92 protein-coding genes, 2 tRNA genes and 3 rRNA genes are annotated in these 115,343 nt (G+C 40.6%); 49 read left to right on the top strand and 48 right to left on the bottom strand.

Features of this window, described 5'->3' with window-relative positions:
* Nucleotides 1-164: 164 nt before the first annotated feature.
* Nucleotides 165-599 carry a universal stress protein UspA gene (gene uspA / locus JI723_RS00485; RefSeq protein ID WP_070927539.1) on the bottom strand — a complete coding sequence of 145 codons (435 nt, stop codon included), beginning with the start codon at nucleotides 597-599 and terminating at the stop codon, nucleotides 165-167.
* 708 nt (nucleotides 600-1,307) lie between these two features.
* Here uspA and uspB point away from each other — a divergent pair.
* Entirely contained in the window at nucleotides 1,308-1,643 is a 336-nt protein-coding gene (uspB, locus tag JI723_RS00480) for a universal stress protein UspB (protein WP_070927568.1), read from the top strand.
* Between the two features lie 113 nt (nucleotides 1,644-1,756).
* On the opposite strand, the gene pitA is transcribed toward uspB, so the two are convergent.
* Entirely contained in the window at nucleotides 1,757-3,244 is a 1,488-nt protein-coding gene (gene pitA / locus JI723_RS00475) for an inorganic phosphate transporter PitA (protein ID WP_272580620.1), read from the bottom strand.
* A 465-nt stretch (nucleotides 3,245-3,709) separates the two neighbouring features.
* Here pitA and JI723_RS00470 point away from each other — a divergent pair, with 465 nt between their 5' ends.
* Together JI723_RS00470 and JI723_RS00465 are read left to right on the top strand one after the other, a co-directional pair.
* Nucleotides 3,710-4,909: a BaiN/RdsA family NAD(P)/FAD-dependent oxidoreductase gene (locus JI723_RS00470; RefSeq protein ID WP_272580621.1), complete on the top strand. Its 1,200-nt coding sequence runs from the start codon at nucleotides 3,710-3,712 to the stop codon at nucleotides 4,907-4,909.
* 548 nt (nucleotides 4,910-5,457) lie between these two features.
* Nucleotides 5,458-6,156 carry a pirin family protein gene (locus JI723_RS00465; RefSeq protein ID WP_272580622.1) on the top strand — a complete coding sequence of 233 codons (699 nt, stop codon included), beginning with the start codon at nucleotides 5,458-5,460 and terminating at the stop codon, nucleotides 6,154-6,156.
* Between the two features lie 63 nt (nucleotides 6,157-6,219).
* Here JI723_RS00465 and pckA read toward each other — a convergent pair whose 3' ends face one another.
* The 4 genes from pckA to JI723_RS00445 form a co-directional block, all read right to left on the bottom strand.
* The gene (gene pckA / locus JI723_RS00460) at nucleotides 6,220-7,839 is read right to left on the bottom strand and encodes a phosphoenolpyruvate carboxykinase (ATP) (RefSeq protein WP_070927531.1); all 1,620 of its coding nucleotides are present in this window, start codon (nucleotides 7,837-7,839) and stop codon (nucleotides 6,220-6,222) included.
* Nucleotides 7,840-8,043: 204 nt separating this feature from the next.
* Nucleotides 8,044-8,916 (bottom strand): Hsp33 family molecular chaperone HslO, encoded by an 873-nt coding sequence (hslO, locus tag JI723_RS00455; protein ID WP_070927529.1) that lies wholly within the window; start codon nucleotides 8,914-8,916, stop codon nucleotides 8,044-8,046.
* Nucleotides 8,917-8,941: 25 nt separating this feature from the next.
* Complete coding sequence (hslR, locus tag JI723_RS00450; RefSeq protein ID WP_070927527.1) at nucleotides 8,942-9,352, bottom strand: ribosome-associated heat shock protein Hsp15; 411 nt, start codon at nucleotides 9,350-9,352, stop codon at nucleotides 8,942-8,944.
* Nucleotides 9,353-9,402: 50 nt separating this feature from the next.
* Complete coding sequence (locus JI723_RS00445) at nucleotides 9,403-11,496, bottom strand: IgaA/UmoB family intracellular growth attenuator (protein ID WP_272580624.1); 2,094 nt, start codon at nucleotides 11,494-11,496, stop codon at nucleotides 9,403-9,405.
* Nucleotides 11,497-11,995: 499 nt separating this feature from the next.
* On the opposite strand from JI723_RS00445, the gene nudE reads away from it, so the two are divergent.
* A complete protein-coding gene (nudE, locus tag JI723_RS00440; protein WP_070927523.1) occupies nucleotides 11,996-12,547 on the top strand; it encodes an ADP compounds hydrolase NudE in 552 nt (183 codons plus the stop codon).
* A gap of 87 nt (nucleotides 12,548-12,634) precedes the next feature.
* Here nudE and mrcA read toward each other — a convergent pair whose 3' ends face one another.
* Nucleotides 12,635-15,166, bottom strand: coding sequence for a peptidoglycan glycosyltransferase/peptidoglycan DD-transpeptidase MrcA (gene mrcA, locus JI723_RS00435; protein WP_272580625.1), 2,532 nt, complete (start codon nucleotides 15,164-15,166; stop codon nucleotides 12,635-12,637).
* Between the two features lie 116 nt (nucleotides 15,167-15,282).
* On the opposite strand from mrcA, the gene pilM reads away from it, so the two are divergent.
* The 11 genes from pilM (at nucleotide 15,283) to trpS (ending at nucleotide 25,039) form a co-directional block, all read left to right on the top strand.
* Nucleotides 15,283-16,134 carry a pilus assembly protein PilM gene (gene pilM / locus JI723_RS00430; protein ID WP_140182486.1) on the top strand — a complete coding sequence of 284 codons (852 nt, stop codon included), beginning with the start codon at nucleotides 15,283-15,285 and terminating at the stop codon, nucleotides 16,132-16,134.
* Entirely contained in the window at nucleotides 16,121-16,663 is a 543-nt protein-coding gene (locus tag JI723_RS00425; protein ID WP_070927517.1) for a PilN domain-containing protein, read from the top strand. Before pilM ends, JI723_RS00425 begins: the two co-directional genes overlap by 14 nt.
* Nucleotides 16,653-17,204: a hypothetical protein gene (locus tag JI723_RS00420; RefSeq protein WP_337979694.1), complete on the top strand. Its 552-nt coding sequence runs from the start codon at nucleotides 16,653-16,655 to the stop codon at nucleotides 17,202-17,204. The genes JI723_RS00425 and JI723_RS00420 overlap by 11 nt, the downstream gene beginning before the upstream one ends.
* Nucleotides 17,194-18,240 carry a secretin N-terminal domain-containing protein gene (locus JI723_RS00415; protein WP_272580629.1) on the top strand — a complete coding sequence of 349 codons (1,047 nt, stop codon included), beginning with the start codon at nucleotides 17,194-17,196 and terminating at the stop codon, nucleotides 18,238-18,240. The genes JI723_RS00420 and JI723_RS00415 overlap by 11 nt, the downstream gene beginning before the upstream one ends.
* A 506-nt stretch (nucleotides 18,241-18,746) precedes the next feature.
* The gene (gene aroK / locus JI723_RS00410; RefSeq protein ID WP_070927511.1) at nucleotides 18,747-19,268 is read left to right on the top strand and encodes a shikimate kinase AroK; all 522 of its coding nucleotides are present in this window, start codon (nucleotides 18,747-18,749) and stop codon (nucleotides 19,266-19,268) included.
* Between the two features lie 32 nt (nucleotides 19,269-19,300).
* Complete coding sequence (gene aroB, locus JI723_RS00405; RefSeq protein ID WP_272580630.1) at nucleotides 19,301-20,389, top strand: 3-dehydroquinate synthase; 1,089 nt, start codon at nucleotides 19,301-19,303, stop codon at nucleotides 20,387-20,389.
* A gap of 318 nt (nucleotides 20,390-20,707) precedes the next feature.
* Nucleotides 20,708-21,619 carry an SPOR domain-containing protein gene (locus JI723_RS00400; RefSeq protein WP_272580631.1) on the top strand — a complete coding sequence of 304 codons (912 nt, stop codon included), beginning with the start codon at nucleotides 20,708-20,710 and terminating at the stop codon, nucleotides 21,617-21,619.
* An 80-nt stretch (nucleotides 21,620-21,699) separates the two neighbouring features.
* The gene (gene dam, locus JI723_RS00395) at nucleotides 21,700-22,584 is read left to right on the top strand and encodes an adenine-specific DNA-methyltransferase (protein WP_140187129.1); all 885 of its coding nucleotides are present in this window, start codon (nucleotides 21,700-21,702) and stop codon (nucleotides 22,582-22,584) included.
* 34 nt (nucleotides 22,585-22,618) lie between these two features.
* Nucleotides 22,619-23,293: a ribulose-phosphate 3-epimerase gene (gene rpe, locus JI723_RS00390; protein ID WP_070927505.1), complete on the top strand. Its 675-nt coding sequence runs from the start codon at nucleotides 22,619-22,621 to the stop codon at nucleotides 23,291-23,293.
* The gene (locus JI723_RS00385; protein ID WP_070927503.1) at nucleotides 23,290-23,982 is read left to right on the top strand and encodes a phosphoglycolate phosphatase; all 693 of its coding nucleotides are present in this window, start codon (nucleotides 23,290-23,292) and stop codon (nucleotides 23,980-23,982) included. Before rpe ends, JI723_RS00385 begins: the two co-directional genes overlap by 4 nt.
* A gap of 19 nt (nucleotides 23,983-24,001) precedes the next feature.
* The gene (gene trpS / locus JI723_RS00380; RefSeq protein WP_272580633.1) at nucleotides 24,002-25,039 is read left to right on the top strand and encodes a tryptophan--tRNA ligase; all 1,038 of its coding nucleotides are present in this window, start codon (nucleotides 24,002-24,004) and stop codon (nucleotides 25,037-25,039) included.
* A gap of 48 nt (nucleotides 25,040-25,087) precedes the next feature.
* On the opposite strand, the gene JI723_RS00375 is transcribed toward trpS, so the two are convergent.
* Nucleotides 25,088-26,278, bottom strand: coding sequence for a lactate oxidase (locus tag JI723_RS00375; protein WP_272580634.1), 1,191 nt, complete (start codon nucleotides 26,276-26,278; stop codon nucleotides 25,088-25,090).
* A gap of 489 nt (nucleotides 26,279-26,767) precedes the next feature.
* On the opposite strand from JI723_RS00375, the gene JI723_RS00370 reads away from it, so the two are divergent.
* The gene (locus JI723_RS00370; protein WP_272580635.1) at nucleotides 26,768-27,643 is read left to right on the top strand and encodes a pirin family protein; all 876 of its coding nucleotides are present in this window, start codon (nucleotides 26,768-26,770) and stop codon (nucleotides 27,641-27,643) included.
* A 25-nt stretch (nucleotides 27,644-27,668) separates the two neighbouring features.
* Here JI723_RS00370 and JI723_RS00365 read toward each other — a convergent pair whose 3' ends face one another.
* The 5 genes from JI723_RS00365 to sodA form a co-directional block, all read right to left on the bottom strand.
* Nucleotides 27,669-28,589, bottom strand: coding sequence for a LysR substrate-binding domain-containing protein (locus JI723_RS00365; protein ID WP_070927497.1), 921 nt, complete (start codon nucleotides 28,587-28,589; stop codon nucleotides 27,669-27,671).
* A 16-nt stretch (nucleotides 28,590-28,605) separates the two neighbouring features.
* A complete protein-coding gene (gene yiiM / locus JI723_RS00360; protein ID WP_272580636.1) occupies nucleotides 28,606-29,286 on the bottom strand; it encodes a 6-hydroxyaminopurine reductase in 681 nt (226 codons plus the stop codon).
* A gap of 61 nt (nucleotides 29,287-29,347) precedes the next feature.
* Nucleotides 29,348-30,766: a J domain-containing protein gene (locus JI723_RS00355; RefSeq protein WP_272580637.1), complete on the bottom strand. Its 1,419-nt coding sequence runs from the start codon at nucleotides 30,764-30,766 to the stop codon at nucleotides 29,348-29,350.
* Entirely contained in the window at nucleotides 30,766-32,463 is a 1,698-nt protein-coding gene (locus JI723_RS00350; RefSeq protein ID WP_337979693.1) for an Hsp70 family protein, read from the bottom strand. Before JI723_RS00350 ends, JI723_RS00355 begins: the two co-directional genes overlap by 1 nt.
* A gap of 318 nt (nucleotides 32,464-32,781) precedes the next feature.
* Complete coding sequence (gene sodA / locus JI723_RS00345) at nucleotides 32,782-33,408, bottom strand: superoxide dismutase [Mn] (RefSeq protein WP_070927488.1); 627 nt, start codon at nucleotides 33,406-33,408, stop codon at nucleotides 32,782-32,784.
* 529 nt (nucleotides 33,409-33,937) lie between these two features.
* Between sodA and acs the strand changes: the two genes are divergently transcribed.
* The 3 genes from acs (at nucleotide 33,938) to actP (ending at nucleotide 37,917) form a co-directional block, all read left to right on the top strand.
* Nucleotides 33,938-35,893 carry an acetate--CoA ligase gene (gene acs / locus JI723_RS00340; protein ID WP_070927486.1) on the top strand — a complete coding sequence of 652 codons (1,956 nt, stop codon included), beginning with the start codon at nucleotides 33,938-33,940 and terminating at the stop codon, nucleotides 35,891-35,893.
* Nucleotides 35,894-35,959: 66 nt separating this feature from the next.
* Nucleotides 35,960-36,271, top strand: a complete 312-nt coding sequence (locus JI723_RS00335) for a DUF485 domain-containing protein (protein WP_070927484.1) — start codon at nucleotides 35,960-35,962, stop codon at nucleotides 36,269-36,271.
* Nucleotides 36,268-37,917, top strand: coding sequence for a cation/acetate symporter ActP (actP, locus tag JI723_RS00330; RefSeq protein WP_070927482.1), 1,650 nt, complete (start codon nucleotides 36,268-36,270; stop codon nucleotides 37,915-37,917). Before JI723_RS00335 ends, actP begins: the two co-directional genes overlap by 4 nt.
* A 76-nt stretch (nucleotides 37,918-37,993) precedes the next feature.
* On the opposite strand, the gene JI723_RS00325 is transcribed toward actP, so the two are convergent.
* From JI723_RS00325 to JI723_RS00300, 6 genes are all read right to left on the bottom strand, one after another.
* Nucleotides 37,994-38,422 carry a hypothetical protein gene (locus JI723_RS00325; RefSeq protein ID WP_272580639.1) on the bottom strand — a complete coding sequence of 143 codons (429 nt, stop codon included), beginning with the start codon at nucleotides 38,420-38,422 and terminating at the stop codon, nucleotides 37,994-37,996.
* A 408-nt stretch (nucleotides 38,423-38,830) separates the two neighbouring features.
* Nucleotides 38,831-38,946 (bottom strand): 5S ribosomal RNA (rrf, locus tag JI723_RS00320).
* A 139-nt stretch (nucleotides 38,947-39,085) separates the two neighbouring features.
* Nucleotides 39,086-41,990, bottom strand: a 23S ribosomal RNA gene (locus JI723_RS00315).
* Between the two features lie 226 nt (nucleotides 41,991-42,216).
* A tRNA-Ala gene (locus JI723_RS00310) sits at nucleotides 42,217-42,292 on the bottom strand.
* A gap of 135 nt (nucleotides 42,293-42,427) precedes the next feature.
* A tRNA-Ile gene (locus tag JI723_RS00305) sits at nucleotides 42,428-42,504 on the bottom strand.
* A 67-nt stretch (nucleotides 42,505-42,571) separates the two neighbouring features.
* Nucleotides 42,572-44,111: ribosomal RNA gene (locus JI723_RS00300) — 16S ribosomal RNA — on the bottom strand.
* Together the 16S, 23S and 5S rRNA genes with 2 tRNA genes alongside form the textbook arrangement of a ribosomal RNA operon.
* A 546-nt stretch (nucleotides 44,112-44,657) precedes the next feature.
* On the opposite strand from JI723_RS00300, the gene JI723_RS00295 reads away from it, so the two are divergent.
* Together JI723_RS00295 and mdtD are read left to right on the top strand one after the other, a co-directional pair.
* A complete protein-coding gene (locus tag JI723_RS00295; RefSeq protein ID WP_070929795.1) occupies nucleotides 44,658-45,356 on the top strand; it encodes a FadR/GntR family transcriptional regulator in 699 nt (232 codons plus the stop codon).
* Nucleotides 45,357-45,404: 48 nt separating this feature from the next.
* Entirely contained in the window at nucleotides 45,405-46,814 is a 1,410-nt protein-coding gene (gene mdtD, locus JI723_RS00290; RefSeq protein WP_140179984.1) for a multidrug transporter subunit MdtD, read from the top strand.
* Here the strand turns inward: mdtD and rbsR are convergent.
* The 6 genes from rbsR to rbsD form a co-directional block, all read right to left on the bottom strand.
* Entirely contained in the window at nucleotides 46,811-47,812 is a 1,002-nt protein-coding gene (rbsR, locus tag JI723_RS00285; protein WP_175442587.1) for a ribose operon transcriptional repressor RbsR, read from the bottom strand. The two genes, mdtD and rbsR, sit on opposite strands and share 4 nt — an antisense overlap.
* Nucleotides 47,813-47,815: 3 nt before the next feature.
* Entirely contained in the window at nucleotides 47,816-48,745 is a 930-nt protein-coding gene (rbsK, locus tag JI723_RS00280) for a ribokinase (RefSeq protein WP_140187342.1), read from the bottom strand.
* Between the two features lie 80 nt (nucleotides 48,746-48,825).
* Nucleotides 48,826-49,716 carry a ribose ABC transporter substrate-binding protein RbsB gene (gene rbsB / locus JI723_RS00275; protein ID WP_140179979.1) on the bottom strand — a complete coding sequence of 297 codons (891 nt, stop codon included), beginning with the start codon at nucleotides 49,714-49,716 and terminating at the stop codon, nucleotides 48,826-48,828.
* Between the two features lie 20 nt (nucleotides 49,717-49,736).
* Nucleotides 49,737-50,699, bottom strand: a complete 963-nt coding sequence (rbsC, locus tag JI723_RS00270; RefSeq protein WP_070929798.1) for a ribose ABC transporter permease — start codon at nucleotides 50,697-50,699, stop codon at nucleotides 49,737-49,739.
* Complete coding sequence (gene rbsA, locus JI723_RS00265) at nucleotides 50,696-52,210, bottom strand: ribose ABC transporter ATP-binding protein RbsA (protein WP_140187334.1); 1,515 nt, start codon at nucleotides 52,208-52,210, stop codon at nucleotides 50,696-50,698. Before rbsA ends, rbsC begins: the two co-directional genes overlap by 4 nt.
* A gap of 7 nt (nucleotides 52,211-52,217) precedes the next feature.
* A complete protein-coding gene (rbsD, locus tag JI723_RS00260; protein WP_070929799.1) occupies nucleotides 52,218-52,637 on the bottom strand; it encodes a D-ribose pyranase in 420 nt (139 codons plus the stop codon).
* Nucleotides 52,638-53,054: 417 nt separating this feature from the next.
* Between rbsD and ravA the strand changes: the two genes are divergently transcribed.
* On the top strand, nucleotides 53,055-54,578 hold the full coding sequence (ravA, locus tag JI723_RS00255) for an ATPase RavA (protein ID WP_140179975.1): 1,524 nt from the start codon (nucleotides 53,055-53,057) through the stop codon (nucleotides 54,576-54,578).
* The gene (gene viaA, locus JI723_RS00250; RefSeq protein WP_272580856.1) at nucleotides 54,571-56,028 is read left to right on the top strand and encodes an ATPase RavA stimulator ViaA; all 1,458 of its coding nucleotides are present in this window, start codon (nucleotides 54,571-54,573) and stop codon (nucleotides 56,026-56,028) included. The genes ravA and viaA overlap by 8 nt, the downstream gene beginning before the upstream one ends.
* 3 nt (nucleotides 56,029-56,031) lie before the next feature.
* Here viaA and asnA read toward each other — a convergent pair whose 3' ends face one another.
* A complete protein-coding gene (gene asnA, locus JI723_RS00245) occupies nucleotides 56,032-57,024 on the bottom strand; it encodes an aspartate--ammonia ligase (protein ID WP_272580855.1) in 993 nt (330 codons plus the stop codon).
* Nucleotides 57,025-57,185: 161 nt separating this feature from the next.
* Here asnA and asnC point away from each other — a divergent pair, with 161 nt between their 5' ends.
* From asnC to glmS, 15 genes are all read left to right on the top strand, one after another.
* Nucleotides 57,186-57,647 carry a transcriptional regulator AsnC gene (asnC, locus tag JI723_RS00240; protein WP_070929802.1) on the top strand — a complete coding sequence of 154 codons (462 nt, stop codon included), beginning with the start codon at nucleotides 57,186-57,188 and terminating at the stop codon, nucleotides 57,645-57,647.
* A gap of 91 nt (nucleotides 57,648-57,738) precedes the next feature.
* Nucleotides 57,739-58,179 carry an FMN-binding protein MioC gene (gene mioC, locus JI723_RS00235; protein WP_272580854.1) on the top strand — a complete coding sequence of 147 codons (441 nt, stop codon included), beginning with the start codon at nucleotides 57,739-57,741 and terminating at the stop codon, nucleotides 58,177-58,179.
* 379 nt (nucleotides 58,180-58,558) lie between these two features.
* On the top strand, nucleotides 58,559-60,448 hold the full coding sequence (gene mnmG, locus JI723_RS00230; RefSeq protein WP_070929804.1) for a tRNA uridine-5-carboxymethylaminomethyl(34) synthesis enzyme MnmG: 1,890 nt from the start codon (nucleotides 58,559-58,561) through the stop codon (nucleotides 60,446-60,448).
* Nucleotides 60,449-60,450: 2 nt separating this feature from the next.
* Complete coding sequence (gene rsmG / locus JI723_RS00225; protein ID WP_140179967.1) at nucleotides 60,451-61,074, top strand: 16S rRNA (guanine(527)-N(7))-methyltransferase RsmG; 624 nt, start codon at nucleotides 60,451-60,453, stop codon at nucleotides 61,072-61,074.
* A gap of 602 nt (nucleotides 61,075-61,676) precedes the next feature.
* Nucleotides 61,677-62,054, top strand: a complete 378-nt coding sequence (gene atpI / locus JI723_RS00220) for a F0F1 ATP synthase subunit I (RefSeq protein WP_070929806.1) — start codon at nucleotides 61,677-61,679, stop codon at nucleotides 62,052-62,054.
* A 33-nt stretch (nucleotides 62,055-62,087) separates the two neighbouring features.
* A complete protein-coding gene (gene atpB, locus JI723_RS00215; RefSeq protein WP_070929807.1) occupies nucleotides 62,088-62,906 on the top strand; it encodes a F0F1 ATP synthase subunit A in 819 nt (272 codons plus the stop codon).
* A gap of 45 nt (nucleotides 62,907-62,951) precedes the next feature.
* Entirely contained in the window at nucleotides 62,952-63,191 is a 240-nt protein-coding gene (gene atpE / locus JI723_RS00210) for a F0F1 ATP synthase subunit C (protein ID WP_004393045.1), read from the top strand.
* Nucleotides 63,192-63,247: 56 nt separating this feature from the next.
* The gene (atpF, locus tag JI723_RS00205; protein ID WP_070929808.1) at nucleotides 63,248-63,718 is read left to right on the top strand and encodes a F0F1 ATP synthase subunit B; all 471 of its coding nucleotides are present in this window, start codon (nucleotides 63,248-63,250) and stop codon (nucleotides 63,716-63,718) included.
* A 12-nt stretch (nucleotides 63,719-63,730) separates the two neighbouring features.
* A complete protein-coding gene (gene atpH, locus JI723_RS00200; protein WP_070929809.1) occupies nucleotides 63,731-64,264 on the top strand; it encodes a F0F1 ATP synthase subunit delta in 534 nt (177 codons plus the stop codon).
* 14 nt (nucleotides 64,265-64,278) lie between these two features.
* Entirely contained in the window at nucleotides 64,279-65,820 is a 1,542-nt protein-coding gene (gene atpA / locus JI723_RS00195) for a F0F1 ATP synthase subunit alpha (RefSeq protein ID WP_070929810.1), read from the top strand.
* Between the two features lie 56 nt (nucleotides 65,821-65,876).
* The gene (atpG, locus tag JI723_RS00190) at nucleotides 65,877-66,740 is read left to right on the top strand and encodes a F0F1 ATP synthase subunit gamma (RefSeq protein ID WP_272580853.1); all 864 of its coding nucleotides are present in this window, start codon (nucleotides 65,877-65,879) and stop codon (nucleotides 66,738-66,740) included.
* A gap of 34 nt (nucleotides 66,741-66,774) precedes the next feature.
* Nucleotides 66,775-68,157: a F0F1 ATP synthase subunit beta gene (gene atpD / locus JI723_RS00185; RefSeq protein WP_070929811.1), complete on the top strand. Its 1,383-nt coding sequence runs from the start codon at nucleotides 66,775-66,777 to the stop codon at nucleotides 68,155-68,157.
* Between the two features lie 21 nt (nucleotides 68,158-68,178).
* Nucleotides 68,179-68,604: a F0F1 ATP synthase subunit epsilon gene (locus tag JI723_RS00180; RefSeq protein WP_070929812.1), complete on the top strand. Its 426-nt coding sequence runs from the start codon at nucleotides 68,179-68,181 to the stop codon at nucleotides 68,602-68,604.
* Nucleotides 68,605-68,730: 126 nt separating this feature from the next.
* Nucleotides 68,731-70,101 (top strand): bifunctional UDP-N-acetylglucosamine diphosphorylase/glucosamine-1-phosphate N-acetyltransferase GlmU, encoded by a 1,371-nt coding sequence (gene glmU, locus JI723_RS00175; RefSeq protein ID WP_272580852.1) that lies wholly within the window; start codon nucleotides 68,731-68,733, stop codon nucleotides 70,099-70,101.
* Nucleotides 70,102-70,302: 201 nt separating this feature from the next.
* Nucleotides 70,303-72,135 (top strand): glutamine--fructose-6-phosphate transaminase (isomerizing), encoded by a 1,833-nt coding sequence (glmS, locus tag JI723_RS00170; protein WP_272580851.1) that lies wholly within the window; start codon nucleotides 70,303-70,305, stop codon nucleotides 72,133-72,135.
* A gap of 68 nt (nucleotides 72,136-72,203) precedes the next feature.
* Here the strand turns inward: glmS and JI723_RS00165 are convergent, their stop codons facing one another.
* From JI723_RS00165 to JI723_RS00130, 8 genes are all read right to left on the bottom strand, one after another.
* Entirely contained in the window at nucleotides 72,204-72,614 is a 411-nt protein-coding gene (locus tag JI723_RS00165; RefSeq protein ID WP_337979692.1) for a ParB N-terminal domain-containing protein, read from the bottom strand.
* A gap of 23 nt (nucleotides 72,615-72,637) precedes the next feature.
* Nucleotides 72,638-73,783: an ABC transporter substrate-binding protein gene (locus JI723_RS00160; RefSeq protein ID WP_272580847.1), complete on the bottom strand. Its 1,146-nt coding sequence runs from the start codon at nucleotides 73,781-73,783 to the stop codon at nucleotides 72,638-72,640.
* An 8-nt stretch (nucleotides 73,784-73,791) separates the two neighbouring features.
* Complete coding sequence (locus tag JI723_RS00155) at nucleotides 73,792-74,979, bottom strand: MFS transporter (RefSeq protein WP_337979691.1); 1,188 nt, start codon at nucleotides 74,977-74,979, stop codon at nucleotides 73,792-73,794.
* Complete coding sequence (locus tag JI723_RS00150; protein ID WP_337979690.1) at nucleotides 74,976-76,145, bottom strand: NAD/NADP octopine/nopaline dehydrogenase family protein; 1,170 nt, start codon at nucleotides 76,143-76,145, stop codon at nucleotides 74,976-74,978. Before JI723_RS00150 ends, JI723_RS00155 begins: the two co-directional genes overlap by 4 nt.
* Nucleotides 76,146-76,155: 10 nt before the next feature.
* Nucleotides 76,156-77,172 carry a PLP-dependent cysteine synthase family protein gene (locus JI723_RS00145; protein WP_070929818.1) on the bottom strand — a complete coding sequence of 339 codons (1,017 nt, stop codon included), beginning with the start codon at nucleotides 77,170-77,172 and terminating at the stop codon, nucleotides 76,156-76,158.
* A gap of 8 nt (nucleotides 77,173-77,180) precedes the next feature.
* The gene (locus JI723_RS00140; RefSeq protein ID WP_337979689.1) at nucleotides 77,181-78,575 is read right to left on the bottom strand and encodes a Y4yA family PLP-dependent enzyme; all 1,395 of its coding nucleotides are present in this window, start codon (nucleotides 78,573-78,575) and stop codon (nucleotides 77,181-77,183) included.
* A gap of 11 nt (nucleotides 78,576-78,586) precedes the next feature.
* Complete coding sequence (locus JI723_RS00135; protein ID WP_272580842.1) at nucleotides 78,587-80,758, bottom strand: TonB-dependent receptor; 2,172 nt, start codon at nucleotides 80,756-80,758, stop codon at nucleotides 78,587-78,589.
* 66 nt (nucleotides 80,759-80,824) lie between these two features.
* Entirely contained in the window at nucleotides 80,825-82,699 is a 1,875-nt protein-coding gene (locus JI723_RS00130; protein WP_272580841.1) for an IucA/IucC family protein, read from the bottom strand.
* A 218-nt stretch (nucleotides 82,700-82,917) separates the two neighbouring features.
* Here JI723_RS00130 and JI723_RS00125 point away from each other — a divergent pair, with 218 nt between their 5' ends.
* On the top strand, nucleotides 82,918-83,754 hold the full coding sequence (locus tag JI723_RS00125) for an HpcH/HpaI aldolase/citrate lyase family protein (RefSeq protein WP_272580840.1): 837 nt from the start codon (nucleotides 82,918-82,920) through the stop codon (nucleotides 83,752-83,754).
* 49 nt (nucleotides 83,755-83,803) lie between these two features.
* Here JI723_RS00125 and JI723_RS00120 read toward each other — a convergent pair whose 3' ends face one another.
* Nucleotides 83,804-84,340 carry a TetR/AcrR family transcriptional regulator gene (locus JI723_RS00120; protein ID WP_140187318.1) on the bottom strand — a complete coding sequence of 179 codons (537 nt, stop codon included), beginning with the start codon at nucleotides 84,338-84,340 and terminating at the stop codon, nucleotides 83,804-83,806.
* Between the two features lie 94 nt (nucleotides 84,341-84,434).
* Here JI723_RS00120 and JI723_RS00115 point away from each other — a divergent pair, with 94 nt between their 5' ends.
* Nucleotides 84,435-85,916, top strand: a complete 1,482-nt coding sequence (locus JI723_RS00115) for an MFS transporter (RefSeq protein ID WP_319068101.1) — start codon at nucleotides 84,435-84,437, stop codon at nucleotides 85,914-85,916.
* A gap of 339 nt (nucleotides 85,917-86,255) precedes the next feature.
* Here the strand turns inward: JI723_RS00115 and JI723_RS00110 are convergent, their stop codons facing one another.
* Complete coding sequence (locus JI723_RS00110; protein WP_337979688.1) at nucleotides 86,256-87,665, bottom strand: MFS transporter; 1,410 nt, start codon at nucleotides 87,663-87,665, stop codon at nucleotides 86,256-86,258.
* A gap of 74 nt (nucleotides 87,666-87,739) precedes the next feature.
* Here JI723_RS00110 and JI723_RS00105 point away from each other — a divergent pair, with 74 nt between their 5' ends.
* The 5 genes from JI723_RS00105 to JI723_RS00085 all read left to right on the top strand — a co-directional run bounded on the left by JI723_RS00105 (nucleotide 87,740) and on the right by JI723_RS00085 (nucleotide 91,979).
* On the top strand, nucleotides 87,740-88,402 hold the full coding sequence (locus JI723_RS00105; RefSeq protein WP_272580837.1) for a helix-turn-helix transcriptional regulator: 663 nt from the start codon (nucleotides 87,740-87,742) through the stop codon (nucleotides 88,400-88,402).
* A gap of 181 nt (nucleotides 88,403-88,583) precedes the next feature.
* Nucleotides 88,584-89,336, top strand: a complete 753-nt coding sequence (locus tag JI723_RS00100; protein WP_272580836.1) for a sugar phosphate nucleotidyltransferase — start codon at nucleotides 88,584-88,586, stop codon at nucleotides 89,334-89,336.
* Nucleotides 89,324-90,139 (top strand): SDR family oxidoreductase, encoded by an 816-nt coding sequence (locus JI723_RS00095; protein ID WP_272580835.1) that lies wholly within the window; start codon nucleotides 89,324-89,326, stop codon nucleotides 90,137-90,139. The genes JI723_RS00100 and JI723_RS00095 overlap by 13 nt, the downstream gene beginning before the upstream one ends.
* Entirely contained in the window at nucleotides 90,140-91,216 is a 1,077-nt protein-coding gene (gene rfbG / locus JI723_RS00090; RefSeq protein ID WP_337979687.1) for a CDP-glucose 4,6-dehydratase, read from the top strand. It abuts the gene before it with no gap.
* A 10-nt stretch (nucleotides 91,217-91,226) separates the two neighbouring features.
* Nucleotides 91,227-91,979, top strand: coding sequence for a glycosyltransferase family protein (locus JI723_RS00085; RefSeq protein ID WP_070929827.1), 753 nt, complete (start codon nucleotides 91,227-91,229; stop codon nucleotides 91,977-91,979).
* Nucleotides 91,980-92,251: 272 nt separating this feature from the next.
* Here JI723_RS00085 and JI723_RS00080 read toward each other — a convergent pair whose 3' ends face one another.
* From JI723_RS00080 to nagK, 5 genes are all read right to left on the bottom strand, one after another.
* Nucleotides 92,252-92,824, bottom strand: a complete 573-nt coding sequence (locus JI723_RS00080; RefSeq protein ID WP_272580832.1) for a rhomboid family intramembrane serine protease — start codon at nucleotides 92,822-92,824, stop codon at nucleotides 92,252-92,254.
* 2 nt (nucleotides 92,825-92,826) lie between these two features.
* Nucleotides 92,827-97,764 (bottom strand): DNA repair ATPase, encoded by a 4,938-nt coding sequence (locus JI723_RS00075; protein ID WP_272580831.1) that lies wholly within the window; start codon nucleotides 97,762-97,764, stop codon nucleotides 92,827-92,829.
* A gap of 174 nt (nucleotides 97,765-97,938) precedes the next feature.
* Nucleotides 97,939-100,137, bottom strand: coding sequence for a hypothetical protein (locus tag JI723_RS00070; RefSeq protein WP_272580830.1), 2,199 nt, complete (start codon nucleotides 100,135-100,137; stop codon nucleotides 97,939-97,941).
* A 186-nt stretch (nucleotides 100,138-100,323) separates the two neighbouring features.
* A complete protein-coding gene (locus tag JI723_RS00065; protein WP_272580829.1) occupies nucleotides 100,324-100,965 on the bottom strand; it encodes an OB-fold-containig protein in 642 nt (213 codons plus the stop codon).
* Nucleotides 100,966-101,404: 439 nt separating this feature from the next.
* Complete coding sequence (gene nagK / locus JI723_RS00060; protein ID WP_272580828.1) at nucleotides 101,405-102,316, bottom strand: N-acetylglucosamine kinase; 912 nt, start codon at nucleotides 102,314-102,316, stop codon at nucleotides 101,405-101,407.
* A gap of 318 nt (nucleotides 102,317-102,634) precedes the next feature.
* Between nagK and JI723_RS00055 the strand changes: the two genes are divergently transcribed.
* Together JI723_RS00055 and ykgO are read left to right on the top strand one after the other, a co-directional pair.
* On the top strand, nucleotides 102,635-102,895 hold the full coding sequence (locus tag JI723_RS00055; protein ID WP_070929834.1) for a type B 50S ribosomal protein L31: 261 nt from the start codon (nucleotides 102,635-102,637) through the stop codon (nucleotides 102,893-102,895).
* 2 nt (nucleotides 102,896-102,897) lie between these two features.
* Nucleotides 102,898-103,038, top strand: a complete 141-nt coding sequence (gene ykgO, locus JI723_RS00050) for a type B 50S ribosomal protein L36 (RefSeq protein WP_070929835.1) — start codon at nucleotides 102,898-102,900, stop codon at nucleotides 103,036-103,038.
* Nucleotides 103,039-103,123: 85 nt separating this feature from the next.
* Here the strand turns inward: ykgO and yidZ are convergent, their stop codons facing one another.
* Nucleotides 103,124-104,089: an HTH-type transcriptional regulator YidZ gene (yidZ, locus tag JI723_RS00045; protein ID WP_070929836.1), complete on the bottom strand. Its 966-nt coding sequence runs from the start codon at nucleotides 104,087-104,089 to the stop codon at nucleotides 103,124-103,126.
* The gene (locus tag JI723_RS00040) at nucleotides 104,082-105,260 is read right to left on the bottom strand and encodes an MdtL family multidrug efflux MFS transporter (RefSeq protein ID WP_272580826.1); all 1,179 of its coding nucleotides are present in this window, start codon (nucleotides 105,258-105,260) and stop codon (nucleotides 104,082-104,084) included. Before JI723_RS00040 ends, yidZ begins: the two co-directional genes overlap by 8 nt.
* A 522-nt stretch (nucleotides 105,261-105,782) precedes the next feature.
* On the opposite strand from JI723_RS00040, the gene asd reads away from it, so the two are divergent.
* Nucleotides 105,783-106,889: an aspartate-semialdehyde dehydrogenase gene (asd, locus tag JI723_RS00035; RefSeq protein WP_140179920.1), complete on the top strand. Its 1,107-nt coding sequence runs from the start codon at nucleotides 105,783-105,785 to the stop codon at nucleotides 106,887-106,889.
* A gap of 361 nt (nucleotides 106,890-107,250) precedes the next feature.
* Nucleotides 107,251-107,475 carry a hypothetical protein gene (locus JI723_RS00030; RefSeq protein WP_337979686.1) on the top strand — a complete coding sequence of 75 codons (225 nt, stop codon included), beginning with the start codon at nucleotides 107,251-107,253 and terminating at the stop codon, nucleotides 107,473-107,475.
* A 48-nt stretch (nucleotides 107,476-107,523) separates the two neighbouring features.
* Here the strand turns inward: JI723_RS00030 and JI723_RS00025 are convergent, their stop codons facing one another.
* From JI723_RS00025 to dnaA, 5 genes are all read right to left on the bottom strand, one after another.
* The gene (locus tag JI723_RS00025; RefSeq protein WP_306803446.1) at nucleotides 107,524-109,059 is read right to left on the bottom strand and encodes a phosphoethanolamine transferase; all 1,536 of its coding nucleotides are present in this window, start codon (nucleotides 109,057-109,059) and stop codon (nucleotides 107,524-107,526) included.
* A 247-nt stretch (nucleotides 109,060-109,306) separates the two neighbouring features.
* On the bottom strand, nucleotides 109,307-111,721 hold the full coding sequence (gene gyrB / locus JI723_RS00020) for a DNA topoisomerase (ATP-hydrolyzing) subunit B (RefSeq protein ID WP_070929840.1): 2,415 nt from the start codon (nucleotides 111,719-111,721) through the stop codon (nucleotides 109,307-109,309).
* Between the two features lie 17 nt (nucleotides 111,722-111,738).
* Nucleotides 111,739-112,833 (bottom strand): DNA replication/repair protein RecF, encoded by a 1,095-nt coding sequence (gene recF, locus JI723_RS00015; RefSeq protein ID WP_070929841.1) that lies wholly within the window; start codon nucleotides 112,831-112,833, stop codon nucleotides 111,739-111,741.
* Nucleotides 112,834-112,842: 9 nt separating this feature from the next.
* On the bottom strand, nucleotides 112,843-113,946 hold the full coding sequence (gene dnaN, locus JI723_RS00010; protein WP_070929842.1) for a DNA polymerase III subunit beta: 1,104 nt from the start codon (nucleotides 113,944-113,946) through the stop codon (nucleotides 112,843-112,845).
* 5 nt (nucleotides 113,947-113,951) lie between these two features.
* Nucleotides 113,952-115,343: a chromosomal replication initiator protein DnaA gene (gene dnaA / locus JI723_RS00005; protein ID WP_272580824.1), complete on the bottom strand. Its 1,392-nt coding sequence runs from the start codon at nucleotides 115,341-115,343 to the stop codon at nucleotides 113,952-113,954.

Below are 115,343 nucleotides of genomic sequence, written 5' to 3'. Positions count from 1 at the left end.
TATCACTAGTTTGTATTCAAGTTTCAAGGTTTTTTTTTATTCTGGAGTAAAAAAAATTTCTTGACCTACCAATAACTCACTTAATTTAAATTTTTTTACCCAAAAAAAACGCCTGCATAAGCAAGCGTTTTTAGTGAATAATGTTTCAATTCTAACTGAATCGATTATTCTTCATCGTCATTCAGCGGAACAATCAACATATCAACATGAACAGTATTAATCAACTGACGCGCTGATGACATCAATTTGCTCCAGAAGTCTTGGTGATGACCACAAACCACTAAGTCCATGTCATACTTTTTAATTGCATCGACTAGAACTTGGCCTAAATCACCACTACCACTCAGTGTTTCTTGGATCTCATAACCTGCACCAGCAGAAAGATCTTTTAGCGAATTACGCGTTTCATCCGTGATACGTTGTTGCATGTCGCCCAAATTCACATCGATAAGACCGGTGTAGAGATCTGAGTAGTTCACATCAACATGGATCATGGATACTTTAGCCCCGTAAGGTTTCGCCATAGAAACCGCTTTATCCAGTAACACCTTACTTTCAGGTGATAAATCTACCGCTACGAGAATATGTTTGTATGCCATAAAGTAAACTCCTTCCGAATGCTGATTTTATGATAAGTTAAGAGCCTATTCTGTTAGCCTCTTAACTCACCACATATCTTATAAGCTCTAAATAATTCGAATTCGAGATGCAGCTAGGCGACAGTGAAAGCGCCGCTAAGTGCATAGAAAACGATGTGACTGGCACAAATGAGCGTAGCCAACATACCTCAACGCAAAACACTGCAACTTCAAATACAACGAGTATAGTTAATATACCTGCATATCGTGATACCAATTGTCACGTCGATCACATCTGTGCAGATTAGCCACGTCAATCTTTAGCCGCATAACATTTTATAAAACAATAACATCATCTACTTAATATTAATATATAAACGAGAATGATGTGTGATATTTCGCAATCAATGCTTTGAATAATTCGAAGTGCAGCTAAGAACATCGATAACACTGTGATTAATGGGCTATCATACCTTAAAAGAGGCCCCTACAACTTGAAGTATAACCAGTACACCCGAAGTGCTAGCAAATTGTCCTTTTATTACACCTTTTCACCCAATATCACGTTCCAATCCACACCAATACAAACAAAAATCGTTTAAAAATGCTTCCTTTTGCACTTTTTTTAGGCAGCGTATTATCCTACAATGAATAATGAGCTTGATTGTCACTGTGTTTGCTTTATTTCCTTTGTTACAACAGCGCTGGCTGATATCTGAGGAGGTGAGTATGTTCAGTATGATTGCCTTGTTCTGGGCCTTATGCATTCTATGTATCATTAATATGATACGCTATTTTTCTTCGATCCGCGTTTTACTCTATATCCTACGGGATACCGACCCACTACTTTACCAATCTGTTGATGGTAATGGTTTTTTTACTACTCATGGGCAATTGAATAAACAACTAAAACTTGTACGTTACATTAACAATAAACAATATCTAGACCATTTTGATCCAGAGGTCATAGCGCGCTGTGAAAGGATCCGTAAACAATTTGTGCAAATTAGCCAACTAAGTTTACTTGTTGCCGTTAGCTTAATTTACTTACTTGTTACCGCTTAATGAAGTGGTAGAAGCCACTTTTCATCGACATTCTTGTTAAGACAAAAAAATAGTGATGAACTTATTCAGCTCATCACTATTATTGATTTTATTAGTCTTTTCAGTAAGAACGACTAAATCACCATCAATGCAATCCAGTACAAACCACCCGAAAGGATAATCGAGACAGGCAGAGTCAGTAGCCACGCTAGCGCGATGCTCTTAATTGTTTTGCTCTGTACACCACCGCCATCAACAACCATGGTACCTGCCACCGCAGATGACAAGACTTGAGTCGTGGAAACTGGCATACCAGTATAACTTGCCACACCGATTGATACCGCTGCCGTTACCTGTGCAGAAACCCCTTGTGCATAGGTCATGCCTTTCTTACCAATTTTCTCACCGATAGTGACAGCAACTCGCTTCCAACCAAACATGGTTCCGATAGACAGTGCTAATGCCACCGCAATAATGATCCATAACGGCGCATACTCAACCGTGTACAACAGGTCATTACTCAGCTTTTTCAGCAAACTGGCATCTTGTGAGCTCGTTTCAGGCAACTTCGCTACCGCATTCGCGGTATCAGAGATACACATCAATAAACGGCGCATATGGTTACGTTGGTCAGGCGTCAGTTCATCATAGTTTTGAATGCCATTTAGCATTTTTTGCGCTTGAGCCAGAACAATTGACGTACGTGAACTATCGCAATGGAATTCTTTACTGAGTTCATCTTCATCGACAATAGCTGGGGTATTTTCAATCGCGTGGTTTAGAGCCGGTTTATGTGTCTCATAGTATTGTTGTAAGTGGACAACGGCATCATGTGTTCTAGCGATATCATAACCGCTAGAGTTCATATTGACGACGAAGCCCGCAGGAGCAACACCTATTAACACAAGCATGATAAGACCAATACCTTTCTGGCCATCATTCGCACCATGGGAGAAACTTACGCCAACAGCGGAAAGGATCAACGCAGTACGAGTCCAGAATGGTGGCTTGCGCTTACCATCTTTTTTCTCCCGCTCTGCTGGCGTTAAGTGGATGCGACGACGTTTTTTAGTTCCACTCCAATAGCGGCGTAGAATAAAAATCATCAACCCAGCAATCACAAAACCAATAGCAGGAGAAAGGATAAGAGACATGAAAATGCTGATCATTTTAGGTATGTTCAACGCATCAACGATGGATGAATCTGTGACTATTGCGTTAGTTAAACCAACACCGATAATCGCCCCGATCAAGGTATGAGAACTTGATGCAGGGATACCAAAATACCAAGTTCCCAAGTTCCAAATGATTGCAGCTAACAATAGTGAGAACACCATTGCAAGGCCGTGAGCTGAGCTCACATTAAGCAAAAGATCTGTTGGTAGTAGGTGAACAATTGCGTAAGCAACGCTCAACCCTCCCAGCAGAACACCAAAGAAGTTAAACACACCCGCCATCACGACCGCAAACTGCGCCCGCATTGCACGAGTATAGATAACCGTAGCTACCGCATTCGCGGTATCATGAAAGCCATTTATAGCTTCATAGAACAGCACAAATAACAGTGCCAGAACTAACAATAAGCCAGTGTAAAATTCTAAACCTGTAAAAAGATGTAGCATAGACGTTAAGCCATTTTATGTTGGTCATGAACGCGGCGCATTATCAGTGACAAACGCTAGCGGTGGAAGCGAAATCTAACCTTTTTTTGATTTAACTACCAATCAAAAAAGTACAACATGATTATTATCCTATATTTATCAATATATTACATGATTTGTTTTTATTCTGATTTTTCGAAACTTTTTTATCAGAATTTCACTCAAATCTGAGTTAATTCATCTTTTTTGGCGAATTTCTCGGAAGCTGCCCACTTTTTTCGACAATCATTCTAAGCTAATTAATCGCATAAAGCCTTTAACCGAACAGCAAAAAACCAGCTCAAAAGTTCAGCAAAACCTAATTATAATATTGTATTCAAGACTTTTCATTGCCCGTGACATTACAATGATTGAAATATAACGTAAAATAGATACTCCCATCATGATTAGTATTTTAGAATCAAATATATATAGAGAATTTTTATTGTGAAAAATTATGACGTTATTATTCTTGGTGCAGGTGCTGCGGGACTATTTTGTGCCTCACTAGCAGGAAAACGCGGACTAAATACGCTTGTCTTGGATAACGGCAAAAAACTCGGCAGAAAAATTCTTATGTCAGGGGGAGGACGCTGTAATTTTACCAATATCTATGCTGATCACAGCAATTACCTTTCCGCAAACCCACATTTTTGTAAGTCAGCACTTGCTCGCTACACACAGTGGGATTTCATTGCCTTAGTCAACAAATACAACATTCCCTATCATGAAAAAACATTAGGTCAGCTGTTTTGCGATAATAGCGCTCAAGATATTGTGGATATGTTAGAAGCAGAATGTGATTTGCCAAATATCACGATTAAATTACGCAGTGAAGTAACCCGTGTAGAAAAAATAGATAACCGCTTTGTTATCACTTCAAATGGAAATGAAGTAAGTACACACTCACTTGTGGTTGCAACCGGAGGATTATCGATGCCGGGCCTTGGAGCAACACCTTTTGGCTATCGACTTGCGGAGCAGTTTGGCCACCATATTTTGCCGACTCGTGCCGCTCTAGTGCCTTTTACACTCCATAAGCCTTTGTTAGACCACCTGCAAGTTCTATCCGGTGTGTCTGTCGCAGCAACGGTCACAGCCGCAGATGGAACGTTGTTTAAAGAAAACATTCTGTTTACCCACCGTGGCCTATCTGGACCCGCCATTTTGCAAATCTCCAACTATTGGAACCCTGGTGAGTTTGTGAGTATTAACTTACTTCCTGAAACGTCTCTGACTGAATATTTGTCCGAAGAGCGCCAATCTCACCCCAACCAATCACTCAAAACCACACTGACTAAACTATTACCTAAGCGCCTAATTGAAATACTACAAGAGCTAGGGCAAATCCCTGAGTGCACACTCAAACAACTCAATCACCCACAGGTTGAAGCTCTGCATAACACACTCCATCAATGGCAAGTGCAACCAAATGGCACTGAAGGCTATCGTACAGCGGAAGTCACATTAGGAGGTGTTGATACACGCGAGATCTCGTCCAAAACGATGGAGTCGTTAAAAAGCAAAGGGCTGTATTTTATTGGTGAAGTGGTCGATGTGACCGGCTGGCTCGGGGGATATAACTTCCAGTGGGCATGGAGCTCTGCGTCTGCATGTGCAGAAAATCTCCCTTTTAAGGCCAATTAAAAAACGCTAACGATGTCCGGCTGTTATCTAAGCAGCCATTGTGAGCTTTACCTTATCAATAACAATAACCACAAAAAATATAAATTATTTTAATGTAATCTCTACATGTTAACGAATAATAGCCCTACTATTAATATGTATTGTTCAAAAATCTCGTTTTAGTGGAAAAAATTTAATCCATTGAAAAATAATGGATATTTTTAATTTTTATAGAAATCATATAATTGCGATTTTTATTATAAATTATATCTTTTTGATTAAAAAAAACACTTTACAAACGATAGTGATAACTATTATCATCAAATCACTCCCACGACATAGCTTACTCAGCTACTGTTTTGGCAGTACGACATTGCTCACATTGCTTCCAGTGTTTAGTTTAGCCAGCCTTGCGCTGGCTATTTTTTTGTCTTCTTTTTTATTCAAATTTTTTGGATCCTATGGTCAATCCTATCTACTTCTCTCTTTAGTCAAATTAGCTAAACTATTACCAACAAGTTTAGAGCTGACCCACACTGAGTTGGGTAGGCTTTTAAGGAGATGACACAATGATCTATTTACGTAAAGCAAATGACCGCGGCCATGCTAATCATGGCTGGCTAGATAGCTGGCATACTTTTTCGTTTGCTAATTACTATGATGAACAATTTATGGGCTTCTCAGCACTACGTGTCATCAATGAAGACTTTATTGATGCGGGTCAAGGCTTTGGTACCCACCCCCATAAAGATATGGAAATTTTAACTTATGTTCTTGAAGGCACCGTAGAACATAAAGATAGTATGGGTAATATGGAGCAAATACCTGCCGGTGAATTCCAAATCATGAGCGCAGGTACGGGTATACGTCACTCAGAATATAACCCTGATGATAAAAACCGTTTACACTTATATCAAATCTGGATTTTACCTGAAAAAACAGGTATCGAGCCTCGCTACGCACAAAAACGTTTTGATTCCGTAGGTGGTAAGCAATTAGTTCTATCGCCAGACGCAAGAGAAGGCTCATTAAAAGTCTATCAAGATATGACACTATGGCGCTGGGCATTGCCGAAAGATGAAACGCACACTTATGCAATTGCTGATAAGCGTGTTGTTTGGATCCAAGTCGTCAAAGGAATGGTTGAAGTCAATGGTCAAACCGCAACCACCAGCGATGGCTTAGCGATTTGGCAAGAGAACCAACTGACGATCAAAGCAAGCGAAGGTAGTGAAATCTTACTGTTCGATTTACCTGCCGCTGATTAATGTTCCATCCATATCAAAAAGGCCCTCTATTGAGGGCCTCCGCGTTTTAAAACTCACCGCTAATTACAGCTTAGGACCGGCTTTAACCAGAGCCTCACCCGCTGGAGTGTCTGTATACTTATCAAAGTTTTTCACGAAACGATCAGCCAAATCTTTCGCTTTCTCATCCCATTGTGATTTATCTGCATAAGTATTGCGTGGGTCAAGAATATTAGTATCAACCCCCGGCAGCGCTGTCGGTACTTCCAAATCAAAGATGGGTAATTCAATAGTATCCGCTTTCTCGATGTCACCACTTAAGATCGAATCGATGATTGCGCGCGTATCTTTGATTGAAATACGTTTACCAGTACCGTTCCAACCTGTGTTAACTAAATAAGCTTTAGCGCCAGCCGCTTCCATACGCTTCACTAATACTTCTGCATACTGTGTTGGGTGCAATGAAAGGAATGCAGCCCCAAAGCAAGCAGAGAACGTTGGTGTTGGCTCTGTAACACCGCGCTCAGTACCTGCTAATTTCGCAGTAAAACCAGATAGGAAGTGATATTGGGTTTGCTCTGGCGTCAAGCGAGAAACTGGAGGCAATACGCCAAATGCATCAGCAGTTAAGAAAATCACTTTTGTTGCATGGCCAGCTTTAGACACAGGTTTAACAATATTGTCGATATGATAGATAGGGTAAGAAACTCGTGTATTTTCTGTTTTTGAACCATCATCAAAATCAACACTACCATCAGCCAATACGGTGACGTTTTCTAACAACGCATCGCGCTTGATAGCGCCATAGATGTCTGGCTCAGCTTCTTTAGAAAGGTGGATCGTTTTCGCATAGCAGCCACCTTCAAAGTTAAACACGCCATCGTCATCCCAACCGTGCTCATCATCACCAATTAGCTTACGTTTTGGATCTGTCGACAGAGTCGTTTTACCTGTACCTGATAGGCCGAAGAAAATGGCAACATCGCCTTGCTCGCCCACGTTAGCCGAACAGTGCATAGATGCGATGCCTTTTAATGGCAGCAGGTAGTTCATCATAGAGAACATACCTTTCTTCATTTCACCGCCGTACCATGAACCACCAATTAACTGCATACGTTCAGTTAAGTTGAAAGCGACAAAGTTTTCTGAGTTCAAACCTTGCTCTTTCCAATTTGGGTTAGTGCATTTCGCTCCGTTCATCACAATGAAGTCTGGTTCAAAACCGACCAGTTCAGCATCAGTTGGACGAATAAACATGTTTTTAACGAAATGAGCCTGCCACGCCACTTCCGTGATAAAGCGTACTTTCAGGCGAGTATCTGCGTTTGCACCACAGAATGCATCAATGATAAATAAACGTTTGCCTGACAACTGTTCTGTGACTAAATGCTTTAACTCACTCCAAACTTTTTGAGTCATCGGTTTGTTATCATTTTTGCCTTTACCCTGATCAGCCCACCAGACAGTATCGCGAGTGACATCATCACGTACGATATATTTATCTTTTGGTGAACGACCGGTAAAAATACCAGTATCAACAGCAACGGCACCTAATGTTGTCACGGTACCACGCTCATAGCCTTCTAATTCAGGTTTGGTTTCTTCCTTGAATAGCAGCTCATAACTAGGGTTATAAACAACTTCTGCTACATCATGAATGCCATACTGCTCGAGATCCTTCGGGGTCATACTTTTAGCGCTCATTATTATTGCTCCAGGTAATCATAATTAATCTACAGATGATCATAATTCTTTACGACTAATTAACAGCGATAGCTATCAAAGAATTGAAAATGTATAATTTTTTTTAATTCATTATGAGACTTAGAGCACGTAATAAGCCTTTAAAAATATATAAAAAGGGTGCAAAATTGCACCCTGATCACATAATTAGGTTGCTAAATCGTATCAGTGAAGTTGCTGATTTAGTTCCTTTTTTAACCCTTGAATATCAGATTCAATAAATATGTAGTGCGCGCCACAATATTCACACTCCATATCAATTTTTCCATCTTTTTGCAATATATCGGCAACATCTTCTTCTGATAAAGTGAGTAACGTACTTTCGCAACGTTCACGTGAGCAAGTACAACGGAACTCTACCGCTTGAGGATCATATAAGGTCACGTCTTCTTCATGATATAAACGATGCAAAACTTCTTTCACATCAAGCTCACTCAGCTCTTTACCTTTAATTGTGGCTGTCAATTGTACTAAGTGATCGAAAAATTCATGACTCGTTTCATCTGCCGCAGGTAAAACTTGTAATAACATGCCACCAGCAATCGCTTTTCCATTTTCTTCGCCTACACGAATGAATAGACGAGTTGGTAACTGCTCTGACTGCATAAAATAAGCGTCAATACACTCTTCAATGGTTTCACCCTCAATCGCTACGATCCCTTGATAACGCTCACCTTGAGTTGGTGTGATGGTAATGACCATATAGCCATTACCAACCATTTGTTTCAATGAGCTGCCTGCTACGACTGGACCATTGATCCGAGCAACACCTCGCATTTGCTGTAAATTATTACCATTGATAACCGCTAAATTCACAGGTCCATCACCTTGAATTTGCACAGTAATATCACCATCAAATTTTAATGTCGCCGTCAGCAAACTGGTTGCCACTAGCAATTCACCCAATAGCCCTTTCACAGCTTCAGGGTAATCGTGATTATCTAAGATCTGTTGAAAAGTATCGTCGACAGTAATCATTTCTCCACGCACAGCGTGCTGTTCAAACAGGAAGCGATGGAGTAAGTCTTGTTTAGCCATAATGTCTCTCTATTACGTTGGCTCCTTAGGAGGAGCCATGGGAATTCGTTTGTTTAAATTTTAGCAGGGTTCGACGCTCTTTTTTATCAGGTCGCCGTTCCGGATGAGGCATAGTTAATGCATTCATCTTCCGTGCTTGTGCGACTTTGTCGCGCTGCTCTAGGCTTTCTTGGGTTTCACGATACAGTAACTGTGCATCAGGAGCGCCTCGGCGCTGGCTACTTATCTCCAATACTTCGACAGTACGTTCATCATTTCCTTGCCTCAGCCTAATCAGTGCATTTAGCTCAACTATCTTACCGGGTTTGGTTCTTTGCCCGTTATAATGAACTTTTCCACCATCAATCATATCGCGAGCAATCGAACGAGTTTTATAAAAGCGCGCTGCCCATAGCCATTTATCAAGGCGAACCGGTTCTGTTGATGTTTGTTTCATGATGTTACCTCACTGTAAATCATCAAAATGAGGCTGCCACCATTCGAAAATTAACTTTGATTGGAGGGATTGCCTGCCTCGAAGCACTTATCGTAATACTGTTGAATATTACGCAAGCGCCTTTTATTGTTTATGACACGAGATACAACTAAAGTACCATTCAGTATCACAACGATAGCAAGAAAAAGTGCAAATAAGGAATTACTGACATATTGAGACATTACTGCGTCACTTGGCTTACTATGAAGCGTAATGTGCAATGTGCCGTTTGCATCAGTGGATAATTGGGTAACAATACCTTCAACATCGAATGGAGTATTCACCAGCAAGCCAGCTATTCGTTTCAGCTCCAACCAACGTTGTAAGGGAGTCAAATCATTAAAGACGCTCCCTACGATAGAATCTACTAATGCTTTATTTTCATCACTAATGAATAACACCCCCCCAGGAGGAGGACTATTCAATTTAGCGGCCTCTTTTTCAACTTCGCCTTTGATAAATTCATATGTGGTGGCTTCAACGAGCTTTTCCAAGGCCTCTGCACTTCCTGCGCGTAATAAAACATGCGCACCACTCAATTTACCTGTAGAGGCCTTCGCAACCAATGCGTCCCAATCATCGGTACTACCTAAATTAATTAACGCATTTTTTAATTTTGGACAGGCCTTTTCTTCGTAGCATAATTCATTGGTTTTCAATATGATCTCAGAGAAATCAAAAATAATATTCATGCCTGACTTCATGATATCGCGTTGCAATCGAGGGTTAACGCCAACACCGCTTTTTTCAGGATGTAATTGACTTTGTACTGCATTTAATAAATTTGTCGCACGCTCTACAATCACCGATTCCGGATCAGGAGACAAGCTCATATTGTTCCAATAAATACCTGAGCAATCAAAAGGCGCAAATTGTGCTTGATTTGAATCAGAGAAATTAGGTGGCCGATAGCACATCCCAACGCCTTTGGCCGTTAAGCTATCGCCGATTTTTAATTGATGTGTTTCCAATTCAGTGACATTGGTGACTTTTACGGTTTCAGCACCGTCTAGCCACGCAACCCCTAATTTAATAGGTAAACTCATTGATTGATAAGAAAACATTAAAATCAAAACTAATAACCCTGTTGCGAGTATTACAAGGTTTTTTTTATATCGGCGATACGGGTAATAACGTTCCTCTTCATGTAATGAGAGAAACTGCCCATAACGCAAAACATGCCCTGATGAGTACATGTCTATATTGGTCGCTTTATTCAATTCACGCTGAATATACGGCTCCCAATGAGGGGGGTAATAAAGATCGGTACCACCGATAGAAACTGTTGATGATTGCCTTTTATCCAATTCGCCATACAATTCCCACCGTTTAGGCTGCCCAAATACACATTGCACATCTTGTAAGGACTGGGGAAATACACGAACGCGGAATAAAGCCAATAACCCAATAATTAAACAAATAAACGCACCAATAAAACCCCATGACTGCAAGAAAGGAAGCGCTAATAACGCTAAGTACCCTAATAAAAAACTCAAGCAAATAAAAAGCGTGCCAACCCAGCTTGATGAATGATTTAAGCGATGCTCTTCGACGGTTTCTTGGCGCACACGTAAAACCTGTACATTTGGCTCGCCACGTTCATGAATCGCAGCTTCCGGTGCCGTTCTTTCACTGACTTCATCCCCAGACCATTCATCATTAAAATCCTTCAATGAAAAACCATTCAAAGAAATAATAAGTGGTAGATGATTTGTATCAACCAACTCCATCACGTTTTGTTGCTGTAAATAAGGTTCGAGCTGTGAAGGAAGCTTAACTTCAAGGGTATCGATAAAATAACGCCAGCTATCCGTTTTTTCTTGGCGCAAATTAAAACGCGTGACTGAATTACAAACCGTTGCGATGACTGGATTCTTTTTTAATTGCCACCGTGATTGTTCAACATTTAGGGAAGAAGACAAATTAGAGCGCAGATATTGTGAAATTGTTTGGTAGTCGGAGTCAATCATCTTTCGAAAAGAGGGCTCAGCCTGAGAAGGGATCTGATAGACACCAGAATTCCGCCCCCGTCTGAAATACAGAAAGGAAGCCATTATAGTTAGGCTAATAATTAATATAGCCGTTATAATGACGTAATTAAGCATCTTTGCCCCAATGAAATAATATCAAGAAAAGCATAGCAATCACTACGCTGCCCCTAAATAAGCCAATTCCTATTCTATTTCTAATTTTTATCTTAATTTACAATACGTTGTAATTGAAAAAATTTATTTATTAATCTGTGCTATTTTTATACGCTTTCAAGCCACCAAAATATGTCAAACTGTTTACAAAGTTGTTTCAACACTCATGGTTTAATATCGAAAATGCAGATACTCGTTTGCTTTACGCCACAGCCCTTTAATACGCTAACCACGCAATGATTACTCACGTATTTCGAGTATCGCACTCTCTATTTACCACACTCAACACACAACTTGAAGCTTCGCAAGTATAACGACTGAATTTTATTAGCCCTATAATCTCTATCAATTTTTTTTGAGATGGGTCATAGTGATGTGAGCCATAACAACTTGCAGTATAAAAAGTGACATTTTTTTGTCTCTATTATTTTTTATTCATCTACCCTATTCGGGGATCATTATGACAGAGCTTAAAAAGCCAAAAATTCTGAGTATTCAGGACGTTGCTCATTCAAAACTATTCAGTATTCAATCTGTTAACCTCGAGTTTAGCAACGGTGAAAAACGCATTTATGAAAGAATGCGCCCAGGGAAACGGGAAGCCGTTCTTATCGTTCCGATCATCAATGACAGTGTGATCCTCATTCGTGAATATGCTGTCGGTATTGAAGACTATGAACTCGGGTTCCCTAAAGGTGCCATCGACCCTGGTGAAACACCAATAGAAGCAGCACAACGTGAACTAAAAGAAGAAATAGGCTTTGGTGCCAACCAAATCAAGCAGGTAGCGAAACTCACTATGTCGCCCTCTTACTTTTCGAGTAAAATGAATATTCTGATTGCAGATGATCTCTATAGTGAGAAATTAGAAGGTGATGAGCCAGAACCGCTGCAACAAGTCAGATGGCCCATTGCTCGTATGATGGAATTACTTGAACACCCTGATTTTAATGAAGCACGTAATATCAGTGCACTATTTTACCTTGAACGCTTTTTAAAACATCGCGTTTAAATGTTTTACCTCTAAAAATAAATAGGAAAATCAATCACGATTTTCCTATTTAACTCATATCAATAATGCTCCCTTGCAAAGAGAGAATTAAAACAGTTCTTGGCTCCCACCGCCCTCTTCAAAGATGGTCGTGCCCACTTCTTGAACTACATGCTCTTTAGGCTCCGTTCCCTCAATAAAGTACTCTTTACGAGAGCTGCCTAGTTTGCCTGTGCGGTTATCAATAGATACTGAAATTACCCCTTTAGGTGGCTTCATCATCGTTACAGGCACCCCCTCAAGGATAGACTTCATAAAATCATCCCACATAGGTTGAGCACTCTTAGCGCCTGCTTCACCACCGCTAGCGGCGGTACGGCCTAACGAACGTCTATTATCATCAAAACCGATCCACGCTGATGCAACAACATCTGGGCCATAACCTGAGAACCATGCATCTTTTGAGCTGTTAGTGGTTCCCGTTTTACCACCAATATCACGGCGCCCCCCCAAATCTCTCGCTGCACGCCAGCCCGTTCCTGACCAACCCGGCTCACCGTATATATTGGTCATCATTGCATCTCGGATCAAGAAAGCCAATGGTGTGCTGATCACATGAGGTGCATACTTATCGTCTGCTGTTACCTCTTCGGGCGTGGCTGATGCCATTTCCATTGTTGGCTCTTGTTGTACCGTATTATCATCTGATTGAGTGACTTCTTCCGTCGACTCATCATCAACACCTTTCAACGCGATGGTACGCTCAGTATTACCGTAAATAACTGGAATATCAGTACAATCAGGGCAAGCAATTCTTGGCTGAGCTTCAAACAATACCTTACCATCAACATCTTCGATTTTTTGAATATAGAAAGGGTCAACAAGATAGCCACCATTCACCATTACTGCATACCCTCTTACCATCTGCATTGGTGTGAAAGAAGGCGCACCAAGGGCTAAAGCTTCTGTGCGATTAATATTCTCAGCAGGGAAACCAAAACGCGTTAAATAATCAGCGGCATAATCAACTCCCATTGCGCGCATTGCACGCACCATCACGACGTTCTTCGATTGGCCTAAACCTTGCCTTAAGCGAATTGGCCCATCATAGCGAGGTGGTGAGTTTTTAGGGCGCCAATCTGAACCCGCCCCTGCATCCCAACGGCTAATCGGCACGTCATTCAGTAATGAAGAAAGTGTTAGCCCTTTATCCATCGCCGCTGTGTATAAGAATGGTTTGATGTTTGAACCCACTTGGCGTAACGATTGAGTGACTCGATTAAACTCACTCATGTTGAAATCAAAACCACCTACCAACGCAATAATTGCGCCATTATTTGGATTCAATGCGACGAAAGCACCGTTTACATCAGGTACTTGTCCTAACCACCAACTGTCTTTTACCTTGCGGATCCAAATTTGCTCCCCAGCTTTGATAACCGCATTTACTTTATTTGGCGTTGCGCCTTGCTGAGTATCAGAGATAAATTTACGTGCCCAACGGACACCCGCTAACGTAATTTTTTCCGTTGAACCATCCGCCAATTGAACAGTAGCTTCACTGTCCGTAGCTGAAAGCACAACAGCGGGCAGCAGCGGGCCATAAACAGGGGATTTTTTCAGTTTTTCAATAATCTGTTCGCTAGTCCATGCCGTTTCCGGCGCACTCCACAACACTTCTGTAGGGCCACGATAGCCGTGGCGAACATCATAATCGATCAAATTATTACGTACTGCATCTGTCGCAGCAAGTTGGTCTTTACGAATAACCGTGGTGTAAACCTTATAGCCATCGGTATAAGCATCTTCACCATGTTGTTCGTAAAGTGTTTGACGAGCCATTTCTGCTAAATAAGGCGCTGAAAAATCAATTTTTGGCGCATGATATGACGCCTCAATTTTTTCACTTTTCGCTTGCTCATATTGATCTTGAGTGATGTATTTTTCTTCTAACATTCTCCCAAGCACCACATTACGACGGTTAACTGCACGCTCATAAGAATACAATGGGTTAAATGTTGAAGGGGCTTTTGGTAAGCCAGCAATCATCGCGATTTCACTGAGGGTTAACTCATTGACCGTTTTACCAAAGTACACATAAGCCGCAGCACCTACACCGTAAGCTCGGTTACCTAAATAGATCTTATTGAGATACAACTCCATAATCTCATCTTTGGTAAACAATTGCTCAATTCTCACCGCAAGAAACGCTTCTTTTGCTTTACGCATCAAGGTTTTTTCTGGACTCAAATAGAAGTTTCTTGCTAGTTGCTGGGTGATAGTACTCGCCCCTTGGGATGCATGCCCTGATGACGCCATTACCGTGACCGCACGAAAAATACCAATAGGGTCAATACCATGGTGCTCATAAAAGCGGCTATCTTCAGTGGCAATAAATGCCTTGATCATAAGGGGTGGAATATCAGCTAATGGCAATGGTATACGGCGCTTTTCGCCATACTGTGCGATCAACTCTCCATCTGCACTGAAAACCTGCATTGGCGTTTGTAAGCGGATGTCTTTCATTGTCGCAACGTCAGGCAGCTCACCTTCGACATACTTGTACATGCCAAAAATCGAAGCTGTTCCCAAAAAAATGCAACAAATAACAATAATGAAAAAATATTTTACGAACTTCACCGGATAATTCCCATGCTCAACAGACAGGAGGGTTTAGATATATATGGCGCGTAGTATAAAGCTTATACAGCTCAATAGAAATCGTAATTTAACGGTTAATAATAAGGATATTATCTATGTATTCACAACTCTGGCATGTTGGGATCGACCTTTGCCAAACAACAATACAGCTTGTGGCAGCACGGCGGAGCCGTAAACATTGGCATCTATGTGAATGTTGGCAACACCCTATTCCAAACCAAATTTCCGACCTATCTGAAAATAAAAAACGCGCTATCCTACTGGATATATTAGTACAATGGCGTCGGAAATTACCGAAAAATTGTCAAGTTTCTATCGCATTTCCCTCGTTAAGAACGATAAAACAACAAATAACGTTACCTGAACAACTCACATTACAACAGCCTGAATTGGGTTGGTATTTACGTGCCCAAGCAGAAAAATTGTTTCCATTGAGCATAGAAGAACTCACAATTGATTATAGAGTGATCAACCGCAGCGCCTATTTAAATGGCGTTCGCCGCTCTGAAATCTTGTTTTGGCAAGAGTTGTTTCAAAATAGTGGTTTTATACTAACCGCAATTGATGTTGCACCATGTGTTTTACGTTATCTTGCCCGCTTAGCGGGGCTGCCCGATGAAAGCTGGTTAGTGCATTATCGGCAAGGTGAATGGTTATGGTCGGGCCCAATAAGCCAACCGGCAAACTACAATCAAATCCAAGATAGCGATATTACCACCCTCAATCAATTACTCCCTCTTCTCACTGAAACCAATACATCTCAACCGCACCCAGTGTATTACATTGGCGACGACCATCAGTCACAAGCCAAACATTCATGGAATCTACTACAAGCATTTCAGCGATACTCTATTAAACTCCCTCATCAACTGGGTGACTATGTAATTGCAGCTGGCTTAGCGCTACGCCAAAAAGACAATGAAGGCGATAAATATGTATCAGGTTAATTTTTTGCCTTGGCGGCATCAGCGAATTACCCGCCGAAAATGGCAGTGTTTGATAATACTGATCATGCAAAGTAGCTGCGCCTTACTGATGATGATCTATTGCTATTTCCAGCAACAATCACAGCAGCAATATCTGCAAACCACTAAAACACAACTTGAACAACAACTCATGCTTAATCAGCAACAAATAGATACGATTAAACAGCAACAAGCCCAGCTGGAGCTGTGGCTTAGCCATCAACAAAGGCTCGATGAAGACTCACAAAATAATTTACGGCAACTGGATATTCTTAAACAATTATCCGTAATTACCCCAACAAAGAGTTGGCTAACCCATGTCGTTCTTACCAATAAACATTTAAACATCACCGCATATAGCTATGATTTTCAAGATATAAGCCAATTAATAAATCAAATAGAAAACAATCCTCTGTTGCATCAAACACAACTCATCAAAATGGGTAAGACACGCCAAGTGAATTACTTACATGTCAGTGCAAACATCTCGGAGGAAGGGCATGAACAGTAACACTTCTGCCTTTTGGTATCGTCCTTTGTGGCAACGGCTCTTGCCTACGAGTGTGGCTATGATACTTATTTTATTCACTTATTTTTATTTCTATTGGCAACCAATTGCACTTCAATTAGCCAAGCTAGAGCATGAGATACACGATCTCGACGCTCAATCACAATATATGCAAATCACACATCAACAATTACCCTCTCTTGAACTACTGAATTCGCAAATAGTCGCACTAAAACACAAGGTGAATTCATCTCAGCGAGATCCAAGTGAATTTATCACTCATTTACAGCAAACCGTTACCCGTACAAATGTTGTTCTTAATCGATTACAACCCTCAACAAATACAGAAACTCAGAAAAAAAGTTATACAATTGAAGTTCAAGGGGATTACCCTCAACTTTATCGTTTTATTCATGCTCTAATATCACCACCAACTCATCAAATAGGGTTGCTCTCCGGAGCCAGTTTCACACCACATAATGGCCAATTAGCAGCTACTCTAACTATTTCATTTATCACGGATGATAAAAATAATGCGCAATAAATTATTTTTTGTAGTTATTGGTATTTTAACGATTTCATTTAACGCTAGTTCACAGGCGTTACGCGACCCATTTATTCCTCAGTTAATAGAAACTAATCATGAAGTTTTATCCCAACAGCCCCCTTCCGTAACACCACCTCCAGAAAACCTATTTACTGAAAAAATTTTTACGTTGACCTCAATTAACGCTAAAGATGCCCTTGAGCAATTAAACCAAGTAGGCAATGCGCTGTTATCTAAAGAGGGCAGCGCCACCAGCCATTTAGCAACTAACAGCTTAGTGATTAAGGAAACCAAAAACCGATTACAACTTATCGGTGAGTGGTTAAAACAATTAGATATTCCTAAACAGCAAGTTCAGATAACCGCACACATTATCAGTAGTAGCCGAACAGCACTTCAAGAACTGGGGTTAGAGTGGGGTATGTTATCTGGAAGCCCAAATAATAGTCGTTATCAACGTTATAATCGTTATGACGCAGTTTCTGTGGCAGGGCAATTCAATTTTAATCTACTCAGGCTCGGAGAAGGCTTACTCGAACTCAAACTGAATGCATTAGAAAAAGAAAACTTACTGTCAATTATTGCTAGCCCTCGACTAGTCGCATCTCATAAACACCCAGCCAGTATTCAGCAAGGAACTGAAATTCCTTATGTAACCAGCACAGAAAAGAAAACACATGTTCAATTTAAAGATGCGGTATTAGGAATGGAGGTAACACCCACAATTTCACGAAGTGACCACATTGAGCTATTACTGAAAATTAGCCATAACTCACCAGATAAGGCGCTTACGGCAAGTGATAACCACTACTTAGCGATCAACAAGCAAGAAATAGTCACTTCAGTAACCATTCGAAATAATGAAACCTTGATACTTGGAGGCATTTTCCAACAAAAGCAAGAAAGCACCGAATCAGGTTTACCTATTCTTTCTGAGATCCCTTTTCTAGGTAGATTATTTACACATACAGGTAAACATATTGACCGTAGGGTTCTTATGGTTTTTATTACACCTAAGCTGATCAATATTTAGCACCAAACAATAACCAATATATTTCAATGTATTACAGAAACATAAAAGGAATATGAAGCCTAAAATTTATTTTTTATGTCATAAACCTACCGGATAAATTTGACGCTGGCGTCGTTTTAGCATACAAGGTTATCCATTGAGTGTTCTAACTATCGGTAGATTAAAGAACAAGCTATCAGCCGCTTATTAAATAGCCGCAATTAATTTGCTCTATAAATTAGCAGGTACTCTGCATCTTTGACATCAGGGTAATTCTGCTAAAACTCATTGTTGAACAAAACGTTAGGCAACATAGACGGCATAATTATAGAAACCAGTAACACCAAATGAGGCACTTTGTTCGCTCAGTGCCTCATTTATATAGTTGCAATTCAGGTTGATGTATTGAGATAATTTTCTTATCTGATCTCACTTATCACTCATGAGGTTTCAGTTTAGGTCCCGTCGCTAATTTGATTGGCGGGGCGGGTTATCATTAACGAATAATCGTAGTAATACCAAAAAACATGGCAGAGAAACGCAATATCTTTCTGGTTGGACCGATGGGTGCCGGCAAAAGCACTATTGGTCGTCAATTGGCTCAACAGCTTAATATGGAGTTTTTCGACTCTGATCACGAGATTGAAAAACGCACTGGCGCAGATGTAGGCTGGGTCTTTGACCTAGAAGGCGAAGAAGGCTTTCGCGATCGCGAAGAAAAAATCATCAATGAGCTTACCGAAAAACAAGGCATCGTATTGGCAACGGGTGGCGGTTCAGTAAAATCGAAAGAAACCCGAAATCGCCTATCCGCTCGTGGTGTTGTTGTGTATCTTGAGACCACTATCGAGAAACAATTATCTCGTACTCAACGCGATAAAAAACGTCCATTATTACAAGTGGATGAGCCAGCTCGCGAGGTTCTTGAGAAATTGGCATCTGAACGCAACCCTATGTATGAAGAGATTGCTGACATTACAATCCATACAGATGAGCAAAGTGCCAAAGTTGTCGCTAGCCAAATCATTGAGCTGTTAGAAAAAAACTAACTCAACCCAGTAATGGCACAAGGTAAAGCAAGATGGAAAAAGTCACTGTTACTTTGGAAGAACGTAGTTATCCAATCACTATTGCTTCAGGTCTTTATAACCAGTCAGATGCATTTTGGCCACTGAAGTCAGGTCAGCGTGCGATGGTGGTGACCAATGAAACACTCGCGCCTATCTATTTAGATAAAGTTACCCGAGTACTTGAAGCATTAGGTGTCTCAGTAGATTCCATCATATTACCTGATGGTGAACAATATAAATCATTGTTTATTATGAATGATGTGTTCACTGCCTTACTGGAAAAACGTCATAGTCGCGATACGACCCTTATTGCTTTAGGCGGTGGGGTTATCGGCGATCTAACAGGATTTGCTGCGGCAAGTTATCAGCGTGGGGTACGCTTTATCCAAGTTCCTACCACGTTGCTTTCGCAAGTAGATTCCTCTGTTGGTGGTAAAACCGCAGTTAACCACCCACTAGGCAAAAATATGATCGGGGCATTTTATCAACCCGCCTCTGTTATTATCGACCTTGATTGCCTAAAAACACTGCCTAAACGTGAACTATCATCAGGTCTTGCCGAAGTGATTAAATACGGCATTATTCTTGATGGTGAGTTTTTTAGCTGGTTAGAAAGCCATATTGATGCGCTCATGGCATTGGATAACCAAGCAATGGCTTACTGTATCCGTCGTTGCTGTGAACTCAAAGCACAAGTCGTCGCTGCTGATGAGAAAGAAACCAGTGGGTTAAGAGCGCTACTGAACCTTGGCCACACCTTTGGTCATGCTATTGAAGCACATATGGGTTACGGTGTTTGGTTACATGGTGAAGCCGTCGCTGCGGGTATGGTTATGGCAGCTAAAACCGCAGAAGGTATTGGTACCTTTACCTCAGCTCAAACACAGCGCATCATTGCCCTATTAGAACGTGCTGATTTACCTGTTACAGGGCCAAAACAAATGACCGCCGATGACTATTTACCTCATATGATGAGAGATAAAAAAGTCATGGGAGGCAAATTACATTTGATCTTACCTACCGCTATCGGTCATGCAGAAATGCGCTCAGACATAGAGTCGCAAACTGTATTGAATGCGATATCTTCCTGCTTACCATGAAAATCTGAATCTGATTGTATAATTTACCGCCAGAAACAGCGAATAACGTCTCTAAAACCGAGGGTTTTAAAATGTTTCTGGCAGATATGTCTTAAAGTCGTTAAATTATGCCATATATCTAAAGTTTCAGGTTACAACACTAACTCAAACACTTAGACTTTTAACTATGTGTTAGCTATTTCGTATATCATATGAAAAACGGGATGACGAAAACTATCCTTTGCAGGATTGCAGGTATACACTACTAGCTAGTAAGCAGCCGTAATACAGAGACACATTTATCTCGATTACAAAGCAATATATTTTTGGGAGGGCAAAATGGACGAATTTAAACCAGATAATCAGCCTCAAGCACAAAATGATCTACGGCCAGATACATCCGACCGACCAACAGGTCGTAGCCGTCAACAATCATCATCGGCAAAGCCTAAGCTGACGTTATCACGCCAGCACATTATGATTGGTGTCGGTGTATTGGTACTGTTATTGTTGATTATTGCCATTAGCTCAGCCTTAAAAGCACCAACTGAACATGAAAAGCAGCAAATTGATAGTTCTGACTCAAGTGGACGTAATATCGATCTGTCAGGTTCTTCCTCATTGAGTAATAGTTCACAGCAAGGTCAAACCCAAGAAATCAACATGCCGCCAGTGAGTCCAACTCCAACTCAGAGCGAACCACAACAGCAGCAAAATAATTATGGTGAACGGATAGAAATCCCAGGTGATGTTGCAGATGCATTGAACCAAGGCCAATCAATTAACCAAGGTTCAACAAATAATACGCAAACACAAAATATTGCTCCACCGCCAATTACTCAGACGCCATCTGTGCAAAACCCACAGACAACGCCAGTAAAACCAGAAAAAGTTCCAACAAAACCTGTTGAAACCAAACAACCGGCACAACCAAAACAGCCGGCGAAAACCGCCACCGCAGGCAATAGCCAAAGTGGTAACTTAATGTCTGCACCAGCAGGGAACTATACATTACAATTAAGCAGTGCAAGCCGCTCTGACACATTAGAAGCTTTCGCTAAACAACATAAACTGACGAACTATAAAGTTTATAAAACAATCCGCAATGGGAAAACTTGGTATGTATTAATCCATGGTAATTATCGCTCAGTGAATGAAGCAAAAAGTGCAATTTCCACTTTACCTGCTGATATCCAAGCGAAAAAGCCATGGGTAAGAAATATGAAACAAGTTCAACAGGATCAAAAATAATAACGTTTTATAGCGGGCGCACTATGCTGTCCTGACAGAGTACTCAATTTTACTCTAAACGTTTGTAACAATAAGACGGCATGAAAAAAACACGCGCTTTTTTGAAATGGGCCGGCGGCAAATACCCACTAGTGGAGGATATCAAAAAACATCTTCCACAAGGGGATTGTCTGATCGAGCCCTTTGTAGGAGCTGGTTCTGTTTTCCTAAACACCAGCTATGACGCTTACGTCCTAGCTGACATCAACAGTGACCTAATCAACCTCTACAATACTGTAAAATATCGCACAGACTCATTTATTGGGGAGGTGCGCGAGATCTTTACGCCTGAATTTAATACCGCTGAGCAGTATTACTTAAAACGTGAAGAATTTAATCGTTCCATAGATCCTATCAAGCGTAGCGTATTATTTTTATATTTAAATCGCCATTGCTACAACGGTCTATGTCGCTACAACTCACGCGGTGAATTTAACGTGCCATTTGGCCGCTATAAAAAACCTTACTTCCCAGAAGAAGAACTATTGTGGTTTGCAGACAAAGCACAAAAGGCAACCTTTATCACCCAACATTATGAAAGTACTCTTTTATCTGCGGAATCAGGATCAGTGATTTATTGTGACCCGCCTTATGCACCACTTTCCGAGACGGCAAACTTCACTGCGTATCATACCAATGCTTTTAGTGCACAAGAACAAAGAAACTTAGCTCAGTTAGCCCACTATTTGTCTTCAGATCGCAAAATTCCCGTTCTGATTTCAAATCATGACACACCCGCAACTCGTGAATGGTATCATCAAGCTAAATTACACATAGTCAAAGTGCGTCGTACTATCAGCCGGAATATACTTAACCGAAATAAAGTAAATGAACTGCTAGCGTTGTATAATGGTGAGCCAACCCTCAATCTGCCAAAACAAATTGTGAAAACAACTGCTAAGCACTTCTCGCCCGGCGTGAAATGACTCTCAGGTAACATTTAAATAATCGGAGACAATAATGAAAGATTTTCTCATTGCCCCATCTATTTTATCTGCAGATTTTGCCCGTTTAGGTGAAGACACCGCAAAAGTACTGGCCGCAGGTGCTGATATCGTACACTTTGATGTTATGGATAACCATTATGTCCCTAATCTCACATTTGGCGCGCCTATTTGTAAAGCACTACGTGACTATGGCATCACAGCTCCTATTGATGTTCACCTGATGGTCAAACCCGTTGACAGAATTATTCCTGATTTTGCTAAAGCAGGTGCTAGTCATATCAGCTTCCATGTTGAAGCGAGTGAACATGTCGATAGAACATTACAGCTGATAAAAGAACATGGCTGTACTGCTGGACTCGTATTTAACCCTGCCACTCCACTGAGTCATTTAGAGTATGTTATGGACAAAGTGGACATGATCTTACTGATGTCAGTGAACCCTGGATTTGGTGGGCAATCTTTTATTCCACAGACCCTCACTAAATTGCGCCAAGTCCGTAAAATGATCGATGAGAGCGGCTATGATATTCGTTTGGAAATCGATGGCGGTGTTAAAATCGACAACATTGCGGAAATTGCCGCTGCTGGTGCAGACACCTTTGTTGCAGGATCTGCCATTTTTGGTCAGCCCGATTACAAAGCCGTCATTGATCAAATGCGTAAGGAATTACAAAAGGTATCTCAATGACACAGCCGAGTTTAGAAAACATTAAAGCAATTGCATTTGATTTAGATGGTACTCTGGTTGACAGTGCAGGTGGATTAGCCGAAGCACTGGATAACGCCTTAGTAGAGCAAGGTTTTTCGCCCGCAGGCAAAGAGCGCGTTTCCATTTGGGTAGGTAATGGTGCTGATGTCATGATTGACCGCGCATTAACATGGGCGGGAGCAACCATCACACCTGAGCTTCATCAGGCAACGCGCCACAGCTTTGATAAGTTCTATGCAACATCAGTCACAACAGGTAGTGAGCTGTTTCCTGAAGTGAAAGAAACCCTCGAAAAACTGTCACAACATGGTTTACCTATGGCGATTGTGACCAACAAACCGACTCCTTTTATCGCACCACTTCTCAAAAAGCTGGCTATCGACAGCTATTTTTCACTGGTGCTTGGTGGCGATGATGTAAAAGAGAAGAAACCTCATCCAGCCCCGTTGTATCTAACAATGGGTAAGTTTGGTTTACGAAAAGAGGAATTGCTTTTTGTTGGTGATTCCCGTAATGATATTATCGCTGCACAAAGTGCACAGTGCCCTTGTGTTGGCCTAACCTATGGTTATAACTATGGCGAATCTATCGCACTAAGTGAGCCTGACTGTGTATTAACACACTTTTCAGATATCCTGCCTAGCATTGGCTTATCTGATACAAAATAACGAAAGGATATAAAAAGAAATGAGTGAACCCACTGCAACACAAAAGCCATCCCAAAAACCTATCGTATTCAGCGGCGCGCAGCCTTCCGGTGAATTAACCATCGGTAACTACATGGGTGCGCTGCGTCAGTGGGTACAGATGCAAGATGATTACGATTGCATCTACTGTATCGTTGACCAACATGCCATCACAGTTCGTCAAGATCCCGACGAACTACGTAAAAGAACTCTCGATACATTAGCACTTTATCTTGCTTGCGGCATCGATCACCAAAAAAGTACTATATTTGTCCAATCCCATGTTCCACAACATGCACAACTGAGCTGGGCACTGAATTGCTATACCTACTTTGGCGAATTAAGCCGCATGACTCAGTTTAAAGACAAATCAGCGCGTCATTCAGAAAATATCAACGCCGGTCTATTTGATTATCCTGTATTAATGGTGGCAGATATCTTGCTATACCAAACCAACAAAGTTCCTGTTGGGATTGACCAAAAACAGCATCTTGAATTAAGCCGCGATGTAGCCCAACGTTTTAACGCGATTTATGGGGATATCTTCACCGTACCAGATCCGTTTATTCCAACAGGTGGCGGCGCTCGCGTAATGGCATTACAAGATCCAACAAAGAAAATGTCTAAGTCGGATGAAAACCGCAATAACCTGATCGCTCTACTTGAAGATCCAAAAGGTGCAGCGAAGAAAATTAAACGTGCCATGACAGATTCAGAAGAGCCACCTCGTGTTATTTATGATATTGAAAATAAACCTGGGGTATCAAACCTGTTAGATATTCTGTCAGGCATTACAGGTAAAAGCATCCCTGAGCTGGAAACTGAATTTGCAGGCCAGATGTACGGTCATCTAAAAGGTGCCGTTGCTGAAGCCGTGGCAGGGATGTTGACGACCTTGCAAGAGCGTTACCACCACTTCCGTAATGATGAAGCTTTACTCAATAAAATCATGGATGAAGGTGCAACCAAAGCAGCAGCTCGTGCGCAAGAAACACTGGATAAAGTATATCAAGCCATCGGTTTTGTTAAACGCCCTTAATCGATACAATAAATTTATGGTCGCTAACTAAACGTTGTTGGCGACCTTTTACTGTAGAAAACGAGTTTCCAGTTCAGTCTGAGTATAAAGCACTGTTCGCTGTATCTGCTCAATATCCTTTACGCCACCTAATTGCATATTAATCCTAAGCTCTTTATTCAGATGCTCTATCACTGAATTGACCCCCTCTGCACCACCTAAATGCAAACCATATAAAATCGGCCTTCCTACTGCAACGATATCCGCCCCACTAGCGAGCGCTTTGAATACATGAGAACCACGGCGCACCCCACTATCGAATATAATTGGTACCCGTTTATTAACCATTTTTGCAATTGCAGGTAGCATATCAAATGAAGCTGGACCGCTATCTAACTGGCGACCACCATGGTTTGAAACCCAAATAGCATCAGCGCCAGCCTTAATAGCATGATGCGCATCGACAGGCGATTGGATCCCTTTAACAATCACAGGCAATCCTGAAAGCTGTTTAACATATTGAATATCAGAAAAAACTAATGCTTGTTTAGCTTCGACTAAAACTTCACTTGGCGTCAGCTGCTGTTTACCCCGCTGATATTTTTCAAATGCTTCTAAGTTGGCAAATTTTCCAGGATAGTTAAAATTATTACGCACATCATCTTCACGATAACCTGCAACTGTCGAATCTACCGTCAAAATGATCGCTTTAGCTCCATTTTGTTTTGCATAATTCAGTATAAACGCATTAAATTCAGTGTTTTTATTGAGATAAAACTGGAAAAAAAACGGGTTTTCTCCTGCAACCTTGGCCACTTCTTCAATCGTTTTATTGCTATAAGTACTTAATGAGAAAATAGACCCCGCCTTCGCCATACCTTTGGCGCTAGCCAGTTCACCATCTTGATGAGCTAACCCTTGAGCGGCCATAGGAGATTGAATAATAGGTGTTTTTAAAGGGATCCCGAACAGTTGTGTTGATAAGTCAATATCCGAAGTTTCAATATTTTGCATGACTCGAGGCAAAATAAATTTTTGATTAAAGCTGCGCCTATTGTTTTCCAAAACCAGTTCATCTTCAGCACCACCACGAATATATCCAAAAGCACCTTTATCCATGTTTTTTGATACCTCGTCAGCCAACTCATACAAATTAATAATATTTAATGGTTTTTCTTGTGTACTAGCTTGAGTCATTTCCCCATATGCATTGCCAACGAAAAACAGTGAAGCTAATAAAGGGGCAACTAATTTTTTCATTCAATTCTCCTGTAATTTATAGAAATAATATAAATACACTCAAAACAATTCGAGTTGCAGGTAGGTGACAAGCGAAGGTAGATGAGGAGCATAGATAAACACTTTGATTCAGCTAACTAAGCGTAGTCATTTATACCTTAATGAAAAGCTCTGCGACTTGAAGTATGACGAGTATAGGCCGCTTATCAAAAACCTAAGCGACCTAGCGACACATTCTATAAACTAACGGTGAGAACTTAATTACTCATTATTGATCAATAACCTTTTACACCTTGGTAGAAACATTAAATATCATATTATGATTTACAATAACTAATTACCCTCTTTCTGAGTAGTCACAATTTTGATAAACACAATTCTAAAAATAGAATAATTAGCGATGCATTCATTGTTCCGAAAATGAAACAATGAAGCCTATTTTTGCTACTACTGCTTCCCTAAACACTGCTCTATGATCTGCTCATCAAAACAGATTTTAGGAGCACAACCATGAAAAAAATCATTGGTATCTATAATGCACCACTAGGCCACTGGGTTGGTGATGGCTTTCCTGTCCGTTCATTGTTTAGTTATAGCAATCACGGAAAATATCTGAACCCATTTTTATTACTCGACCGCGCTGGCCCGACTGATTTCCCACCGTCAAATACAGGAAATAGAGGGGTAGGAGAACATCCACACCGTGGTTTTGAAACAGTCACTATTGTTTATAGTGGTGAAGTTGCTCACCATGATTCAACTGGTGAAGGTGGGGTCATCGGACCGGGTGATGTCCAGTGGATGACTGCGGCATCGGGTATTTTGCATCAGGAATACCACTCAGATAATTTTATGAAAACGGGCGGTACACTAGATATGGTGCAATTGTGGGTCAACCTACCTGCAAAAGACAAATCGGCCGCTCCAGGGTATCAATTGCTAGAAAGTCACCAAATACCCAATATTGCTTTGCCAAATGAAGCGGGAACATTACGAGTTATCGCAGGTGACTATCTTGGCAATGCGGGCTCAGCTCGTACATTTACCCCTATTGATGTGTGGGATCTACAACTCAATAAAGGTAAAAACGTTGGTATTCAAACCAAAGCAGGTCGTTATATAGGCTTAGTGATCTTACGCGGATCAGTAATTGTCGATGGTCGAGCGAATATAAACGAAAGTGAATTAATCATTCTAGATGATAGCGACACCAATATCATCCTAGAAGCCACTGAAGATGCATTGGTGCTGTTCTTAAGTGGTGATCCGATCAATGAACCTGTTGTCGGTTACGGACCTTTTGTCATGAATAGTGAGCAAGATATCAAAGACGCTATTGATGATTTTAATAACGGAAAATTTGGTCGTATTACACAAGATCATTAAACATAATCGTTCCCTGATAATACATTTATCGGGGAACTGATTTTTTTGCTGCCGCAGGTATATTTTCAGCTAAATACATCAATAACAATTTCACGGCAGGTAACATCCCCTTCCTTGAAGGATATACCGCATGAATGATACCTTCAGGAAAATGCCACTCAGGTAGCACTTCGATCAGTTCACCCGTTTTTAATTCCTTTTCAACCACTTCAAGTGGTAACCGCGCAATACCAAGACCACTCAATGTCGCCTTATGTAGCGTCAAGATATCTGTTGTCGCTAATCTAGGGGTGAAATGCTGTGTGAAACTCGATTCATCGTTATGTTTCAAGGTCAAGGTATAACGCTGTGAATGCTCAGAATTGGCCAACATAGGGTAATCCACCAGCTGTTCTGGTGTTTGTAATGGAGGGCTTTCTTTAAACAACAATGGGCTAGCAACCAATAAGCGTTGTGAATAACCTAACACCTTCATCATTAGCCCAGAATCATCTAATGGCCGTGGGCGAACTCGAAGCGCTAAATCTAACCCCTCACTGATGACATCCACAGGACGATTAACCGCTAAAATCTGAATATTGATTTCAGGACACTTAACCATAAAATCGATGAGCAGATCTTGCATATACACCTGTAATAACGCGATAGGACAAGATAGTTTAATGGTTCCTTTAGGTTGAGTTTGTACAGAACAAATCAACTCTTCAGCTAACTCCGCTTCCTCAACCACGTTTTTACATTGCTGATAAAAGGTTTGACCGATTTCAGTCACATGAAATTGGCGAGTTGAGCGGTAAATTAAAGAAACATTGAGTTTTTGCTCAAGATCAGCAATGCGACGGCTCAGCTTAGATTTCGGGATCCCCAAAGCAAGACCCGCTTGTGAAAACCCGCCATGTTCAACAACTTTAACGTAATAGTAGAGGTCATTTAAATCATATCGCATTACTTACCTCTTTATATCAACCCCGTTTGCCAAACAGCCGATGGCTGAACTCTTCAATTCGCCGATGTTCTAATCTGTTCTGCATAGTTAGGCTCCAGCTAGCAGACAGCCCTGCTGTTGCTAATAGGCGATGATATAACTCTTCATCAAATGGTGCATGAAAAGCGATCATAATGGCTTCTTGTACTGACACATCACTATTGCGACTTAAAAGCTTTATGGGTGTTGTAGCGCTCACAGAACCCGTTTTTACCACACGATATAGCCAACCACAGCGCCCATTTTCTTGCATCATCTGTGCGAAATTTTCAATACCTGTGAGACCATTAAGCTTATAGCAAGGGGAACGAGGCTGGGTAACTTGAATACGTGCATCGCCCCATGCATAAATATCACCAATGAAAACATTTTGTTCGGTCATACCTTGTGTGGAAATGTTCTCACCAAAAGCAGGAGGAACAAATAGCGCTTCAAGTTCAGGGTAAGCATTTACCCAAAATTGATAATGCTCTGCTGGGTAATGACATAATGCGCGATCTGGACCACCATGAAAACGTTTTTCAGCTTGTTCATCACCCTCAAGCCCTAACTGCCCTAATGATAACAACCCATCAACTTGACGCTTATGAATCGCACTATTTCCACACGCACGTGTAGATTGAACTTGGCCGATATAGACTTGTGGATGAATTAACATTGATATCACACCTTAATAATGGCTTTAAATTCAGTAAATTAATATTTATGACTGGAGATTATCATAAACCTAATTGGTGCTCTAACGTAAAAAACTTCAGTAGCTCATAAGCCACTCGATAGTAAACCAAATAGATAACCACCAACCAAGTCAATGAAAACCATGAAAATTTAAACCACTCTAAAATAATCCAAGGGCTCGCAAATATTCTATACAGCGCCATACCGGGCATGCGCAATAAAGGTTTATTTCTCGGCCACGCATACCATGCTAAGCCAATAAAGATAAAAAAGACCATTGCTCTAGCACCTTGCGCAGGTCCCACATCTAACGCAACAAAGAAAGTCGATAACGATAAAAACAGGCCAATAATTAAATTCAGCACCACTAACAGGGTCACAAAGAATTCAATTATCAAAAACCATTTAAATAGTTTTGGTTTTGAATGTAGCCAAAACATTATTATGTCGCTAATAAATAAATAAAAAACAATGATAACGGCAGCAATAATTGCAACCGTGGGGCTAACCTCTGGTCGGGCAGCCACCATATTCAGCAGTAACCCCCAAAATACACACAAAAAAATACCACGCCAATTAAACGCTATCCTAGGTTGCTGTACAAAGGACTGCACCGCTGGATTGAATTTATCTTTCAGTTCTGGATATTCATAGGTTAATTGTTCAACTTGCTGTGATATTTGAGGAATGAGTCCAGGGATCAAGCGAACTTTGAAAGAGACTTTTTCTTGCTCACTTACCAATAAACGCATTGATGCAGCAACCAGATAATCGCCTTGTGCCGCTTCGATTTGACATTGTTTCCAAGCACGAGCGACCTCAGTTTGGCGTAGTTGCTCATTAATTGCATTTTGTACATAGAACGGAATGGTGTGTGTTGAGCTATATTCATTCAGCCGCCAGCCCAAAAATGTTGAAACATGTTCGACAATGGCTTCAGTAAGGCCTTCTTGCTGTGATAATACCCACGAAAACTCTTCATGAAACTGCTGATGAATGAGTAAGCTGCCCCGTTCGGCTACCTCAGCCCATAGTAAGGCAAGTTCGTTCATGCCAAACTTTTCATCTTTAATTAACAGGCCAGCAATACGCTCAAGTTGCTCCGAGTTATAAGGGATCTCAACAACGGGTAATGCATCTATTTCAACAGGAGTCTCAAGCACATTGATATTAGAAAGAGGGTAGGTCATCGTCAGTTCAGATTGATAAGGTGAATCTGAAACCTCTTCTTCCACTGTTGATGAATCAATGGAAATTAAAGATTGGTCATCATCGTCCTCACTGTCATGAAAATCAGCGTACAGCGCATATTGTTTTGCTTCTTCAAAAGCTTCACGTAGTTGCTGATATTCCTCAGGGTGACTATCAGGGCGATATTTTTTTACTTGCCGTGCGTAGGCACGACGAATTTCCTTTTCATCCACCGTTGGGGCGATGTCTAGTATTTCCCACATACTCATTAATGTGAGTCTCCCTCATAACGACCTAAAAATTGCTCGACCTGTTCGCGAATTGCAGCGATACGGCGCTGATCTTGGCTATCTAAAGCTCTTTCAAACTCCGTTGTCACTTGGTCTATCCAATAACGATCTTCACCCAGTAAAAACTCATATAAACGAGCACAACGTGCTAATAACACTCTGTTTTCTTGCCTATCTCTTGGGTGTTGTTTTAGATCTGCTATTTTCAGTAAACTTTGTGCAATTTGCTCTTCGCTCATCTGCCCCGGTACTTTTTCTATTACCAGACGAAACACTTCAGGGTTGCCTTGATAACGACATTCAATTTCTAACAATCCATCAACGGTATAAGTGAATCGGACATCAATATCTACCTCTCCCGCAGGTTTTGCAGGAATATCAATATCCATTTCACCAAGAAACACGTTGTCTTGTACACGACGAGCTTCCCCTTGATAAATCTTTAATAGAATATGTGTTTGATTATCTTCAACTGTGCTAACCGTTTGCATCTTACTAACAGGTAAAAAAGTATTTCGCTCGATCAGCGGTAAAAAATAACCTGACTCATAATGCACTGCATTTTTTTTAGAGGTTTCGATTCCCAACGAAAAAGGCATCACATCCGTTAAAATAACATCATCAAGCGCAGCATCAGCCATGACCATTCCTGCTTGCACACCCGCACCCAATGCAACGGCTTCATCTGGATTCAGGTCATGCCGCGGGAAACGACCAAAAAGGCGAGCGACCGTTTGGCGAATTAAAGGCATGCGTGTAGCACCACCCACTAATAAGATGTCATCAAGGTCATTGAGAGTGAATCGAGAATCATGCAATGCTTGCACAATTGGCTGCTGCAATCGGGTTAATAAAGGTTGGCAGCAAGTACTGAACTCTTGCTCATTCATCGTCCATTGCCACTCTTTATCCTGCCAAGACCAAGCCACCGTTGCTTCATTCCCTTGGCTTAAAGCGATTTTTAATAATTCTGCTTTTTCCAGCAGCGGTGCCCTAACTTCAGCTTGAGAGGCTTTTAATTGAGGCTGTTGATTCAACATCCATTGATAGATAGCTTCACTGAAATCATCTCCGCCTAAACGCACATCACCGCTACTCGCACAAACCTCAATGACCCCTTCAAACATATCGATAATAGAAACATCAAAAGTTCCCCCACCAAGATCAAACGTCAAATATTTGTGCTCTTTATTTTCCAATAAACCAAAAGCCAGCGATGCTGCTGTTGGCTCATTAAGCAATCTCAATACGTTCAACCCAGCAAGCTGCCCCGCTGTTTTCACTGCTCGGCGTTGTACATCATTAAAATAGGCAGGAACGGTGATCACTGCATCTTTTACGGAATAACCTAGCCAAGCTTCTACATCATCTTTTAATTGCCTCAAAAGTAAGGCTGAAAGCTCCTCTGCGCGAAAAGTAAGATGGCCTAATGGTAAGGTCGCATTGGTTCCCATAAAGCGCTTAAAACTGGCTTGAGTCAATTGTGGATGGCTTTGCAGACGTGCACGAGCTGAATGACCCACTAAAATCTGCTCGTCATCATCAATGCCAATCACAGAAGGTGTCAGCACATCTCCTTGTTTATTTGGAATTAAAACAGAGCGTCCTTCAATCCACAAACTCACCGCGCTATTACTGGTACCAAGATCGATCCCCATCACCATACTAGATGCCATTTTATCTTCCTTATTTCCCTTATTGCCGACAATTTCAACTTCAGAGCAAATGAAGCCCGTGCATACATTTATAGATTAACAATATTAATAAACTTGATTATAAATAAAACAAAAAAGTTTGGAACGAGACAAAACTGAGATTGATTCAGGAAAGGAAAGCGATAGAGGCAATAGATAGGCAGCAAGTGAAGAGAGGCGGAGAACATTAGATAAACACTGTAACTTAGTGGCTACGATACCAACCTACAATTTGAAATATAAATAAAAAAGGCGCAGCCAATAAAGACCACGCCCACGAGTTTTTGTTAATTTAATAACTTACTTGGTTTTATCTGCAAAACGTTTCGCAGCTTCGTCCCAGTTTACTACTGACCAGAACGCTTTAATGTAATCAGGGCGACGGTTTTGATATTTCAAGTAATAAGCGTGTTCCCATACATCTAGGCCAATGATTGGATAGCCTGATGCACCAGAAATAGCTTCACCCATCAGAGGGCTATCTTGGTTAGCAGTTGAAACAACAGCAAGTTTACCGTCATCTTTCAGAACCAGCCAAGCCCAGCCAGAACCGAAACGAGAAGCAGCCGCTTTTTCAAACAGGTCTTTAAACGCATCAACGCTACCGAAGTCACGCTCAATCGCTGCTTTTAGAGATCCATTCAACTCTGTACCTAGCTTCAAACCTTTCCAGAAAAAGCTGTGGTTTGAGTGGCCGCCAGCATTGTTACGCACAAAAGTACGTTGGTCAGCAGGGATTTTATCTAGCTGCTGAATAAGCACATCGATGTCTAGATTTGCTAATTCAGGTAATTTTTCTAATGCAGTATTCGTATTGTTTACATAAGTTTGATGATGCTTGGTGTGATGAATTTCCATGGTTTGCTTATCAAAATGAGGTTCCAGCGCATCATAAGCATAAGGTAAAGCAGGTAATGTATAGCTCATTGTATTGTCTCCAGTGACTTATTAATTTACACCGTTTACTCAAAAGGTACGGCACATCGGGTATATATGCTCTAAATAATTCGAGGTGCAGATAGTCGAGAAGTATAGATAAACACGGTGACTCAGCGAGCGTAGCCTAGTCACTTATACCCCAACGAAAACCCTGCAACTTGAAGTATCACGAGCATACTTCACACCTTGTGAAAATAACTTTTATTATAGTGATTTTACTGTTAATGAAAATCATTATCAAACCCATGGTGTTTATGTGGTCTTTCTCATTAACTAGCATTGGCTATTTATTTAGCAACTAATACCAACATTAGCACCCTTTGATTTTCTTTAATATTACCTTTAATAACATAATTAGATAATTATTCCATTTAGACATTTCGCATCAAATGATAATCCTGTTAAATCCATTACAATTAATACGTGATCTTCCGCGCAAAAGAAAAACAAATTTATATTTCCTGCTTTAGTTAACCATTTTTTGACATAGTATTAACATCTGCAAGGAGATAAAAATATGACTCAAATAACTAAGCATCCCGTTCCTGCTGAAATTGCAGAAAATGCCCTGATAAACGAGCAACAGTACAACACAGAGTATCAACTCTCTATTCAAAACCCTGAGCAATTCTGGGGTGAGAAAGGGAAAATAGTTGATTGGATCAAACCCTATACTCGAGTAAAAAACACCTCCTTCGACCCAGGCCATATCAGTATTCGCTGGTTTGAAGACGGAACTCTTAACTTAAGCGCTAACTGTTTAGATCGCCATCTGGCAGAAAAAGGTGATCAAACCGCCATCATTTGGGAGGGCGATGACCCTTCTCAATCTAAACATGTCACTTATCGTGAGCTACATCATGATGTTAGCCAATTCGCCAATGTGCTGAAACAGCAAGGTATTCGTAAAGGCGATGTGGTTGCCATTTACATGCCTATGGTCGTTGAATCCGCAGTTGCCATGTTAGCTTGCGCACGCATTGGTGCCATTCATACCGTGATCTTTGCTGGCTTTTCACCCGAAGCAGTATCTGGACGTGTTATCGACTGTAAAGCTAAGCTAATTATTACTTCCGATGAAGGTTTACGTGCTGGCCGTGCTATTCCACTGAAGAAAAATGTTGATGATGCATTAACCAATTCTAATGTTACTACCGTCAAAAACGTCATTGTTTACCGTCGTACAGGGAATGTACCGAGTTGGGTAGAAGGCCGTGACCTATGGTGGCATGATTTGGTTCAAGGGGTTAGCGCAGACTGTCCTCCTGAAGAAATGAATGCAGAGGATCCATTATTTATTCTCTATACTTCAGGCTCAACAGGTAAGCCAAAAGGTGTATTGCATACCACTGGCGGTTATTTGGTCTACGCCACGCTGACTTTCAAATATACTTTTGATTATCATCCAGGCGAAGTCTACTGGTGTACCGCTGATGTCGGTTGGGTAACAGGCCATAGCTATCTACTCTATGGTCCATTATCGAATGGCGCTCAAACATTAATGTTTGAGGGGGTACCTAACTACCCAGCTGTTAATCGTATGAGCCAAGTGGTTGATAAGCATAAAGTTAACATTCTTTATACCGCTCCAACTGCCATCCGTGCATTAATGGCTGAAGGCGATAAAGCAATCGAAGGTACCGACCGTAGTTCACTGAGGATCCTCGGTTCTGTTGGTGAACCAATAAACCCTGAAGCTTGGGAATGGTTCTATAAGAAGATCGGGAACAGCCGTTGCCCTGTTGTTGATACATGGTGGCAAACAGAAACGGGTGGCTTTATGATCACGCCACTTCCTGGTGCTACGATGCTGAAACCAGGTTCTGCAACATTACCGTTCTTTGGCGTTCGTCCTGCTTTGGTTGATAACCTTGGTGAGCCTCTAGAAGGTGCTACCGAAGGTAACCTTGTGATTGTTGATTCATGGCCAGGTCAAGCGCGCACCTTATATGGTGATCATGAGCGTTTTGAACAAACCTATTTTTCAACCTTCAAAGGGATGTATTTTAGTGGTGATGGTGCCCGTCGCGATGAAGACGGCTATTATTGGATCACTGGGCGTGTCGATGATGTATTAAATATTTCAGGTCACCGTCTAGGAACGGCTGAAATAGAATCAGCTTTAGTTGCCCATCCAAAAATAGCAGAAGCAGCCGTTGTGGGTATTCCACACAGTATTAAAGGGCAAGCGATTTATGCTTATGTCACTTTAATCTCAGGGGAAGAACCATCACCTGAGTTGTATACCGATGTCCGCAATTGGGTACGTAAAGAAATCGGCCCAATCGCAACCCCAGATGTTCTACATTGGACGGATTCTCTTCCGAAAACCCGCTCTGGTAAGATCATGCGCCGTATCCTACGAAAAATTGCATCAGGTGATACTAGTAACTTAGGAGATACCTCTACGCTAGCAGATCCAGGTGTTGTCGAAAAACTACTCGAAGAAAAACAATCAATGAGTATGTCATAACGCCAAAAGGCCGTCTCTATTGAGCGGCCTTACATAAAGTATAACGTATAACAGAGGAGAACTCTGATGAATGCTACTGCTTATCAACAGGTAGAGAATAACCCTCGCTTTAAAGAATTGGTAAGGAAACGTGGTCGATTTTCATGGTTGTTGTCAGCTATCACATTAATACTGTATGTCGGTTTTATTTTTCTTATTGCCTTTGCTCCTAGCTGGCTAGGAACACCAATCTCTGAAGGTTCTTATATCACCCGTGGCATTCCTGTCGGTGTGGGGCTCATTGTTATCTCCTTTGTATTAACGGGTATCTATGTTATTCGTGCAAATGGTGAATATGATCGCTTAACCGCTGAAATACTAAAAGAGGTGCAAAAATGATAAAAATCTTACCCCTTATCCTACTTTTTGCCTCTTCAGCAGCATTCTCTGATGCACTGACGGGCGATGTTGAGCGACAACCGGTCAATATTCAAGCCATTATTATGTTCTTGTTATTCGTCGGATTTACACTTTATATTACTTACTGGGCTTCAAAAAGAACTCGCTCCCGTTCAGATTACTATACTGCTGGCGGTAAAATTACCGGTTTTCAAAATGGAATGGCAATTGCCGGCGATTTTATGTCTGCTGCATCATTCTTAGGTATTTCAGCTCTAGTTTATACATCAGGCTATGATGGGCTGATTTACTCCATCGGCTTTCTAATCGGCTGGCCAATTATTCTATTTCTTATTGCAGAACGTCTGCGTAACCTCGGTCGCTATACATTCGCTGATGTAGCCTCATATCGATTAAAACAGAGACCAATAAGGATCTTATCCGCTGTAGGTTCACTGGTTGTTGTCGCCCTCTATCTAATAGCGCAAATGGTTGGTGCAGGTAAACTGATCGAATTGCTTTTCGGCTTGAATTACCATATCGCTGTCGTGATCGTTGGGATCCTCATGGTGTTGTACGTCCTATTTGGTGGGATGTTAGCGACAACATGGGTACAGATAATCAAAGCAATCCTCTTATTAGCCGGTGCAACATTTATGGCTGTCATGGTCATGAAACATGTTGGCTTTAATTTCAATACACTATTTAAAGAAGCGGTAGAAGTTCATAAAAACGGCATCGCGATTATGAGTCCCGGAGGCTTAGTTTCTGATCCGATATCTGCGCTTTCACTTGGCCTAGCATTGATGTTTGGTACCGCAGGGCTACCTCATATTATCATGCGCTTTTTCACCGTTAGTGATGCGAAAGAAGCACGTAAAAGCGTATTCTATGCAACAGGTTTCATTGGCTACTTCTATATTCTCACTTTCATTATCGGTTTCGGTGCGATAGTTCTTGTTAGTGCAAACCCAGACTTTAAAGATGCAGCTGGTAAGCTTATTGGTGGAACCAATATGGCGGCAGTACACCTTGCAGATGCAGTCGGTGGAAATTTCTTCCTTGGATTTATCTCTGCGGTTGCATTTGCCACTATACTCGCCGTTGTGGCTGGTTTAACATTAGCCGGTGCCTCGGCTGTATCCCATGATCTTTATGCAATGGCGATTAAAGATGGTAAAGCTAACGAAAAAGAAGAATTACGCGTATCTAAAATAACCGTCGTTATATTAGGATTCGTTGCCATCGGATTAGGGATCTTATTTGAAAACCAAAATATCGCCTTCATGGTTGGCTTAGCCTTCTCTATCGCGGCAAGCTGTAACTTCCCTATCATACTGTTATCCATGTATTGGAAAAAACTGACCACTCGTGGCGCCTTAGCCGGCGGATGGCTAGGCTTAATTACTGCGGTTGTGCTTATGATTTTAGGTCCAACCATTTGGGTCAGCATCTTACATCATGAAAAACCGATTTATCCTTATGAGTATCCGGCATTCTTTTCAATGATTGTCGCCTTTGTAGCTTCGTGGCTATTCTCTGTAACGGATAACTCAGAGCGCGGCAAAATGGAAAGAGAGCGTTTTAGAGAACAGTTTGTTCGCTCTCAAATTGGTTTGGGAATTGAACAAGGCAAAACACATTAACCTTTACTACCTCTAGAAAGAAACATAAGCAAAGCGGCTTTTAATTGAGCCGCTTTTTTAATCCTATAAAACTGAGTTATTTTGCATAGGTCAGTTTTTCGGTGCTTATCCACTCATTTATCAACTCAAAAAAATGAGTAGGTTCATTTCTTGTTTCTACTTTAAAACGCTCAAATTCAGCTTTATTATTAGGTACATACATTGATAACAATGAATTTAATAATGTTTCTTTATCCGCAAATTTTTGGCTAATCTTAAACACCTTATAAAGAATAACGGTTAATATAAGGCTAACCACCGCGATACTAGCCATAGCAGCAAAACTGTAATCTATTTGTAGAAACTGGCGTACTTCATTAAGCAATAAAAAGGGCGTAAAAAACATCACTAATAGAGATAATATTATTGCCCCATCTTGGCCATTATTGAATTCAAGCTCCTTTTGCTTACTAACAGCAACAATATCCCTAAATATTTGGCTATTAACAGATTTTATATTTTTCATCTTATTCACCTTGATAAATAAGTGCATTACCGTGTGCAAAACATTCATAACATCTGATTAAGTTACTTATTACTAGTATATATTTAACTTTTTGCAACATCAATTTAACATTTATTATCTATTTTAATGAGAAAGTATCTTAAGAAAAGCAGGTAAATAGAAAACATAAAACAACAAAATCAGTGATCATAAAATCATTTTTTATAGCTTATATATTGATATCAATAGCCAAATTATAAAAGCTGTCTAACTAAAAAAGACACCATTTAACATTTAAACAAATTAATTTATGAAAAACTAATTGTTAAAGTTATAAAGCTTACTTATCGATATCATATTTATGAAAAATATTATTTCTTTCCAAACGCAAAAAAGCCACCCATTGGGTGGCTTCTTCACTAATTTAATGTCTGGCAGTTCCCTACTCTCACATGGGGAGACCCCACACTACCATCGGCGCTACGGCGTTTCACTGCTGAGTTCGGCATGGGGTCAGGTGGGACCACCGCGCTATTGCCGCCAGACAAATTCTGTTTCGTTCCCGTTTGCAGTTATCTCAACGCAAACCAGAACCTCAATCTCAAACAAGCTGCGTGTCCCTCACCTTTCGGCTTCTCACTACTCAAAAACAACTCAATCTCTCTAAAACACCTTCGGTGTTGTCAGGTTAAGCCTCACGGTTCATTAGTACTGGTTAGCTCAACGTATCGCTACGCTTACACACCCAGCCTATCAACGTCTTAGTCTTAAACGTTCCTTTAGGACCCTTAAAGAGTCAGGGAAGACTCATCTCAAGGCAAGTTTCCCGCTTAGATGCTTTCAGCGGTTATCTCTTCCGCACTTAGCTACCGGGCAATGCCATTGGCATGACAACCCGAACACCAGTGGTGCGTCCACTCCGGTCCTCTCGTACTAGGAGCAGCCCCTTTCAATCTTCCAACGCCCACGGCAGATAGGGACCGAACTGTCTCACGACGTTCTAAACCCAGCTCGCGTACCACTTTAAATGGCGAACAGCCATACCCTTGGGACCTACTTCAGCCCCAGGATGTGATGAGCCGACATCGAGGTGCCAAACACCGCCGTCGATATGAACTCTTGGGCGGTATCAGCCTGTTATCCCCGGAGTACCTTTTATCCGTTGAGCGATGGCCCTTCCATTCAGAACCACCGGATCACTAAGACCTACTTTCGTACCTGCTCGAGCCGTCACTCTCGCAGTCAAGCTAGCTTATGCCTTTGCACTAACCGCATGATGTCCGACCATGCTTAGCCAACCTTCGTGCTCCTCCGTTACTCTTTGGGAGGAGACCGCCCCAGTCAAACTACCCACCAGACACTGTCCGCACCCCGGATTACGGGGCAACGTTAGAACATCAAACATTAAAGGGTGGTATTTCAAGGTTGGCTCCATGCAGACTGGCGTCCACACTTCAAAGCCTCCCACCTATCCTACACATCAAGGCTCAATGTTCAGTGTCAAGCTATAGTAAAGGTTCACGGGGTCTTTCCGTCTTGCCGCGGGTACACTGCATCTTCACAGCGAGTTCAATTTCACTGAGTCTCGGGTGGAGACAGCCTGGCCATCATTACGCCATTCGTGCAGGTCGGAACTTACCCGACAAGGAATTTCGCTACCTTAGGACCGTTATAGTTACGGCCGCCGTTTACTGGGGCTTCGATCAAGAGCTTCTCCTTACGGATAACCCCATCAATTAACCTTCCAGCACCGGGCAGGCGTCACACCGTATACGTCCACTTTCGTGTTTGCACAGTGCTGTGTTTTTAATAAACAGTTGCAGCCAGCTGGTATCTGCGACTGGCTTCAGCTCCATGGGTAAACCACTTCACCTAGCGCCAGCGTGCCTTCTCCCGAAGTTACGGCACCATTTTGCCTAGTTCCTTCACCCGAGTTCTCTCAAGCGCCTGAGTATTCTCTACCTGACCACCTGTGTCGGTTTGGGGTACGATTAATGATAATCTAGAGCTTAGAGGCTTTTCCTGGAAGCGGGGCATGAGCTACTTCATCACCGTAGTGACTCGTCATCAGACCTCAGCATGTAGTGAACCGGATTTGCCTAATTCACCTGCCTACATCCTTAAACCGGGACAACCGTCGCCCGGATAGCCTAGCCTTCTCCGTCCCCCCATCGCAATTATCACCAGTACAGGAATATTAACCTGTTTCCCATCGACTACGCATTTCTGCCTCGCCTTAGGGGTCGACTCACCCTGCCCCGATTAACGTTGGACAGGAACCCTTGGTCTTCCGGCGTGCGGGTTTTTCACCCGCATTATCGTTACTTATGTCAGCATTCGCACTTCTGATACCTCCAGCATGCCTCACAGCACACCTTCGCAGGCTTACAGAACGCTCCCCTACCCAACAACATCTAAATGTCGCTGCCGCAGCTTCGGTGCATGGTTTAGCCCCGTTACATCTTCCGCGCAGGCCGACTCGACCAGTGAGCTATTACGCTTTCTTTAAATGATGGCTGCTTCTAAGCCAACATCCTGGCTGTCTGAGCCTTCCCACTTCGTTTCCCACTTAACCATGACTTTGGGACCTTAGCTGGCGGTCTGGGTTGTTTCCCTCTTCACGACGAACGTTAGCACCCGCCGTGTGTCTCCCGTGATAACATTCTTCGGTATTCGTAGTTTGCATCGAGTTGGTAAGTCGGGATGACCCCCTAGTCGAAACAGTGCTCTACCCCCGAAGATGAGTTCACGAGGCGCTACCTAAATAGCTTTCGGGGAGAACCAGCTATCTCCCGGTTTGATTGGCCTTTCACCCCCAGCCACAAGTCATCCGCTAATTTTTCAACATTAGTCGGTTCGGTCCTCCAGTTAGTGTTACCCAACCTTCAACCTGCCCATGGCTAGATCACCGGGTTTCGGGTCTATACCCTGCAACTCATTCGCCCAGTTAAGACTCGGTTTCCCTACGGCTCCCCTATACGGTTAACCTTGCTACAGAATATAAGTCGCTGACCCATTATACAAAAGGTACGCAGTCACACCCAAAGGTGCTCCCACTGCTTGTACGTACACGGTTTCAGGTTCTATTTCACTCCCCTCGCCGGGGTTCTTTTCGCCTTTCCCTCACGGTACTGGTTCACTATCGGTCAATCAGGAGTATTTAGCCTTGGAGGATGGTCCCCCCATATTCAGACAGGATAACACGTGTCCCGCCCTACTCATCGAGTTCACAACACCAACACCTTCGGATACGGGGCTATCACCCTTTACTGCCGGACTTTCCAGACCGTTCTCCTGATGCTGATGCTGATTAAGACTCTGGGCTGCTCCCCGTTCGCTCGCCGCTACTAGGGGAATCTCGGTTGATTTCTTTTCCTCGGGGTACTGAGATGTTTCAGTTCCCCCGGTTCGCTTCGTTTGACTATGTATTCATCAAACGATAGTGCAACGAATTGCACTGGGTTTCCCCATTCGGAAATCGTCGGGTATAACGGTTCATATCACCTTACCGACGCTTATCGCAGATTAGCACGTCCTTCATCGCCTCTGATTGCCTAGGCATCCACCGTGTACGCTTAGTCGCTTAACCTCACAACCCGAAGGTGTCTTTTTTGTCAGTCGACACGAAACCCGACGGTTTCTGTCTGTTGACGACATCTTCAAGTTGAGATTTTTGAGAGACTCTCACATTGTTTAAGCGATAAACAATGTGCGTTGTTTTCAATTTTCAGCTTGTTCCAGATTGTTAAAGAGCATAATTATTCGCAATAGACTATTTAATTAACTAATCTATTCTGAATAATTCAAAAGTATTATGGTGGAGCTAAGCGGGATCGAACCGCTGACCTCCTGCGTGCAAGGCAGGCGCTCTCCCAGCTGAGCTATAGCCCCATAACAGGTTTGACAGTATCATCGCCGTCTTTAATCGGTGTGATTAAAAACGAAATCGAATTAAGGCAAGGCGTAGCTTAGCGACGTTTACACTAGGTAAACGAGCTGAGATACAACGTAGCATTCATTCGATTTTGGTAGGCCTGAGTGGACTTGAACCACCGACCTCACCCTTATCAGGGGTGCGCTCTAACCACCTGAGCTACAAGCCTATATGATACCGTTGACTCTATTTCATCAGACAATCTGTGTGAACACTTCACAAAAACACTTCAATGGTAAGGAGGTGATCCAACCGCAGGTTCCCCTACGGTTACCTTGTTACGACTTCACCCCAGTCATGAATCACAAAGTGGTAAGCGCCCTCCCGAAGGTTAAGCTACCTACTTCTTTTGCAACCCACTCCCATGGTGTGACGGGCGGTGTGTACAAGGCCCGGGAACGTATTCACCGTAGCATTCTGATCTACGATTACTAGCGATTCCGACTTCATGGAGTCGAGTTGCAGACTCCAATCCGGACTACGACGTACTTTATGAGTTCCGCTTGCTCTCGCGAGGTCGCTTCTCTTTGTATACGCCATTGTAGCACGTGTGTAGCCCTACTCGTAAGGGCCATGATGACTTGACGTCATCCCCACCTTCCTCCGGTTTATCACCGGCAGTCTCCTTTGAGTTCCCGACCGAATCGCTGGCAACAAAGGATAAGGGTTGCGCTCGTTGCGGGACTTAACCCAACATTTCACAACACGAGCTGACGACAGCCATGCAGCACCTGTCTCAGAGTTCCCGAAGGCACTAAAGCATCTCTGCTAAATTCTCTGGATGTCAAGAGTAGGTAAGGTTCTTCGCGTTGCATCGAATTAAACCACATGCTCCACCGCTTGTGCGGGCCCCCGTCAATTCATTTGAGTTTTAACCTTGCGGCCGTACTCCCCAGGCGGTCGATTTAACGCGTTAGCTCCGGAAGCCACACCTCAAGGGCACAACCTCCAAATCGACATCGTTTACAGCGTGGACTACCAGGGTATCTAATCCTGTTTGCTCCCCACGCTTTCGCACCTGAGCGTCAGTCTTTGTCCAGGGGGCCGCCTTCGCCACCGGTATTCCTCCACATCTCTACGCATTTCACCGCTACACATGGAATTCTACCCCCCTCTACAAGACTCTAGCTGACCAGTCTTAGATGCCATTCCCAGGTTAAGCCCGGGGATTTCACATCTAACTTAATCAACCGCCTGCGTGCGCTTTACGCCCAGTAATTCCGATTAACGCTTGCACCCTCCGTATTACCGCGGCTGCTGGCACGGAGTTAGCCGGTGCTTCTTCTGTCGGTAACGTCAATCGTTGATGATATTAGCATCAACGCCTTCCTCCCGACTGAAAGTACTTTACAACCCTAGGGCCTTCTTCATACACGCGGCATGGCTGCATCAGGCTTGCGCCCATTGTGCAATATTCCCCACTGCTGCCTCCCGTAGGAGTCTGGGCCGTGTCTCAGTCCCAGTGTGGCTGATCATCCTCTCAGACCAGCTAGGGATCGTCGCCTAGGTGAGCCATTACCCCACCTACTAGCTAATCCCATATGGGTTCATCCGATAGCGCAAGGACCGAAGTTCCCCTGCTTTGCTCCTAAGAGATTATGCGGTATTAGCCACCGTTTCCAGTAGTTATCCCCCTCTATCGGGCAGATCCCCATACATTACTCACCCGTCCGCCGCTCGTCAGCGAGAAGCAAGCTTCTCCTGTTACCGCTCGACTTGCATGTGTTAGGCCTGCCGCCAGCGTTCAATCTGAGCCATGATCAAACTCTTCAATTAAAAGTGTTTGATGCTCAAAGAATGTTTTACTGTCGCCTGATTTCCGAAGAAACCAGATTATCTATTAGTTCATATGTATATGAATTAACGTGTTAGTCACTCTTCAAGACTTTAAAATCAAATATTTTTTTGATAGTGTCTTGTGAGTGCCCACACAGATTGTCTGATAAATTGTTAAAGAGCGTTGCGACTTTATCTTTCGATATTAACCGTTTAGGTTGTTGTCGCGAGGTGTCGTATACTACGTTTTTCTATCAGAAAGTCAAGTAATTATTTTTAACTTTTTCTTTCTTTTTTCACCTCAACTGTCATCGGGGTTATTTTTCAAACCTCACCACCGGAGCGGCTTGCCGTGTCAGTGGATGCGCATTATAGGGAGTCAGAAAATTCTGGCAACCCCTTTTTTGCATTTTCTTTTCGTTAGCGTTTTTTTTCATCAAAATGGTGAAAAATCAGCTAAACCCAACGTGAAATTGATTATTTCAGCAGCAATTGCTCGCCTACTCACGTAATATAATCGCTTAGAGTTACGTATTGGGATTAATTATGGAATTTAGTGAGCAGCAAACTGCTTCGCAAAAAAACCTTTCTTATGTTATTGCAGAACAGCTTGGTCAATTGATACTCAAAGGCACTTATTCACCTAGTTCAATACTTCCTAATGAAGTAGAACTCGCTGATAAGTTTCAAGCTAGCCGGACAGCAATAAGAGAAGCCGTTAAAATTTTAGCGGCTAAAGGCATGTTATTAGCTCGTCCACGCATTGGAACACGAGTGATGCCTTCTTCACATTGGAACTTTTTGGATCAAGATCTGCTTAAATGGTGGATTAATAGTGGCGAGCAATCTGTTGTTATTAAGCATTTCCATATTGTACGCCTCGCGATAGAGCCTCAAGCCTGTTATCTTGCTGCTCAAAATGCTACCGATGAACAAAAGCAATCGCTGAAATTATTAGCAAATGAAATGCAATTACTCGCAAAACAATTTGATAGACAGCATTGGATTGATGTTGATCACCGTTTTCATCTCGCCATTTATGAAGCTTGCGCAAATCCATTTTTACTTTCTTTTGCGAATTTGTTCCGTTCGGTTTATCAATTTTACTTTGATGCGATAACGGAGAATGATGTGATTGAAGTTGATATCCATAAACAGCTGGCCAATGCCATAATAAAATGTAATAGCGCCAAAGCGTTCGATCTTTGCTATAAGTTATTAACCATTACAGGGAAACAAACCTAACACGATAACTTCCATGTTTGCTTTAACTTTCTATTTAATAGGTTACCGATGTTAAAAACAGCCAAAAGCATGTCAGGTCTTCCATGGATTGCGGCAATGGCATTTTTCATGCAAGCCCTTGATGCAACCATTTTGAATACGGCTCTACCTGATATCGCCAAGAGTCTTCATCACTCGCCACTCGCTATGCAGTCAGCCATAGTGAGTTATACGTTAACTGTAGCACTGTTAATACCAGTAAGTGGCTGGTTTGCAGATCGATTTGGTACACGCCGTATTTTTATTATTGCCGTTTCCTTGTTTTCATTCGGCTCTCTTTTATGTGCATTATCACCATCACTCACATTCTTAGTCACATCGCGAGTTATTCAGGGTATTGGTGGTGCAATGATGATGCCTGTTGCACGTTTAGCGTTGATCCGTGCCTATCCGCGAAGTGAATTATTACCCATTTTAAATTTTGTCACCATTCCAGGCTTAGTTGGCCCAATACTCGGCCCTCTATTAGGTGGAATATTGGTAACCTATGCAACATGGCATTGGATTTTTATTATCAATATACCAATAGGTGTATTAGGAATTTTGTACGCGTTAAAATCCATGCCTGATTTTAAAATGCCAAAACGTAAATTTGATGTCCTTGGATTTATCTTATTCGGCTTTGGTTTAGTCATGCTATCGGTGAGCTTAGATTTATTTAGTGATGCTTCACTTCCTAACTATGTCCCTACATCCCTTGTTCTTGGCGGCTTTTTTTGTTTGTTCCTATATATTTTCCATGCAAGACGCATTAAGCATGCCATCATTCCATTAAATTTATTTAAAACGCGCACTTTTAGTATAGGTATCAGTGGCAATATAGCTACTCGCTTAGGAACAGGCAGTATTCCTTTTCTAATGCCACTCATGTTACAGGTTGGTTTTGGCTACGAAGCTGTTATTGCCGGTATGATGATGGCACCAATGGCGATTGGTTCGATTATTGCGAAGTCTTCGGTCACAGGCATACTCACTAAATTTGGCTATCGTAATACGTTATTTACTGTAACTGTGATTATCGGTTTTATGATAGCTCAGTTTTCCTTGCAATCACCGAGTATGTCCATTTATTTATTGGTGCTACCTTTGTTTGTGCTTGGTATGGTGATGTCGACTCAATTTACGGCCATGAATACTATCTGTTTAGCTGATTTAACTGATAATAACGCCAGTGCAGGTAATAGTATGTTAGCCGTTACTCAACAGTTATCAATCAGTTTCGGTATCGCAGTCAGTGCGGCAATATTGAGTTTTTATGAAGGAAAACCCGGTGGGAATACGGTTGATAATTTCCATTACACCTTTATCACTATTGGTGTTATTACCTTACTTTCTGCATTTGTCTTTTTATTGTTAAAGAAAAATGATGGGCAAAATCTAATAAAAAGTAAGGCTAAACAAGCAGCCGATAAAAGCTAACGATATTTAACCGATTGGCGCTCAATCAATTTGGGCGTCAATACTAAAACATTTGCAGAAGCTTCAGGGTTATCCATCCTAAAAATAAGCTGATTAACGGCTAATTTACCAAGTTCATCTTTCGGTTGATGGATTGTCGTTAATGGCGGGATCATATACGGTGATAAATCGATATCATCATAGCCAATAATTGAAATATCATCAGGGACTTTTAACCCTTGGCGAAATACCGCCTGATAGGCTCCCACTGCCATTGCGTCATTACCCGCAAAAATCGCTTTTGGTGGGTTAGCAAGCTCTAACAGCTTATTCATTGACTCAAAACCACCAGCAAACTCGAAGTCACTAAAAATAATATATTCATCAGGGATAGATAGCGAAGCTTGTTTCATCGCGGCTAGAAACCCTTGAAAACGTGCTTGAGCAGGTGATTTATCTTGTGGGCCAGCGATACAAGCTATTTGAGTGAAACCCGCTTCAATCAAATAACGCGTAGCCATTTCGCCACCAAGAAAGGAGTTATCTTGAATAATATCACCACCAGATTCGAAAGGTGACCAATCCATCATCACGGTAGGTACTGATGGATAGCGTGAAAGGACTTCTTTTGATGGTCCTTGAGCCTCTGTACACATGATCAATAAGCCATCAACCCGCTTTTGTAATAAGGTTTCTAAGCTGTGATTCATCCGTTGAAGATCGCCTTCTGTGTTACACAAGATCAAGCTATAACCTAATTCATAGCAACTGCGTTCTACACCACGTACCACTTCGGCATAGAAGGGATTATTACTTGTTGTCAGTAGCATCCCAATCGTATTAGTGCGATTCATTTTTAAGCTGCGGGCAAGCGCTGACGGCGCATAATTTAGCTGCTCGATTGCATTTTTTACCCGCAATGTCACGCTTTCGCTAACATAACGATTTTGATTGATGACATGAGAAACTGTGGATGTTGATACACCTGCAAGGCGCGCAACATCTTTCATTGTTGCCACAAGCTATTCCTGTTGAGTTAAAAAGGTATCAATTTCATTGCGCCATGGCACAGAAGGCTGAGCACCTGCGCGAGTTACCGCAATAGCGGCAGCTGCATGGGCAAAACGAACTGCTTGTGTGTCATTTTTTCCCTCAAGCAATGCCGTCACATAAGCCCCATTAAAGGTATCTCCAGCTGCAATAGTATCGACGGCTTTGACTTTAAATCCAGCAATAATTTTGCCTAATTTACCTTTTTCACTAAACCACACACCTCTAGCGCCTAATGTGATTATCACTTTACTAATACCTTTATCATGCAAGGCTTGAGCCGCAGCTTGAGCACCATGATCATCATTAACAGCAATACCTGTTAAATGCTCTGCTTCCGTTTCATTTGGCGTAATAATATCAACAAGTGAAAGCAATGAATCAGGAAGCGCTTGAGCAGGAGCAGGATTTAATATTACTTTAGTATTATTTTTTTGTGCAATCTCAGCGGCTAGCTGTACTGCCTCAATTGGCGATTCTAATTGCATAAGGACGGCATCAGCATCAATGATTTTTTGTTGGTAATGATTAACCCGTTCAGTTGTTAAATGTGCATTTGCACCTGCATGGATACCAATAACATTTTCACCTTGCTGATTAACAAATATTAGCGCAACACCTGTCGTTTCATTTTTAACAGCATCAATACATTCAATATGTATGCTATCTGTTTCCAGTTGTTTTTTAATATTTTGCCCAATGCTGTCGTCACCAACACAAGCAATAAATGTTATATCCGCACCACTTCGACCAGCAGCAACAGCCTGATTAGCACCTTTACCACCAAATGCAACTTGGTAATGATTTCCCCTAACAGTTTCACCGGGTTGGGGGAATTGCTCAATATTCAAAATATGATCAGCATTGATACTACCTAAAACAACAAGTTTAGCAGTGCCCATAACATCAAGTTCCTTGTATTCTTTTTTAATTCAATCAGCAGAGCAAACCGCCGTTAATTACAACGGCGGTTTTTTAAGTTTTATTTTTTTACAACCAATTCCAATTCAACAGGAACGGTTGGCTCTACTTTTTCACCTTTTAGGATCTTATCGGCAATTTGCACCCCTACAATACCGATTTGATCAGGACGTTGTGCAATAGTGGCCCCTAATTTACCGCCTTCAACTGCTTTAATACCATCATTGGTACCATCAAAACCAACCACTAATACATCATCACGACCCGCGGTTTGTAACGCTCTTAATGCCCCTAAAGCCATTTCATCATTTTGAGCAAAAACAGCCTGCACAGCAGGATGCGCTGTCAGTAGGTTTTGCATCACGTTCAAGCCTTTTGTTCTATCAAAATCAGCTGGTTGGCTTGCTAGCACATTGAATTTATGTTCTTTAGCCCCTGTATTGAAGCCTTCACCACGTTCACGTGCTGCTGAGGTACCTGTAATACCTTCTAGTTGAATAACTTTGGCATCATTACCGGTTTTTTGTGCAATAAAGTCAGCAGCCATTTTACCGCCCATGCGGTTATCAGATGCGACATGGCTAACCACTTCCCCTTTATTCGCAGCACGATCAAGTGTGATCACAGGGATTTTTGCTTTATTTGCCATAATAATGGCATTACCAACCGCATCTGAATCCGTTGGGTTAATCAACATCAGTTTAGTGCCACGAACGGTTAAATCCTGAACGTTAGCTAACTCCTTCGCTGGATTATCCTGTGAATCCAGTACAATCAATTCATAACCAAGTTTATCAGCTTCTTTTTGGGCGCTGTCTTTCATAGTTACAAAGAATGGGTTATTCAGCGTTGAAATCACTAACGCAATACTCTCTTTTGCCATTGCATTAACACTAACAGTTGCGGTTAATGCCATTACTGATAATAAGGTTGCTAACTTTTTCATTTTCATAATCAGATTCCTGTAGGGTATTATTTTTTGTTATCAACGAGTACGGCAAGCAGAATTACGACGGCTTTTACAATCATTTGATAGTTGGATGATATGCCTAATAAGTTTAGGCCATTGTTTAAGAAACCTAAGATCAGCGCACCAATTAAAGTTCCCACAATGCGGCCTTTACCACCAGCAAGACTTGTGCCCCCAAGCACAACCGCTGCAATTGCATCGAGCTCATAGCCATTTCCAGCCATCGGCTGCGCAGAAGAGAGACGAGCGACTTCAATTACACTCGCTAATGCTGCTAATAGGCCACAAAGGGAGTAAACAATAATTTTAATACGGTCAACATTGATACCGGATAAGCGAGTAGCTGATTCATTACCACCTAGGGCATAAATATAACGACCTAAACGAGTGTGGTGTAATAAATACCATGCTGCGGCAAAGACAATGATCATCAGCCAAATTGGCGTTGGAATACCTAATGGACGGCCAATACCAAACCAACCAAATAAATCGGCATTATCACTAAATCCTGTATTGATTGGGCTACCATCCGTATAAACCCGAGTAACACCACGCAGTAATAACATCATCACCAAAGTGGCAATGAAAGCTTGTACCTTACCTTTTGCAACGATCACCCCTGTACATGCTCCAATTGCAGCACCAAGCGCAAGTGCACCAGCGACAGCAACAAAAGCATTAACATCCGCTCCAACCATTGAAGCAGCAACAGCACCTGTTAGTGCCAGCAATGATCCAACCGATAAGTCGATCCCTGAAGTCAAAATAACCAATGTCATACCAACTGCCATGATCGCATTGACTGAAGTCTGCTGTAGGATATTAAACAGGTTATTAAGGGTAAAAAAATTGGGGCTAAGTGATGAAACAACGGCAATTAACACTAATAAAGCAATAAGCGATTTTTGCTCCATTAACCATTCTTTGCTGAACCAGCGTTTTGATGTTGTGTTATTCGATGTCATGCTGATAACTCCTGAGCTGATCCGTAACTTTTCCCAACAGCCGCTGCCATGAGAACTTCTTGTGTCGCTTGTTTCGCTGAAAATTCACCACTGATATGCCCTTCGTGCATAACAAGAATGCGGTCACTCATTCCTATCACTTCTGGCATTTCAGAAGAGACTAAAATGATACTCAGACCTTCTTTCTTAAACTGGTTAATTAACTGATAGATTTCTTTTTTTGCGCCAACATCCACGCCACGTGTTGGCTCATCTAAAATCAACACTTTAGGTCTGGTCATCAAACCTCTAGCAATAGCCACTTTTTGCTGATTACCACCTGATAAGTTGCCGATGATTTGATCCATAGATGGTGTTTTAATATTAAATAAACGGATAAAATCACCGACAGTTTGCTGTTCTTCTTTATGATTAAGATTTCCACCAGCACGGCTAAAATAACGTAATGCAGTTAAAGACATATTTTCTTTTACTGACATACCAAGCACTAGACCATCACGTTTACGATCTTCAGAGATATAAACAATGCCGTTATTTAATCCGTCTTGAGGGGTTTTTAAGGAAAGCGTTTTACCTTCTAGGCGTATATCACCTGATTTTTTGGGTGAGGCACCATAGATAATCTTCATTAGTTCAGTGCGCCCAGCCCCCATAAGTCCTGAAACGCCTAAAATCTCACCACTACGTAGAGAGAAATTGGCATGTTCTACACCTACGCCTGATAAATTTTCAACTTGTAAACGCACTTCACCAACAGGAATATCAATGCGTGGATATTGGTCTTCTAATTTACGACCAACCATCATTTCAATTAATGTTTCTTCTTCTAATTCATTCACTGATTTCTCACCAATGAATTGCCCATCCCTGAAAACCGTCACATCATCACAAATTTCAAAGATCTCTTTTAAACGATGAGAGATATAAACAATGCCACGACCTTGTGTTTTAAGTTCTTCAATAACACGGAATAATGAAGCGGTTTCAGTATCCGTTAATGCATCCGTTGGCTCATCCATAATAATAACTTGGGATTCAAAGCTTAATACTTTCGCTATCTCAACCATTTGCTGCTCACCAATAGAGAGTTCAGCGATCAGCTGGTGGCTGTCATAATCAAGATTAAGGCGTTTTAGGAGCTTATCGGACTCACTAAACATCGTTTTCCAATCAATTTTGCCAAATCTATTCACAAATTCACGGCCGAGAAAAATATTTTCAGCAATGGTGAGTTCAGGAATTAGATTCAGTTCTTGATGGATGATACCAATACCAGCTTCTTGTGAATTCTTAGGGCCATGGAAGACTACTTCTTTGCCTAAATAACGGATAGCGCCGGCATCTTTACTGTAGATCCCTGTTAATACTTTCATCATGGTGGATTTACCCGCACCATTTTCCCCAACAAGAGCCATCACTTTCCCGGGATAAACTTTAAGAGCGGCTCCATTTAGCGCTTTTACACCCGGAAAAGATTTATCAATACCGATAAGTTCTAATAAAGGTTGCATATACACCTCAGAAAGTCACACCAGAACAGAGAATTACATTGGCAAAAGGTGAACATTCCCCTGTTCTAATAACGGCTTTACTGTCGCGTGTTAGCTGTTTAAAGCTTTCATGGCTACAATATTCCACCTCTATAGCTTTTCCTTGAGTTAGCTCTAACGCTTTTAAATGTGTCAATATTGCCTGTTCCATCTGAGGATTAATGGTCGTAATTTCCCCTGCCAAAATCACTTTTTCTATCTGCATTTCCTGCGTTACCACATTCAATACAGACATAAAATCAGGTAAACCATGGGTGACTGCTAGATCTATTCGCTCAACTTGCTGAGGGATAGGCAGCCCAGCATCAGCAATAGTGATATGGTCTGTATGGCCTAACTTAGCAATCACTGACGTAATATTAGAATTAAGCAATATACCTTTCTTCATTGTTCCCGCCATTTCCTTGTTAGCGAAACGTTTCGCTAAACTTAATCATAGATAAAAAATTGAACAACTCAATCTTATTACGCAAGATTTGTGATCGCTATCGAAACGTTTCGTTGACAAAAAAAAGTACTAAAAAAATGAATGTATTGAATTAATTAAGGCTGAATCGTTTTTGTGATTAAATATAATATTGATAATTAGAAGTACAGCTAAGCATTCAATACGTGAGTTGCTTGAAATATAGATAAATATGCAACTAGAACGAGTAAATGAAGCCAGCAATGCTGTGATTTGAAATATAACGAACATATTAGCAATCAAAGAAAAATGACAAAATACGTTGCACTATTTGTCTTAAGATCGCTAACCTAGGGAATATATTGCCTAAGTAATAATTAAAAGCATCAAGGAAAAAACATGCAGCTAGCGGAACGAATTGCCCAACTTAGCAACTATCTTGAAAGTGGCTTATATGAACGCCAACATGCGATCCGTTTATGCCTACTTGCAACGTTAAGTGGAGAAAGCGTTTTTCTTTTAGGGCCCCCAGGTATCGCTAAAAGCTTAATTGCACGCCGCATGAAGTATGCATTCCGTCATGCTAATGCATTTGAATATTTAATGACCCGATTTTCCACACCGGAAGAGATCTTTGGTCCTCTCTCTATTCAAGCCTTAAAAGATGAAGGTCGCTATCAACGCCTAACAAAAGGTTATTTACCTGATGCTGAAGTCGTATTTCTAGATGAAATTTGGAAAGCAGGCCCTGCTATATTAAATACCTTACTGACAGCAATAAATGAGCGCAAATTTCGTAATGGCGATGGTGAAAGTAATATCCCGATGCGATTACTCGTCACCGCTTCTAATGAATTACCCGACGCAGATAATAGCTTAGAAGCTCTATTCGATAGAATGTTAATACGTATTTGGCTGGATAAAGTCCAAGAAAAACAAAATTTTCGTGCGCTATTAACCAGTAAATCATTACCAGATGATTCGTTAGTACCTGAACATTTAAAAATCAGCGATGATGAATATTATGAATGGCAGCAACAGATCCCCCAAATTACGCTGCCCGATCACTGTTTTGAGTTGATTTATCAGCTACGTCAACAATTAGACGCAACCGATAAACAACTCTATGTTTCCGACCGACGTTGGAAAAAAGCGATTTATTTGCTACAAGCCAGTGCCTTTTTTAATGGCAGGAATACCATTTCACCTCTCGATATTATCCTGCTAAAAGATTGTTTATGGCATGACATGCAATCAATGAATGCATTACCTCAATTACTAAAATCAATTCTGGAAGAGGATGGATGGCAGCAAAGAAAATTATCACGTGAAATGGAGATGCTCTATCAAGAATGGACATCATCAACTCAAGATCAAAACAACCAGAATGCTTTTAAAGTCAATAAAAGCACACCTATGTTTGCTCGACGTCCAACCTATACATTACCTGAAGATATTCAAGAAGGTCGCTTAACACTGTTTTTACACAAACCATTACAGCTGCATGATATGAAAGTGACCTTTATTACCACTGACAAAAAGCTGTTAACCCAATTTTTAACTAAAGGAACAACACTCTCAGCTCACCTAAATGGGATTGGCTTTGCACAAGAAATTGCTGCTGAAATTAATAATTTGAATCAAATACAATTACTTGATGTTAGCCATCAAACCTCAACGCTCTATTTACAGCAGTCAGCAACCCGTGTAGATAAAACTGACAACACTGTTTGGTTAGAAAAGCTTGATAAAATCCAACAAGATATCCAGTCAGCACGATATCAATTTGAAAAACAGCAACCTAATCTGTTTATAGAATCCTATTGGCTAGCAGGTATAGAAGGAAGCTTTATTAAACTTTCAGAAAAGCTGTCACAGTTACGTAATCAAATAACTGGCAAAGTGGCGGACAATAATGCTTAGTTTAGCCACGCTAGACTTATTGCTCTCAGTAAATGAAAGCCAACTAATAGAAGAGATTATTATATCTCTTCTCGCTACACCTCAATTAGCCGTTTTCTTTGAAAAACATCCGAGATTAAAAAAAGCATTGTTAAAAGATTTGTCTGAATGGAAAAAGGATCTCAAACAAAAGTTACAAGATGCGTTAGTTCCTGCTCAATTAACCGAAGAATTTCAGCTTTACCAACAATCCTTGGGTCAACCAACGACATTATTTTTTGAACAATTGCCCTCGCTAATTGAAAAGTTAGAGAAAATTGATTCGCCTTTTTATGCAGAGGCAAGCAAATTAAGTTCAGGAAAAATAGATAATCGTAGCGCTAGACAAAGCTTATTTATTCAGCGTTGGCGAATTAGCTTAATTTTACAAGTCACCACCTTACATAAAGAATTATTAGAGCAAGAAAAAGAGCAATTATTGGCTGAATTGCAACGCCGGTTGGCTTTAAGCGGCAACTTAGAAGAGATTTTAGGCGAAAACGAAAGAGCCGCAGGGCGATTATGGGATTTAAGTAAAGGACTCAATACCACTTCTGCTTATAACGATAAATTATTAAATCGTTATAGTGAGTTTTTACGCCAGCAGCCTGAATTAGAAAAAATTGCACAATTACTCGGTCGAAGCCAATCCGCCCGCTCATTACCTGAAGATAGCGTCCTTTTGGAACCGGTCACTATTATGGAAAAAGTCCCAGAAACTGTTCCTGAGCAAGTTGATGGTATAGGACAAAGTGACGATATCTTGCGATTGTTACCCACTGAGCTAGCAATGCTAGGGATAGAAGAAATCGAATTGGAGTTCTATCGTAAGTTACTGGAAAAACAACTCCTTACTTATCGTTTACAAGGAGAGAGTTGGCAAGAAAGGCATGTGCTACGCCCTGTCACTCATCATCAAGATGAAGAGCAACCAAGAGGCCCTTTTATTGTTTGTATAGATACATCAGGGTCAATGGGAGGATTGAATGAACGTTGTGCAAAAGCATTTTGCCTTGCTTTGATGAAGATTGCGCTAGCGGATAATCGTTCTTGCCACGTTATGTTATTTTCCACTGAAATTGTTCACTATGATCTACTCTCAGTGGATGGATTAGAGCAATGTATGCGCTTTTTACATAAAACATTTCGTGGAGGTACTGATTTAGCGGCTTGCCTTCAAGAAACAGTGAAAAGATTAGAGTCCCCTTCGTGGGCAGATGCTGATGCAGTGGTAATTTCTGATTTTGTTTCTCAACGTTTACCAGATGAGTTAGTTCAGAAAATAAAATCGCTACAAAAGGTAGGAAAATACCGCTTCCATGCGGTATCAGTCTCAAATTATGGGAAGCCCGGTATCATGAAAATATTTGATCATATCTGGCGCTTCGATACCGGGTTAAAAAGTAGATTACTGCGCCGTTTCAGTCGCTAGAGATTAAAGCATACCTGCAACTGATTCACGCATCTCAGGTGACCAAACACCACACTGAACCTGACCAATGTGCTGACGTTGTAGGAGAAGCATCACTAAACGTGATTGGCCAATTCCACCGCCGATAGTTTGAGGCATTTTGCCTTGAACCAATGCTTGGTGCCAATCTAGCTCCATACGTTTCTCATCACCTGTTAACCCTAACTGGCGAGTCAAGCATTCAGGGCTAACACGGATCCCCATTGAAGAAATTTCAAATGCATCTTGTAAAACAGGGTTCCACACAATGATATCGCCGTTCAAGCCTTTAAAGCCTTCTTCGTTTTCAGTAGTCCAGTCATCGTAATCAGGAGCACGTACATCATGTGCTTCGCCACTAGAAAGTTTACCGCCGATACCGATCAGGAAAACAGCCCCTAATTCTTTAGCAATCGCACGCTCACGGCCTTTCGCATCTAAATCAGGGTAACGTTGTAACAGCTCTTCACTGTGGATAAAGTGAATTTGTTCTGGCAGGAACGGTGCCAGTCCAAATTCAGTACTAATAGCGGCTTCTGTTTGTTTTATTGCCTGATAGATTTTACCCACTGTCTGCTTCAGATAAAGAAGTGTACGCTCCTCATCTGCCATCACTTTTTCCCAATCCCATTGATCGACATAGACGGAATGGATTGGTGTTAAGCGATCTTCGTCCGGACGTAACGCTTTCATATGTGTATACAGTCCTTGGCCTTGTTTAAAATCGAAACGACCTAATGTTTTACGTTTCCATTTAGCCAAAGAGTGAACCACTTCAAAGGTTGCATCAGGAATTGATTTCACTTTCACTTGAACGGCTTTTTCATGACCTGATAAGTTGTCCTGAGTACCATCACCTAAACGACTCAGGATAGGTCCTTGAACTTCAATTAAGCCAAGCTCTTTTTCAAGCAAACGTGAGAAATAAGATTTAACAAAGCTGATTTGCTGTTGTTGTTCGATAAATGATTTGTCCATTGTGTTCACCCATAATTTGTTAGCTGTGTTAGCCGATGTGTAGATTAAGCAACAAAATGGGGTATAAATTCAATATGCATCATTAAAAAAACACTTTATCGTTTATTTTATTTAAAAAAATAGGTATAAAAATAACAAATCGTTAAAATAGAGGGTTAATAATGCCTGAAAATTATCAAATCGATAATCTCGATCGTGACATACTTCACGAGTTAATGAAAAATGCACGAACCGCTTACGCCGAATTAGCGAAAAAATTCTCTGTTAGCCCAGGAACAATTCACGTTCGTGTTGAAAAAATGAAGCAAGCAGGGATCATTACCGGAACTCGCATTGATATCAGCCCGAAACAACTCGGCTTTGATGTCTGCTGTTTTATTGGCATTATTTTAAAAAGTGCCAAAGACTATCACACAGCGCTCAAAAAATTGGATGCTTTAGAAGAAGTGGTTGAGGTGTATTACACAACAGGCCAATACAGTATTTTTATCAAAGTAATGTGTCGATCGATCGATTCCCTTCAAGATGTACTTATCAACAAAATTCAAACGATTGATGAAATTCAATCCACAGAAACGCTAATCTCGCTACAGAACCCGATCATGAGAACGATTAGCCCTTAAAAAAAAATTTATATAACCACATTATCCACAGGTAGATCCCAGCTCATTCACAGCGTACAATAGCGCCTTAATATTGCTATTGGGAATCACCATGACAAAAGTAACCCTAATAAGTGGCAGCACAATGGGTAGTGCTGAATATGTTGCAGAGCATATGGCAGAGATCTTAGAAGAACTTGGCTATGAAACCGATGTGCAACATGGTCCTGATTTAGATTCACTACCTAATGAAGGCTTATGGCTGGTGGTGAGCTCTACTCATGGTGCAGGTGATCTCCCTGAAAGTATTCAGTCTTTCGCTGAAGAAATAGAAGCTCAATCACCTGATCTTAGCAATGTTCAATTTGGATCTGTTGGTATTGGCAGTTCGGAATACGACACCTTCTGTGGTGCGATCCATAAATTGAATGCTTTATTACAAGATCATGGTGCTAAAAAGATCGGAGAAACACTTGAAATTGATGTACAGCAGCATGAAATCCCCGAGGATCCAGCAGGGGAATGGGTTAAAATTTGGGCAAACGAACTCTGATTTGCTTAAAATAGCATCGATCGACTGTGGATAACTCTGGTAAGATCACGGTATTAACCCGTAGTTATCCATAGTATAAGTTTTAGGACATCCGTTGCCTGTGCATAAGTACCCTTTTTGATCCCAGCTTATACGCAAAAGGATCACGGATCATTCACAGTATATGATCCTTTACACTTTGATGATCTTTAAAGTGAATATTCAGTTATCCACAGATATCGATGATCCTAATAAAAGATCTAATAAAGAGATCTTTAAATAAAAAGATCTTTATATTATAAGGCACGGATCAACTGGGCTTGGTCTATCCTTAAAACTTGAGTAGAATTCCTCTCCTCAAATGCGACACTCAGCATTTTTCTAACGTTAAGGTTCACACATGTTTTATCCAGAGCAATTTGACGTCATCGTAATTGGTGGTGGTCATGCCGGCACAGAAGCAGCAATGGCAGCTGCACGTATGGGGCGTCAAACCCTATTACTGACTCACAATATTGATACATTGGGCCAGATGTCTTGCAACCCAGCCATCGGTGGGATCGGTAAGGGGCATCTGGTAAAAGAAATTGATGCACTTGGCGGCTTAATGGCAATCGCCACTGATAAAGCAGGGATCCAATTTAGAACCCTCAATGCCAGTAAAGGGCCTGCTGTTCGTGCAACTCGAGCACAAGCAGACCGTGTTCTTTATCGCCAAGCAGTTAGAACAGCTTTAGAAAATCAGCCTAACTTAATGATTTTTCAACAACCAGTTGAAGACTTAATTGTTGAGAACAATGTAGTCACAGGTGCTATAACCCGTATGGGTTTGAAATTTAAAGCTAAAGCAGTGGTATTAACCGTAGGGACTTTCCTTGACGGTAAAATCCATATTGGTTTAGAAAATTACAGTGGTGGCCGAGCTGGTGATCCACCTTCGATTTCTCTGTCTCAACGTTTAAGAGAATTACCGTTACGAGTTAATCGTTTAAAAACAGGAACACCACCACGTATTGATGCACGTACTATCGATTTTAGTCAATTAGGTCAGCAACTGGGTGATGACCCAATGCCAGTGTTTTCTTTTTTGGGATCTCAAGATCAACATCCACAGCAAATGCCATGCTATATCACGCATACTAATGAAAAAACACATGATGTGATCAGAAATAACTTAGATCGCAGCCCAATGTATGCGGGGATCATTGAAGGGATCGGCCCACGTTATTGCCCTTCGATCGAAGATAAAGTCATGCGTTTTGCTGATCGTGACACTCATCAGATCTTCTTAGAGCCTGAAGGGTTAACCAGTAATGAAATATATCCAAATGGTATATCCACCAGCTTACCATTTGATGTACAAATGCAAATTGTTCACTCCATGAAAGGAATGGAGAATGCTCGGATCGTTCGTCCAGGTTATGCGATCGAGTATGATTTCTTTGACCCTAGAGATCTAAAACAAACGCTAGAAAGCAAATTTATCAATGGACTATTCTTTGCTGGTCAAATTAACGGTACTACAGGGTACGAAGAAGCAGGTGCTCAAGGTTTATTAGCAGGTTTAAATGCTGCTCAATATGCATTTGATTTAGAAGGTTGGTTCCCACGTCGCGATCAAGCCTACATGGGGGTATTAGTCGATGATCTTTGTACTTTAGGTACAAAAGAACCTTACCGTATGTTCACCTCCCGTGCAGAATATCGTTTAATGCTACGTGAAGACAATGCCGATCTCCGCTTAACAGAAAAAGGTCGTGAACTAGGACTGGTTGATGATGTTCGCTGGGCTCATTTTAATCATAAAGTTGAGTTGATTGAAAAAGAACGCCAACGCTTAAAAGATATTTGGGTTCACCCTAAAGCAGAAGGGCATGATGAAATTGACCAAATATTGTCAGTTCCTTTGTCTAAGGAAGCAAATGGGGAAGATTTATTGCGTCGCCCTGAGATGGATTACCAAACACTAATATCGCTCAGTCGTTTTGCTCCTGGTATTACCGATCCTCAAGCTGCCGATCAAGTAGAAATCCAAGTCAAATATGAAGGTTATATCGCTCGTCAGCAAGAAGAGATCGAGCGTCAATTACGCAATGAAAATACGTTACTGCCTGTTGACCTTGATTATAAGCAAGTGAAAGGTTTATCGAATGAAGTTATGGCTAAATTGAATGATCATAAACCAACATCGATTGGCCAAGCATCTCGAATTTCAGGGATCACACCAGCGGCTATTTCTATTTTGCTTGTCTGGTTGAAAAAACAAGGTATGTTGCGTAGGAGCGCTTAACGATGAGTTTATTAGTACAACTAACTCGTTTAGCAAAACAAGCTAGTATTGAACTGACAGAGAAGCAATTACAACAACTTGTCGGATATGTTGAACTATTAGATAAGTGGAACAAAGCTTATAATTTGACATCAGTTCGTGACCCTCAACAAATGTTGATCCGCCATATTATGGATAGCATAGTGGTGAACGGTCAGCTCAAGGGAACATCATTTATTGATGTTGGTACAGGGCCTGGGTTACCTGGAGTCCCACTTGCTATTGTGCGCCCTGATTCACATTTTGTTTTATTAGATAGCTTAGGTAAACGAATTCGCTTTCTGAAGCAAGTGCAACATGAACTAGGGCTAACTAACATAGAACCGATTCAATCACGTGTTGAAGAATACCAACCCGATATCGGTTTTGATGGTGTGATCAGCCGTGCATTTGCTTCTTTGAGTGACATGTTGAATTGGTGCCACCATCTCCCTAGCTCTTCAGGAAAATTCTACGCCTTGAAAGGTGTGGTACGTGAAGAAGAGTTAGCGGAGTTACCTGATGGTTTCTTAGTTGACTCTGTCACTGAATTGAAAGTACCTGAACTTGATGAGCAGCGTCATTTAGTCATTTTATCCTTAAAATAAAGTTGCTTTGTATCAATAAAATTTTATCTTTTAGAGCTTTAGCAGTCGCATTTACAATGTTACTGCTATTTTTATTTTCAGCTCTATTTTATCAATTCGGATTTTACGTGATATTTACACGGTAATAACGAATAACTATCAAAAATAAACATTTGGAACTAAAAAATATCTCTAAATGGATATTTAGGATAAAACACAACTGTGCTTCTAATGATTAATAATGAAATATTTGATTTATTAAATCTTTTTTTTGATTAAAAATTATCGCTTTTAATTATTTGATTTACTGCTCAAATATTTTTTTTGTGTATAGCAAAGCGAAGAGCTGCAAATAAAGAACGGAATAATTATTGTGATATTAGTCACAAAAAAATGTTTGTGCATGTCGAGTCATTAACTATTTATTAATTATTATTGCGACATTTCTGCGCTATCTCGAAAAAATTAAATATTTATTCACCTTTTCGCTACTTACTGATTGAATTCATTTCGCCTGCCCGTATAATTTGCTCGTTTTTGTCTCTTGACACATTTAAGCAAAGGCAGTTTTATACAACACTTAGCGTTTCTGAGGCTGAGAACAGCTGGGAGTACAAAAAGTTATGTCTGTATCCCTTTATGACAACAAGCACGCGGTAAAGCTGTTGTCTCTTCAGCTAATAACTTTTGTTATCCTCAGTGGGGCTTTCTGTGCAAATAGTATAGAATGGGGGGCCTCTGCTCTTGCGGGTGGTTTAGCATGCTGGTTACCAAATATCGTATTTATGCTGCTAACCCACTTCCAGAAAGCAAAAGAAGAGGATGAACCTGTCCGCATTGCCTGGTTCTTTGCATTAGGAGCAGGGTTAAAGGTTGTGACAACCATAACTGTGTTAGTTGTTGCTTTCGGTGTGTTTAAAGCGTCATTAACACCACTGGGTTTGACCTATTTAGCGGTGCTAATTGTTCAGATTGTTGCACCAGCCGTTTTTAAACGGTAAGTATTTTTAAACTACAAAAGGGTAAGAGGCATCATGTCTGCATCAGGAGAAGTGATGACTACAAATGAGTACATAGGTCACCACCTGAGAAACCTTCAGTTGGATCTAAGTACCTTTAAGTTGGTCGATCCCCACGCTAGTCCAACGTTCTGGACGTTGAACATTGACTCGCTTTTTTTCTCGGTAGTTCTCGGGGCATTGTTCCTGTGGCTATTTAGAAAAGTTGCTGTCAATGCGACTAGTGGCGTACCCGGTAAGTTACAGACTGCAATAGAACTGATCATTGGTTTCGTTGATAACTCAGTCCGTGATATGTATCACGGTAAGAGCAAAGTTATTGCCCCTCTGGCTTTAACCGTGTTCGTCTGGGTATTTTTAATGAACCTTATGGATTTACTCCCTATCGATTTCCTTCCGTATATTGCTGAGCATTATCTCGGGTTACCTGCATTACGTGCAGTACCAACCGCAGATGTTAGTGTCACTTTATCGATGGCGATTGGTGTGTTTATCCTGATCCTCTTCTACAGCATTAAGATGAAAGGAATTGGTGGATTTACGAAAGAGTTGACTCTTCAACCTTTTAATCATCCAGTCTTTATTCCTATCAACTTAATTCTTGAAGGGGTAAGCCTGCTGTCAAAACCTGTATCACTCGGTCTGCGACTGTTTGGTAACATGTATGCAGGTGAATTGATCTTTATTCTTATCGCTGGTCTGCTACCGTGGTGGTCACAGTGGTTGCTAAGCCTACCTTGGGCTATCTTCCACATACTGATTATTACGCTACAAGCCTTTATATTTATGGTTCTGACTGTTGTCTATCTATCGATGGCATCTGAAGAACATTAATTTCACTATTAATATTGTCTTAACTGAAACAAACTGGAGACTGTCATGGAAAACCTGAATATGGATCTGCTGTACATGGCTGCTGCTATTATGATGGGCTTAGCGGCGATCGGTGCTGCGATCGGTATCGGCATCCTAGGTGGTAAATTTTTAGAAGGTGCTGCTCGTCAGCCGGATTTAATTCCTCTGCTGCGTACTCAGTTCTTTATCGTTATGGGTCTTGTTGATGCTATTCCGATGATTGCTGTTGGTCTGGGCTTGTATGTAATGTTCGCTGTTGCCTAACTTTTGTTACAGAACACTAAGAACATTAACTCATTAATTAACAAGAGGTATTGTCTGTGAATCTAAATGCAACAATCCTCGGCCAGGCTATCGCGTTTGTCCTGTTTGTTTGGTTCTGTATGAAGTATGTATGGCCACCGATTATGGCGGCCATAGAAAAACGTCAAAAAGAAATTGCTGATGGTTTATCTTCCGCAGAACGTGCTAAAAAGAACCTGGAACTGGCGCAAACCGACGCAACCGACCGACTGAAAAAAGCGAAAGCAGAAGCTCAAGTCATCATCGAGCAAGCGAATAAACAACGCAACCAGATGATTGAAGAAGCCAAAGCAGAAGCCGAAACAGAGCGTGCAAAAATCGTCGCACAAGCTCAAGCAGAAATTGATGCTGAGCGTAAACGTGCACGTGAAGAGCTACGTAAACAGGTTGCGATGCTTGCTGTCGCAGGTGCCGAGAAGATCATCGAACGTTCCGTGGATGAAGCTGCTAACAGCGACATCGTTGATAAACTAGTCGCTGAACTGTAAGGAGGGAGGGGCATGTCTGAAATCGCTACTGTAGCTCGCCCCTACGCCAAAGCAGCTTTTGACTTTGCTGTGGAAAACCAGTCTGTTGAAAAGTGGCAGAATATGCTGGCCTTCACCTCTGAGGTGACGCGCAATGAACAGGTTGGTGAGTTACTTTCTGGTTCTATTGCATCAGAAAGATTAGCTAAAACGTTTATCTCTGTTTGTGGAGATGAAATTGACGAGCATGTTCAAAATCTGATTCGAATTATGGCTGAAAATGGGCGTCTAAGTACGCTACCAGAAGTGCTGGCTCAGTTTATTCAACTGCGTGACGCTCTGGAATCAACGATTGAAGTTGATGTTATTTCTGCCAGCGAATTGAATGAACAGCAGTTAGCCAAAATTTCTGCAGCGATGGAAAAACGTCTGTCACGCAAAGTTAAGCTGAATTGCAAAATTGATAAGTCTGTTATCTCTGGAGTGATTATTCGTGCGGGAGATCTCGTCATTGATGGGAGTATCCGCGGTCGCTTAGATCGTCTAACAGACGTCTTGCAGTCTTAAGGGGACTGGAGCATATGCAACTGAATTCCACCGAAATCAGCGAACTGATCAAACAGCGTATTGCTCAGTTCGATGTTGTGAGTGAAGCTCACAATGAAGGTACGATTGTATCCGTCAATGACGGTATCATTCGTATTCACGGCTTAGCCGAAGTTATGCAGGGTGAAATGATCGCGCTGCCTGGCAACCGTTACGCAATTGCACTGAACTTGGAGCGCGACTCCGTTGGTGCTGTAGTTATGGGCCCTTATGCTGACCTAGCGGAAGGCATGAAGGTTAAATGTACTGGTCGTATTCTTGAAGTTCCAGTTGGCCGTGGCCTGCTTGGACGTGTTGTGAATACACTAGGTCAACCAATTGATGGTAAAGGCCCTGTCGAAAACGATGGCTTCTCTCCAATTGAAGTTATCGCTCCAGGTGTTATCGAGCGTCAATCCGTTGATCAGCCGGTACAAACTGGTTATAAATCAGTCGATGCAATGATCCCAATCGGTCGTGGACAGCGTGAGCTTGTTATCGGTGACCGTCAAACAGGTAAAACTGCTTTGGCTATCGATGCAATCATCAACCAACGCGATTCTGGTATCAAATGTGTTTACGTCGCTATTGGTCAAAAAGCATCAACTGTTGCTAACGTAGTTCGTAAGCTTGAAGAACACGGCGCACTGGCAAATACCATTGTTGTTGTTGCTACTGCATCTGAATCAGCAGCACTGCAATACCTGTCAGCCTATGCAGGCTGCGCAATGGGTGAATATTTCCGTGACCGCGGTGAAGATGCTCTGATTGTTTATGATGATCTGTCTAAACAAGCCGTTGCATACCGTCAAATTTCACTGTTGCTACGTCGTCCACCTGGACGTGAAGCATACCCAGGTGATGTTTTCTATCTGCATTCCCGTTTACTTGAGCGTGCTGCTCGTGTTAACGCTGAATACGTTGAAGCATTCACTAAAGGTGAAGTTAAAGGCCAGACTGGTTCATTGACAGCATTGCCTATCATTGAAACTCAAGGCGGTGACGTTTCTGCATTCGTTCCGACTAACGTAATTTCAATTACAGATGGTCAGATCTTCCTGGAATCTAACCTGTTTAACTCTGGTATTCGTCCAGCGGTTAACCCGGGTATTTCAGTATCTCGTGTTGGTGGTGCTGCTCAGACTAAAATTATCAAGAAATTGTCTGGTGGTATCCGTACTGCACTTGCTCAATATCGTGAACTGGCAGCATTTGCTCAGTTTGCTTCAGACCTTGATGATGCAACGCGTAAGCAGTTGAGCCACGGTCAAAAAGTAACTGAATTGCTGAAACAGAAACAATATGCACCTATGTCAGTAGCAGAACAAGCATTGTCTCTGTTTGCGGCAGAACGTGGATTCTTGGATGATGTTGAACTAGCGAAAATTGGTGCGTTTGAAGCTGCATTAGTTTCTTATGCACTGCGCGAGCATGCTGACCTTATGAAACAAATCGGCCCGGCGGGTAACTATAACGATGATATCGAAGCTAAGTTGAAACAACTGCTCGAATCATTTAAAGCAACCCAGTCCTGGTAATACTATTCGGCCCATGAATTTTTATGGGCCGTCTGGTTAAATAAGGAGAAGCAGAAATGGCCGGCGCAAAAGAGATACGTTCCAAGATCGCCAGCGTGCAAAACACGCAGAAGATCACTAAAGCGATGGAAATGGTCGCTGCGTCCAAAATGCGTAAATCGCAGGAACGCATGGCGGCCAGCCGTCCTTATGCAGAGACCATGCGCAGTGTAATTGGTCACTTAGCATTAGGTAATCTGGAATATAAACATCCATATCTCGAAGAGCGTGAAGTTAAGCGTGTCGGGTATCTGGTTGTTTCTACAGACCGTGGTTTGTGTGGTGGCTTGAACATTAACTTGTTCAAAAAACTATTAGCAGACATGAAAACATGGTCTGAAAAAAACGTTCAAGTTGATTTGGCTTTGATCGGTTCTAAAGCAGTGTCATTCTTTGGATCTGTTGGTGGCAATGTTGTCACTCAGGTTACAGGGATGGGTGATAACCCTACACTGTCTGATTTGATCGGCCCAGTTAACTCTATGCTACAAGCCTATGATGAAGGGCGTTTGGATAAACTGTATGTGGTGACTAACAAGTTCATCAATACAATGTCTCAAGAGCCGACTATTCTTCAATTACTGCCATTACCTGCAAGTAATGATGAGACATTGAAGAAGAAATCTTGGGATTATATATACGAACCCGATCCTAAGGCGTTGCTGGATACCCTGCTGCGTCGTTATATCGAGTCGCAGGTTTATCAGGGCGTCGTTGAAAACCTGGCTAGTGAGCAGGCCGCACGAATGGTAGCAATGAAAGCTGCTACTGATAATGGTGGAAACCTGATCAAAGAGTTGCAGTTGGTTTACAACAAAGCTCGTCAGGCCAGCATTACTCAGGAGCTTACCGAAATCGTTTCGGGTGCATCCGCGGTTTAACAGCTAGGTTTACGAATTACGTAGAGGATTCAAGATGGCTACTGGAAAGATTATCCAGGTAATCGGCGCCGTTGTGGACGTCGAATTCCCTCAAGATGCAGTACCAAAAGTGTACGACGCTCTTGAGGTTATGAACGGTAAAGAAAAATTGGTGCTGGAAGTTCAGCAACAATTAGGCGGTGGTGTTGTCCGTTGTATCGCAATGGGGACATCCGATGGTCTGAGCCGTGGTTTACAAGTAACAAACTTAGATCACCCAATTGAAGTACCAGTAGGTAAAGCAACGCTAGGACGTATCATGAACGTTCTGGGCGACCCTATTGATATGAAAGGTGATATCGGCGAAGAAGAGCGTTGGTCTATCCACCGCGCTGCACCAAGCTACGAAGAGCTTTCAAGCTCTACAGAACTACTTGAAACTGGTATCAAAGTAATGGACTTGATTTGTCCATTCGCTAAAGGTGGTAAAGTTGGTCTGTTCGGTGGTGCGGGTGTTGGTAAAACAGTAAACATGATGGAACTTATCCGTAACATCGCGATTGAGCACTCAGGTTACTCAGTATTCGCAGGTGTTGGTGAGCGTACCCGTGAAGGTAACGACTTCTATCATGAAATGACCGATTCTAACGTTCTTGACAAAGTATCACTGGTTTACGGACAAATGAATGAGCCACCAGGAAACCGTCTTCGCGTAGCGTTGACTGGTCTGACTATGGCTGAGAAATTCCGTGATGAAGGCCGTGATGTTCTGTTGTTCGTGGATAACATCTATCGTTATACACTGGCAGGTACAGAAGTATCCGCTCTATTAGGTCGTATGCCATCAGCAGTAGGTTATCAGCCAACGCTAGCAGAAGAGATGGGTGTTCTTCAAGAACGTATCACTTCGACTAAGACTGGTTCTATCACCTCTGTACAGGCTGTTTACGTACCTGCGGATGACTTGACTGACCCATCACCAGCAACAACCTTTGCTCACTTGGACGCAACAGTGGTTCTGAGCCGTCAAATCGCATCTCTGGGTATTTACCCTGCGGTTGACCCTCTGGATTCTACTAGCCGTCAGCTTGATCCACTCATCGTTGGTCAAGAGCACTATGATGTTGCACGTGGCGTTCAGTCTATCCTTCAGCGTTACCAAGAGCTGAAAGACATCATTGCAATCCTAGGTATGGATGAATTGTCTGAAGAAGACAAACTGGTTGTTGCTCGTGCTCGTAAGATCCAGCGCTTCCTGTCTCAACCATTCTTCGTTGCTGAAGTCTTTACTGGTTCACCAGGTAAGTTCGTTTCCCTGAAAGACACTATTCGTGGCTTCAGCGGTATTCTGAACGGCGATTACGACCACCTGCCAGAACAGGCGTTCTACATGGTTGGTACCATTGAAGAAGCTGTGGAAAAAGCGAAAAAGCTTTAATCTGGCTGACGGGAGGTTGATATGGTAGCTGCAATGACATACCACCTGAAAGTTGTCAGTGCTGAAAAACAGATGTTTGACGGTCTGGTACAAAAAGTTCAGGTGACAGGCAGTGAAGGTGAACTGGGTATTTACCCACAGCACACCCCTCTGCTGACTGCCATAAAACCGGGCATGGTACGTATTACTAAGCAGTTTGGTGAAGAAGAACTAATTTATCTCTCCGGCGGTATTTTAGAAGTTCAACCAAATGGTGTTATCGTACTGGCTGATACAGCTATCCGTGGTAAAGATTTAGATGAAGCCCGTGCGCTGGAATCTAAACGCAAAGCGGAAGAACATGTCCGTAAAGCTCACGGTGATGTTGATTATGCTCAAGCATCGGCAGAGCTTGCGAAAGCAATAGCGAAACTTCGAGTGATCGAGTTAACTAAAAAGCTGATGTAATGACGGCAGTATAAAGAAAAGCCAGTCGGTTAATCCCTGACTGGCTTTTTTATTTGTGCGAAATATGTAGTATTTTATGTAGGAAATAGGTTTACTTTCATCCCAAAGTTGGAGTTTCAGGAAATTATGACTGTGCAAAGAAAAAGTGTCGTCATTCTAGCTGCTGGTAAAGGCACTCGAATGTATTCAGAATTGCCTAAAGTCCTGCATTTATTGGCAGGAAAATCAATGGTTCAGCATGTTATTGATACCGCTAAATCTGTTGGGGCATCAGACATCCACCTTGTTTATGGTCATGGTGGTGATTTACTGAAAGAAAAATTGGGTGAGCAAAACCTTAATTGGGTATTGCAGGCTGAGCAATTAGGTACGGGCCATGCAATGCAACAAGCAGCACCAAACTTCCAAGATGATGAAGATATCATCATGCTTTATGGTGATGTTCCTCTGATTGCTCAAGATACCTTAAAACGCCTTGTTGATGCTAAGCCGGAAGGTGGTATTGGCTTATTAACGGTTATTTTAGATAACCCAACAGGCTATGGCCGCATCATTCGTGAAAATGGTGAAGTTGTTGGTATTGTTGAACAAAAAGATGCAACTGAAGAACAACGTCAGATCCAAGAAATCAATACTGGGATCATGGTTGCAAGTGGTAAAGATTTTAAACGTTGGTTAGCGCAGCTTGATAATAATAATGCCCAAGGTGAATATTACATCACTGACATTATTGCTTTAGCGCATAAAGAAGGTAACAAAATCGAAACCGTTCACCCTAGTCGCCTCAGTGAAATGGAAGGTGTTAATAACCGTTTGCAACTTGCTGCTCTTGAACGTATTTATCAAAAAGAACAAGCAGAAAAGCTATTACTTGCGGGTGTGATGTTAATTGACCCTGAACGTTTTGATATTCGCGGTACCTTAACGCATGGGCGCGATATTATCATTGATACTAACGTTATCATCGAAGGCCATGTCACTTTAGGCAATAACGTACATATCCAGTCAGGCTGTATTCTTAAAGATTGTGTGATTGGCGATAACTCAGTAATTAGCCCTTACTCGGTGATAGAAAACTCTGAATTATCGGCGGAATGTACTGTTGGTCCTTTTGCTCGTTTACGTCCAGGTGCTAAATTGGCAGCAAAAGCACATGTAGGCAACTTTGTTGAAATGAAGAATGCCTCGTTAGGCTTAGGTTCTAAAGCGGGTCATTTAAGCTATCTCGGTGATGCACAAATTGGCGATAACGTGAATATTGGTGCAGGTACGATTACCTGTAACTACGATGGCGCTAATAAACACAAAACAGTGATTGGTGATGATGTATTTGTTGGTTCAGATACGCAATTAGTTGCTCCTGTTTCCATTGCTAATGGTGTAACTATTGGTGCTGGTACAACGGTAACCCGTGATGTGAATGAAGGCGAACTCGTTGTGAGTCGTGTTAAGCAAGTTCATATCAAAAACTGGCAACGTCCAGTGAAGAAAAAATAAAAAATTTTAGGGGGAGATTATGTTTCTCCTCCGTTAGTTCTAGCCATATTTGAAATAATTCAGGGTGTAGCTAGAACGCGGCATGAATATATAAATAATAAACCCCACTCTCTACAAAGGCTCGGGGCGCAGCAAAGCTGCAACAACAATCAGGTAGCGACATCATAAGGGCAGGAGCCCTTTGTTTAGGAATTAATTAATATGTGTGGAATTGTAGGTGCTGTCGCACAACGTGATATCGCAGAAATTCTAATAGAAGGCCTTCGTCGCCTTGAGTATCGTGGTTATGACTCTGCGGGTATGGCTGTAGTTGACCATGAAGGCCATCTTCAACGTTTGCGTGAAGTTGGTAAAGTTCAAATGCTGGCGGAAGAAGCAGAAAAAAATCCAGTATCAGGCGGAACCGGGATCGCGCATACTCGTTGGGCTACACATGGTGTTCCAAGCGAACGCAATGCTCATCCTCATACTTCTGGTTATATTGCTGTTGTTCATAACGGCATTATTGAAAACTACTTAGAACTGAAGGATGAGTTAAAACAACTTGGTTATGTGTTTAGCTCTGAAACAGATACTGAAGTGATTGCTCACCTTGTTCATCATGAGCAGCAAAAAGGTGGCTCTTTAGTTGAAGTGGTTCAGCGTGTTATTCCTCAATTACGTGGTGCTTACGGCACCGTGATCATGGATAGCCGTACTCCTGAATTATTAGTGGCGGCCCGTTCGGGAAGCCCATTAGTGATAGGTCTGGGTGTTGGTGAAAACTTCCTAGCATCAGATCAGCTTGCTTTATTGCCAGTTACTCGCCGTTTTATTTACCTTGAAGAAGGGGATGTTGCTGAAGTTACACGCCGTACAGTACGTGTATTTGATCAGCAAGGGGAAGCGGTTGAACGTGAGCAAATTGAATCAAACGTTCAATACGATGCAGGTGATAAAGGTGTTTACCGTCACTATATGCAAAAAGAGATCTATGAACAACCAATGGCAATTAAAAACACCCTAGAAGGGCGTTTTAGTCAAAGTAATGGTATCGATCTCAGTGAATTAGGCCCTAAAGCAGCTGAAATTTTATCGCAAGTTGAGCATATTCAAATTGTTGCTTGTGGTACCTCTTACAACGCTGGAATGGTTGCTCGTTACTGGTTTGAATCTCTAGCTGGTATCCCTTGTGATGTGGAAATCGCTTCTGAATATCGCTACCGTAAACCTGCCCATCGTAAAGGTAGCTTGATGATCACACTTTCACAATCAGGTGAAACAGCTGATACATTGGCGGCATTACGTTTATCTAAAGAATTAGGTTATTTGACGTCTCTTGCGGTGTGTAACGTATCAGGTTCTTCATTGGTTCGTGAATCAGACTTTGCACTCATGACTAAAGCAGGTGCAGAGATTGGTGTTGCTTCAACTAAAGCGTTTACTACACAGTTAACTGTGTTGCTGATGCTAGTGGCATATATGGGACGCATTAAAGGCGGTGATCCTGCATTAGAGCAAGATATTGCTAATGCTCTGCATGCATTACCTGCACGTATCGAAAGTATGTTATCTCACGATAAAGTGATTGAAGCGCTGGCGGAAGATTTTTCTGATAAAAACCATGCTTTGTTCCTTGGTCGTGGTGAGCAATACCCAATTGCGGTTGAGGGTGCGCTGAAACTTAAAGAGATCTCTTATATTCACGCTGAAGCGTATGCGGCAGGTGAATTGAAGCATGGCCCTCTAGCGTTAATTGATGCGGATATGCCAGTCATTATAATCGCGCCAAACAACGAACTGTTAGAAAAATTAAAATCTAACATTGAAGAGGTTCGCGCTCGTGGTGGCTTACTATACGTATTTGCTGATCAAGATGCTGGTTTTGAGGAGAGTGAAAATATGAAAATTATTCCTCTACCTCATGTTGAAGAACTGATTGCCCCAATTTTCTATACAGTGCCTCTACAGTTGTTGTCTTACCATGTTGCATTGATTAAAGGTACTGATGTTGACCAACCACGTAATTTGGCTAAATCGGTAACGGTTGAGTAACTTCTTAAATAATATGAATAAACCAAATCCGATTATGCAGCTGAGCGCATAATCGGATTTATTTATATTTACAGCCTTTTTAGTAGGTCTAAATTTACATTAATTGTCGGTAAGAATGGCGAAAAATGATGTTTTGTTGTTTTATAAGGCAATAGCTTGTTTTGATATAAAATGGCTTCAAAAATTTTTTGTATATCATAAGGTTTATCAGAGTTTTGGTAGTTAACTTTGACTCGGTTATCTTGGTAACTCAGTAATATACAAGGTAATAGCGACAAATTTAGTTGTTTAGCGACTTGGTAGCGATGGTTGCCATCCATAATAATACCTGTGTGTATTTCACATGGAATTGGTGTTGTCCAAGTCCCGTCACAGGCAATTTTGTGACTCAGATAATCAATATGCCGTTCATCTGTTTCTTCTGATGAGCAAAGAAATTGTATTGGTTTTAATTCAATATGGTAGGTATTGCTAGCCATAACATCACCCTCCTTAAAAAAAGCTACTTATTCTCTAAGCTTACAAAGTATCCAGGTTCATAAGGAATAGATAAAAATTTTTCATAGAATATTTTAAAAGTGTCATCTGCATTTAAATCAGCAAATATCTCTGGATGGATCCAGTGTGCGAGCTGCTGTATGGCAATAAAATCGTAAGGGCTATTATAAAATTGATGCCAAATAGCATAAAACTGTTGGTTTTTAACTGCATTACTGCCGGTATAAGCCGGTTTTTTTAAGTATTTCTCTAATTTTATTTTGGCTGCATTGAGGTCTTCATTGGGGCCTAAGCCAATCCAATCTCCTTCAGGCATAAACTTTGAAAAATTAGCACTGGTAATAACAATTTTATCTGGATCTGCGACAAGTACTTGTTCAGGGTTCATCATGTAGAATGTGTTAGGGGCATTTTTTGCACCAATATTGTCACCGCCAGCAAGCGAAACAAAGCGGCCAAAATTACCATCACCAAAAGTAAGGCAACATTCATCGGTATAACCGCCAATGCGTTCAATAAAAACTCTGGGTTTCTTTGGGGTGTTCTTTGCGAGTACATCACTAACTCGCTTTAATTGCTGTTCTCTAAATTCAATAAATTGCTCTGCGATTTTTTCTTCACCCCATAAAGCACCAAATAAGCGCATGGTAAGTGGCGTATTGTTTGATGGGTTATAGCGAAAATCAACATAGATAACCGGAATACCTGCTTTCTGTAATGCCTTATCGTGCCCTTGTTCTTCAATTGCAGTTTTTGCTTCGATATTCATAATGATGACATCTGGTTGCAAAGCTAACGCATGTTCTATGTTCAAAGAGCGTTTTTCTGTCCCACTGAATGTTGGGATATTTTTGAGTTGAGGAAAATGCTGACTATATTGACGCCATGTTGCAGGATCAGAAGTTTGCAGGTCGTTCCCCATTGCAACAATCCGTTTTGCAGGATTCTCTTTATCTAGCATGGCAACAAGATAAAGCATGCGGCCTTCGCCTAAAATGACTTTATTTACTGGAACGTTGACAGTAACTCTTCTATTTAAAATATCAGTAACAACAATAGGCTTTGCTGACGTGGCCGTAGAGAATAGCAAGGTAAAAGTAAACAATAACAGAGAGATTATTTTGCTAGATAGCTTATGTTTTCCTTTCATATTGTCCCTTATTTATGAGAATGTTTTATCAGTAAAATGATTGCAATTAAGGATGCGATATAACTAATTGAAACATAATAAAAAAGCCAATCTATTCCAGGAAATAGAATAAATATGCTTCCTAAGGCAATTCCTCCTATAGAGGCGAATTGATTGATACTTTGTGATAAACCAAGTACATAGCCTTGATATTCAGAAGATGTAGCAGAAGAGATTAATGCAGTGAGTATTGGTGTTGTTGCACCAAGTAAAATCCCCCAAAGCAAATACAGTAAGGCGAATCCCCAGATTATAGGGGTTATTGCTAGACCAATAACAACAATGATGCAGGCAAAGGTAATCCATTTTAAACGAATCAATGATACAGTTATGGATTGAAATTCGAACCATTTAGCCCATCGTTGGGCTGAGAGAATAACCCCCATAGCTTGTAGACCATAAATCAATCCAATAACCCAATAATCTATTGAGTAGGTATGATTAAGGTATAATGAAAAACTGGGGAGAGTGATCATTCGACTCATTAATAAAAGCCCCATTAACAATATAAGATGTTTCACTATTTGTTGAGGGCGGTATTTTTTTGAGTTGTTAGATGATTTTTTTGCCTGCATCACTGTATTTGTTTTTTTATCTGAAGGTAAAAAAACAAATACAGTGACAGCACAAACAGCGCAGAGTAGCCCTGCAATCATATTGATCCAAAAGAAATTGAGATAATCTAAGATTAACCCACCACACAGTGCTCCCAGTAAAGATCCGATATTTGTAGAGACTTGCAGGAAGGCAAAAAGTTGTGTTCGCTTTTTAGGCTCGGTGACTGAAACGCCATAAGCTTGAGCCGGAGCAATATACCCTGCGCAAGCTCCTTGCACAGTTCTCAATAATAAAATTAGCCAAGGGTCGTTACAAAATGATAATAAAATTTGGGTAATTGCTAAGCCAAGCAATGCACGGATCATCATTGCTTTATTACCCATTCGATCACCCATTCGCCCCCAAAATGTACTGGTTAACATGATCCCAGCCATTGGCGCGACATAAACCATCGTCAAAGCAAAAGACAATAGCCAATCTGAGCTATTATTTTGTAAATGAATAGGCCAAAAAGGCCCACTCATTTCCATCGCTCCCATTGAAATAAGTTGGATACCAAATAAGAACCCGATAATCAGATGGCTTTTCAGTAAATTCACTGTTTGTTCACCTGATATTGGGATAGATTTAGTTTACTGAAGGCTGGATGAGGAATGCTAGGATCTAGCCCTAGATAGCTCATACACCAGTTATATATTTCATTTGTATAAGGGAGCGGAATATTGAGATGCTCACCTATACGAACCAGTAAACTTAGCCCATAAGCAATATCTTCTTGAAATACTCGATGTTGTTTATTAAAAGCCCAACCATTTTGCTCACACTTTATTAATGGTAATTGGATCCCATGATAGGCTTCATTGGTACGCAGGATCGACCAAAGTGTTTTTGTGTCACCAATTTGGTTGGGATAGACTTCGCGTAATTCATCAATTAAGGATTTTACTGTAGCTAAAGAAATACCTGCGCAATTGACTAAATGTCGGCAAATAGCGAGTCGTTCTTCATCGCAACGCTGTAAATAATAGGCACTAAGTTCAGTGCAATCATTCCACCAGCAGATAGGCGATTCAAAATAGCTATTATGCCATTGAGCGTATGGGCCGATTAGCCCATAGATCACTGAGCTATGCATGATGGGGTTTGCTGGTGTTAGCGTAATTTCTAAATAATTATCGAGAATACTAATAGGAGCTGAATATAGCCTTGATAACCATTCATGAAGTCGCTTCTTATTGGTTTGATTTTCTCGATGATGAAAAGCAATAAATAATGCCGATTTTTCACCACCGAAACAGATTTTGACCCCAGGCTCTAACCCCCATGCAATATGAGGGACATCTTTCATTCCCCAAATCACGATATTAGGATTATCTTTAAAAAACTGTTCAGCAAGCCAGTCAAAGCCATTGATCCCAGGAATAGCCCCAATAAAAACAGTTTTATCAGAAGATAAATAAGGAGAGATAAAACGTAACCAGTTTGTTTGGCGGTGAGAAGGAACAGTAAGAATAATAATGTCGGCTTCAGGTATCACCTGTTGTGGTGAATGGGTTATTAGCTCTACAGGATAGTTTTTTATCTCGCCATTATTGTAATGAACGGACAGGATATTATTTTGTTGCTGGTGGCGTTCAACTGTTGTGGTATTTTGGGTGAGTAGTGATGCTTTTATATTAGGATATTGACTAAACAAAGCTACAGCAAGGTGGCCTGTTTGACCTCCACCACAAATCACTATATTAAGATGTTTGTCTTTGGACATCACTTCCCCCTTAGCTAGCTTTCTCTAATGAAATCGTATTAGTGAGCCAATAATTAAGCTGGTGAGATATATCAGGTGAGATCAGATTTCGAGCGCTGAGCCACTGCTCATTGAATACGGTGTTAAGGTATTTTTCACCGCCATCGGCAACGATGACAACAATATTACCGTGAATAGTATCGTTATTAATGAACTCTAAAGCTTTATAAACAATTCCGCCAGTTGAGCCTCCGACTAACAAACCATATTGGCTAGCAAGATATCGTGCCGTTTCAAATGCTTGAATATCTGAAACTTGTGCATTATGGTCAATACAGCTGTAGTCTAGTACTAACCCAACGACATCCCCTTCAGGGGTTCCTGTTCCTGATTGATAATAAGGTTTTCCTTGATGCCCAAAAACAATGGATCCCTCTGGTTCAACAGCAACTGTGATAGTTTGTGGATTATGTGACTTTAATCCTTGGGATACACCTGTTATTGAACCACCGGTACCAACGCAGCCTACATAAGCATCAATTCTGCCAATTTGTTCTATCAGTTCACAAACTAATGCAGCATAACCACCTGAATTTGCTGCATTGTCAGATTGATTCATAAATGTTGCATTGGGGAGCTGAGATGCGAGTTCATTCGCTAGGCGTTGGCGTTCGACAACAGCCACTTCATTTTCCTGATAGTTGCCTGTGACATAACGGATTTCAGCACCTAATGCTTTCATTATTGCGATTTTGTCAGGGGAGGCGTGATGATCAACAACAGCAATAAAATGCAAACCAAACTCGATGGCAGCAAGTGCAAGGCCTATTCCAGTATTGCCTGATGATGATTCTACGATGGTGCTTTTAGGTTTAATTTTTCCAGACTTAAGGCCAGCTATGACCATATTGCGAGCCATTCTGTCTTTCATACTTCCGCCGGGATTGTTCTTTTCTATTTTAAAAAATAGGGCACTTTTCTTATGGGGAATTGCAATACGTAAAATGGGCGTATTGCCTATCAAATCAGTGATTTTGCTGTAGATCATAAGCTTACCTATTTAGTGTCTTTGAAAAAGATAAACTGCCCAACATTGTTTTCCTGTGCATATAACCGACAAGGTATTGGGTGTCGATGAAATTGATTTTCAAGCAAATCCATTTGATATCCCGCAGTATTAACGAATCCTAATAAGTCACCTGCTTGGGGAAGGTTATTAAATAAAATAAGCCTGTGAGTAATAACGTCATCTTCTAAACAACTATGTCCCGCTATCCAAGCTCGGATAGGTTGTTGTTTTGCGTGCTTAGTAACAATATGAAAGGGGTCGATTAAAAACTCAGAGTTAAACCATGTTTCACAGGCGCTAAAACTACTGCCTTCAACAAATATAATAGGGTGTTTGGATTGCTGGCAGGTACGCACTACTCGAAATAGAGTGATAGCACTTTGATCGACAAGGCTACGGCCAGGTTCTATCGTTAGTGTGATATTTAGCCTATTAATGTATTGGGCTATAGTCTCATTATCCGTACATTGGCTTGTCAGTAAGGCGTTAAGCCATTGTTCGGCGGATTGTTCACTACCATAAGGATAAAAATCGGCTGGAATACAGTGATTTTGATAAGTTTCAGTAGTTTGATTATTAATCCAAGTTTGATAGTGTTCTGTTGGGACATATTGAATCGGTAGCCCACCTCCGATATCGATAGTTTGGATGTTAAGCCCTAATTGTTGGGATAATTCAATCAGTGGTAATATTTCGTGAAAAGCTTGCACCCGTGAGGTTAGTGTATAGCCACCTAAATGGAAGTGAATACCTTGCCATTGTAATTGATTATGTTGTTTAACTAATTTAAGAGCACTAACAAAAGCTGGGTATTTCATACCAAATCGTGAATGGCTTGAATGCGGTTGATAGCGCAATAATATTCTTGCTTTACGTGAATGAGATCCTAATAAACGCAGAATATCGTGTAGCTCTTCAAGGGAATCTACGACAATCAGCGAATGATGTAATATAAGTTGCCAGAGGAAATCATCTGTTTTGGCGGGCCCTGTCGCGCAGAGTTTTTCAGGTGAAATACCGTATTGGTAAGCGTCTCTCCATTCATGGAGGCTTGAAACATCAACGCCAATATTTTCTTCGATAGCTGTTTTGAGTAGGATATTTGATTGATTAACTTTTACGCCATATAAAATGCATCCTTTCACGTGATGTTCTTGAAAAACGGCTTTCAATTTTAGGATATTTTGTTTCATTGTATGAGGAAAAACTAAGTTCAATGGTGAACCATACCGCTTAATCAAGCCGACAAGCTGTTCATTATTAGCAAAACATAATTGATGAATTAGAGGATCCATAATAGGAGGAAGCTCTATTGGGGCGATTGTTTTTGCTGATAAAAGAGTAACAGTTGAGATATCGACTAAGCTAGTTTGATCCACCATGATTTTACCTCTTAAAAGTCAACAGTGATTGATCCCATTACCGTTCTTGGTGAGCCTTGAGCGAAAGTGCTATAAGACGCTACACCAGACCAATAACGTTCATTTAAAATATTGTTGATATTTAACCTTAAAGTGACAGGGGTATTAGACACCGTTGTTTTGTAAGCAGAACCGACATCAACAGTTGTCCATGAAGGAATTGAATGCGTATTTTCTTTGTTTACGTATTGGCGAGTGTGATAATTAACATTGCCATTGATACTTAAACCAGAAACTGAGGGAATATCATATTCTGCACCAATATTCGCTACCCACGGTGATACACCTATTGGTTCATGACCTTTATTTTGTCCTGATGCAGTTTTAGTCAGCTCAGCTTGAATATAAGTAACTCCTCCCGTTAAACGAAGAGATTCAAAAGGTTTACCTGATATGCTCAGTTCTATCCCCCTATTTCTTTGTTCATCATTTGCTGAATAAATCATACTGTGAGGATCTAATGACCCACTTGGTTTACTAATTTGGAATAGGCTTAATGTTGTTATTGCGGAAGGTCGTTCATATTTCACACCTAACTCGTACTGTTTTGAACGAAATGGTTTCATCATTTCGCCACTGTTTTTTGCATTGGCTGGTGCTGCACTGCCTTTACTTAGCCCTTCTACATAATTTGCATATAGAGAAATATCTTCTGTAGGTTTAAATAATACTCCGATGAGAGGTGTTATTGCGGACTCATCATAACGCGTTGAAAGCTGGCCTGAAGTAAAGTTATCAGACTGTACTTTTTGATAGCGAACTCCTGGAGTCACCATAAAATCATCATTAAAGAAACCAATAGTATCGACGAAGGAGATTCCTGACAGTGTATTTTCAGAGCGCTTAGTTATTTCAGGGTAAGTCGGGATCTGTTTATCAATATAAGTAGGGTTAAATAGATTGGTTATATAAGGTGTCCCTGCTGTAGTACCGACATTATAGCGATCAAAATATTGATTCCATTGTAATGCGAGTTGGTGTGATATATCCCCTGTCATGAATTCGCTTTTAACCCCAGTCCCCATTGAATAGCGTTGAGTTTTGCTTTGAAAATTCATGATATAGGTTGATATATCACCTTGGTCGTTAAGAATGGTATAGGTTTGTTCACTAACTCGATCAATACGGGTATGTGCTCCGCCTATGTCCATAAATAGAGAAGTATTACTTAATATGTCATATTCCATATGCAGTAGTGCGGAATCATCATTAGATTTCCACCATGTCCAAGGGCTGGCTAAATTAGTTTTTCCATTTGGGGCAGAAGGAACAATGCCATCAGCACCTAAATAAAAAGGCCGGTTACTCGCATTCATGTTTTGGTTTTGAGTAATTAAATCTAAGGACGCGCGAAAACGTTCATTAGAGTAATCTAAGGCAATTGCACCAACACCTAGCCTACGTTTTTGATGGTCTACGGGGGTATCACCATTGGTGTAGCTACCGTTAATACGGATACCAAAATATTGGTTATTCCCTAGGTCATAGAGGCGTCCTACATCCAGTTTGCCGCCTAATTGTGAATCACTGAGGTACTGAGCGGTTAATTGCGTAATAGGCTGGGCACTTGCACGCTTAGTCACGACGTTGATAACGCCACCGACACCTCCTTCAGGAGACATACCGTATAGCAGTGAAGCTGGCCCTTTTAAGATATCAACACGCTCTGCATAATCAGTTAACAGCTGAAAATTAGGAGATACACCATAAATTCCATTTAATGCAAACTCGCCGATATTACCTTCAGTAATCGGAAATCCTCGAATATATAAAGAATCAAGAAGCCCACCTTTTGAGCTACTAATCTGTATTGAGGTATCATGGGATAAAATATCTGAAATTTGCTGTGCTTGTTGTGACTGCATATAGGTAGAATTGTAATTCGAGATATTAAATGGAATATCCATAATATCTTTATCACCTAATAACCCAGCTTGCATTGTTCGAGATGAAAAATTATTAGGTTGTTGGTTATTATTACTTTTTGTGGTTACAAAGAGACTATCTTTATTTTTAGGCTCGTTAGTTTGAGCATGTGCAGTTATTGTACTGGATAGCCCTATAACAACATATAACCACGTAGAATATATGTTTATATTTTTAGCTGTGTATTTGCTTTTTTTCATTATTGGTTTATTTTTCATATTTAAATATCATTCAATTAATTTTTAATAAAATGAAGGGAACAGCGTTATAATCGCCTTCTTATTTTATGGAGTGCTAATTATTTCGGGGAATAACCGAAAAGGATTGGTTAACCCATGTTGTATTCGATAATTAGTATATTGTTGAATATGCATACTAAGTAGCGAACGCGTTTGCCAAGGCGCATTCATAAATATTTGATATTCATGCTGCCATAAATTGGCATCAATTCGAGGTTGGAGTTGTTTAAAAATATCATGGACAATGGTTTTTAATTCTCCCCAGAGTTGATGATTGGTCAATCGATAATATCGGGTTAGATGCACGGCTAATTCATGTAAATGACTGACTAAACAAGCATCGATTAAAAACGTTCTAACTGGCTCTATATCTTCTTCAAAAACAGTCGGTAAGATACCAGGCCAGCGATAAGCTTGTAGCTGATAATCTCGTTGGTTCAATAGCGGTAAAAAAGTTCGTCCATCACCATAATCGCGTATTAAAAACTTTTCAGGAATGCCTTGGGCAGTGAAAAGTACTTGCGTATTTTGCTGGTGGGCTTCCAGAGCCACCCCATAAAGTAAAAACAGTGAAATACAAGGCTCTAAAATCACAGTTGCATAATGGTTAAACCATTGTCTAGGTGTTAAACTTGATTTTTCAATCAGTTCAGTAAATATTGGCCGAGGCTGATAGGGTAAATCAGTAAACAGAGTTGCTACAGTTATGGGCAGTAAATGATCGTTGTTTTCATAAACCTCGGCGCAACGAAATACGACTGAAAGAAAGCGGCCTGCGGCATCATCTTGCTCGATCGCATGGCGGTAATAAATTCCCATATCTTCACGCAGAGACTGGATTTTTCCATTGAAACCATGTTCGTGATTTAAAATATCGTCAATGAGCTGACTGATCCTAGGCCCCATATGAATAGATTTCGCTTGTAAGCTACGCATTTCGCTAGTCATCCAAACGGCGATGGGTAGCTTGATAAATGCGCGATTAGCCGCATCTGTTGGTAGCATTGTTCGAAATGACATAGTAGGTTTTGTTTCTAACTGAGGGCCATCAATCAATAGAATCTCATCTTCAATTAGTGAAGCTGCTTGTTGTTTTACCCAATGATTTAAATGCCATTCATGAACGGGAAGGGGTAGCCATTGTTGCGGATCTTTCCCTTGTTGGCTGAGCCATTTAACCCATTGCTGAGCGACGATAGGGAATTGTTGAAGGAACCACTCGTGAATATTTGACACATGCGGTAGTGATTCAACATAGGCCATATCTCGGCGAAGAGCCATAATTGTTAAATTGACGGTTGCATTAAATTCAGGAGAGTAAGCGGCGACATCTTGAAAACTCATGTTTGGTCTACTTTTCCATGTCGGATAATAAGGATGACCTTCTAATGACCCCCATTGATCAAGAAACAAAGCTGCATTACGTACACTATATTGTTCAGCAACCCAATCAGTGAAGTAGCGGATATTGCCTTCTTCCATTTGAGAGTTAATCTGTGTTAACCATTTGGTACGATAGTTGCGTGCGTTAATATCATTATTGATACTATTTTTAATATCTGATTTTAATTTATTTATATTATTATGATTAAATTTTATATCTAATTCATCGACTAACTTATCCAGAAGATAATCTGTCGTTTGAATAATTTCTTTTTGATTGTTTTTATTAATTAAATAAATATCCCCATAATTAAAGAATGTATCTGCCGGGTAGATTTCCATATTATTAAAAAGGATTTTATCAGGAGCGTTCTTGAGTTTGTAAATATATCCGCAATGATCTGTATCCCAATAAATTCGTTTTTTATCAATGAGGTTCTCAGCAAATAAACAATGAATAAAGCGTCTAAGACTATTATTATTCGAGTGTTTTTCATTAATGCTAAAAGCTGCTTTATTTATAGGGTTATTTATCATAATCAGCCTCTTAAGCTGTGAAAATGAATCAATTAACGTCATATATAATCTATATTCATTAACGAGAGAATATAGATAAGAATACTTGAAAGAAGATTCTAATAACGTTAGCATTACAAAAAAAAATAGTAAATGATAATTATTCTTTTTTTTATTCTCAGATGTGAGCGAAAGGAAATAAATATGCTATTCAAATAATTAACAAGAAAGGTACAACCATGGCTGATTATGCAACGGTTTATTTATTTGTTCCCGGTGATCATCCTCAATTCTTTGATAAAGCTTGTATTAGTGGTTCAAATGTATTGATTTTAGACCTAGAAGATTCAGTTCATCCTTTACATAAACCTATAGCTAGACAAGAAATTGCAAGCTGGCTAATAAATTATCAACAGAATGGGCAATCACCCAAAATAGCGATTCGAATTAACCAACCAGATAGTGTTGAATATCAAAAAGATATTGATTGGATAACCAATAATCATTTATTACCTTATTTGTCTTATCTTGTTATACCTAAAGTTGAATCTGCAATCATGGTTAATAAAGTGAGAACACATCTGCTTTCTCACTTATCTGCCGATAAAGATTGCCCCATCATCGCGATTATTGAAACGGCATGGGGGCTACATCGTATACATGAGATTGCGAGTTCAGGGGTTTACCGTTTGGCATTTGGTTCGTTAGATTTCTCATTAGATATGCAGTGTGACATGTCACGAGAATCGTTGTTATTTGCAAGAACACAGGTAGTGCTTGCTTCACGCTTAGCGGGGCTTTTATCTCCCATTGATTGTGTAACACCGGATATTGATGAGTTATCAGTACTTGAGGCCGAATGCTTACATGGTAAAGCTTTAGGTTTCACTGCTAAATTAGCAATCCATCCGGCTCAAGTTCCAATAATCAAACAGTCGTTTGATATAAGCGAGCAGCAGGTCGCTTGGTCTAAAGCTGTGTTACATAAAGCTCAAGACCAATATGCATTTAAAGTCGATGGGAAAATGGTCGATTTACCGCTAATTTTGCAAGCAAAACGATGGTTAGATGGATGATGGGAACTCAAGTTATCACTGTTATCTTTTAATTTTTTAATGGGATTACTTAACCTAAGAAACGTGACATATCACGGAACATTTCTTGCCATTCGTTATCATCAATATCCATTAACCCAAAGTAGCGCAGTATAAAAGCACCTTCGGTGGCAAGAAACATTAAACGAGCGCGTTTCCCTTGATCTGTTGACGTGTCTAGGTTACGTAAACGATCTCGATACCAAGTTCGTGTACTTTCTAAGTATTCAGGTGTTTGTAATAATGAAGCCATTAATGCGGCTCCTTTTGCAATGGCGGTTTTATCGTGCTCGTATGTTGCGAGTCGATGGGCATTGATACGGTTTTCAGGGGAGTCATCTTTTTCAATTTCACGGTTAAATATTTGATCATAGGAGTAGCTCCAGCGATCAAACATAGCGTCGATTAAAGCTTCTTTGTTTCCAAAACAATATTGAACTCCACCTTTAGAAATTCCCATTGATTTTGCAACAGCATCAATAGTCAGAGCCGCAGCACCTTGTTTAATGACAATGTCTTCAGCAGCATCAAGTACTTTATCGCGATCAATCGTTCGTTGACGTCCCATTTAAAAAAACCTCTTTTCAATACATACGTATGGATTTATATTGTAGCACGATCATTAATGAATAGTGATTAAATAAACGTGTAGAGATTATTTTATGCTAGCAGATTACAAACGCTGGATTATTTTACTTCTAGTTTCAAGTGTACTTTTCCTCATCGTTATCGATGTCACTGTGTTATATACCGCTTTACCTCGATTAACACATGATTTAGGAGCAACATCTTCCGAAAAATTATGGATCATGAATGCTTATCCATTGATTGTGGCTGGGTTATTGCCTGCTGCGGGTATGTTAAGTGATCGTATTGGTCATAAGACCATGTTTTTGATGGGATTACCCCTATTTGCACTTGCATCACTTTGTGCTGCATTTTCGCCTACAGCCACGAGTTTGATTTTATCACGTGGTTTTTTGGCTGTTGGGGCTGCAATGAGTATGCCTGCCACCTTATCGATCGTTAGACATGTTTTTCTAGAGCCAAAAGAACGTGCGTTAGCAATTGGTATTTGGTCTGCGGTTGCTTCCGGTGGAGCCGCAATAGGGCCTTTAGTTGGAGGGATCTTGCTTAACCATTTCTGGTGGGGATCGGTTTTTTTAATTAATGTGCCTGTTGTATTACTTGTATTACCTTTTGCGTGTTTTCTCATTCCTAAATGTGGTGGTGAAGGTTCGCAAAAAATTGATTATATGGGTTCTGGTTTGGTGCTGATTGGCTTGATAGGAGCTATTTATGCTTTAAAAGAACTCGGTAAACCTTATACAAACTGGTGGGAATTTGTTATTGCAGCGGTAATTGGTGGCGTATTTTTGACAATATTTACCCGTAGACAAATGGGTTCTCAATCGCCAATGATTGATTTTAAATTATTTGCTAACCCACGTTTTAGCGCTGGCGTTATTATGGCCATATTATCAATGGTGATTATTGTTGGTATTGAATTGCTGTTAAGCCAAAGACTGCAACTCGTGATGGGGTATACCCCCCTTCAAGCCGCGATGTATATCATTCCTATTCCATTGGCATCGGTATTAGCCGGTCCTTTAGCAGGTATGTTTTTACATAAAATAGGTGAAAGATATCTCACTATTTTTGGCTTTGTTTGTACATTGATTGGGGTGATCGGCCTTACATATGTATATCAAAGCTCAACTGGAGCCATATTATTAGCATTCTTATTTTTTATTGGCTTTGGGCTAGGAGTTGCGTTCACCACAGCATCAACCACTGTTATGTTAAATGCTCCAGATAGTAAAGCAGGTATGGCTGCATCTATTGAAGAGGTTGCTTATGAAATCGGTAGTGTTCTAGGTGTGACCTTCATGGGAGGGCTGATGAGTGCCATTTATACTATGAAACTATCGTTACCTGATGACGTTATTGTTGATACAAAAGCTTATGACAGTATTGATGAAGCATTTATCGTTGCAGAAAGCTTGCCTAGTGATAGTGCTAATGTATTAATCACGCAGGCTAATATTGCTTTTGACCAAGCATTCACGGGGGTCATGATATCAACGTTGGTTATTTTGATACTAAGCACATTATTACTTCCTTTATTTTTCAGAAAAAATTAAATTTGATATAAACCGTGTGCTAACCTTTAGCATACGGTTATTCTTTTTTATTAACGTATAATAAATTAGATTGTTTATTTAAAATGAATTGACGTAATAATATATAATCTATTTAAACCTGATATACCATTAGTGTGTCTAAATTTAATGCAATTAAAAAATAATAGTGAAATTGTTGATTATGATAACAGAGTACAAGAAATGAAAACCACTCAAAGGCTATGTAATCCTCTTTTCTTACTCAAACAAGAGGGGTAAGCATTTATCATGGTGATTAAATAAGTACTAGTTTAACCACCATGATATACACATCATATTTTGAGTGTATTTAACAATTATCTATTTCACTTTTCTAATTAAGAATATGCCAAGGAATGGGCAGATAGCGAATAGTGAAAATAGCCAAACAGACGCTTGTTGTGCCCCTTCTACGCCTCTTGGATTAATGAGACCAGTATTGTTAACAACCACACCAACGAGGGCCGCGGACAGCGCGGTTGCATATAATTGAACGGTAATAACAGAAGAGGATGCAAGGTTTTCCTCGCCTTTAGGGGCGGCATTGAAAACTCTTAGGACAAGGTGTGGCCAGCAAATACCAATACCTAGTCCGACTCCCATCATCGCTATTAAGTAAATAATGAACAGTGCGATTGAATGCACGAGTTGTAAGTTAGGTGTCAATATTGCGAGAACAACTAATGACATAAATATGATGACCGGACCCGCTCTTAATATCTTTAGTACTATTGAGCCAGTTTTGTTTGCACTGAATAAAGCACCGATTGTCCAACCTGCTGCCATAATCGCTGTCAGGTAGCCAGCAGATAGTGGAGAAAAATGATGAATAGTTTGTAGAAAATATGGGACATAGATTTCGGTTGTCATTCCTCCAACTAGCAAACTCATGGTCAGATAAATGATACCAAGTGCACTTTTCAGTGAATATGAGCCTGTTGGCAGTAGGCGTTTACCATTTTTGCCATCAATGAGTGCGATAGTGACTAAGATACCAATACCGACCAATAGACCAATAGTATTTGATAAGAGATCACTAGAGAGACTGCCTATGGATATAGTTAACACGGAGGCAACTAATAATATAATGGCTAGTAAAGGTAGCTTATTGGCTTGTTGTGCATGGTTGTTTTTTCTTGGTAGTTGGTTTATCACTATTAATGCGAGCAGGATCGCAACGGGTAGCAATGACCAAAATGCCCAACGCCAATGGCCGCCCTGAGCAAATATTCCTCCAATCGCAGGGCCACAAAGAGTTGCTATACCCCACATACCTGAAACAATCCCCATTGCTCTTGACCAAAGGTTTTCAGGGAAAACGACGCGGATCAAAGCATAACTTAATGCGAATAGTATTCCTCCTCCTAGACCTTGAAATGCTCGGCCTACTAATAGAGATAGCATTGAGGGAGATGCTGCACACCAAATAGATCCTAATGAGAATAATAATAGCGCGATCAAATAAGCAAATTTAGGCCCTAAGTTATTGAGTATTTTACTCGATAAGGCAGAGCCAACAATTGACGTCGCCACAAATATGGTGGTATTCCAGGCATAGTATTCGAGCCCTCCAATATCATTGACGACACTGGGTAAAATAGTCGTAACTATATAGATATTAATGGCATGGAGTGCGACACCGCCAGTAAGGGCTATCGTTAATAGTGCGTTAGTTCCCCGAAGTAAATCAGCCCATTTGGCTTGAGTTATGGTTGATGGATCATTGCTCATAGCGAGACCTGCTAGACGAAAGGGTTAAAAAAACGTTAATATCCAAGTATTGACTTGGATATTAGAGTGACACAATGATTAATGCAAGTAATTACTTTGATAATTTAAACCTTAGCCAAGCGGTAGATAAGGTGCTGTTTTGTATTAAAACTAAAGGCCCTATATCAACCGCAGTGATAGCAAAAGATCTCAATATGACTGGTGAAGCTGCTCGCCAGCACATTCAAAAATTGTCTGCACTAGGCTTGGTTGAAGGTGTTCAGTGTACTTCACAGTTAGGTGCGGGAAGACCTAGACAAAATTGGGTATTAACTGAATTAGGCCATCAACGTTTTCCTGACACTCATGCTCAATTGACTTTGCAATTAATTGATTCTGTAAAAAATATTTTTGGTGGTGAAGGTTTAGAAAAATTGATCACCCAGCGCGAGAAAGAGATGAAAGATAAATACCTCTCTCGGTGTGGGGGATTATCTTTTGTTGAAAAATTACGAATGTTAGCCGATGTTCGTAGCGAAGAAGGGTATATGGCTAGAGTTGAACAAGATGGCAATAGTTGGCTGTTTATTGAAAATCATTGTCCTATCTGTGCAGCAGCAACAGCCTGTCAAAATTTTTGTCGTTCAGAATTAAAATTATTTCAAGAGGTTATGGGAAAAGACGTCACTATTGAAAGAGAACAGTATTTACTAGATGGTGCGGGTCGTTGTGTTTATCGAGTCCAAAAGATTGGATAACTGAAACTATTAAACCACCTAGAATAAAGATCATGAATAATAAATCACATACTAGATACATTATTCATGATTATATCATAAAATAATAACTCATTTTATTAGTAATTAATTGTTTTTATAATTGATTCATATTGCCTTTAATAATAAATTTATTTCTATTATCTTTATTAAAGGTGTTTATATGAAATGTATTATTTTATGTGGTGGTAAAGGTATGAGAATGGGAGGTGATGTGTCTCCATTACCCAAACCATTAGTGAAAGTAAAAGATGAAAGCCTAATATTACATATAATAAAAATATATTTAAAGTATGGTGTGAATGATTTTATTCTCCCTCTAGGCTATAAGGGTGATTTGATTAAAGAATATTTTGTTAATTTAAAATGGAAAATTAATGATTTTAAATTAACAATGAAAAATAATGTAATTGAGATTTATAATGATAATCTTGATTTTAATATTCATTTTATCGATACAGGGTTAAACTCACAAACAGGGTATAGAATAAACCAGTGTAGAAAATTAGTTAATAATGAGGATTTTTTACTGACTTACAGTGATGGATTAAGTGATATAAGTATTGATAAGTTGATAAATCATCATAAAAAAGAAAATAAAATAGTTACAGTTACTGGAGTTAATAGAGAAAGCCAATTTGGTGTTTTAGACGTTGAAAATAAATTGGTTACGTCATTTAAAGAGAAAGAAAAGAGTGAAGAGATTATTAATGGTGGTTTCTTTTGTTGTAAGTTTGATGTTTTTAATTATTTAACTGACTCTAAAGATTGTATTTTTGAAGACTTACCGTTAAAAAAACTAGCAAAAGATAATCAACTATCTGTTTATCATCATAAAGGTTTTTGGAAATGTATTGATACACAGAAAGATTTATCGGATATTAATAACTTATCGAAATCTTTATGGGAACGATAATCGTTACAGGTAGTTCTGGTTTTATTGGTGGAAACCTAATTAACTTTTTAAATAAAAAAAACATTGAAACTGTTGGAATATCTAGGAGGGAATCTCCATATAATACAAATAGTTTTAACATTAAGTATATGGATTTAACAGTAGATGAAAATATAGATTTATTATACGAAATAAAAAATGTGTCTGCCTTAATTCATTGTGCTGGAGAGTCTACAAACGATAGTAATTGTCTTAATACTCTTTATTTTAATATTAAATCAACATCATTACTATTAAAATATGCAATAGAAAATAATATATCTAAATTTATTTACTTATCAAGCAAAAAGGTTTTAGTTGATGAGCTTTATTTTGATGCATATTCTTTAAGTAAGCGAATTTGTGAGGACATGATCCGCTATTGTAATCATAAATATAGTAAGAACTATCATTCCTTAAGGTTATGCAACATATATGGAAGAGATAAGATTATAACTAGAATAATACCATTTATAATGGAGTGTATAATAAGTAATAAAGCGATCAAAACTAAATCATCATTATTAGAAGAAATTGAGTTTTGTTCTGTTGATGAGGTAGTTAATACTATCTATCTTATCTTAATAGGTGAATTTAAATCTAGTGATGTGATGAGTATTAAATATGAATTTAAAATTTCAATATTAGAATTGAAAAATATTTTATTAAAATTAGTGTCTATCATTGATAATGATTCTAATTTAGAGGGGTTATCAGCGGTTGAGTATAAATTATTTCCAATAGTTGAGTTCTATTATTATTTATTTAAAAATAAGGATTTTTAAATGGAGAGGTTTTGGGAGAATAAAACCATTTTAATTACTGGTGCTAATGGCTTTAAAGGAAGTTGGTTGTCTATTTGGTTAAGTAATTTAGGTGTTAAAGTTGTAGGTTTAAGTAAACATGTCGATTGTACAAGCAATATTTTTGATAACATAAATAATAATATTTTAAATTTTTATGGAGATATCAATGATGATAAGTTAATAAACTTTATTTTAAGTGAAAGTAACCCTGATGTTATTATTCATATGGCGGCTCAGCCTTTAGTTTTGGCATCCTATTTAGATCCTCATGAAACAATGAAAACGAATGTGTTAGGTACAAACTGTTTGTTAAAGGAATTGTATGAACTTAAAAAGCAAGGTTTGAAGACAAAAGTTTTCTTGAACGTTACAACAGATAAAGTTTATAAAAATAAAGAATGGATATGGGGTTATAGGGAAACCGACCAATTAGGAGGGTTAGATCCGTATTCATGCAGTAAAGCTTGTTCTGAAATGGTAACCGAGATGTATGCAAGATCTTTTTTTAAAGATCTTGATATCAGCTTTTCAACAGTTAGAGCTGGGAATGTTGTTGGGGGAGGAGATTGGTCAGAAAATAGATTAATACCTGATTGTATCAAGTCATTTGTTAGTGATTGTGATATATCCATTAGGTTTCCTAATAGTATTCGACCTTGGCAACATGTTATTGAACCATTAGCTGGATATATGCTTTTAGCAGAATCAATGTATAAAACAACGATTAAATTTGATAGTTGGAATTTTGGAACAAATCAATCCGTTACTGTAAAAGAGGTTGTTGATATTTTATTTAGTTTATGGAAGAAAAATGACCTTAAAGCCAAAGTATCGCCATCACTTATCAATGAAAGTAATTTATTGAAATTAGATAGTCATAAGTCTGCTTATCATCTAGGTTGGAGTAATGTTTTCACTATTAATGAAGTGATGAGATATACCGTTGAATGGTATGAAGCATATTTTTATAAAAATCAAAAAAGTGAAAGTATAACCTTGGAACAATTAAGATTATTTTCTAGTAAATTCAATAAAGAATCATTAATTATAAATTAAAGGAGCACTTATGAATAATTGGGCAATAATTTCATCAAAAATGAGAGTTTACCAAGCCCTTGTTTTAATCGATTCAATAATAAAGAATGGTGATAAATCAAATATTTATGTTTTATCTATGGATGATGAATCCTATGAGATAATTTCTTCTTTTACTCAGAGCTATGCCAATGTTTTTATCTTAAAAGAAGAGAATATTATTAATGATAATATTCGTGATCTTAAAAATACGCGCCATTATTTTTCATATTGTTGGACATTGAAATCGATATTTTGTATGTTCATACTCGATTTAATAAATGAACATGATTGTGTTACATACACAGATTCAGATCTCTTTTTTATGGGTAATGCTTCCAGTTATTTATCTTCAAAAGATTATTCTGTGTTTTTTACTTTTGAAGAGCAGTTTTTACCTAAAAACAAACACGATAAAAAGAAAGAATATAATAATATAAAAAGTATAGTAGGTGATTTTAATAGTGGTTTCATTAGTTTTAAAAAAGATGCTAAAGGTAAACAGATTTTATCTTGGTGGCAAAATAAATGTATTGAAAGTTGTGATGTCAATGATGTGACGTTTGGCGATCAAAAGTATTTGAATGAAGTACCTTCACTATTTGATAATGTATTTTATGAACCATCAACAGTGATAAACATAGGTCCTTGGAATGTATTAAAAAGAGAGTGGAAACGTAGAAATAATGATGTTTTTTTGGTGAAAATAAAGCGCTGGTTTATCATTTCTCAGGATTTAAAATAAAAAATCCAGATACCATTTGTTTTTTAGGTGGAATAAAAGTTCACGAAAGTGATTACTTTTCAAATAATGAATCTAGCCGTTTAGTATATAATATATACAATAAGTTGATTGTCGATAAAGTTAATCAAGTATCTAGTGCTTTTCCATTTTTTTATGGGTATACAGATAGCGATAACAATGATTGGTCTGGTTATTTAGAAAAGAATAATATTCTTGGTATATCTATGAAATAAACTAAATCTCATTTTATGATTTATATAAGTTGTTAATTGTTAGTGTTTTGTAGATATATTTCTTTTATTTTTTTTGTGGTTGATCCACCATGCATAAAAGCAACCAGATAATGCACCTGCGATATGTGATTCAGTTGAAATATATTCATGTACAGGTAATAGCCCTGCGGCCATTGCACCAAAGTAAAACAATACGATGATTGCAATGGCTATATCAGATATTTGGCGGCGAAAAAAACCTTGTGCAATAAGCAGTCCCCAAAGGCCAAAAATCCAACCACTGGCTCCTACATGCACCGCATAGCGGCCTACTAGCCAGACAGCTAAACCACTAGTCATAATAATAAACATAGAGGCGTATATATAATCACGGATTCGGCCATGAAGGAGTAATGCGCTTAAAACCAGTAAAGGTGGGAGGTTACTCAGTAAATGGCCCCAACTACCGTGGATAAAGGGGGCAAACACAATGCCGATTAACCCATCGAAACGTCTGGGTATGATCCCAAAATGCGTTAATGCACCTGTTAGGCTATTAATAATTTGGATTAAAATTAATAGCCCCGACAGAATAACCAATAATTTAATACGTTGGCTTAACCATGGTTTCATAGTCACTGCTGACCAAGTGCTTGTACGCTTTCGACTAGATCGGCTAACTGCGCAACAACACGATCACCTACGTCAGCATTGTCACCACCAAGCGCTTTATTTCGCATGAAATCACGCTTAATTTGCTGCCAACGTGACGCTTCTTGCTCGGTTAGTACACCACGAATTTCCGCGAGTTTTAGTAAGTTCTCTTCTGCGCCTGTTGTGAGTAGCTGTGCTTCCCCAAGGTAGTGATCATCTAATAAACGCTCTAGCTCTTCTGCATTCATCACTGAAGACACTTTTTCGCTTAATTTATTCATATTACGATAACTGCCTTGTAGACGGAATGCAGGCTCAGTACGGTATTTATCGGACTGTGCAGCGCTTGCGATATATTGTTGGTTAACTTTTAATACCACATCGCGTAGCGTGAGCAAATGGCTAATAACTGCAACGATTTCACTGATTTCTGCATCTGAGTATGGGTAACTCAAGGTATTAGTCGAGACTGATTTACCCATCGCTTTATCAACGAGCAGGTAAAGGTCATTTAAATCACGTAATGCAAGAGGAGCAAGTACTGGGTTAGAGGTCAGGCTATTTTCGATATAACTTAATGCAAATGCTTCATCCATACCACCGAGCACTTCCCCTAAGTTATAGATATCTGCACGGTTAGCTAACATATCAGGAATGCGGAAAACCTCGCCTGATTCGGTATATGGGTTACCTGCCATGACGACGCAGAATTTTTTACCGCGCATATCGTATGTTTTGGTTTGCCCTTTCCAAACACCTTCTATACGCCTTGTTCCATCACACAATGAAATAAATTTCTGTAAAAACTCAGGATGAGTATGTTGAATATCATCAACATACAGCATGACATTATTCCCCATCTCTAAGGCTAAATTGAGTTTTTCAAGTTCTTGCCTTGCGGTTGCATTGGGGGCTTGAGCTGGATCGAGAGAGAGGACGTCATGCCCTAATGCGGGGCCATTGACCTTCATGAAGATCAGGCCTAAGCGGTCGGCAACATATTCCATTAATGTTGTCTTACCGTAGCCCGGTGGTGAAATCATCAGCAACAGTCCCATTAAATCGGTGCGTTTACCTTCACCTAGTGCACCGATTTGTTTCGCCATGTTGTCACCGATGATCGGTAAGTAAACATCGTTAATCAATTTGTTACGCACAAAAGAACTTAGAGGCCGTGCTTTGAACTCGTGGAGTTTCAAACGACGTCGCTCTTCTGCTACGATACGCTGACGTAATGATTGATACTCACGGAAAGCGGGGATAAATTGTTTGCGTTGACGACGCATGCGGCTGAAATAGTTATCTAAACTCAGTGAAAGTGTTTGATTTTCTATTGTTGGGTGCTCACCGAGCAAGCCATTCACTTTGAAGTAAAGGTCTGCTTCACTGTAACGTGCTGAAGCGGCTTTATCTAAAATAATGATCGCAATTGCACCTGGAATGTATGGCGTCAAATGGGCAAATTCAGCAATAGAGCACAGCCCTTGTAACCAATTTTGGATTAATGCCCAACGTTGTGCATAGCGATCCGATAGATTTTGCTGTGAGCGGTTAAAATCAATCCACATATGTGCGTCTTCTAATCTGCTTTGTAGCGCAGAAACAAGATCCCGTGCATATTTACTGTATATAAGGTCGATTGGGCTACGCGCCAAAGCAAAGCTAAGGTATTCAGCAGCTTGGGTTTGTTGATAACCTTCACATGCTATCGGGTGCTTTTGTAGGAAAAGGCTAATATCCGCTTCGATTTCTGCCTGCAAATCAAGTAAGGCATCGTCATTGTGGAATAGTTGTTGGATATTCATTGCTGTTCGAGCGCGCTCAGGCCATAGTGCCGGATATGCGTTTGTTTGTGCTTGTTCCCAGAAAATGGCCGCAATTGCTCGTGCTGTTGGGTTATAACGTAGTAAATCTGCACTTTCACCAACAGGGATCAATTTTTTCAAAATGGCAATGGCATCATGGTCATGGATACCTTTTTCATAACCCTCTTTATAGCGAGGAGCGGCAAAATCACGCACAATTTTATCCAGTTTTTCAGGCACGGATAATGCGGATTTCAGCATATTGTAGTCAAGGCCATCTTGACGTTTACTGGCTGCATAAATGATTGAGTAAGCCAAATACTCTGCACGGTAAACGCTTTCTGACTCAGATTCTAATGTGGCTGACCAATAGGGTTGTAAATCTGCTAATTGTGGGTTGTCGATTGGCTCTTGGAAATCAGTACCGGTCAGATATAACCATAGCTGGTTTTCTTTTGGCAGGATGGTTAAGTCTAGCTCTTGGGTATTTACGCTAAAGCGATGGCGAGGCCCCAATTTAATAATGTTGCCACCATCTTCAAAGATGTCTGTTTTATCGCGTAATGTACGAATTGCTTGGTCGCGCGCTGCTTTCAATTTAGCATCGATATCATCGGCTTTAACGTTATCATTGATTTCTCTTAATTTTTCAATGATTTCACGAGTTTTTGCTGCTAATGGATCTGAGGCAAAAAAAGCATTCAATTCATCTTGCGATTGTAGGCGTAAAGTACGGCGCTGTAAGCTTTCTAACAACCGTTCTGCTGCTGTTTGTAAGTTTTGGGAACGGCGTTGACGGTCATCCAGTAGTGCCTGTTTATGTGATTCAAAAGTCTCTAATAGCTCTTCACGTTTGGCTAAAATGTCATCGAGAAATTGATCATGGTTGCTGAATTGGCTTTCGAGTTCTTCTAATTGTACTAACAGCCGCGATAATTGGTCATCACAACGTTCAGGGTCGGTCGAAAGTGATAAAGCATTAGTGATGCCTTGGCTAAATAAGCGAAATTGTGCGCCAAATTGGGCAACCGTTTCGACGCTACTTTGTGATTTACGTTTTTGTTGTAAGCGTGCTCTTGACTGGTTTAATTGCGCATAAATCTGTGAAATAGCATCAATGATATGAGTTTGTTGTGTCACATCCTCGAATTTTAGTGATGCCATTAAATTTGATAGCATGTCTAAATCGTTAGACATGGTTTCCATTCCATTCATAGGAATGTCGAGCTGAGCGCTATTTTGTGCGCCTTCCATCTGTTCTTCAAAGGCGGCTAACTGTGTTTTAAACGGTTGTAGTGCTTTATCACTCGCAAGAAATGCCGCGGTTGCTTGGGAAACTTGTTGCTGAGTTTGAGTGATCTCTTCTTCCATTTGACCTAGTTTGGTCAAATCCATATAACGGAATTCGCGTAAGGAAATAAGATGACCGCGTTGTGCACTGAGTGCATTTAGTCCATCAACAAATTGTTGAATATCATTCCAACTCTCGGGTAGAGTTAGTGAAAGTAATGATTTTTGGCGGCTAATCGCTTCACTCATTGATTTCGCAGATTGTTGGCGAATACTTTCTACTTTTTCATATTCGTCTAACACCAACTCACTGGTTTGTGTGATTTCTTTGAGTAATTTACCAATACCTAAACACTGTTCATCATTGAACCAGTAATAGATATCTAATAGATTCTTGGGTTGTTGGCTAAGTTGTTCATAGCGAGCAACGGATACTTGATTGCCTTCAATCTCTTTGGCGATATGCAATATTTCAGAGATACCACGTACCAAATCAGCATTACCAATTTTGCCGAAAAAGCCGCCTCGAGCAGGTTGTTGATCCGCGAATTCCTCAGTATAAAAAGGTGTTTGCCATACTTGCATTGGATGAACACGAGTTGCTTCGTCACCTTCACCTTCAAATAGCACCATCTTGCCATCTTCGAGCATGGCATAACCATGGCCGATCAACGGAATAGCCAGTTTTCGCTCAATTAAGTTGTAGTTAAATAGGGCGATGCGGCCTTGATTTGGTGAATAGAATACATATAGGACATCTTCACCATTAGGTGAACGACGGAGACGACGAAAACGCATGCCATCCATCGGTTGGTCGAAGGTTTTATATTCACCATTTTGTAGATAATAGCCACCGGGGAAAATAATGCCGTGATCTTCAGGTAATTGCACACAAGCTTGGCCAATGGCATCAATGCGTTGAACTGTTTGAGTGAGCGTGTTGTAAACCAAATAACGCCAACTTTCCTCTCGATAAGGTAAGATTTTAAGGAGGATCAAACTACCTGTTTGCGCATACTCGATTTGTGCATCATCAAGTGATTGGTTTTTATCGAGAACTGCTTCACGATAAATCCCCAATCCATCTTCGGTATTATTTTCACACTTGATAGTGAGATCGCCACCGATAGTTTCAACAAAAACGGTATCTAAAATATTGATATGGGGAAAACGACCATTTACCGTGTCTTCACGTGTCGTTTTAACCCATTCAAAATCATAAGCAGGAGGAAGGGCAATATCGCGTTCACCGCGGTTATCAATATAATCTATTTTACTTTTATCACTGGAAATAGACCAACGGAACACACGTACGTCGCTAATACGATCACCGATTTGGAAGCTAGCTAATAGCTTACCATCACGTTCAACCAGCTGTAATAATTGGGTATTCTTATAGTAGGTATATAATTCGGTGAAGTCTTGAACAAAGCGGGTATCACTGAGAAAGGTGCCTTCATAAGGCACGGCTTCAACATCGAAGTCGCCTTGATTATCAATCAAACGATACAAAGAAAACACATCTTCAAGATGTGTTTCTCGTTTTAAGCCAAGGAAAACGTTATAGCCAAATAACAACCAATCACCGACACGGACAATATCTCTTGCTTGGCAGTTATTTTCTGTGCGAATACGGATACGACCAATAATGTCCATTTGACTTTGGCCGAACTCTTGCAAGCGACTGTCATTGAGCTGCGCGGCTTTTTGATGAAGCTGTTGCCCTTGCTCGGTAAGGCGCTTGCGTAATATTTCATAAGCACCACCTTGTGCAACAGCACTATCCAGTATTTCCTGTTCGTGATCCGTATCCTGAATTGACATGTATCGCTGATTCCCTTGGCTATAACAAAGGCATACTTATATTCGTTATAATTCAAGTTGCAGCATTATTGACTAGGTACATGTGTACTAGTTACCTATTTTTGTAGGCTCCTAGTGACGTACTTACTGGTCGTCTAGCTGCATCTCGAATTATTTTGAGTATAAATGCTTTAATTAAAATAAATCATCAGTTGGTGTTTTTGGTTTTTCTGTGACAACTTTTGCTTGCTGTCCAGCACCTTTCGCAGCCATAAACCCATTGATCAAATCTTGAATTTCTGGGTTTTTAAGCAATGATGCAATATCTATTTTTTGATCAGTTTTACGATTCATCAGCTTTTCCACGCTTTCCTTTGCGAAGCTGCTTTTATCCATAAAACCATCGACAGCTTTACCTAAGCTCAATGCTTTAGAGAAGGTGTTAAAGAAGCTGCCATCACCACCCACAATTTCGATATTGGTTTTGGTTAATGCGGCTGCCAGAACATCAGCTTGTTCACGGGCAATTTCTTTGTTGGCATCAATAGAAGCCATGGATTGTTCGAACTCTTTTTCAAGACGCATACGGAATTCTTCATGCGCACGAGCAGTATCACTGAGGTGATCCATTGATTTAAACTTGTCAGTTAGACCGTCTGCCTCTGCTTTCAAGCGTTGGCGGATAACTTCAGCTTGTGCTGCACCCAACTGGCCTTCACCACGAGCTTGCGCTGCCAGTTTTTCTTCAAGAACTTTGGCATCAGCCAGACCCAATTTTTCTTTGGCGTTAGCTTGTTGCTCTTCACCACGTGCTTGAGCAGCCAATTTTTCTTCAAGAATTTTCGCTTCTGCAAAGCCTTGTTGTTGCTCGGCTAGTGCCTTGGCTTCCATGACCTGTGCTTCAGTTAAGCCTTTTTCTTTCAAACCACGCGCTTCTGCAAGCAATTTTTCAGCAGTGATGTTAGCTTGTACTAAGCCTTCTTTCTCTTCAGCTTCAGCGGTTGCTTGGCGTACACGAGCCTCTGCAAGGCCTAATGCCGCATGTTCGGCTTCCACCCCTTCAGCTAAACGTTTTTTCGCTTCAGCTTGTTTTGCCGATGCCTCTAGCTCAGCTTGTGCCATAGTGCTAATTTCTTCAGCTCTATGTTTTGCACTGGCTTCATCCGCTTCTGCTTTTTTCACTTGGCGGACTAAAGACTCTTCAGCTTCCGCTTGTGCGTTGATCACGGTGACTTGGCGTAAGCGGTCAGCTTCTGAAATTTCACGAACTTCTTTAATGCGCTCTTCTTCTTGAGCGACGCTTTTCTCAACAATGACGCGTTCACGGATCACATTGGAAATGTTTTTGCGTTCTTCTTCTAATGCTTTTTCTTTTTCAATGCGTTGTAGTTCTACTTCACGTTCACGGGCGACAATTTCGAGATCACGAGCACGATTAACGCGTTCTTCTTCAATGGCAACGGCACGTGTACGGTTTTGTTGAGCGACCTCTACTTCACGCATCCGGTTTTCTTCGCGGATTTCAATTTCTTGTTGAGTTTGAATACGCGCTTGTTCGGATTTGAGGCGTTCTTCTTCTTGTACACGAAGAGTTTCCGCTTGTTCGCGAGCACGAATATTATCGATTTCACGTTTTTGGCGTGCTTCTGCATCTGCTTGTTGTCGCTCAAGCGCTAAACTTGCTTCGCGGGTTTCCACATTTTTCTTCTGGATCGCTAACTCTTGGTCGCGTTCTTTTTGGTTAGTTTCAATATTGTGGATGGCTGTAATTTCGGTGATTTTACGAATACCTTCGGAGTCGAAAATATTGTTTGGATCAAGAGCGACTTTTGGTGTTTGTTCTAAATAATCAATTGCCACGTCTTCAAGTGCATAACCGTTAAGATCTTTACCAATAACATCAACAATGCGATCACGGAAGTTTTGTCGGTCTTCAAATAGCTTGGCTAATTCAAACTGTTTACCAACGGTTTTTAGTGCTTCAGAGAACTTAGCGCTAAATAGCGTGCTGACGGCTTGGTGGTCAGATGCGCGATCGACACCAATCGCTTTTGCAACTTTTAGAACGTCTTCAGTGGTTTCGTTAACGCGTAGGTAAAAGGCGACAGTAATGTCTGCACGTAAATTGTCTTGGCATATCAGGCCATCTTTACCACGGCGATCAACCTCTAAGGTCAAAAGAGAGATACGCATGAACTCTTTTTTGTAGATGACAGGATAAACTAAGGCGCCTGTAAAATGGACTTTTGGCTGCGATGACATGTCGTTGACAATAAGCGCAGTTCCTTGCGGGACCTTGATATAGAAGGCTTTGAATAGCCCAAAGAAGCCCAGTATGACTATAATTATGCCCCCAATAATGGTTAAAAAGGGCATTAGATCAGCCAATTCCATATTTTCTCTCCGTGGGTTTAGGTATATCGTCGTTGATTATTTAAGGTATTTATATTTGTTATACTGCAAGTCACAGCGTCTTGCGCTGAGGTATGGTGACTACGCTCATTCGCGCCAGCCTCATTGTTTTTCTATGCTTCTAGAAATTTATGTTTTTTTCGACTAACAGCTCCTTGAGTATAAATTTTATAAACTACGAAATTCTTCTTCAGTCACAACAAGATAGCTGTGTGATGCAGCGTCATAGCTGATAATAACCACACGGTCACCTCGTTTTAGATTTTCAGTTGCAGCAGCGCGTATTTGTAAAATCAGCCCGGCTCCACCATCTTCTAAAATGGCTTCCCCTTTATATTCGGTGACTTCGCCTGAGCGTACTGTAGCTAATTTCCCCATTAATTGATGGGCGCTTTTGGGTGGGTTGGATTTTGCTAATTTTTCGCGTAGAGGTTTTAGACACCAAGCGGTTAGGTGAATTGAAATAAATGACGCGACTAATAATACAACGAAACCCACTAGGTAGCGCAGTAGGGTGATATCGATGAAGCGGATAAACCAATGCACACTAAAATAGCTCAGCAACCAGCCAAATAATGTGAATAAAGTCAAAATGATAGTGATAGGAATGCCTGCAAGCCCAAGTTTGGTCAGCCAGCCTGCAAAGCCAGTTGCATCAAAACCTCCACCATCAACAGAGGTATCAACACTAAATAAATCAATATCTAATAGACCAAAAGCTGCACAAACCCAATAAAACATCATAATGATAAATAAGCCGCTAAAAATAATGGCGGGGAAGGTCAGGCAGTTTTGTAGAAACAAACTCATAAATTTTCTCTCTATATTTAGAGTTGTATTTTATTATTACTTTTATTGTCATCATATCTATTTTAATGATTAACAATATCGGACTAGTCTCTATTATCTGGCTGATTTTTATCAATTATTTCTCAATGGCTTCTTGCGTTATCAATAACTGATAAAAATTCATTAGACAGTGTTTTATCATGCCATTAATTCATAGAAAAAGATAATCAATCAGCGGTCTAATATGTAATAAAACATTATAACTCATTGAAATTGTATGATTAAAAAAACTCCGAAAAATACGGATGACTATTGTTAAATATAGAGGGGATATGAATGATTGAGCCGTTATTTACTATAAATTCAAATTATTACTATCTACATCATATAAGGAAATATTTCGCTATATGATGTAGATAGATATTAAAAAGATAAGCTTTTTTTGATAATGTTAATTTAATTAATCACGTAAATTTAAACATGCAGCACCTCTGGCGCCTCCTGATTCCCCATACCTTGCTCTTTCTATGGCAGGAACAGTTGCGGTGCCATATAAGTATTTGGGTACGATATTTGGCAATAATTGGTAAATTCCTTCAAATTGGGATAATCCACCACCAAGAACGACTAAATCAGGATCTAACACGGTGATGATTTGCCCTAAAAACATCCCTAATAAATCAATGTAACGCTCGACATGTTGTTTAGCCGTTATATCACCTTGTTGATAAAGCTGAATGATTTCAATTGCCGAACGCTTTTCTTCACTAAAAGCGCTATAGATACGTTCAAAGCCTGGGCCTGATAAATAAGTTTCAAAACAGGCCTTCTTTCCACAGCCACAGGTGATTTCTGGCACACGATCGCCTAAATGTTGTGCGCCTTGTAAGGTGATATTCATATGGCCAATTTCACCCGCAATACCATTTTTTCCAGAAAGAACTTTACCGTGAGAAATAAAACCGCCACCAACACCAGTACCTAAAATGAGTCCAAGTACGGTTGGATAATGTTGAAAATCTGTTGCCCATGCTTCTGAAAGCGCAAAGCAGTTTGCATCGTTTTCTACTTTTACTGGGCGCTGTAGCATGTTAGCGAGATCAGGGATCAGTGGTTTATATTTTGCCGCAGGAACATTGGTGGTAAAAACTGTTCCTGTTTGATGATTAACGATACCGGGTACGCCGACTCCAACTTTACCAATACAGCTAAATTTTGTATCGGCCTCTTCTGTAAGACGCTGAAAGGTGCTTAGCAGTTCTTGATAATCCTCTTTTGGCGTTGGAACCCGCTTTTGCCAGATAGGGTTCAGTGACTCATCAAATACCGCGAGCTCAATTTTTGTACCGCCCATATCAAAGCCATAGTACATTTTGATTTCCCCTCAAAGATTTATTTATCGTCAATTATTCTATATCTATTTGATAAATAATGCATATTAAATATATAGTTGCTTAATTATACAAAAGTTCTTAGCAGGTTGAATTAGTGTTTTTAGATTTATTTGTGGAGTGTGAATAAGAGGCGGGTTTTAATCCCTAATTTAAAAATTAGTTATAGTCTTACATATTATTTTTCTATTAAAAATATAGAGTTAATAAATATCCGTGTGGTATGTCCCATAAAACAGTTGCATCGTTATTTTAAATTTTATATTGTTATATTATAACATAACAAATGGTGCATTATGATGAAACATGGGATCCATCCTCAATATCGCACTGTCGTGTTCCATGACACGAGTGCTGATGCGTACTTTAAAGTTGGCTCAACGATTAAAACGGAAAAAACGATTGAATTTGAAGGTGAACATTTTCCATATGTCACCTTGGATGTGTCTTCGCAATCACATCCGTTTTATACCGGTAAACAAAAAATGATCTCACAAGAAGGGAAGACTGCGCAGTTCCAGAAACGTTTTGCTCGCTTCTTGTCAAAAGAGGAGAAATAAACATGAAAGTACTGAGCTCGTTAAAAACAGCTAAACAGCGCCACCCTGATTGCCAAGTCGTTCGCCGCCGTGGTCGAGTTTATGTGATTTGTAAAGCTAACCCGCGCTTCAAAGCAGTACAAGGCTGTAAAAAGAAACGTTAATTTTATCTTGAAACTGTTGGTCTTCGATTTACCGACTTCAGTTTTCCTGATCCATCGCGGCAGTCCTGTGCCGTGATGGTTTTTTTTAAGGATTTACAAAGTTGGCGATACCGCTTTTTATTTGTTCCCTTAACCAACGTGTTTTGGAATTATAAGCATTTCTTTTATGCCAAAGCATTAAAAAAGGAATATCTAACTGTTGGTAAATTTCAGGTTCTAGTGGTAAAGGGATACACACTAAATCCAGATGAAATTCATTCACATAATGTTGGCAATAGCCCGGAGCACAGGTCAGTAGTGAATGTCCTGATTGTGATGTCATTAATAATGATTGTTCGAAGGACGAATAGGATAGCTGGATATTACGCGTTAACCCCATACTGTGCAGCACATCATCGAATGCCCAAGGGATACGATTGCCATATTCAGTACTGATATGTGGATATTTTAATAAATTAGTCAGATCCCACTTTTCACTTAATAGTGGATGATCTGTGCGCACAAAGGCGAGCGGTCTATCAATAAATAGTACTTCAAAATTGAGGATATCAGGTAGGGCATTAATCGATTCTTTTGATTTATGATAACTCTCTCGCCCTAATACGCCAATATCCGCATCTCCAGCAACAATACTTGCTAAGGAGTTATAATCCCAATCACGTACATTAACATTAGATTCAGGGTATTGATTTAAAATTTTCAGCGATAAATCATGCAGCATGATTAGGTTGAGTGGCGCTTCCATCATTAAACGGAATTTTAGTCCCCGAGGTTTTTCTGTATCACGAATATCTGCAATGTAATTGGCTAAATTTAAAAATTCAGGCAGCGATTTTTCAATACGATGCATCAAGGGAGTTGAGGTTAGCCCTTGCGGGCTGCGAATAAACAGCGGGTCATCAAACCACTGGCGCAATTTAGCCAATGATTTGCTGACGGAAGAAGGCGTGATAGACAGTCGCTTAGCCGCTAAAGTGACACTACGCTCTTCGACAAGATATTGCAAAATGACGAGTAAATTTAAATCTAATCGATGCAATTGTTTATTCAAGGGATGCAACCTTACTGGACAGAGAAGATATTTTCAGTAATACCATACCGATAATAGCAGCTGCCAGTAAGATAATAAAAAGCATCTGTACTGAAGCGATGCCTACCCAACCCATAATCCAAATATATAGAGAAGCGAAACTCAATTGTGAGATAGCTAAAATAGAACTCGCGATCCCTGCTTTTCTGGCGTAAGGCGATAGTGCTTGGCTCATTATGATGCCAAATAGCATTGAAAAACCAACGCCACATAAACCGAAAACAATAAATAACAGAGGGGTATATTTAATTGCCAATAGATAAATTAATAAAAGTACCGCATTTAATAAGAATAGGCTGAGCGCGGTGTATAACAGTGTTTGGCTTTTAAATGTTGAGATCAATTTTGGCATTGAAAATGAGGTTGCCATACTTAACATCGCAAGTAAGGTCATGGATGTTGAAAACTGTCCAGTAGTAAAACCAAGGTTACCCATTAAAATGATCGGTGACACATTTACATAGGTCAAAATGACAGCAATACCAAAGCAAGAAATCACTAAACGAGTAAGAAAAAACAGATTAAGGAAACGTTCGTCGGCAAGTGGTGCTGTCGTGGTGTTTGATGCTTGTTTATTGATAGAGGGTTTGGTCTCTTTTATGCCAATTAAACAAAACAGAATACTGACTATTGCGTAAGCCGCCATAAAGTAGAACATGACTGACCAATGATAAAACAGCAGAATACCAAAACCTATTACGGGTGCGAGCACTGGAGCAATACAGGTAATACCATTCATCATTGATAGTACTTTGGTTCTGATCCGCGCTGATAGAACATCACGTAAAATAGCAAAAGTGACGACATAGCAAAAACCTGCCCCGATACCCTGTAAAAAGCGCGCACTTAAGAATACATTTACCGTCGTCGCTGAGCCCGCCATGATAGATGCGCTAGCAAACATAAAAGCGCCAACTAAAACGACGGGTTTACGACCAATATGATCTGAACACCATCCAGCAATTAACATTGTTGATGCCATGCCTGCTAAATAGATAGAAAAGGCAATGTGTAGCTGGCTTTCGCTAGCCTGTAAATCAGCGGCAATCAATGGAATACCAGTAAGATGTAAGTCGACGCCAAGTGGATAAATTAGCACTATCCAAAAGCTAAAAAGGACATATTTGATCATGGGATAACAGCATCCAGATAAAAAAACAGGGAGGCGATTTTAATCAGTATGTGCTATTCAAGGTATTGATTAATAGTAAAAGGCAATTTTCCAATTTGGAAACTTCATCGGTAAATAAGCTCAAAATCATTCGAGGAATCGCTAAGCGTAAGAAAATGAGGTGGCTAGTCCGAGTGAGTGCAGCCTTATACCTTAACAAAAAGCGCAGCAACGTGAAGTGTGACGAGTATATTAGCGAAATTACTAATATTCTCATTAATAGTTATGAAATTCACTTGCACACTGGTTGATATTTTGTCAGCTTTAAGTAGTCGATATACTCGTCATACTTCAAATTGCAGCGGTGTTGACTACACTCAGCTAGCCGAGTCACATAGTTTATCTATGCTCCCCGACTATCTTCGCTTGTCGCCTACCTGCAATTCGAATTATTTAGAGTATAGATTTTCAGTTTCTACTGTTTGCATAGTAGGAAATCAAAATTTATTGCCGTAAAATTTTTAAACAGACAGGGTGAATACAATGAAAAATGTAGGTTTTATCGGCTGGCGTGGTATGGTCGGTTCAGTTTTAATGCAGAGAATGGTAGAAGAAGGTGACTTTAATGCAATTCATCCTGTATTTTTTACCACTTCTCAGCATGGTGCAGAAGCACCTGCTTATGGTGGCCACCGCGGAACGTTGCAAGATGCTAATGATATCGACGCGCTAAAAGCGTTAGATATTATTATTAGTTGTCAGGGCGGTGATTATACCAATGAGATCTACCCAAAACTGCGAGCAGCTGGCTGGAATGGATATTGGATTGATGCGGCATCTGCACTACGTATGAAAGATGATGCGATTATCATCCTTGATCCAGTTAACCAACAACATATCCAAGACGGATTAAATAAAGGCATTAAGACCTTTGTTGGTGGTAACTGTACGGTCAGTTTAATGCTGATGTCGCTGGGTGGTTTATTTGCGAATAATTTAGTTGAGTGGGCGTCTGTTGCAACATACCAAGCCGCTTCCGGTGCTGGCGCTCGTAATATGCGTGAATTATTGGTACAAATGGGTGAGTTACATAGCCAAGTAGCGAAAGAATTACAAAATCCAGCCTCAGCAATTTTAGATATCGAGAAAAAAGTGACTGACTTTACGCGTAGCGGCGCGATGCCAACAGATGCATTTGGTGTGCCGTTAGCGGGTAGCCTTATCCCATGGATTGATAAAGCGTTAGAAAATGGTCAAAGCCGTGAGGAATGGAAAGGCCAAGCAGAAACTAACAAAATCTTAGCTACCGGTAATAATATTATCCCTGTGGATGGTTTGTGTGTACGTGTAGGTGCACTACGTTGTCATAGCCAAGCATTCACTTTAAAGCTGAAAAAAGACATTGCACTGAATGAGATAGAACAGCTATTAGCGTCTCATAATGAGTGGGTGAAAGTGGTGCCTAATGATCGTGAGATCACCATGCGTGAATTGACGCCTGCTGCGGTAACCGGAACATTGAGTACCCCTGTTGGTCGTTTACGTAAGCTTAATATGGGGCCTGAATACCTGTCGGCATTTACCGTTGGTGACCAACTACTATGGGGTGCCGCTGAGCCGCTACGCCGTATGCTGAATATTTTGCTGTAATTTCATTTCATTAAGCTCCCTTATAGCAATAAGGGGGCTTTCAAAGTAACTTCAGGCAGTAATTAGTCTGACAGCCAATGATGTTTAATTTTATAAATTAGTTCCTTCAAAGAATACAGGAAAGCTTCTTTTGTTAGGCGGCATCAATGTGTTGTTTGGTTTCATTGTATCTTTTATAAATGATATTGCTATTAATTTATCTATAAATTCAAATACATACCATTATTCTAGTTTACTAGAAAATACTTCTTTAATAGTAACAAGAATACTCTCAGCCATATTTGTTATTTTTACAACGTATATCTATGTGGGAATGTTTTGGTTTTCCCCTGCATTGATAATTAATCATAATTTTTCTGTTATGGATTCGATTAAAACGAGTTGTCTTGCTTTTAAAAGAAATATTATTCCATTTTTTGTTTTCTTTATCATTATTGGCTTAGTTTCTATTGCATCCATTCCTCTTTACTTTGGCTTTATTCTTATGCCGATGATTTTCCCTGCGTCTTATTATACGACATATCGAGTTGTTTTTTTTGAAGAAAGTAATAACACATCCACGTCATTCCAAGATAATAACCCATAATATGGGTCATAGAGCTTGTGTGAGATTAATGCTCTTTTGAATAGAGCATTAATCATGAGTCTTTTGCTCAGAAGGCAGGTTTTTTAAACTCAGTAAAGTTCGATTGCCATCAATCATAGTGATTTCTTTCTGTGCTTGATAACAGCTATTTAGCGGCGATAGGCACGCCTTAGGGCTATGTTGTTGTATACCGAGCCAATCGCTAATTAACCAATAGTTGTTGGCTGTTGAATAAGGTGCGTTGAGTACCGTGTTATCCAACGAGGGCTTTGCACTATTTGGGCTATACCAAACAAACAAGGGAATTTCATACGCCTCTTTAGTTGGGTTATTGACTCCGTGATGGTAATAAACATCATATTTATCATCTAAACGTTGTAATGCATGATCAGAAAAATACATTACAGTGGCGGATTTACCTGAGAGCTGTTGTAAGATGTTTTCGATCAACGCATCAGTGTAAGCGATAGAGCTGTCATAGCAGTTATCATCTTCTTGAGTACTAAATTCTTGATACTTCTCTTCAGGGAAACGATTACAGGATGGCTCATGGCTTCCGTAGGTATGTAAGACGATCAGTTTTTTCTTTTTCACGCCATCATTAATGGCGTTGTTGAAATAGCCTAAAATTTCCTCATCATAACCGACAAACTCATTCCACTTTCGATGTTTTGCCATACTGGCAATAGTGGAAATTATGCTAGTTTTACGATTGGTTTTACCTTGATTGCTTATCCAATAGGTTTCAAATCCTGCATGATTGGCTAGCGCGACAATATTGTCTGCATAGTGTTGCTTGTCTTGCATTTGCGAAAAGCTGATATTTGACAGCGAGATAGGGACTGACAAAATGGTTACTGGTGCGGGTGAGTAGGCTTGGTCAAATACTAACATTTGCGGTTTTCGCTGATCTAAATTTGGGGTTGTCTCGTATTGATAACCGTAAAGGCTTAAGTGATCTCGGCGTACTGATTCGCCAATGATCAGCACATAAATATCGCTACTCGCTTCTTTTTTATCATATTGATATTGCACAACTGTATTCGGTATTTTGGTGATTTCTCTATTTTCATAGAGGTTTCGAACCAGCGCTGATGCATTATAAAAAGGCGTATGAGAGAGATACTGCTCGGCTAATAAGAGATAGCTCCCAGGTTTTGGAAGTAGTGCCGCAGAATGTGCAGGAATAACAACAAGGTAGCCAAAAAACAACCCTAAGCTAGCCCATGTGGTCTTACGATTGAGATATTTAGCACTTTTATGGATGCTAATAAAATAAACAGCAAAAACAATAATATAAAAAAGAATGTAGTATTTATTATAGGAAAGCATACCAACAGTTTCGCTACTGTTGGTATTGATAAAGGTTTCAGCGATTGATGATGAAAAGCGGATATCGTGTTTTTGATAAAAGAAAAAAGACACCGATAGGTTAAGTGCCCATAACGCACTTATCAACACAGTGAATATTTTGCCTGCTAAGCTTTTATACACTCCTGCGCAAATAAACATCAACAGCATACCCGTCACTATAATGACGAGCTTAGACAGTAAGCTAATATCACCACCTAAGAGCGCTGGCATCGCAGAAATCAGCAGAAAATAAATCGATATAATCAGTAAACGCATAACCATTATTAGAATATTTGTCAGTATTTTTTCTAGTGAGTTAGGTATGTATTTATTGGTTATAACATAATAAAAGCGTGTGTAATCAATATTGGCGGGGTAAAAAACTGTAAACTAGCGTGAGGTTAAGTCATAGAAAGAACAAAACCCCATGTTTTTACACGGGGTTTTCATTCTTATAACATTATTTCATGGTTAAGAATTAGATATCAATATTTGCCGCTTTCAGAGCATTCTCTTCAATAAAGGCACGACGAGGTTCAACTGCATCACCCATTAATGTTGTGAATAGTTGGTCTGTAGCTATCGCATCTTTGACTGTCACACGCATCATACGACGTGTATTTGGATCCATAGTGGTTTCCCATAACTGCTCTGGGTTCATTTCACCAAGGCCTTTATAACGTTGTACAGAGAGACCACGACGTGATTCACGAGTGAGCCATGCTAACGCTTCTTCAAAATTTTCGATATTTTGACGGCGTTCACCACGTTCGATGTAAGCCCCTTCTTCGATAAGATCAGCAATCATGTCTCCGAGATGGGTGATACGACGATATTCACTACCGTGGACAAAATCAAAGTCTAAGTTGTAGTCAGTATCAACGCCATGCGTACGAATACGAATGGTAGGCTCGAATAGCTGGCGTTCACGGTTTTCAGTGATGCTATAGCTATAAGTACTCCCCAGCAGCTCGTTCTCTTCTAAACGCTGAACTAAGGTTTTAGCCCACTCTTCAACTTGCTCGTTATTTTTCAATGCATCTTCTGTCAGCGTTGAGTGATAAACTAAGCTATTGAGTAGAGCTTGCGGGTAGAGGCGTTCAAGGCGACGAATGATTTTATGTGCCGCATTGTATTCGACTACCAATTTTTCCAGTTCTTCACCTTTCATCGCGGGTGCATCGGCACTTAAATGCAGCGCTGCGCCATCAAGAGCAATAGAGATCAGATACTCATCCATCGCATCATCATCTTTAATATATTGTTCTTGTTTGCCTTTTTTCACTTTATACAGTGGTGGCTGAGCGATATACACATGACCTCGCTCAACAATCTCTGGCATTTGGCGATAGAAGAAAGTGAGTAGCAGGGTACGAATGTGTGAACCATCGACGTCAGCATCCGTCATGATAATAATGCTGTGATAGCGCAGTTTGTCTGGATTGTACTCATCACGGCCAATGCCGCAGCCTAATGCGGTGATTAGGGTTGCCACTTCTTGTGAGGAGAGCATTTTATCGAAACGCGCTTTTTCAACGTTAAGAATTTTACCTTTCAGAGGCAAAATCGCTTGGTTCTTACGGTTACGGCCTTGTTTTGCAGAGCCGCCCGCAGAGTCCCCTTCCACTAAGTAGAGTTCAGACAGTGCAGGGTCGCGTTCTTGACAGTCAGCCAGTTTGCCTGGCAAGCCCGCTAAGTCTAGTGCACCTTTACGACGCGTCATTTCACGTGCTTTACGAGCCGCTTCACGTGCACGCGCGGCGTCAATGATTTTACCAACAACGATTTTTGCGTCGTTTGGATTTTCTAACAGGTATTCAACAAAACGTTCGTTCATCATCGTTTCAACAGCGGTTTTTACCTCTGAAGAAACCAATTTTTCTTTGGTTTGTGATGAAAACTTAGGATCAGGGACTTTGACAGAGATAACAGCAATCAAGCCTTCACGAGCATCGTCACCCGTTGCGCTGACTTTGGCCTTCTTCTGATAGCCTTCTTTATCCATGTAGTTGTTCAAAGTACGCGTCATTGAAGCTCGGAAGCCTGCAAGGTGAGTACCGCCATCACGTTGTGGAATGTTGTTGGTGTAGCAGTAAACATTTTCTTGGAAACCATCGTTCCATTGCATGGCAATTTCAACACCAATGCCATCTTTCTCGGTTGAGAAATAAAATACGGATGGGTGGATTGGCGTTTTGTTACGGCTTAGATACTCAACAAAGGCTTTGATACCACCTTCATAGTGAAAGTGATCTTCTTTACCATCACGTTTATCAATCAGTCTAATTGATACCCCTGAGTTTAAGAATGACAGCTCGCGAAGGCGCTTAGCTAAAATATCATACTCAAATTCAGTGATGCCTTTAAAGGTATCCATGCTTGGCCAGAAGCGAACACGTGTTCCTGTTTGGTCTGTTTCACCGACGACAGTCAGTGGGCCTTGTGGCTCACCATGGCTATATACTTGTTCGTGAACTTTACCATCGCGACGGATAGTCAATTCGAGTTTTTCAGATAAGGCGTTAACAACAGATACCCCAACTCCATGCAATCCGCCGGAGACTTTATAGGAGTTATCGTCAAATTTCCCGCCTGCGTGCAGAACAGTCATGATAACTTCTGCTGCTGATACCCCTTCTTCTTCATGGATACCTGTTGGAATACCACGACCGTCATCTTGAACGGAGACCGAGTTATCAGCATGGATTGTGATCACGATGTCGTCACAAAAACCGGCGAGGGCTTCGTCGATAGCGTTGTCGACAACCTCGAAGACCATGTGATGAAGACCGGTACCATCGTCGGTATCACCGATATACATGCCTGGGCGCTTACGCACCGCATCCAGCCCTTTTAATACCTTGATACTTGAGGAGTCATATGTATTCGACATCAACGTTTCCCGCTATATTATTCCTGTGGTTTAACTTCTATTTTGCCATGTTCTACGCTAAACATCTTGCTATTTACATCAATCATGTCTTGAACTTGCTCAGGTGTAATTGCACTAACAAACACTTGAGCTTGCGTAGCCTTGAGACGAGCTGCCAATAATTGACGGCGGCCTGAATCAAGTTCCGAGGCAAAATCATCCAGTAGATACAGGCATCGTTGCCCGCTCTGTTGGGTGAAAAATTCACCCTGCGCTAACCTTAAAGCGCACATTAAAAGTTTTAGCTGACCGCGTGAAAGCATATCTTCCACAGGGGTGCCATTGGCCCTGATCCGCAAATCCGCTTTATGTGCCCCTGAGGCGGTATAGGTTAACGCTTTATCACGCTCAAATTGGCGCTCTAATAATTCTGAATACTCAATTTCTTTATCCCAACCGCGTTGAAAAGAAACTGATAATACAAATTCAGGTAAAAATTGTTGGCAAGTTTGCTTAATATTTTCAGCAATACCCGCAATATAGTCACTACGCCATTGACTGATTTGTTCAGTTAATGGCGCCAATTGTTGATCCCAATGGCGTATTTGCTCATAACGACTGACTTGGCGTAATGCAGCATTACGTTGCTTTAATAACCGTTTTAAATCGGACCAAACGGAAAAAAACAAGGGTTCATTATGAAAGCACCCCCAGTCGATAAATGCACGTCGATACTTTGGACCACCATTCAGTAATGTAAAGCCTTCTGGGGTAATCAATTGCATTGGCAGTAATTTTGCCAATTCAGCAATTTTATGGCCATCTGTACCGTCGATTCTTACTTTACTATCACCCTCACGGTTTTTACTTAAACCAAGTGACAGCTCTTTGCGTGACCCATCAAGATGGCGCAATTTCCCATGTAGGATAAATTGTTCCTGTTCGTGACGGATCACTCGGTTTGCTTGAATGCTGCGAAAAGCACGACCATGTCCAAGTGTATAAATCGCTTCCAGTACACTGGTTTTACCGCTCCCATTTGGGCCAATTAAAAAATTAAACCCATTAGCTAGCGCGAGATCGGTATCTTCAATGTTACGAAAATCGCGGATCAATAAACGCGAAAGGATCATAGAAAATGATTACAAACGCATTGGCATGACAACATAAACAGCAGCGCTGCTCGCGGAGTCTTCAATCTGCACACTCGACACAGCATCGGTTAAGAATAGTGTCACATTTTCGCTTTTTAATGCATTTAGCACGTCTAAGATGTAGCTAACGTTAAAGCCGATTTCCATTTCAGTGCCTTGATAGCTGACATCAACAATCTCTTCAGCTTCTTCTTGCTCTGGGTTATTGGCAGTAATACGTAATTGGTTTTCACTGAAATACAAGCGAACACCGCGGAATTTCTCATTTGATAGAATTGCCGCCCGGGAAAAAGCTTGTTTAAGTAAATCACAACGCGCTTCTAATGTTTTGTCTGGATTTTTCGGTAGTACTCGGCGGTAGTCAGGAAAACGACCATCAACTAATTTTGAGGTAAAAATAAAACCACCGACATGGGCGCGTATATTATTGCTACCGATTTGTAGCTGTACAGGTGAGTCGCCGCCATCTAATAGGCGCATTAACTCAATAACCCCTTTACGAGGAACTATGACCGAATGTGATGGCAGCTCTTCTTGAGCGATTTCCATCGAACAAACCGCTAAGCGGTGACCATCCGTTGAAACAGTTCTTAATAGCTGCCCTTCGGTTTCAAATAGCATACCATTAAGGTAGTAACGGACATCCTGATGTGCCATTGAAAACTGTGTAGCTTCAATCAGGCGTTTCAGGATGGACTGTGGCAGTGAAAATTCAACTTCACTTTGCCAGTCATCTAAATTAGGAAAATCGCTCGCCGGTAAAGTTGATAACGAGAAGCGGCTACGCCCAGAGCGAACCAATAACCGGTCATCATCGAGTTCAACACGGATTTCTGAACCATCAGGAAGCCCACGCCAGATATCAAAAAACTTGCGTGCTGGAACGGTAGTTGCTCCAACTTCATGTTCCTGTGTTAGAGGAACATTGGCCATCATCTCCATTTCTAAGTCGGTTCCCGTCAATAGCAAAGCCCCTTCTTTTACTTGTAACAGAAGGTTGCCCAAAATAGGTAGCGTCGGACGCCCGCCTAATGGGCCACTAACTTGTTGTAACGGTTTTAATAACTGCTCACGTTCAATAGTAAATTTCATAGCAATTAAGATGATAATGTTCTGATTAAGTTAGAAAAATCCTCTTTGATGTCATGGCTTTCTTCCCGTAACTGTTCAATTTTACGGCAAGCATGCAATACCGTTGTATGATCACGGCCACCAAAGGCATCCCCGATTTCAGGTAAACTATGATTAGTCAGTTCTTTTGCCAATGCCATTGCCATCTGGCGCGGACGAGCGACAGAACGAGAACGGCGTTTGGAAAGTAAATCTGCAACTTTTATCTTGTAATACTCAGCCACAGTTTTCTGAATGTTATCTATAGTTACCAGTTTTTCTTGTAGTGCAAGTAAATCTCGCAGCGCTTCACGCACAAAATCAATGGTGATGGCGCGGCCGGTAAAATTTGCATTGGCGATAACGCGGTTTAATGCCCCTTCTAATTCACGGACATTAGAACGTAGTCGCTTGGCGATGAAGAAGGCCACTTCGCCTGGAAGCTGGATCTCATTCTCATCGGCTTTTTTCATCAAGATCGCTACGCGAGTTTCAAGCTCTGGTGGTTCAATAGCTACCGTTAACCCCCAACCAAAACGCGATTTTAAACGATCTTCAACGCCATTGATCTCTTTAGGATAGCGATCTGAAGTTAAAATAATTTGCTGGTTACCTTCTAGTAGCGCATTGAAGGTATGAAAAAACTCTTCTTGAGAGCGCTCTTTATTAGCAAAAAATTGAATATCATCGATAAGCAATGCATCAACAGAGCGGTAGTAACGCTTAAATTCTTCAATCGCGTTGTTTTGTAAAGCCTTAACCATATCTTGTACAAAACGTTCTGAGTGCATATAAACGACACGTGCGTTGGCTTTATGTTGCATGATGCTATTGCCAACGGCGTGCAGTAAGTGTGTTTTACCTAAACCCGTGCCGCCATAGAGGAACAATGGGTTATATGCGCCCCCTGGGTTTTCAGCAACTTGTCTCGCGGCTGCGCGAGCTAGCTGGTTAGATTTACCTTCAACAAAGTTATCAAAAGTATGTTTGGGGTTCACATTTGAGCGATAGGCGACATCAGGTTGTATTTTAGTTGAATTATCCCAACTTGGCTTTATCGGCGCTGAAGGAATGACAACAGAGGGAGCTTCATGTGCAGGGCGAGCCTGGGTATTCGTTTGAGAAACGGAAATGGGTTTGCTTCCCACCTCGAAACGAAGAGCAGGCACGTCAGTACCACAGAAATCATTCAGTAGTTCATTGATATTATTGATGTATTTATCTCTCACCCAATCAAGGACAAAACGATTCGGGGCATAAAGTGCCAATGTGTTATCGTTTAATTCAGCTTGAAGAGGGCGTATCCACATACTGAATTCTGTGGCAGGTAGTTCATCCTGCAATCGGGCAAGACATTGCTGCCAAAGCGAAAGTGACAC

This window comes from Providencia manganoxydans, assembly GCF_016618195.1.
GTDB lineage: Bacteria > Pseudomonadota > Gammaproteobacteria > Enterobacterales > Enterobacteriaceae > Providencia > Providencia manganoxydans.
Note: the sequence above shows the minus strand (reverse complement) of the source record. Positions and strands in the feature narration are given on the sequence as shown.

Coding starts and splice junctions, on each gene's coding strand:
- pitA (WP_272580620.1), bottom strand. CDS start 3,244: ATGCTACATCTTTTTACAGGTTTAGAATTTTACACTGGCTTATTGTTA.
- uspB (WP_070927568.1), top strand. CDS start 1,308: ATGTTCAGTATGATTGCCTTGTTCTGGGCCTTATGCATTCTATGTATC.
- rpe (WP_070927505.1), top strand. CDS start 22,619: ATGAAAGATTTTCTCATTGCCCCATCTATTTTATCTGCAGATTTTGCC.
- viaA (WP_272580856.1), top strand. CDS start 54,571: ATGCTTAGTTTAGCCACGCTAGACTTATTGCTCTCAGTAAATGAAAGC.
- JI723_RS00400 (WP_272580631.1), top strand. CDS start 20,708: ATGGACGAATTTAAACCAGATAATCAGCCTCAAGCACAAAATGATCTA.
- JI723_RS00080 (WP_272580832.1), bottom strand. CDS start 92,824: ATGAAACCATGGTTAAGCCAACGTATTAAATTATTGGTTATTCTGTCG.
- JI723_RS00350 (WP_337979693.1), bottom strand. CDS start 32,463: ATGGCATCTAGTATGGTGATGGGGATCGATCTTGGTACCAGTAATAGC.
- sodA (WP_070927488.1), bottom strand. CDS start 33,408: ATGAGCTATACATTACCTGCTTTACCTTATGCTTATGATGCGCTGGAA.
- rbsB (WP_140179979.1), bottom strand. CDS start 49,716: ATGAAAATGAAAAAGTTAGCAACCTTATTATCAGTAATGGCATTAACC.
- JI723_RS00030 (WP_337979686.1), top strand. CDS start 107,251: ATGGATTCGATTAAAACGAGTTGTCTTGCTTTTAAAAGAAATATTATT.
- recF (WP_070929841.1), bottom strand. CDS start 112,833: ATGATCCTTTCGCGTTTATTGATCCGCGATTTTCGTAACATTGAAGAT.
- JI723_RS00295 (WP_070929795.1), top strand. CDS start 44,658: ATGGAATTTAGTGAGCAGCAAACTGCTTCGCAAAAAAACCTTTCTTAT.
- JI723_RS00040 (WP_272580826.1), bottom strand. CDS start 105,260: ATGATCAAATATGTCCTTTTTAGCTTTTGGATAGTGCTAATTTATCCA.
- JI723_RS00465 (WP_272580622.1), top strand. CDS start 5,458: ATGATCTATTTACGTAAAGCAAATGACCGCGGCCATGCTAATCATGGC.
- hslO (WP_070927529.1), bottom strand. CDS start 8,916: ATGGCTAAACAAGACTTACTCCATCGCTTCCTGTTTGAACAGCACGCT.
- JI723_RS00145 (WP_070929818.1), bottom strand. CDS start 77,172: ATGATCTACAGCAAAATCACTGATTTGATAGGCAATACGCCCATTTTA.
- rbsK (WP_140187342.1), bottom strand. CDS start 48,745: ATGGGCACTGCTAAACTTGTTGTTTTAGGTAGTATCAATGCTGATCAT.
- JI723_RS00425 (WP_070927517.1), top strand. CDS start 16,121: ATGTATCAGGTTAATTTTTTGCCTTGGCGGCATCAGCGAATTACCCGC.
- JI723_RS00110 (WP_337979688.1), bottom strand. CDS start 87,665: ATGAGCAATGATCCATCAACCATAACTCAAGCCAAATGGGCTGATTTA.
- JI723_RS00355 (WP_272580637.1), bottom strand. CDS start 30,766: ATGAGTATGTGGGAAATACTAGACATCGCCCCAACGGTGGATGAAAAG.
- trpS (WP_272580633.1), top strand. CDS start 24,002: ATGAGTGAACCCACTGCAACACAAAAGCCATCCCAAAAACCTATCGTA.
- mioC (WP_272580854.1), top strand. CDS start 57,739: ATGACAAAAGTAACCCTAATAAGTGGCAGCACAATGGGTAGTGCTGAA.
- gyrB (WP_070929840.1), bottom strand. CDS start 111,721: ATGTCGAATACATATGACTCCTCAAGTATCAAGGTATTAAAAGGGCTG.
- JI723_RS00370 (WP_272580635.1), top strand. CDS start 26,768: ATGAAAAAAATCATTGGTATCTATAATGCACCACTAGGCCACTGGGTT.
- JI723_RS00385 (WP_070927503.1), top strand. CDS start 23,290: ATGACACAGCCGAGTTTAGAAAACATTAAAGCAATTGCATTTGATTTA.
- atpH (WP_070929809.1), top strand. CDS start 63,731: ATGTCTGAAATCGCTACTGTAGCTCGCCCCTACGCCAAAGCAGCTTTT.
- JI723_RS00070 (WP_272580830.1), bottom strand. CDS start 100,137: ATGGAATTGGCTGATCTAATGCCCTTTTTAACCATTATTGGGGGCATA.
- JI723_RS00085 (WP_070929827.1), top strand. CDS start 91,227: ATGAATAATTGGGCAATAATTTCATCAAAAATGAGAGTTTACCAAGCC.
- atpA (WP_070929810.1), top strand. CDS start 64,279: ATGCAACTGAATTCCACCGAAATCAGCGAACTGATCAAACAGCGTATT.
- actP (WP_070927482.1), top strand. CDS start 36,268: ATGATAAAAATCTTACCCCTTATCCTACTTTTTGCCTCTTCAGCAGCA.
- rfbG (WP_337979687.1), top strand. CDS start 90,140: ATGGAGAGGTTTTGGGAGAATAAAACCATTTTAATTACTGGTGCTAAT.
- rsmG (WP_140179967.1), top strand. CDS start 60,451: ATGAGTTTATTAGTACAACTAACTCGTTTAGCAAAACAAGCTAGTATT.
- JI723_RS00115 (WP_319068101.1), top strand. CDS start 84,435: ATGCTAGCAGATTACAAACGCTGGATTATTTTACTTCTAGTTTCAAGT.
- asnA (WP_272580855.1), bottom strand. CDS start 57,024: ATGGACAAATCATTTATCGAACAACAACAGCAAATCAGCTTTGTTAAA.
- JI723_RS00075 (WP_272580831.1), bottom strand. CDS start 97,764: ATGTCAATTCAGGATACGGATCACGAACAGGAAATACTGGATAGTGCT.
- JI723_RS00100 (WP_272580836.1), top strand. CDS start 88,584: ATGAAATGTATTATTTTATGTGGTGGTAAAGGTATGAGAATGGGAGGT.
- JI723_RS00325 (WP_272580639.1), bottom strand. CDS start 38,422: ATGAAAAATATAAAATCTGTTAATAGCCAAATATTTAGGGATATTGTT.
- JI723_RS00130 (WP_272580841.1), bottom strand. CDS start 82,699: ATGATAAATAACCCTATAAATAAAGCAGCTTTTAGCATTAATGAAAAA.
- uspA (WP_070927539.1), bottom strand. CDS start 599: ATGGCATACAAACATATTCTCGTAGCGGTAGATTTATCACCTGAAAGT.
- pilM (WP_140182486.1), top strand. CDS start 15,283: ATGTATTCACAACTCTGGCATGTTGGGATCGACCTTTGCCAAACAACA.
- asd (WP_140179920.1), top strand. CDS start 105,783: ATGAAAAATGTAGGTTTTATCGGCTGGCGTGGTATGGTCGGTTCAGTT.
- JI723_RS00095 (WP_272580835.1), top strand. CDS start 89,324: ATGGGAACGATAATCGTTACAGGTAGTTCTGGTTTTATTGGTGGAAAC.
- JI723_RS00105 (WP_272580837.1), top strand. CDS start 87,740: ATGATTAATGCAAGTAATTACTTTGATAATTTAAACCTTAGCCAAGCG.
- asnC (WP_070929802.1), top strand. CDS start 57,186: ATGCCTGAAAATTATCAAATCGATAATCTCGATCGTGACATACTTCAC.
- rbsA (WP_140187334.1), bottom strand. CDS start 52,210: ATGCAACCTTTATTAGAACTTATCGGTATTGATAAATCTTTTCCGGGT.
- JI723_RS00335 (WP_070927484.1), top strand. CDS start 35,960: ATGAATGCTACTGCTTATCAACAGGTAGAGAATAACCCTCGCTTTAAA.
- atpI (WP_070929806.1), top strand. CDS start 61,677: ATGTCTGTATCCCTTTATGACAACAAGCACGCGGTAAAGCTGTTGTCT.
- JI723_RS00415 (WP_272580629.1), top strand. CDS start 17,194: ATGCGCAATAAATTATTTTTTGTAGTTATTGGTATTTTAACGATTTCA.
- JI723_RS00120 (WP_140187318.1), bottom strand. CDS start 84,340: ATGGGACGTCAACGAACGATTGATCGCGATAAAGTACTTGATGCTGCT.
- aroB (WP_272580630.1), top strand. CDS start 19,301: ATGGAAAAAGTCACTGTTACTTTGGAAGAACGTAGTTATCCAATCACT.
- JI723_RS00160 (WP_272580847.1), bottom strand. CDS start 73,783: ATGAAAGGAAAACATAAGCTATCTAGCAAAATAATCTCTCTGTTATTG.
- JI723_RS00135 (WP_272580842.1), bottom strand. CDS start 80,758: ATGAAAAATAAACCAATAATGAAAAAAAGCAAATACACAGCTAAAAAT.
- mdtD (WP_140179984.1), top strand. CDS start 45,405: ATGTTAAAAACAGCCAAAAGCATGTCAGGTCTTCCATGGATTGCGGCA.
- ykgO (WP_070929835.1), top strand. CDS start 102,898: ATGAAAGTACTGAGCTCGTTAAAAACAGCTAAACAGCGCCACCCTGAT.
- atpD (WP_070929811.1), top strand. CDS start 66,775: ATGGCTACTGGAAAGATTATCCAGGTAATCGGCGCCGTTGTGGACGTC.
- JI723_RS00180 (WP_070929812.1), top strand. CDS start 68,179: ATGGTAGCTGCAATGACATACCACCTGAAAGTTGTCAGTGCTGAAAAA.
- atpE (WP_004393045.1), top strand. CDS start 62,952: ATGGAAAACCTGAATATGGATCTGCTGTACATGGCTGCTGCTATTATG.
- aroK (WP_070927511.1), top strand. CDS start 18,747: ATGGCAGAGAAACGCAATATCTTTCTGGTTGGACCGATGGGTGCCGGC.
- nagK (WP_272580828.1), bottom strand. CDS start 102,316: ATGTACTATGGCTTTGATATGGGCGGTACAAAAATTGAGCTCGCGGTA.
- rbsC (WP_070929798.1), bottom strand. CDS start 50,699: ATGACATCGAATAACACAACATCAAAACGCTGGTTCAGCAAAGAATGG.
- JI723_RS00150 (WP_337979690.1), bottom strand. CDS start 76,145: ATGTCCAAAGACAAACATCTTAATATAGTGATTTGTGGTGGAGGTCAA.
- atpB (WP_070929807.1), top strand. CDS start 62,088: ATGTCTGCATCAGGAGAAGTGATGACTACAAATGAGTACATAGGTCAC.
- glmU (WP_272580852.1), top strand. CDS start 68,731: ATGACTGTGCAAAGAAAAAGTGTCGTCATTCTAGCTGCTGGTAAAGGC.
- JI723_RS00375 (WP_272580634.1), bottom strand. CDS start 26,278: ATGAAAAAATTAGTTGCCCCTTTATTAGCTTCACTGTTTTTCGTTGGC.
- JI723_RS00055 (WP_070929834.1), top strand. CDS start 102,635: ATGAAACATGGGATCCATCCTCAATATCGCACTGTCGTGTTCCATGAC.
- JI723_RS00365 (WP_070927497.1), bottom strand. CDS start 28,589: ATGCGATATGATTTAAATGACCTCTACTATTACGTTAAAGTTGTTGAA.
- dnaN (WP_070929842.1), bottom strand. CDS start 113,946: ATGAAATTTACTATTGAACGTGAGCAGTTATTAAAACCGTTACAACAA.
- yiiM (WP_272580636.1), bottom strand. CDS start 29,286: ATGTTAATTCATCCACAAGTCTATATCGGCCAAGTTCAATCTACACGT.
- JI723_RS00140 (WP_337979689.1), bottom strand. CDS start 78,575: ATGGTGGATCAAACTAGCTTAGTCGATATCTCAACTGTTACTCTTTTA.
- JI723_RS00445 (WP_272580624.1), bottom strand. CDS start 11,496: ATGCTTAATTACGTCATTATAACGGCTATATTAATTATTAGCCTAACT.
- JI723_RS00420 (WP_337979694.1), top strand. CDS start 16,653: ATGAACAGTAACACTTCTGCCTTTTGGTATCGTCCTTTGTGGCAACGG.
- JI723_RS00065 (WP_272580829.1), bottom strand. CDS start 100,965: ATGAGTTTGTTTCTACAAAACTGCCTGACCTTCCCCGCCATTATTTTT.
- glmS (WP_272580851.1), top strand. CDS start 70,303: ATGTGTGGAATTGTAGGTGCTGTCGCACAACGTGATATCGCAGAAATT.
- JI723_RS00165 (WP_337979692.1), bottom strand. CDS start 72,614: ATGGCTAGCAATACCTACCATATTGAATTAAAACCAATACAATTTCTT.
- mnmG (WP_070929804.1), top strand. CDS start 58,559: ATGTTTTATCCAGAGCAATTTGACGTCATCGTAATTGGTGGTGGTCAT.
- hslR (WP_070927527.1), bottom strand. CDS start 9,352: ATGAAACAAACATCAACAGAACCGGTTCGCCTTGATAAATGGCTATGG.
- ravA (WP_140179975.1), top strand. CDS start 53,055: ATGCAGCTAGCGGAACGAATTGCCCAACTTAGCAACTATCTTGAAAGT.
- pckA (WP_070927531.1), bottom strand. CDS start 7,839: ATGAGCGCTAAAAGTATGACCCCGAAGGATCTCGAGCAGTATGGCATT.
- JI723_RS00025 (WP_306803446.1), bottom strand. CDS start 109,059: ATGCCAGCGCTCTTAGGTGGTGATATTAGCTTACTGTCTAAGCTCGTC.
- nudE (WP_070927523.1), top strand. CDS start 11,996: ATGACAGAGCTTAAAAAGCCAAAAATTCTGAGTATTCAGGACGTTGCT.
- acs (WP_070927486.1), top strand. CDS start 33,938: ATGACTCAAATAACTAAGCATCCCGTTCCTGCTGAAATTGCAGAAAAT.
- JI723_RS00125 (WP_272580840.1), top strand. CDS start 82,918: ATGGCTGATTATGCAACGGTTTATTTATTTGTTCCCGGTGATCATCCT.
- dam (WP_140187129.1), top strand. CDS start 21,700: ATGAAAAAAACACGCGCTTTTTTGAAATGGGCCGGCGGCAAATACCCA.
- atpG (WP_272580853.1), top strand. CDS start 65,877: ATGGCCGGCGCAAAAGAGATACGTTCCAAGATCGCCAGCGTGCAAAAC.
- rbsD (WP_070929799.1), bottom strand. CDS start 52,637: ATGAAGAAAGGTATATTGCTTAATTCTAATATTACGTCAGTGATTGCT.